97 protein-coding genes and 1 riboswitch (1 of these 98 cut by a window edge) are annotated in these 101,091 nt (G+C 29.2%); of the genes, 42 read left to right on the forward strand and 55 right to left on the reverse strand.

Annotation, left to right across the window (positions count from 1 at the left end; translation table 11 throughout):
• Positions 1 to 645, forward strand: the 3' end of a protein-coding gene (locus tag H3N56_RS12730) for a glutamine synthetase III (protein WP_185881554.1). The gene continues 1,464 nt to the left of window position 1, outside the view; the window shows 645 of its 2,109 coding nt (coding positions 1,465-2,109); its start codon lies off the left edge, out of view; its stop codon occupies positions 643 to 645.
• A gap of 43 nt (positions 646 to 688) precedes the next feature.
• Here the strand turns inward: H3N56_RS12730 and H3N56_RS12735 are convergent, their stop codons facing one another.
• The gene (locus tag H3N56_RS12735; RefSeq protein WP_185881555.1) at positions 689 to 1,558 is read right to left on the reverse strand and encodes an ROK family protein; all 870 of its coding nucleotides are present in this window, start codon (positions 1,556 to 1,558) and stop codon (positions 689 to 691) included.
• Between the two features lie 129 nt (positions 1,559 to 1,687).
• On the opposite strand from H3N56_RS12735, the gene H3N56_RS12740 reads away from it, so the two are divergent.
• Positions 1,688 to 2,359 (forward strand): N-acetylmannosamine-6-phosphate 2-epimerase, encoded by a 672-nt coding sequence (locus H3N56_RS12740; RefSeq protein WP_185881556.1) that lies wholly within the window; start codon positions 1,688 to 1,690, stop codon positions 2,357 to 2,359.
• Between the two features lie 36 nt (positions 2,360 to 2,395).
• Here the strand turns inward: H3N56_RS12740 and H3N56_RS12745 are convergent, their stop codons facing one another.
• Positions 2,396 to 3,112 carry an HAD family phosphatase gene (locus tag H3N56_RS12745; protein WP_185881557.1) on the reverse strand — a complete coding sequence of 239 codons (717 nt, stop codon included), beginning with the start codon at positions 3,110 to 3,112 and terminating at the stop codon, positions 2,396 to 2,398.
• 13 nt (positions 3,113 to 3,125) lie between these two features.
• Positions 3,126 to 3,728: an HD family hydrolase gene (locus H3N56_RS12750; RefSeq protein ID WP_185881558.1), complete on the reverse strand. Its 603-nt coding sequence runs from the start codon at positions 3,726 to 3,728 to the stop codon at positions 3,126 to 3,128.
• 98 nt (positions 3,729 to 3,826) lie between these two features.
• On the opposite strand from H3N56_RS12750, the gene H3N56_RS12755 reads away from it, so the two are divergent.
• From H3N56_RS12755 to H3N56_RS12765, 3 genes are all read left to right on the forward strand, one after another.
• A complete protein-coding gene (locus H3N56_RS12755; RefSeq protein WP_185881559.1) occupies positions 3,827 to 4,498 on the forward strand; it encodes a polysaccharide deacetylase family protein in 672 nt (223 codons plus the stop codon).
• Between the two features lie 39 nt (positions 4,499 to 4,537).
• Complete coding sequence (locus tag H3N56_RS12760; RefSeq protein ID WP_185881560.1) at positions 4,538 to 4,966, forward strand: YchJ family protein; 429 nt, start codon at positions 4,538 to 4,540, stop codon at positions 4,964 to 4,966.
• 88 nt (positions 4,967 to 5,054) lie between these two features.
• Positions 5,055 to 6,254: a pyridoxal phosphate-dependent aminotransferase gene (locus H3N56_RS12765; RefSeq protein WP_185881561.1), complete on the forward strand. Its 1,200-nt coding sequence runs from the start codon at positions 5,055 to 5,057 to the stop codon at positions 6,252 to 6,254.
• Positions 6,255 to 6,294: 40 nt separating this feature from the next.
• Here H3N56_RS12765 and H3N56_RS12770 read toward each other — a convergent pair whose 3' ends face one another.
• Genes H3N56_RS12770 through H3N56_RS12785 form a run of 4 tightly spaced genes read right to left on the reverse strand, consistent with a single transcriptional unit; the run spans position 6,295 to position 11,162 of the window.
• Positions 6,295 to 8,022 carry an ABC transporter ATP-binding protein gene (locus tag H3N56_RS12770; RefSeq protein WP_255492206.1) on the reverse strand — a complete coding sequence of 576 codons (1,728 nt, stop codon included), beginning with the start codon at positions 8,020 to 8,022 and terminating at the stop codon, positions 6,295 to 6,297.
• Positions 8,006 to 9,733, reverse strand: a complete 1,728-nt coding sequence (locus H3N56_RS12775) for an ABC transporter ATP-binding protein (protein WP_185881563.1) — start codon at positions 9,731 to 9,733, stop codon at positions 8,006 to 8,008. The genes H3N56_RS12770 and H3N56_RS12775 overlap by 17 nt, the downstream gene beginning before the upstream one ends.
• A gap of 20 nt (positions 9,734 to 9,753) precedes the next feature.
• Positions 9,754 to 10,539: an ABC transporter permease gene (locus H3N56_RS12780; RefSeq protein WP_185881564.1), complete on the reverse strand. Its 786-nt coding sequence runs from the start codon at positions 10,537 to 10,539 to the stop codon at positions 9,754 to 9,756.
• Positions 10,539 to 11,162, reverse strand: a complete 624-nt coding sequence (locus H3N56_RS12785; protein ID WP_185881565.1) for an ATP-binding cassette domain-containing protein — start codon at positions 11,160 to 11,162, stop codon at positions 10,539 to 10,541. The genes H3N56_RS12780 and H3N56_RS12785 overlap by 1 nt, the downstream gene beginning before the upstream one ends.
• A 144-nt stretch (positions 11,163 to 11,306) precedes the next feature.
• On the opposite strand from H3N56_RS12785, the gene H3N56_RS12790 reads away from it, so the two are divergent.
• Both H3N56_RS12790 and msrB read left to right on the forward strand, forming a co-directional pair.
• Positions 11,307 to 12,179: a DMT family transporter gene (locus H3N56_RS12790; RefSeq protein ID WP_185881566.1), complete on the forward strand. Its 873-nt coding sequence runs from the start codon at positions 11,307 to 11,309 to the stop codon at positions 12,177 to 12,179.
• A 129-nt stretch (positions 12,180 to 12,308) separates the two neighbouring features.
• Complete coding sequence (msrB, locus tag H3N56_RS12795; protein WP_185881567.1) at positions 12,309 to 12,830, forward strand: peptide-methionine (R)-S-oxide reductase MsrB; 522 nt, start codon at positions 12,309 to 12,311, stop codon at positions 12,828 to 12,830.
• Positions 12,831 to 12,869: 39 nt separating this feature from the next.
• Here the strand turns inward: msrB and lsrF are convergent, their stop codons facing one another.
• From lsrF to H3N56_RS12820, 5 genes are read right to left on the reverse strand one after another with little or no spacing between them, the layout of a single operon-like run.
• Entirely contained in the window at positions 12,870 to 13,751 is an 882-nt protein-coding gene (lsrF, locus tag H3N56_RS12800; protein ID WP_185881568.1) for a 3-hydroxy-5-phosphonooxypentane-2,4-dione thiolase, read from the reverse strand.
• A 21-nt stretch (positions 13,752 to 13,772) separates the two neighbouring features.
• Positions 13,773 to 14,822, reverse strand: a complete 1,050-nt coding sequence (gene lsrB, locus H3N56_RS12805; protein WP_185881569.1) for an autoinducer 2 ABC transporter substrate-binding protein LsrB — start codon at positions 14,820 to 14,822, stop codon at positions 13,773 to 13,775.
• A 12-nt stretch (positions 14,823 to 14,834) separates the two neighbouring features.
• Positions 14,835 to 15,800 (reverse strand): autoinducer 2 import system permease LsrD, encoded by a 966-nt coding sequence (locus H3N56_RS12810; protein ID WP_185881570.1) that lies wholly within the window; start codon positions 15,798 to 15,800, stop codon positions 14,835 to 14,837.
• Positions 15,793 to 16,794: an ABC transporter permease gene (locus H3N56_RS12815; RefSeq protein ID WP_185881571.1), complete on the reverse strand. Its 1,002-nt coding sequence runs from the start codon at positions 16,792 to 16,794 to the stop codon at positions 15,793 to 15,795. Before H3N56_RS12815 ends, H3N56_RS12810 begins: the two co-directional genes overlap by 8 nt.
• A 22-nt stretch (positions 16,795 to 16,816) precedes the next feature.
• On the reverse strand, positions 16,817 to 18,316 hold the full coding sequence (locus tag H3N56_RS12820) for a sugar ABC transporter ATP-binding protein (RefSeq protein ID WP_221893501.1): 1,500 nt from the start codon (positions 18,314 to 18,316) through the stop codon (positions 16,817 to 16,819).
• Positions 18,317 to 18,532: 216 nt separating this feature from the next.
• Between H3N56_RS12820 and H3N56_RS12825 the strand changes: the two genes are divergently transcribed.
• Genes H3N56_RS12825 through H3N56_RS12835 form a run of 3 tightly spaced genes read left to right on the forward strand, consistent with a single transcriptional unit; the run spans position 18,533 to position 21,397 of the window.
• The gene (locus tag H3N56_RS12825) at positions 18,533 to 19,444 is read left to right on the forward strand and encodes a sugar-binding transcriptional regulator (protein ID WP_185881572.1); all 912 of its coding nucleotides are present in this window, start codon (positions 18,533 to 18,535) and stop codon (positions 19,442 to 19,444) included.
• A 19-nt stretch (positions 19,445 to 19,463) separates the two neighbouring features.
• Entirely contained in the window at positions 19,464 to 21,026 is a 1,563-nt protein-coding gene (gene lsrK, locus H3N56_RS12830) for an autoinducer-2 kinase (protein ID WP_185881573.1), read from the forward strand.
• 17 nt (positions 21,027 to 21,043) lie between these two features.
• The gene (locus tag H3N56_RS12835; protein WP_185881574.1) at positions 21,044 to 21,397 is read left to right on the forward strand and encodes a cupin domain-containing protein; all 354 of its coding nucleotides are present in this window, start codon (positions 21,044 to 21,046) and stop codon (positions 21,395 to 21,397) included.
• A 53-nt stretch (positions 21,398 to 21,450) separates the two neighbouring features.
• On the opposite strand, the gene H3N56_RS12840 is transcribed toward H3N56_RS12835, so the two are convergent.
• The 3 genes from H3N56_RS12840 to glmS form a co-directional block, all read right to left on the reverse strand.
• Positions 21,451 to 21,735, reverse strand: a complete 285-nt coding sequence (locus H3N56_RS12840) for a hypothetical protein (RefSeq protein WP_185881575.1) — start codon at positions 21,733 to 21,735, stop codon at positions 21,451 to 21,453.
• A 77-nt stretch (positions 21,736 to 21,812) separates the two neighbouring features.
• Positions 21,813 to 22,370, reverse strand: a complete 558-nt coding sequence (locus H3N56_RS12845) for a tyrosine-type recombinase/integrase (protein WP_185881576.1) — start codon at positions 22,368 to 22,370, stop codon at positions 21,813 to 21,815.
• Positions 22,371 to 22,693: 323 nt separating this feature from the next.
• A complete protein-coding gene (gene glmS / locus H3N56_RS12850) occupies positions 22,694 to 24,514 on the reverse strand; it encodes a glutamine--fructose-6-phosphate transaminase (isomerizing) (RefSeq protein WP_185881577.1) in 1,821 nt (606 codons plus the stop codon).
• 308 nt (positions 24,515 to 24,822) lie between these two features.
• Between glmS and H3N56_RS12855 the strand changes: the two genes are divergently transcribed.
• A complete protein-coding gene (locus H3N56_RS12855) occupies positions 24,823 to 25,791 on the forward strand; it encodes an aromatic acid exporter family protein (RefSeq protein WP_185881578.1) in 969 nt (322 codons plus the stop codon).
• Between the two features lie 19 nt (positions 25,792 to 25,810).
• Here the strand turns inward: H3N56_RS12855 and gltS (H3N56_RS12860) are convergent, their stop codons facing one another.
• On the reverse strand, positions 25,811 to 26,998 hold the full coding sequence (gltS, locus tag H3N56_RS12860; protein WP_185881579.1) for a sodium/glutamate symporter: 1,188 nt from the start codon (positions 26,996 to 26,998) through the stop codon (positions 25,811 to 25,813).
• Positions 26,999 to 27,253: 255 nt separating this feature from the next.
• Here gltS (H3N56_RS12860) and asnA point away from each other — a divergent pair, with 255 nt between their 5' ends.
• Complete coding sequence (asnA, locus tag H3N56_RS12865; RefSeq protein ID WP_185881580.1) at positions 27,254 to 28,234, forward strand: aspartate--ammonia ligase; 981 nt, start codon at positions 27,254 to 27,256, stop codon at positions 28,232 to 28,234.
• Between the two features lie 42 nt (positions 28,235 to 28,276).
• Here the strand turns inward: asnA and H3N56_RS12870 are convergent, their stop codons facing one another.
• Positions 28,277 to 28,603 (reverse strand): hypothetical protein, encoded by a 327-nt coding sequence (locus tag H3N56_RS12870; protein WP_185881581.1) that lies wholly within the window; start codon positions 28,601 to 28,603, stop codon positions 28,277 to 28,279.
• A 116-nt stretch (positions 28,604 to 28,719) separates the two neighbouring features.
• Between H3N56_RS12870 and H3N56_RS12875 the strand changes: the two genes are divergently transcribed.
• The 4 genes from H3N56_RS12875 (at position 28,720) to asrC (ending at position 32,809) form a co-directional block, all read left to right on the forward strand.
• Positions 28,720 to 29,934, forward strand: coding sequence for a DEAD/DEAH box helicase (locus H3N56_RS12875; RefSeq protein WP_185881582.1), 1,215 nt, complete (start codon positions 28,720 to 28,722; stop codon positions 29,932 to 29,934).
• A 78-nt stretch (positions 29,935 to 30,012) separates the two neighbouring features.
• Positions 30,013 to 31,020 (forward strand): anaerobic sulfite reductase subunit AsrA, encoded by a 1,008-nt coding sequence (asrA, locus tag H3N56_RS12880; protein WP_185881583.1) that lies wholly within the window; start codon positions 30,013 to 30,015, stop codon positions 31,018 to 31,020.
• Entirely contained in the window at positions 31,004 to 31,807 is an 804-nt protein-coding gene (asrB, locus tag H3N56_RS12885; protein WP_370521087.1) for an anaerobic sulfite reductase subunit AsrB, read from the forward strand. Before asrA ends, asrB begins: the two co-directional genes overlap by 17 nt.
• Before the next feature lie 9 nt (positions 31,808 to 31,816).
• Entirely contained in the window at positions 31,817 to 32,809 is a 993-nt protein-coding gene (gene asrC, locus H3N56_RS12890) for a sulfite reductase subunit C (RefSeq protein ID WP_185881585.1), read from the forward strand.
• A gap of 17 nt (positions 32,810 to 32,826) precedes the next feature.
• Here asrC and H3N56_RS12895 read toward each other — a convergent pair whose 3' ends face one another.
• Positions 32,827 to 34,077 carry a CHAD domain-containing protein gene (locus tag H3N56_RS12895; RefSeq protein WP_185881586.1) on the reverse strand — a complete coding sequence of 417 codons (1,251 nt, stop codon included), beginning with the start codon at positions 34,075 to 34,077 and terminating at the stop codon, positions 32,827 to 32,829.
• A gap of 170 nt (positions 34,078 to 34,247) precedes the next feature.
• Here H3N56_RS12895 and H3N56_RS12900 point away from each other — a divergent pair, with 170 nt between their 5' ends.
• Positions 34,248 to 35,327 carry a glycerol dehydrogenase gene (locus H3N56_RS12900; RefSeq protein ID WP_221893502.1) on the forward strand — a complete coding sequence of 360 codons (1,080 nt, stop codon included), beginning with the start codon at positions 34,248 to 34,250 and terminating at the stop codon, positions 35,325 to 35,327.
• Positions 35,328 to 35,374: 47 nt separating this feature from the next.
• On the opposite strand, the gene H3N56_RS12905 is transcribed toward H3N56_RS12900, so the two are convergent.
• The gene (locus H3N56_RS12905; RefSeq protein ID WP_185881587.1) at positions 35,375 to 37,084 is read right to left on the reverse strand and encodes a flavocytochrome c; all 1,710 of its coding nucleotides are present in this window, start codon (positions 37,082 to 37,084) and stop codon (positions 35,375 to 35,377) included.
• Positions 37,085 to 37,229: 145 nt separating this feature from the next.
• On the opposite strand from H3N56_RS12905, the gene H3N56_RS13575 reads away from it, so the two are divergent.
• The 4 genes from H3N56_RS13575 to H3N56_RS12925 are packed head-to-tail and all read left to right on the forward strand — an operon-like array spanning position 37,230 to position 41,535.
• On the forward strand, positions 37,230 to 38,726 hold the full coding sequence (locus H3N56_RS13575; RefSeq protein WP_185881588.1) for a sugar ABC transporter ATP-binding protein: 1,497 nt from the start codon (positions 37,230 to 37,232) through the stop codon (positions 38,724 to 38,726).
• Between the two features lie 11 nt (positions 38,727 to 38,737).
• Complete coding sequence (locus tag H3N56_RS12915) at positions 38,738 to 39,700, forward strand: ABC transporter permease (RefSeq protein ID WP_221893503.1); 963 nt, start codon at positions 38,738 to 38,740, stop codon at positions 39,698 to 39,700.
• 15 nt (positions 39,701 to 39,715) lie between these two features.
• Entirely contained in the window at positions 39,716 to 40,624 is a 909-nt protein-coding gene (locus H3N56_RS12920) for an ABC transporter substrate-binding protein (protein ID WP_185881589.1), read from the forward strand.
• Positions 40,624 to 41,535 carry an ROK family protein gene (locus H3N56_RS12925; protein WP_185881590.1) on the forward strand — a complete coding sequence of 304 codons (912 nt, stop codon included), beginning with the start codon at positions 40,624 to 40,626 and terminating at the stop codon, positions 41,533 to 41,535. The genes H3N56_RS12920 and H3N56_RS12925 overlap by 1 nt, the downstream gene beginning before the upstream one ends.
• 33 nt (positions 41,536 to 41,568) lie before the next feature.
• Here H3N56_RS12925 and mgsA read toward each other — a convergent pair whose 3' ends face one another.
• Complete coding sequence (mgsA, locus tag H3N56_RS12930; RefSeq protein WP_185881591.1) at positions 41,569 to 41,937, reverse strand: methylglyoxal synthase; 369 nt, start codon at positions 41,935 to 41,937, stop codon at positions 41,569 to 41,571.
• A 159-nt stretch (positions 41,938 to 42,096) separates the two neighbouring features.
• Here mgsA and H3N56_RS12935 point away from each other — a divergent pair, with 159 nt between their 5' ends.
• The 7 genes from H3N56_RS12935 (at position 42,097) to H3N56_RS12965 (ending at position 48,583) form a co-directional block, all read left to right on the forward strand.
• Positions 42,097 to 42,519 carry a nucleoside recognition domain-containing protein gene (locus H3N56_RS12935; protein WP_185881592.1) on the forward strand — a complete coding sequence of 141 codons (423 nt, stop codon included), beginning with the start codon at positions 42,097 to 42,099 and terminating at the stop codon, positions 42,517 to 42,519.
• 1 nt (position 42,520) lies between these two features.
• Entirely contained in the window at positions 42,521 to 42,976 is a 456-nt protein-coding gene (locus tag H3N56_RS12940; RefSeq protein ID WP_185881593.1) for a nucleoside recognition domain-containing protein, read from the forward strand.
• 82 nt (positions 42,977 to 43,058) lie between these two features.
• Positions 43,059 to 44,285: a sodium/glutamate symporter gene (gene gltS, locus H3N56_RS12945; protein ID WP_185881594.1), complete on the forward strand. Its 1,227-nt coding sequence runs from the start codon at positions 43,059 to 43,061 to the stop codon at positions 44,283 to 44,285.
• A 17-nt stretch (positions 44,286 to 44,302) separates the two neighbouring features.
• A complete protein-coding gene (locus tag H3N56_RS12950; RefSeq protein WP_185881595.1) occupies positions 44,303 to 45,142 on the forward strand; it encodes a PhzF family phenazine biosynthesis protein in 840 nt (279 codons plus the stop codon).
• A gap of 62 nt (positions 45,143 to 45,204) precedes the next feature.
• Entirely contained in the window at positions 45,205 to 46,725 is a 1,521-nt protein-coding gene (locus H3N56_RS12955; protein WP_185881596.1) for an ABC transporter substrate-binding protein, read from the forward strand.
• Positions 46,726 to 46,739: 14 nt separating this feature from the next.
• Positions 46,740 to 47,822 (forward strand): M42 family metallopeptidase, encoded by a 1,083-nt coding sequence (locus tag H3N56_RS12960; protein WP_185881597.1) that lies wholly within the window; start codon positions 46,740 to 46,742, stop codon positions 47,820 to 47,822.
• A gap of 23 nt (positions 47,823 to 47,845) precedes the next feature.
• Complete coding sequence (locus tag H3N56_RS12965; RefSeq protein WP_185881598.1) at positions 47,846 to 48,583, forward strand: gamma-glutamyl-gamma-aminobutyrate hydrolase family protein; 738 nt, start codon at positions 47,846 to 47,848, stop codon at positions 48,581 to 48,583.
• A gap of 59 nt (positions 48,584 to 48,642) precedes the next feature.
• Here the strand turns inward: H3N56_RS12965 and H3N56_RS12970 are convergent, their stop codons facing one another.
• A complete protein-coding gene (locus tag H3N56_RS12970; protein WP_185881599.1) occupies positions 48,643 to 50,133 on the reverse strand; it encodes a carboxypeptidase M32 in 1,491 nt (496 codons plus the stop codon).
• Between the two features lie 106 nt (positions 50,134 to 50,239).
• On the opposite strand from H3N56_RS12970, the gene H3N56_RS12975 reads away from it, so the two are divergent.
• Positions 50,240 to 51,097, forward strand: a complete 858-nt coding sequence (locus H3N56_RS12975) for a mechanosensitive ion channel family protein (protein WP_185881600.1) — start codon at positions 50,240 to 50,242, stop codon at positions 51,095 to 51,097.
• 328 nt (positions 51,098 to 51,425) lie between these two features.
• On the opposite strand, the gene H3N56_RS12980 is transcribed toward H3N56_RS12975, so the two are convergent.
• The 9 genes from H3N56_RS12980 to H3N56_RS13020 all read right to left on the reverse strand — a co-directional run bounded on the left by H3N56_RS12980 (position 51,426) and on the right by H3N56_RS13020 (position 61,248).
• A complete protein-coding gene (locus H3N56_RS12980) occupies positions 51,426 to 51,953 on the reverse strand; it encodes a GNAT family N-acetyltransferase (RefSeq protein ID WP_221893504.1) in 528 nt (175 codons plus the stop codon).
• Between the two features lie 106 nt (positions 51,954 to 52,059).
• Positions 52,060 to 53,217 carry an iron-containing alcohol dehydrogenase gene (locus H3N56_RS12985; protein ID WP_185881601.1) on the reverse strand — a complete coding sequence of 386 codons (1,158 nt, stop codon included), beginning with the start codon at positions 53,215 to 53,217 and terminating at the stop codon, positions 52,060 to 52,062.
• Positions 53,218 to 53,298: 81 nt separating this feature from the next.
• Positions 53,299 to 54,330, reverse strand: a complete 1,032-nt coding sequence (locus H3N56_RS12990; protein ID WP_185881602.1) for a M42 family metallopeptidase — start codon at positions 54,328 to 54,330, stop codon at positions 53,299 to 53,301.
• Between the two features lie 24 nt (positions 54,331 to 54,354).
• The gene (locus H3N56_RS12995) at positions 54,355 to 55,866 is read right to left on the reverse strand and encodes an ABC transporter substrate-binding protein (protein WP_185881603.1); all 1,512 of its coding nucleotides are present in this window, start codon (positions 55,864 to 55,866) and stop codon (positions 54,355 to 54,357) included.
• 26 nt (positions 55,867 to 55,892) lie between these two features.
• The gene (locus H3N56_RS13000) at positions 55,893 to 56,264 is read right to left on the reverse strand and encodes a DUF6672 family protein (RefSeq protein WP_185881604.1); all 372 of its coding nucleotides are present in this window, start codon (positions 56,262 to 56,264) and stop codon (positions 55,893 to 55,895) included.
• A complete protein-coding gene (locus tag H3N56_RS13005) occupies positions 56,264 to 57,367 on the reverse strand; it encodes an ABC transporter permease (protein ID WP_185881605.1) in 1,104 nt (367 codons plus the stop codon). The genes H3N56_RS13000 and H3N56_RS13005 overlap by 1 nt, the downstream gene beginning before the upstream one ends.
• On the reverse strand, positions 57,367 to 58,380 hold the full coding sequence (locus H3N56_RS13010) for an ABC transporter permease (protein WP_332478734.1): 1,014 nt from the start codon (positions 58,378 to 58,380) through the stop codon (positions 57,367 to 57,369). Before H3N56_RS13010 ends, H3N56_RS13005 begins: the two co-directional genes overlap by 1 nt.
• A 10-nt stretch (positions 58,381 to 58,390) precedes the next feature.
• Positions 58,391 to 59,980: a sugar ABC transporter ATP-binding protein gene (locus H3N56_RS13015; RefSeq protein WP_185881607.1), complete on the reverse strand. Its 1,590-nt coding sequence runs from the start codon at positions 59,978 to 59,980 to the stop codon at positions 58,391 to 58,393.
• Positions 59,981 to 60,069: 89 nt separating this feature from the next.
• Entirely contained in the window at positions 60,070 to 61,248 is a 1,179-nt protein-coding gene (locus H3N56_RS13020) for a DUF3798 domain-containing protein (RefSeq protein WP_185881608.1), read from the reverse strand.
• A gap of 263 nt (positions 61,249 to 61,511) precedes the next feature.
• Between H3N56_RS13020 and H3N56_RS13025 the strand changes: the two genes are divergently transcribed.
• Positions 61,512 to 62,030, forward strand: a complete 519-nt coding sequence (locus tag H3N56_RS13025; RefSeq protein WP_185881609.1) for a chalcone isomerase family protein — start codon at positions 61,512 to 61,514, stop codon at positions 62,028 to 62,030.
• Between the two features lie 19 nt (positions 62,031 to 62,049).
• On the opposite strand, the gene H3N56_RS13030 is transcribed toward H3N56_RS13025, so the two are convergent.
• Positions 62,050 to 62,613, reverse strand: a complete 564-nt coding sequence (locus H3N56_RS13030) for a HutD family protein (protein ID WP_185881610.1) — start codon at positions 62,611 to 62,613, stop codon at positions 62,050 to 62,052.
• 185 nt (positions 62,614 to 62,798) lie between these two features.
• Positions 62,799 to 62,899: riboswitch (purine riboswitch) on the forward strand.
• Between the two features lie 87 nt (positions 62,900 to 62,986).
• Between H3N56_RS13030 and H3N56_RS13035 the strand changes: the two genes are divergently transcribed.
• Positions 62,987 to 64,357, forward strand: a complete 1,371-nt coding sequence (locus H3N56_RS13035) for an amidohydrolase (protein WP_185881611.1) — start codon at positions 62,987 to 62,989, stop codon at positions 64,355 to 64,357.
• Positions 64,358 to 64,370: 13 nt separating this feature from the next.
• Positions 64,371 to 65,699: an NCS2 family permease gene (locus tag H3N56_RS13040; RefSeq protein WP_185881612.1), complete on the forward strand. Its 1,329-nt coding sequence runs from the start codon at positions 64,371 to 64,373 to the stop codon at positions 65,697 to 65,699.
• Positions 65,700 to 65,738: 39 nt separating this feature from the next.
• Here H3N56_RS13040 and H3N56_RS13045 read toward each other — a convergent pair whose 3' ends face one another.
• Positions 65,739 to 66,662 carry a pseudouridine-5'-phosphate glycosidase gene (locus tag H3N56_RS13045; protein WP_185881613.1) on the reverse strand — a complete coding sequence of 308 codons (924 nt, stop codon included), beginning with the start codon at positions 66,660 to 66,662 and terminating at the stop codon, positions 65,739 to 65,741.
• On the reverse strand, positions 66,663 to 67,745 hold the full coding sequence (locus H3N56_RS13050) for a PfkB family carbohydrate kinase (protein ID WP_185881614.1): 1,083 nt from the start codon (positions 67,743 to 67,745) through the stop codon (positions 66,663 to 66,665).
• A gap of 133 nt (positions 67,746 to 67,878) precedes the next feature.
• Here H3N56_RS13050 and H3N56_RS13055 point away from each other — a divergent pair, with 133 nt between their 5' ends.
• A complete protein-coding gene (locus H3N56_RS13055; RefSeq protein WP_221893505.1) occupies positions 67,879 to 68,481 on the forward strand; it encodes a DedA family protein in 603 nt (200 codons plus the stop codon).
• A 47-nt stretch (positions 68,482 to 68,528) separates the two neighbouring features.
• Here H3N56_RS13055 and H3N56_RS13060 read toward each other — a convergent pair whose 3' ends face one another.
• The 9 genes from H3N56_RS13060 to H3N56_RS13100 form a co-directional block, all read right to left on the reverse strand.
• Entirely contained in the window at positions 68,529 to 69,194 is a 666-nt protein-coding gene (locus tag H3N56_RS13060) for a methyltransferase domain-containing protein (RefSeq protein WP_185881615.1), read from the reverse strand.
• 87 nt (positions 69,195 to 69,281) lie between these two features.
• The gene (gene citF, locus H3N56_RS13065; protein WP_185881616.1) at positions 69,282 to 70,826 is read right to left on the reverse strand and encodes a citrate lyase subunit alpha; all 1,545 of its coding nucleotides are present in this window, start codon (positions 70,824 to 70,826) and stop codon (positions 69,282 to 69,284) included.
• A 1-nt stretch (position 70,827) separates the two neighbouring features.
• Entirely contained in the window at positions 70,828 to 71,727 is a 900-nt protein-coding gene (locus tag H3N56_RS13070) for an aldolase/citrate lyase family protein (RefSeq protein ID WP_185881617.1), read from the reverse strand.
• An 11-nt stretch (positions 71,728 to 71,738) separates the two neighbouring features.
• The gene (citD, locus tag H3N56_RS13075) at positions 71,739 to 72,020 is read right to left on the reverse strand and encodes a citrate lyase acyl carrier protein (protein ID WP_185881618.1); all 282 of its coding nucleotides are present in this window, start codon (positions 72,018 to 72,020) and stop codon (positions 71,739 to 71,741) included.
• Positions 72,021 to 72,037: 17 nt separating this feature from the next.
• Positions 72,038 to 73,156 (reverse strand): sodium ion-translocating decarboxylase subunit beta, encoded by a 1,119-nt coding sequence (locus H3N56_RS13080; protein WP_185881619.1) that lies wholly within the window; start codon positions 73,154 to 73,156, stop codon positions 72,038 to 72,040.
• Between the two features lie 24 nt (positions 73,157 to 73,180).
• Complete coding sequence (locus tag H3N56_RS13085; protein ID WP_185881620.1) at positions 73,181 to 73,531, reverse strand: biotin/lipoyl-containing protein; 351 nt, start codon at positions 73,529 to 73,531, stop codon at positions 73,181 to 73,183.
• Positions 73,532 to 73,540: 9 nt separating this feature from the next.
• The gene (locus H3N56_RS13090; protein ID WP_185881621.1) at positions 73,541 to 73,876 is read right to left on the reverse strand and encodes an OadG family protein; all 336 of its coding nucleotides are present in this window, start codon (positions 73,874 to 73,876) and stop codon (positions 73,541 to 73,543) included.
• A gap of 15 nt (positions 73,877 to 73,891) precedes the next feature.
• The gene (locus H3N56_RS13095) at positions 73,892 to 75,277 is read right to left on the reverse strand and encodes an oxaloacetate decarboxylase subunit alpha (protein ID WP_185881622.1); all 1,386 of its coding nucleotides are present in this window, start codon (positions 75,275 to 75,277) and stop codon (positions 73,892 to 73,894) included.
• Positions 75,278 to 75,393: 116 nt separating this feature from the next.
• Positions 75,394 to 76,044 (reverse strand): GntR family transcriptional regulator, encoded by a 651-nt coding sequence (locus H3N56_RS13100; protein ID WP_185881623.1) that lies wholly within the window; start codon positions 76,042 to 76,044, stop codon positions 75,394 to 75,396.
• 204 nt (positions 76,045 to 76,248) lie between these two features.
• Between H3N56_RS13100 and H3N56_RS13105 the strand changes: the two genes are divergently transcribed.
• Positions 76,249 to 77,598: a 2-hydroxycarboxylate transporter family protein gene (locus H3N56_RS13105; protein WP_185881624.1), complete on the forward strand. Its 1,350-nt coding sequence runs from the start codon at positions 76,249 to 76,251 to the stop codon at positions 77,596 to 77,598.
• A 27-nt stretch (positions 77,599 to 77,625) separates the two neighbouring features.
• On the opposite strand, the gene H3N56_RS13110 is transcribed toward H3N56_RS13105, so the two are convergent.
• Complete coding sequence (locus tag H3N56_RS13110) at positions 77,626 to 80,079, reverse strand: cation-translocating P-type ATPase (protein WP_185881625.1); 2,454 nt, start codon at positions 80,077 to 80,079, stop codon at positions 77,626 to 77,628.
• Between the two features lie 164 nt (positions 80,080 to 80,243).
• Here H3N56_RS13110 and H3N56_RS13115 point away from each other — a divergent pair, with 164 nt between their 5' ends.
• On the forward strand, positions 80,244 to 81,629 hold the full coding sequence (locus H3N56_RS13115) for an APC family permease (protein WP_185881626.1): 1,386 nt from the start codon (positions 80,244 to 80,246) through the stop codon (positions 81,627 to 81,629).
• 50 nt (positions 81,630 to 81,679) lie between these two features.
• On the opposite strand, the gene H3N56_RS13120 is transcribed toward H3N56_RS13115, so the two are convergent.
• Entirely contained in the window at positions 81,680 to 82,615 is a 936-nt protein-coding gene (locus tag H3N56_RS13120; RefSeq protein WP_185881627.1) for a hypothetical protein, read from the reverse strand.
• 79 nt (positions 82,616 to 82,694) lie between these two features.
• On the reverse strand, positions 82,695 to 83,747 hold the full coding sequence (gene alr, locus H3N56_RS13125) for an alanine racemase (RefSeq protein WP_185881628.1): 1,053 nt from the start codon (positions 83,745 to 83,747) through the stop codon (positions 82,695 to 82,697).
• A gap of 148 nt (positions 83,748 to 83,895) precedes the next feature.
• Here alr and H3N56_RS13130 point away from each other — a divergent pair, with 148 nt between their 5' ends.
• Together H3N56_RS13130 and H3N56_RS13135 are read left to right on the forward strand one after the other, a co-directional pair.
• Positions 83,896 to 84,639 (forward strand): ParA family protein, encoded by a 744-nt coding sequence (locus H3N56_RS13130; RefSeq protein ID WP_185881629.1) that lies wholly within the window; start codon positions 83,896 to 83,898, stop codon positions 84,637 to 84,639.
• A complete protein-coding gene (locus H3N56_RS13135) occupies positions 84,626 to 85,318 on the forward strand; it encodes a hypothetical protein (protein ID WP_185881630.1) in 693 nt (230 codons plus the stop codon). The genes H3N56_RS13130 and H3N56_RS13135 overlap by 14 nt, the downstream gene beginning before the upstream one ends.
• Before the next feature lie 17 nt (positions 85,319 to 85,335).
• On the opposite strand, the gene H3N56_RS13140 is transcribed toward H3N56_RS13135, so the two are convergent.
• Positions 85,336 to 86,847 carry an ABC transporter substrate-binding protein gene (locus tag H3N56_RS13140; protein WP_185881631.1) on the reverse strand — a complete coding sequence of 504 codons (1,512 nt, stop codon included), beginning with the start codon at positions 86,845 to 86,847 and terminating at the stop codon, positions 85,336 to 85,338.
• Positions 86,848 to 86,870: 23 nt separating this feature from the next.
• Positions 86,871 to 88,697, reverse strand: coding sequence for a hypothetical protein (locus H3N56_RS13145; RefSeq protein ID WP_185881632.1), 1,827 nt, complete (start codon positions 88,695 to 88,697; stop codon positions 86,871 to 86,873).
• 566 nt (positions 88,698 to 89,263) lie between these two features.
• Between H3N56_RS13145 and H3N56_RS13150 the strand changes: the two genes are divergently transcribed.
• The 3 genes from H3N56_RS13150 (at position 89,264) to H3N56_RS13160 (ending at position 91,887) form a co-directional block, all read left to right on the forward strand.
• A complete protein-coding gene (locus tag H3N56_RS13150; RefSeq protein WP_221893506.1) occupies positions 89,264 to 90,229 on the forward strand; it encodes a nucleoside hydrolase in 966 nt (321 codons plus the stop codon).
• 11 nt (positions 90,230 to 90,240) lie between these two features.
• Entirely contained in the window at positions 90,241 to 90,927 is a 687-nt protein-coding gene (locus H3N56_RS13155; protein WP_370521089.1) for a queuosine precursor transporter, read from the forward strand.
• A gap of 141 nt (positions 90,928 to 91,068) precedes the next feature.
• A complete protein-coding gene (locus H3N56_RS13160) occupies positions 91,069 to 91,887 on the forward strand; it encodes a hypothetical protein (protein WP_185881652.1) in 819 nt (272 codons plus the stop codon).
• A gap of 44 nt (positions 91,888 to 91,931) precedes the next feature.
• On the opposite strand, the gene H3N56_RS13165 is transcribed toward H3N56_RS13160, so the two are convergent.
• From H3N56_RS13165 to H3N56_RS13200, 8 genes are all read right to left on the reverse strand, one after another.
• The gene (locus H3N56_RS13165; protein ID WP_185881634.1) at positions 91,932 to 93,323 is read right to left on the reverse strand and encodes a short-chain fatty acid transporter; all 1,392 of its coding nucleotides are present in this window, start codon (positions 93,321 to 93,323) and stop codon (positions 91,932 to 91,934) included.
• A gap of 71 nt (positions 93,324 to 93,394) precedes the next feature.
• Positions 93,395 to 94,402, reverse strand: a complete 1,008-nt coding sequence (locus H3N56_RS13170) for an electron transfer flavoprotein subunit alpha/FixB family protein (protein ID WP_185881635.1) — start codon at positions 94,400 to 94,402, stop codon at positions 93,395 to 93,397.
• A 25-nt stretch (positions 94,403 to 94,427) separates the two neighbouring features.
• Entirely contained in the window at positions 94,428 to 95,213 is a 786-nt protein-coding gene (locus H3N56_RS13175) for an electron transfer flavoprotein subunit beta/FixA family protein (protein ID WP_185881636.1), read from the reverse strand.
• 21 nt (positions 95,214 to 95,234) lie between these two features.
• Positions 95,235 to 96,380, reverse strand: a complete 1,146-nt coding sequence (locus H3N56_RS13180) for an acyl-CoA dehydrogenase (protein WP_185881637.1) — start codon at positions 96,378 to 96,380, stop codon at positions 95,235 to 95,237.
• Positions 96,381 to 96,394: 14 nt separating this feature from the next.
• Complete coding sequence (locus tag H3N56_RS13185; protein WP_185881638.1) at positions 96,395 to 96,799, reverse strand: MaoC family dehydratase; 405 nt, start codon at positions 96,797 to 96,799, stop codon at positions 96,395 to 96,397.
• Between the two features lie 18 nt (positions 96,800 to 96,817).
• Entirely contained in the window at positions 96,818 to 98,026 is a 1,209-nt protein-coding gene (locus tag H3N56_RS13190) for an acetyl-CoA C-acetyltransferase (RefSeq protein WP_185881639.1), read from the reverse strand.
• A gap of 20 nt (positions 98,027 to 98,046) precedes the next feature.
• A complete protein-coding gene (locus H3N56_RS13195) occupies positions 98,047 to 98,712 on the reverse strand; it encodes a 3-oxoacid CoA-transferase subunit B (protein WP_185881640.1) in 666 nt (221 codons plus the stop codon).
• A gap of 1 nt (position 98,713) precedes the next feature.
• A complete protein-coding gene (locus H3N56_RS13200; RefSeq protein WP_332478733.1) occupies positions 98,714 to 99,367 on the reverse strand; it encodes a CoA transferase subunit A in 654 nt (217 codons plus the stop codon).
• A gap of 183 nt (positions 99,368 to 99,550) precedes the next feature.
• Here H3N56_RS13200 and H3N56_RS13205 point away from each other — a divergent pair, with 183 nt between their 5' ends.
• The gene (locus H3N56_RS13205) at positions 99,551 to 100,108 is read left to right on the forward strand and encodes a TetR/AcrR family transcriptional regulator (protein WP_185881642.1); all 558 of its coding nucleotides are present in this window, start codon (positions 99,551 to 99,553) and stop codon (positions 100,106 to 100,108) included.
• Between the two features lie 10 nt (positions 100,109 to 100,118).
• Positions 100,119 to 100,958: a YitT family protein gene (locus H3N56_RS13210; RefSeq protein WP_185881643.1), complete on the forward strand. Its 840-nt coding sequence runs from the start codon at positions 100,119 to 100,121 to the stop codon at positions 100,956 to 100,958.
• Positions 100,959 to 101,091: the final 133 nt, after the last annotated feature.

A 101,091-nucleotide genomic window follows, 5' to 3' on the forward strand; every position in this document is an offset into this window, starting at 1 on the left:
AAAATGAAGAAACAAATTGTTAAATTAATAAAAGATAGATATCAAAAACATAAAAGAATCATATTTTCTGGAAATGGATACGACGATTCTTGGGTAAAGGAAGCTAAAAAAAGAGGGCTTTTAAATTTAAAGAATACTGTTGAATCTCTTCCTGTATATATGGAAGAAGAAACAATAAAATTATTTGAAGAAAGTGGTGTTCTTTCGAAAGCTGAACTTGAAGCAAGATATATAGTTTACTGTGAGAGATTTATAAAACAGATAAATATTGAGGCCGGAACAGCCATAAGAATGGGAAGAAATGAAATTTATCCAGCAGTTATGAATCATATAACAAAAATATCTCAAGCTATAAAATTAGTTGAGGATGTATTAAAAAACGAAGAGTTTGTTAGTTCAGATAAAGCTCATTTGATAAGACTTCTTTCTTCAAAAGATAGAATGAAAACTATATTATCTCAAATTGACTCTCAACTTGTTGTATGTAATAAAATAGCAGAGGTTTATGAAAAAGTAAAACATCTTCAAGAAAATGTTGTTCCACTTATGTCAGATTTAAAGATACATGTTGATTTATTAGAGCATCAAACAGAAAAGTCTCTTTGGCCAATTCCAACATATGAGGATTTATTGTTTAAATTATAAGAGTAAAGCTCCTGAAGTTATATCTTTCAGGAGCTTTTTTATTTTACAATTTTTTTAGAGTAAGAGCTAGAGCACCAAGTAGACCGGCATTGTCACCAAGACCTGGATAAACTATATATTCATCAATATTTTTATAGATTTCTTTAGTTTGTACATAACCATTTAAAAGTTTCACAACCTCTTTTCTAATAAGAGGAAAAAGATGTTGTTGTTTCATAACTCCACCGCCAAGTATAATTTTTTCTGGAGATAAAGTTAAAATAAAATTAACAAGAGCTTGAGCAATGTAAAAAGCTTCTAATTCCCAAGCTTCATGGTTAGTAGGAAGAGTAAATGCTTTTACACCCCATCTTTTCTCAATAGAGGGTCCTGAAGCCATTCCTTCAAAGCAATCCTCGTGATATGGGCAACATCCCTTAAAATCGTCATTAGGATGTCTTCTAACGAGGATATGACCCATCTCTGGATGTAACATTCCATGGACAAGATTTCCCTCAACTAAAGCACCACCACCAATTCCAGTTCCGATAGTTAAATACAGACAATTTTTAAGTCCTTTTCCTTCACCCCATGTTGCTTCTCCAAGAGCTGCACCATTGACATCAGTATCAAAAACCATAGGGATATCAAAATGTTTTTTTAATTCGCCTACTAAATCATAATTTCCCCAACCAGGTTTTGGAGTTGAAGTAATATAACCATAAGTTGGTGATTTTGGATCTGGATCAATTGGACCAAAAGATCCAATTCCAATTGCTTTAATTCCTTTATGCTTGAAAAAATTTACTACATTTATCATAGTCTTTTCAGGAGTTTCAGTTGGAAAACTCACTCTTTCAAGAATATCACCCTTATCATTACCTACTCCACAAATGAACTTTGTTCCACCAGCTTCAATACCACCTATAAACATAAATCACCTCTTATATATTTTTTATTACATTCTTATTAGATTTTACAACTTTTTTAAAGTTTTTCAAGTTATTTGTTTTTTTTTAAAACATAAAGTATAATAAATTTATAAAATTGTAGGGAGGAAGTTATGAAAATTTTGGAAAAAATAAAAGGTAAATTAGTTGTTTCATGTCAAGCATTAGAAGATGAACCTTTACACAGTTCTTTTATTATGGGAAGAATGGCATTTGCAGCTGAAGTTGGAGGAGCGTTTGGAATAAGAGCCAATACAGTATCAGATATAAAAGAGATTAAAAATAATGTGAAATTACCAATAATTGGAATAATCAAAAAGAATTATGGAAAATGTCCTGTATTTATAACTCCGACAATGTTAGAAGTTGATGAGCTTGTAAATGAAGGAGTAGATATTATAGCAGTAGATGGAACTTTGAGAGAAAGACCTGATAAGGTTCCAACTATTAAATTTTTAAAAGATATAAAATTGAAATATCCAAATCAACTAATAATGGCAGATATTTCATCTGTAGAGGAGGCAATAGAAGCTGAAAAATCTGGTGTTGATTTAATAGGAACAACACTTGTAGGATATACAGATAATACACTTGGAAATGATCCTTTAATAGAGCTAGAAAAGGTATTAAAAGCAGTAAAAATTCCAGTTATAGCAGAAGGGAATATGGATACACCAGAAAAGGCAAAAAAATCTTTAGAAATGGGAGCTTTTTGTGTAGTAGTTGGAGGTGCAATTACAAGACCCCAATTAATAACTAAAAAATTTACAGATTATATTTCTTAAATAAATTAGAGAGGTGAATTCACCTCTCTAATTTATTTACATTATTTCAACATCAGAATTTACTTTATAAATTATATCTTTTCTTTCTATAAAAATTTCAACCTTATCTTTAAGAATAGGAGTTTCTTTTATTCTTGCTAGAAGCTCACTAGAGGGATTTATAGCTCTTGGGTGACCTACTAAGCTAAGCATACTGAAATCCCCATTGGTATCCCCATATGCATAGCTCTCATCTAAATTGATATCGTATTTCTCACAAAATTTTGCAATAGCTTTCATTTTGTTATGAGAATCCCACATAGGAGATATCTCTCCAGATAAAGCTCCATTCTCAGTATGATAAATAGAACCACAGAAATCATCTGCTCCCCATTTATGAGCCATTCTTGAAACTAAAAAGTCCGGACTTCCAGAAATAAATATAACTTTATGTCCTTGCTCTTTGTGCCATTTAATCATATCTCTAGTGTATCTGTAAACTCTATTACCTTTTAACTCCATAACTTGATCTGAAATAAATTCATTATATTTTAAAGATAAACCTTTTATAGCTTCAACATAAGTTTCTGTTAAACCTTGAAGGTATAAATCGTAATCTCCTGTTCTTTCATCCCATTGTTTAAATGTTGATTTTACTTTTGTTTCATATTCTCTAATATCTAGTAATTCATATTTTATTAATTTTTTAAAATGTTCTGTTAAAAGAGAATTTCTGTAAATTGTACCGTCAATGTCAAAAAAAGCTGCTTTCATAATTTGTTCCTCCTTAATATTTTACTTCTTCAGGTTTTATTATTCCTTTTTTCATATACTCTTCAAATTCTGGCATAACAAAATCATAGAAAAGTTTAGGTGTATAAAGTTTTATGGGTTCTGCTCTTTTTAAAACTTTATCGATAGAAACATTAAATTTTTTCCAAGTATGTCCGTCAGAAGTTAAATTTTGAATAAATCCTTGTAATCTATCACAAACAGTTGCAAATTTAGCTTCTGGAGTTTTCATATCTTCGAACTCCAACCATAAATTTAATAACTCCTCACTTTCTTTTACTGGAAGAATTCCAAAAACTTTTTTAGCACTTTCTAATTCTGCTTCAAACTTGTCATTTCTTATATCACCAAATGCCGGAGTATCACCTGCATATATCTCTATTATATCGTGAATTAGAATCATTTTCAAAACTTTTTCCATATTTACAGGTTCTAAAAAATATTCTTGTAAAGTTACAGCAGTCATTGCCATATGCCAGCTATGTTCTGCATCATTTTCTTCACGTTTTCCATTTACAACTAATGATTGTCTAAATATATCTTTTACTTTATCTATTTCATAAAGAAAATTGATTTGTTGTTGTAATTTATTTTCCATTTTTAGCTCCTTTTAAATTTTCTAAAAATTGTAACATATTTTTAAAGAATATGCTATTCTATACTGTATAGATAATTAATAAAAAGGGAGAAAAATTTATGATTAAAAAATTTGTATTACTGTTTTTTACTGTTTTCACATTGATTATTGCTGAAGGAAAAATAGTTTATTTGACGTTTGATGATGTTCCAAATAAAAATACTCCAAAGCTTTTGGAAATTTTAAAAAAAGAGCAGATTAAGGCGACATTCTTTCCTATTGGAAATTATATAAGAAAAGAAAGCGATAAAGATATAATTAGACAAATCAAAGACGATGGACATGCTTTAGGATTACATACTATGACGCATGATGCAAAAAAAATATATAATAAATCAAAACCAGAAACTTTAGTAAATGAATTAATACAGGAACAGGATTTAATAGAGTCGATAACTGGAGAAAGAGTTATTATTTTCCGTCCACCATTTGGAAGCTTTAAAAACATTACAAAAATTCAAGCAGATCAAATGGTTAATAAAGGAATAAAACTTTGGGACTGGAATGCAGGAAGTGGAGATTGGATGCATAAAAATGTTCCAGATATTATGAAAACTTTAAAACAAATGGGAACTGGGCCAAAAATGGTTGTTCTTCTGCATACTAAAGATATAACTGTGGAAGCACTTCCTGAAGTAATTAAATACTATAGAAGCAAGGGATATGAGTTTAGAGCTTGGTCATTAGACGAGCATTTTATGCTAAATTCTTTAAAAGATCCAAGATTATAAAATTTTAAAATAAACAAACCAATTAGGAGGATATATATAATGAAGAAATGGGAAGATATAAAAACTGCAGAGGAATTAATGAGAGCTAGATATCAAGCTTATGTGGATGCAGATATTGAATTTATAAAGGTTACACACGATCCTGAAACAATTCATGCAGTGTCATGGGAAGAGACAGAAAAATGGTCTAAAAATTCTGAATGGTTAGGATTAGAGATTATAAATATTGAAGATGGAACTGAAAATGATGAAGATGGATTAGTTGAGTTCAAGGCAACTTATATGGAGAACGGAAAAGAAGTAGTTCACCATGAGAAGAGTCTTTTTGTAAAAAAAGATGGGAAATGGTATTACAGACAATGGTTGCCTCTACAAGAAACAATAGTTAAAGAAAATAAAGTTGGAAGAAATGACTTATGTGTATGTGGAAGTGGAAAAAAATATAAAAAATGTTGTGGAAAAAAATAGTATTAAGATATTATAAATTTAGACTAGAAATAATCCCGATGTTATGATAAAATCTTTGGAAAGATATTTATACACAAAGGAGATTAATATGAGACTATCACAAAGAGTATTAGATTTAAAAACATCGCCAGTTAGAAAATTAGTCCCTTATGCTGAAGATGCTGTAAAAAATGGGAAAAAAATATATCATCTAAATATAGGGCAACCGGATGTAGAAACTCCTCAAGAGTTTTACGATGCTATTAATAATTTTGATGAAAAAACTCTAAAATATTCACATTCTGCGGGAAAAAAAGAATTAATTGAAGAAATATCTAAATATTATAAAAAATTAAATATAAATTATAATCCTGAAGATATACTTATAACAGTTGGAGGAAGTGAGGCAGTTTTATTCACACTTCTAGCACTTTTTGATGAAGGTGACGAAATATTAATTCCAGAACCTTACTATGCAAATTATAATAGTTTTTTTGATCTTCTAAGAGTTAAAGTAGTTCCTATCAGAACTTCAGGAGATAATGGATTCCATTTACCATCTAAGGAAGAAATTGAAAAATTAGTTACTACAAAAACGAAAGCTATCATGTTCTCTAATCCAGGAAATCCAACTGGAACAGTTTATAAAGAAGATGAACTTAATATATTAAATGAAGTTTCAAAAGAGAATAATTTATATATCATAAGTGATGAAGTATACAGAGAGTTTACTTACGGAGAAAATAAAGCTATTAGTTTTGGAGATTTTAAAGATGCGGAAGAAAGAGTAATAATAATTGATTCAATCTCTAAAAGATATTCTGCTTGTGGAGCAAGAATAGGATGTATAATAAGTAAGAATAAAGAGTTTATGAAATCAATTTATAAACTTTGTCAATCTAGATTATCAGCACCAACACTTGATATGGTTGGAGCAGAGGCTCTTTATAAACTTCCAGTTGAATATTTTGACTCTGTAAAAAATGAATATCAAAAAAGAAGAAATACTCTATTTAAAGAACTTTCTACAATGGAAGGTGTAAAAGCCAGCGAACCAGAAGGTGCTTTCTATACAGTTGTAAAACTTCCAGTTGAAGATGCAGAAGCTTTTTCAATTTGGTTATTAAAAGATTTCCAAATTAATATGGAAACAATTATGTTAACTCCGGCAGAAGGGTTCTATGCAACACCAGGTCTGGGAAAAGATGAAGTTAGAATTTCCTATGCTATTAAAGATGAAGAGTTAATTACATGTATGAAGATTATGAGAGAAGGATTAATCGAATATAAAAAATTAAAAAATAAATAAAAAATAGGGAAGTGGTAGAAAATTACCATTTCCCTATTTTTCAACTATTATACATTTTGTAGTAAAAATCTTTATTTTCTAAAAGCTCAGAATGCGTTCCTGATTCAACTATTTTTCCATCAACAACAACAAGTATTATATCGGCATTTTGAATAGTCAGTAATCTATGAGCTATAACAAAACTAGTTCGACCTTTAATAATAGTCTCCATAGCTTTTTGAAGTTTTTGCTCTGTACGTGTATCAACACCACTCGTAGCCTCATCTAATATAAGAAGCCTAGGATTAGTTACTATTGCTCTTGTTATTGTAATTAGTTGTTTTTGGCCCTGAGACAATAGATTATTTTCTTCACTGATACAAGTATCAAATCCTTGAGGTAAACTAATTATGAAATCATAGATTCCAACTATTTTGGACGCTAGGATAATTTGTTCATGAGTAATACTTTCATCACCATACTTAATATTTTCTTCAATAGTTCCAGTAAATAACCAAGAGTCCTGAAGTACCATTCCAAATAACTTTCTAAAATCTTTTCTAGAAAATGAAGTTATATTTTTTTTATCCAAAAGAATTTCACCTGAATCGATATCATAAAATCTCATAATTAAATTGACCAAAGTAGTTTTTCCAGCACCTGTTGGACCAACAATTGCAACCAGTGATCCAGGAGGGACAGTAAGATTAAAATCTTTAATAACAGGATGATTTTTAGAGTAACCAAAAGACACATTTTTAAATTCTAATTCTCCATTTATTTTATTTGGAATCTCTAAAGTTTTAGAATCTACTTCATCGGGAGTATCCATAATTGAAAAAAATCTTTCTGAACTAACTAAAACAGTTTGAATAACATTATAAAAATCAGAAATATTTGCTATAGGTCTATTAAACATTTTTGAATAGATTATAAAACTTGAAAGTGCGCCAATAGTTAGTTTTCCTTCTAAAATGAAAATGGCTCCTAAAAAAATAATTAAAGAGTAAGAGATATTTCCTATAAAATTTAGTGTTGGATAGTTAAAACCACCTAAAAAATATGCTTTTATAGCATTAGTTTTATATATAGAATTCAACGAATTAAATTCATCGATAGCTTTTTTTTCATATGAAAAAGCTTTAACCTCAATTTGACCAAGAAGTATTTCTTCAACATACCCGTTTAATTTTCCTAAGTATGATTGTTGTATTCTCATTTTTTCTTTACTTTTTTTCATATTATTTTTAATAAAAAATCCAGCTAATGTAATTAAAAATAATTGTACTACTGTAAGAAGTGGATTAAGAAAAAACATCATAGATAATGCTATTATAACTGTTAATAAACTTGCAAAAATCTGAGTTCCAACTTGAGAAATAGAGCTACTTATATTATCAATATCATTGATTAAAATACTCATAATATTTCCATGGGAATTATTATCAAAAAAATTTAATGAAAATTTATGCAATTTTTGAAAGCTATCTTTTCTCATTTCATATACAATATTTTGAGAAATTTGATTCATTGTGATGTTTTGTATCCAGCTTAAAATAGCTGAACTTATATAACAAAAAGTTAGAAAAAATATAATTATTTGTAAAGTATTAAAATCTTTTGAATTCATATTAATTTTTAAGGCATTAATAGCTAATCCAATTAAATAAGGAGCCAAAAGAGATAGAAGATTAGCTAAGATTGCAGTTAAAATAATATAGAATAATTTTAATTTGTGTTTAAATAGATATGGAGCTAATTTTTTTAAAATATCATCTTTCAATCTCATCACCACCATTTTCAATTCCTTGCGATTTGCAGATTTCAATATATATAGGACAGGTAGTCAATAAAAAAGAATGGGTTCCAAACCCAACAATCTCTCCATTATCCATTACTATGATTTTATCTGAATTCATAACAGAAATAATTCTTTGTGAGATTATTATAATAGTGTTATTTTTAAGTTTTTCATTTAACATTTTTTTTAATTTTGACTCTGTTATAAAATCTAAAGCACTAAAACTATCATCAAATATATATAGTTTACTATTTTTAAGTATGGTTCTAGCTATTGAAAGTCTTTGCTTTTGACCACCAGAAAAATTATTTCCACTTTTTGAAATTATTGTTTGATAAGCATTTGGTAGTTTTTCAACAAATTCAGTCCCTTGAGCTATACGAATACTTTCTTTAATTTCTTCTATTGTGGCATCAGGATTTACCCATCTCATATTTTCTTCTATAGATTGTGAGAAGAGGAAGCTTTTTTGAGAAACTATCCCGATTTCATTTCTTAATATTTCTAAAGGATAATTTTTTATATTTTTTCCATCAAAAAAAATTTCTCCGGAAGTAGCATCATAAAATCTTAAAATTAAATTTATAAGTGTCGTTTTTCCAGAACCTGTTGAGCCAACAATTGCAATTTTTTCTTTTTTCTTTATAGAAAAGTTTATATTTTTTAAAGTTAAAGGGAGATGATCGTTATAAGTAAAGTTTACATTTTTAAATTCTAATATATAATCAGTTTCAGAGTTTAAATTTGAACTTTTTATATATGTTTCGGAATCTTGTTTTAGAATTTCATTTATTCTTTTGGAAGAAATAATAGTTTTACTCGACATCGAAAATAAAAATGATAATGTATTAACAGAAAAAAGAAGCATTCCGAGATAATTTATAATTGCTAAGATTTCACCAGGTTTAACCGATCCTAAATTAACTTCCTTAATTCCAGAAAAAAGAATAAAAACTATCCCTAAATTTATTAAAAGTCCTATAAAAGGTGTTTTTGAATCCATAGTATTATCAGCTTTAACTATTTTTTCTGATAGTTTTTTATTTTTTACTTCAAATCTATCTTCTTCTATCAATTCTTTTGATAAGGCTTTAATTACTCTTATTCCTAAAAAATTCTCTCTTAAAATTAATGTTAAATTATCTAATTTTTTTTGAATAGAAGAATATAAAGGAACTGATTTTTTCATATAATAATAAGTTGTCCATATTGTTATTGGAACAATAAACAATAGAATTAATGCCAATTTTGGACTAATCATAAATGAAAAAATAACTGAACCCACACCAGTAACTAAACCTCTTAATACCATTCTCATTGACATCATAGTCATCATAACGACTTGAGTAACATCTTTTGATACTCTAGTTAATAAAGATGACTGATTAAAATTATTAAGTTGATCAATACTTAATGTTTGAATTTTAGAGAAAAGTCGATTTCTCAAATCCTCTCCAAATTGTTGGGAAGATGAAACTGAAAAGAAATTACAAGCTATAGAACTTGCATAACCAATAGTTGAAATTATTATCATTAATGTTCCTTGCTTTATTATATAGTTTAAATCTCCAGACATTACTCCTTTATCTATTATTCCAGCCATAACTAAAGGTAGAATTAAATCTATAATTGCTTCAACAGATTTAAAACTTATTGCTAATACTATTTTATTAGTATATTTTTTTAAACTTTGTAGCATAAAGATCTCTCCTTTAAATATTAAGTATTTTTAATTCTCTTATCAAAAATCAGATATTTGTTAAAATAAAATTTTGAAATTAATTCCATCATAATATATGTAGAAAAAAATCTTGCAGTAAAAATGGCAATCATGATAGCTATTTGATACTTAATGGCAACAATAGGAAGAGATCCTCCTAGAATTTGTCCTGTCATCATTCCCGGTAAAGAAACTAAGCCAACTGTTGCCATTGATGCTATATTAGGCTTTATTGATAGGGCTATAGATTGGGCCATATATGGCTTAATTGCTTCTTTTTTTGTAGCACCAAGGGATATAGCAAATAAATACTCGTCTTGATTTTTTGTAAAGGTATTTAAAAAATCGTTTAAAGCAACGATTACACCGTTCAGTGTATTTCCTAAAATCATTCCAGAGATTGGAATAAGATACATGGCATCAAATGGATTTTCTAATTTTAGGATAAGAATATTAAATATAAATAAATTTAATATTAATGGAGAAATAACAGATATAAATATAATCGAATACATTTTGAATTCTTTTAATAAAATTTCTTTTGAAATTGTATAAACTGCAATAGATGCCATAACTATAGTGTAGAGTATATTTATAAGGCTACTATTATAATTAAAGATATATTGTAAATAAAGACCCACAAACATAAGTTGAGTAATCATTCTACCTATGGAAATCCCTGTGGATTTAATTAAATGTATGTTTAACTGCTTCATTATAAAAAAAATTGGGATTAATGTAATTATAAAAAACATTAAGGATAGATAAGATATATCTATAGTCATTAAAGTTCAATCCTCCTAAACATCTCAAAAGCTTTAACCGTATCGTGGGAAACAATTATAACTGTCTTATTTGTATTTTTTATATATAAAATGATTTTTTCCTTCATTTCTTGATCTAGTGAAGAAGTAATTTCATCAAAAATCCAAATATCTCTATCTAAAATAATAGCTATTATAAATGCAAATCTTTGTTTTTCTCCTCCTGAAAGATCATTAAATTTTTTTAAAATAATACTTGAATCCAGGGAAAACTCTTGTAGTAATTCAGTTATTTTTTCATCTGTTAAACTAATATTCAAATTTGTATCATATGATAATATTTCGGATATTAAGGATTTAATATTTAAATTTCTAAAAGGAATATTTTGAGGAAGATAAGTTATATCATTTCTTATTTGTGATATATTATCTTCAGTTAGTAATTGGTTCTTTATATATATTTCTCCCATTTTTATTTGTTTAAATCCTAATAAAGCTTTTAAAAGAGTTGTTTTCCCCTTTCCTGAACTCCCCGTTATTAAAATTTTTTCACCCTTTAATATCTCTAAAGAAAAATTTTCTAAAATGTTTCTATCGTTAAAATTAATTGAAATATTTTCTAATTTTATTAATGCATGTTTCATGTTTTCTCCTTGTATATTATTTACATATAGTTTTCATAAAATGCTAACATTTAAGTAGAATGATGTCAATTTAATTTATATGTTTAAATTTAGAGAGATTCTATGATATACTTTAATAAGTTTTAGAAATGGAGGAATAATTTAATGAATGAAAAAATTAGAGGGCCATTTTATATGTGTCTTTCAGCTTTGTCGTTTGCAACAATGGGAAGTTTTACGAAGGCCTTAAGTCAAGACAGTTTTTCAACTTTTCAAATTTTATTTTTTAGAGGAATTGTTGGAGCAATAATTTTATTTTTCACAGCTAAAACAGGTGAATTATCTTTTGGTGGTAAAACTTCTAGAGGAAGAAAACTTTTATTTATAAGAGCAATCTTTGGAACAACAGGAGCTGTTTTGTATTTTTTTGCAATAAGTAAAATAAATTTAGCAAATGCTGTTTTATTAAATAACCTATCTCCTTTTTGGGTAACTATCCTAGCTTGGATGTTTTTAAAAGAAAAACCTTCCAAAAAAGGAATGATATATTTAGTAGTAATTTTAATAGGAGCAATACTCGTAATTAAACCTAAAATGGACTTTTCAATTATTCCATCTCTTTTGGGATTTGCTTCTTCATTTTTTGCTGGAGCTGCCTATACATATGTGAGATATTTAAGAAAACTTGATAATTCTTCTAATATTGTATTTTGGTTTTCATTGTATTCTGCTATATTTATGTTACCGCTAATGTTTATGGAAACATTTATTGTTCCAAATTTTTATCAACTTTTATTATTGTCAGCTGTTGGAATATGTGGAGCATTGGGACAAATATTTTTGACTTCAGCATATAGAATTGCGCCTGTTAATGAGGTTTCTATATATCAATACTTAAATATAATTTTTGCTGCCATTTATGGAGTGCTCTTATGGCATCAAATTCCAGACTCATTATCTCTTATTGGTGGATTTATAATTCTTGGATCAGCTTATTTAAATTTCTATGAACATAAAAAAAAGAGAGAACTTATTTAAGTTTTCTCTTTTTTTATCTACAATTCAAATCTTTTTGGAGGTTTCACAGATATATCCTAGTATACTATCAAATATAACTATTATCGTCGTAATTTTGGAAGAAATCAATTTTTTAATAAGGAGGATTTTATGAGAAAAATTATAGGAATAGTATATTTTATTATTTTTTCTCTTTTATGGTCAGAAAATTTACAAGATTACAATTGGAAAAATTTTAAGAAACCCTCTCAAGTTGAACTAAAGAAAAATCTTACTCCTCTTCAATACGAAGTTACTCAACAAGATGCCACAGAACCTGCATTTAATAACGAATATAACGAAAACAAAAAAGAAGGAATTTATGTGGATATAGTTTCTGGAGAACCTCTTTTTTCATCCTTAGATAAATATGATTCTGGAACAGGATGGCCAAGTTTTACTAAACCAATTGATGATAATAATATAGTTATCAAAAAAGATTATACATTCATATGGCCACGATTAGAGGTTCGAAGCAGATATGGAGACTCTCATTTAGGTCATGTGTTTAATGATGGACCAGCTCCAACTGGAAAAAGATTTTGTATGAACTCTGCTGCTATGAAATTTATTCCAGTTGAAAGTCTTGAAAAATCTGGATATGGAGAATATATTTATTTATTCAAAAATTAGAGTTATGTTTCAACAAAGATTTTATAAACTTTATAAATTTTATTTTTCACTATCTTTTAGATAAAATTCATAAGCTTCATTATCTGTATACCCTTTATGAACTATTAAAGATATTGCCTTTGCCATTGCTGTAGGATGGTTACTCTGGAATATATTTCTTCCCATGTCAACCCCTTTAGCTCCAGCTTTTATACTCTTATAAGCAAGTGTTAAAGCCTCCTTTTCAGGTAACTTCTTTCCTCCAGCTATTACAATAGGTACTGGGCACGCTGCTATAACTTCCTCTAATTCATCACAATAATAGGTTTTTATTATATTTGCACCTAATTCAGCAATCATTCTAGTTGCTAATTTAAAATATTTAGGTGTTCTTTCCATATCTTTTCCTACGGCTACAACTCCCATTACAGGAATATCATATTTTAAAGCTTTATTTATAACTTGTGATAAATTATCTAAACTTTCTCTCTGTCCCTCCGAACCTATAAAAACTTGAACAGCTAAACAATCAGCATCCATTCTTATAGAGTCATCTATATCTACAGCTACTATTTCTCTACTTAAATCATCATCTAATACCGAAGACCCTGAAGTAACTCTTAAAACGGTGGCTTTATTATTATTTGGTAAAACACATGTTCTTAATGCTCCTCTTGTAGCCATTAGTGCATCTACATGTTCTGCTACTTTTGGAACTATTAAGTCTAATCTCTCAAGACCAGAAACAGATCCCATAAAATATCCGTGATCAAATGCGAACATAACTGTATTACCGCTTTCAGAATTAAAAATATTTGAAAGTCTTTTTTTCATTCCCCAACCTAAATTTTCAGCTCCCTTGATAAAGAATCCATTTTGATTCTTAAATGGAACATCTAAAAAATAATCTTTTGCTACTTTCATACCATTTATATCTGCCATTTTTATTATCCTCCCTGTATTTTAGAAATTATAGTTATCTATATTTTCTTTTGTAAATATTGTTCTTTCTGGTAATAAGACTACTCCTGAATTTTCGTTTGTATCAGCTTTTGGGTCTAAAACTGTATTTGGTAAAACCTCTACTATTCCTATAGTAGGTACATCAATTTTATCACCAACTTTAAATGTATTTCCTGCTGCTAAATATGCTGCTAGATATGATGCCATTGCCCCTTGTACTTTTACATCCCATAATCCAAATACAGGAACTGTTCCATTTTTAACAAACCCTTTCATTGCAGATGGTGTTGCATATCCTGTAACTATTACCTTTCCCTTCATCCCTTTATTTTCAACTGCCTGAGCTTGCCCAGGTAAAGCTGTTGAGTCATTGCATATTATTACATCTATATCAGGATGGGCCTCTAGTATTCCCTGTCCAACTTCGACAGCTTTTGCCGCATCTTGATTACTGTAATAATTATTAGGAGCCACATTTATCCATTTTGGATAATTCTCTTTTATATATTTCTCTCCTTCTGCTTGCCATGAATTTTGGTCAGTAACAGTTGGAGAAGAATAATGCCACGCATATTTTATAGCTTTATCTTTAGGATTTTCTATTTGCATTTCCACCATTTCCACTAACATTTCTCCTAATTGTTTAGGAGTTCCTTGAGAAACCATAAGAGATCTATGATTATTATCAATATCTGAATCCCATGTAACTATTTTTAACCCGTTATTTTTTGCATTATCAACCGCCTTATTAAGTCCATTATTTGATAAAGCAGATAAAGCTATCGCATCATACCCTTGAGCCACCGCATTGTTTATTATTTGCACTTGATTCGCTACAGAGGCTTCCGGATTCCCATCATATTTCACTTTATATCCTAATTTTTTAGATAATTCTTGTGCACCTTCATTTCCTGTTTCAAAAAACATATTTCCAGATAATTTTGGAATAAAAACAATTTGTGTACCTTTTACTGGTTTCACGTCTGCTAAGCTCATCATAGATGAAAATAAAAAGATTCCTATTGAAGATAGTAATAGTTTTTTTCTCATAACTTTTCCTCCCTATACTTTTTTTATCTTTTTAAAATTCCTTAATGCAACCACTCCAACTAATAAAATTCCGACTGGGATATTCAAATATTGGGTTGAAACATCAATCATAGATAATCCAAATTTTAAAAAACCTATTATGAAGCCGGCTAAAATTGTTCCAATCACCCCTCCTTTTCCTCCAGTTGTTAATGTTCCTCCTAAAACAACTGTTGTTATAATTGGTAGAGTTAATTCATTCCCTGCGTCAGATCGTGCTGAACCTAAATAGCTAGTTAATAATATTCCAGCTAAGGCGGCTCCAAATCCAGATATAACATATGTACTCGCCACTATGAACTTTGGATTTAATCCTGAATAACTCATTGCATTTGGTGATACTCCTGATAAGTAAACTTGTCTTCCATAAGATGTTTTACTCAAAACTATATATAAAATGGAAATAATTAATAAAATTAATATAAATAAAATTGGTAGTCCAAATATTTTTGTATGAGTAAATTCTACAAAAATTTCAGGAAATCCTGAAATTCCTTCAAAAGCGCTAGATACTCCAATCTTAGAGACATTAATTGCTAATCCTGAAAATAGAAAACTTCCTCCCAAGGTTACAATCATGGGTTGAACACCTATGTACGCTATAATTATCCTACTAAATAATCCACATAAAGCCCCTAAAAGAAGAACTAATAATATGGCAACAACTATATTTATATTAAAGTTTTTCCATAATATACCTAATGTTATAGATGACAAGCCCATTATGGCTCCCGATTGGATATCAATTCCTCCGGTTAAAAAAACAAAAGTTAAAAATAAAGCTACAATTATTATAAAAGAATAGTCGTTGATACTACCAAGAAATATATTTGGTCTTAATATTCTGGAATTTAAACTTCCAAATATTAAAATTTCACTTATTAGTAAGAATGTAAGAAAGACTTCCCAGTTAGAAAAAATTTTCTTAACTTTATCCATTTATCCCTTCTCCTTTAACTCTGTTACTAAGACGTATTTTTCTATTTTTATTAACAGAATATTTCTGTAATAATGTATCACTAATAACTATTATGACTAAAAGAGCTCCCGTTATAGTGTTATTTAAATCTGAAGAAAATCCCATAAATACTAAGACTTTACTTAATGAAGCCATAATAATTACTCCTAATGATGAACCTATTATGCTTCCTACTCCTCCTGTCAAACTTATCCCACCCAAAACACATCCTGCTATGATTGTCATTTCATATCCATTTCCTGCTATTGGTGCTATAAATCCCGTTCTTGAAGCAAATACAATAGCAGCTATTCCCGAAAAAATACCAGATAAAATAAATGAGATTCTTTTAGTTCTTTTCACAGGTATTCCAACTAAATGTGCTCCATTTGGATTATCTCCAACAGCTTTAAAATATCCACCTTGTGGTACTTTTGTTAAATATAGGTGCATCGTAATAACCAATAAAAAACTTATCAAGAAAAATATGTTAACTCCCAAAATACTGTCTTGAGATAAACTTTTAAAATCTGTTGGAAGATTTTCTATCCATCTACCTTTGGTTATAACATAGATGACACCTCTTACAATACCTAATGTTCCCAACGTCATAATGATAGAACTGATTTCAAAATCGACAACACCTACTGCATTAATTAATCCTATAATTCCACCTATTAAAATTACAGCTATTAATACTACAAATATATTATAGCCATCTCTTATTAAAATTCCAGAGACAGAAGCACATAATCCTAAAGTTGATCCTATTGATACATCTATCTCTCCTGTCATAATTACAAAAGATATTCCTATTGATAAAATTATATATATAGAGCTCCCATATAAAGTACTTAATATATTATCACTATTAAAAAATGCTGGATTAATTGTTCCTACTATTAAAAATAGAATTATAATCATATATAAAGGTGTTATTTCTCTGGATTTTAAAATACTTTTAACTCTTTCCATAAATACTCCTCTCTTAATGGTTTTATATTCCGTAAGACGCTTTCATTAAATTATCTAAAGTAATTTCTTCTTTTATAAATTCCTTCTCAATCTTTCCTTGGTGCATAACTATAGTTTTATCTGATAACTCTACAATTTCATCCAAATCAGAAGATATAAGTATTATGCTCACACCTTCCTGCTTTAATTTTTTTATTATATTATAAACATCAATTCTAGCACCTGCATCAATTCCCCTTGTAGGCTCGTCTAATATTAATACTTTTGGATTTGAAGATAATGCTCGCCCTATAATAACCTTTTGTTGATTTCCACCTGAAAGTTCTCCAATTTCCTGTTTTAAACTACTAATTTTAGTATTGAAATCATTTATATATCTTGTAGCTATTTGGTTTTCTATTTTTCTATTTATAAAAACCTTAGATATTTTTTTTAATATACAAGATGTTGTATTAAAAGATATTGGAGTAATTTTAAAAATACCATTTAAATATCTATCTTCGGGAACATAATTGATTCCTAATTCAATTATCTCTTTTGTTGATTTTCCAGTTATATTTTTTCCCTCTAAATATATGCCTCCATTTAAGGATTTATCCATTCCAAATAAAGTGGTTGCAAATTCAGTTCTTCCAGCTCCTATAACCCCTGCAACCCCTAATATTTCTCCTGAATAAGCTGAAAAGTTAAGATTATTAAATCCATATCCTGAATAATTTTTAACTTCTAAAACTTTAATTTTTTTTAAATCTATAATTTCATTTTCTTCTATTGCTCCAAATCTTGTATTATTCTCTTCATTTTTTTTATTTAATAATGCCTCTATTAGCATCTCCTTTGTAAAATCTTCTGTTTTTCCATTTAATGTAATTCTTCCATCACACATTACTACTACTTTATTTGTTATTTGAAAAACTTCACTTAATCTATGAGTAATATAAAATATTCCCACTCCATCTTTTTTTAAATCCTCTATTATTTCAAATAACATCTGCGTTTCTTTAAATGTTAATGTAGAAGTTGGTTCATCTAGTATCAAAATTCTAGATTTTCTTAAGAGTCCTCTTAAGATTTCTACTATTTGTTGTTCAGCTATAGATAATGTATAGGCTTTTCCTTTTAAATCAACTTTCCAATCGAATTTTTTCAAAAAAATATTTACTTCTTTTAAAAGTTCACTCTTATCACCGGATATTCCTACAACTATATTTTCAAATATACTCATATTTTGGAAAAGTAATGGTTCTTGAGGTACTAAGTACACTCCATTTAAAATAGCTAAAGAGGGTGTTGATAAATCAGTCAATTTATCATTTATATAGATTTCTCCCTGATCTGCACTATAGATTCCCATTAAAATTTTCATTAATGTACTTTTTCCAGCACCATTTCCACCAATTATAGAGATTACATCACCTCTATAAATCTTTAAGTTGATACCTTTTAATACTTTATTTTCACCAAAAGATTTATGAACTTCTTTTATAGATAACATTGGGGTATCTTTTTTTGAGGATAACATCAATAAAACCTCCTTATCATAAATCAAAACTTTTGTTTTTAACTTTTTCTTTTGTCAATCGAGTTTAGCTCATTAATTTTTATTTGTCAAATTTTTTTAGATACTTTTTTGAAAATAATTCAATTTTTATAAGGTCTATTGACTTTGAAACATTTAAGTGATATTATCAACTTATCAAACAATTGTTTTTAAACAAAACAAATGTAAGGAGGATCTATGAATTCTTATGAACAAAATCTAATTTTTAAAATTACTTGGTCGTATTTTATGGAAAATAAAACACAACAAGAAATTTCTGAAATGTATAATATATCTAGAGCTAAAATAATGAAGTTACTATCTGAAGCTAAAGAACAAAAAATAATACAATTTAAAATAAGTTCTGATGCATCAAACTTCATATCTTTAGAGCAAAAAATAAAACTTAAATACTCTTTAAAGGATGTATTTATAACACCATCTAACACAGTTGATATAAATGAAACTATAGCAAAATCTGCCGCCATGTTTATACAAGAGAATCTATCTGAGAATGACTTTCTAAATATTGGTTTTGGAGATACAGTTTCTAAAATAGTTAGTAATATATCTTTCGAGGAAAATAATTCTACATCCTTAATATCTTTAACTGGAGGTGTCAATTATTATCTTTCATCCCTAGATAGTTTTAACAGAAAGAAAACTAACTTATACATAATACCGTGTCCATTTTCACTTTCTAGTGAAGAGTTAGCTAATCAACTTTTTAAAGAAAACTCTGTCAATGAGATTCTTAAAATGTCACAATTTGCTAAAATGACAGTTATTGGAATCGGGGCTATCTCAAAATACGATACAATTGTTAAGGACCAAAAATTAAGTTCCAATGAAATAGTTGTTCTAAAAAATAAAGGGGTGGTCGCTGATATTTTGGGATATTTTATTAACAACGCTGGAGAAGAAGTAGAAGATAATTTTTCTAAAAAAATTATTAGTACTCACTTTAACTCTTTAAAAAATCTTAAAAATGTAATTGCTGTGGCTGGAGGTGAGCATAAATACGAAGCAATTAAAGCAGCACTAAAAACAAATATTATAGATATTCTTTTTACTGATGAAAATACTGCAATTTATTTAGCTAAGGACTAAAATTTAAGAGGTGGAGTATATGAGTAAATATCTAATGACAATCGATGCTGGTACTGGAAGTGTTAGAGCAGTTATTTTTAATTTAAAAGGGGATGAAATTTCTTGTGTTTCTAGGGAATGGGAACATAAGGAAGATCCAAAATATAAAGGATCTATGGATTTTGACATAGAACTCAATTGGAATTTAACATGCCAATGTATAAATGAATCTATATCTAAAGCTAATATTAAATCTAATGAGATTATAGCAATTACAACTACTTCAATGAGAGAAGCTATTGTTTTATATGATCAAAATCTAAAAGAAATTTGGGCTTGTGCAAATGTTGATTCAAGAGCTATTGATGAAGTTAGAGTATTAAAAGATTATAATCCATCTTTGGAAAAAGAAATATATGATTTAACTGGACAAACTTTTGCACTAGGAAGTATTCCTAGACTTCTTTGGATAAAAAAGCATCTTCCTGAAATTTATAATAAAACTTACAGAATCTCAATGCTAAATGATTGGATTATTTTTAAACTTTCAAATAACATTGTTAGTGAAGCTAGTAACTCATGTACAACAGGTATTTTTAATATAAAAACAAATGACTGGGATAAAGATATTTCCAAAAAATGTAATTTGAAAAATGATATTTTTCCAACAACTCTAAAAAGTAGTTCTTTAGCTGGCTATGTCAGCCTAGAAGCATCTAAAATAACTGGATTAGATAAGGATATACCTATTTTTATTGGTGGTGGAGATGCTCAACTTGGATCAATTGGAATTGGATTAATTAATTCCAATGAAGCTGGGATTTTTGGTGGGAGCTTTTGGCAATATGAATTTAATACAGCTACTCCTTTAATGGATAAAAGTTACAGAGTTCGTGTTAATTCACATGCTATAGATAATATATGGCAGTATGAAGCTATTGCTTTTTTCCCTGGACTTATTATGAGATGGTTTAGAGATGCTTTTTGTCAATCTGAAAAAGAAGAAAGTTTAAAAACAGGAGAAGATACATACAGTATAATTTCGAAGAAAGCTGTAGATGTCCCTGTAGGAAGTAATGGACTTATCTGTACTTTTTCAAATGTTATGAATTTTATTGACTGGAGACATGCTTCACCTACATTTACTAATTTTTCTTTTGATAGCAATAAGTTTAATAAATATACTTTTTATAAAGCTATTATGGAGAATTCTTGCTATGTTACAAAAGGTCATGTTGAATTAATAAAAGAGGTAACTGGAATCTTTCCTTCTGAAATTACTTTTGCTTCTGGAGCATCTAAAAGTCCTATGTGGTGTCAAATTTTATCAGATGTTCTAGGTATAAAAATAAAAGTTCCTAAAATTAAAGAAGCTACTGCTTTAGGTGGAGCTATTTTAACTAGTGTGGCAATAGGTGAGTATTCGACTATTAAAGAAGCATGTGAAAATATGATTCAATTTGAAAAAGTTTATATCCCTAATAATGAAAATCATTTAATTTATAAAGATATTTATAGTAATTGGTTAAATGTTTATTCAGATCAACTAGAAATTGCTAATAAAAATTTGGTTAACCACATGTGGTTAGCTCCTGGACTATAAAAAGGAGGTAATAAAATATGTATATAGTAGATGAAAAAGATTCAGAATATAGATTTGGAAATTTAGGTCCAAAATATTTAATGAAAGGACCTAGAATGAATTATTCAATTGTACAATTTCCCCCAAATACAGATTTCCAAGCTCATTATCATGAAATAATGGAAGAAAATTTTTATATACTTGAAGGTAAAATAGATATTATTGTAGACAATATCTTACATACTTTAACAAAGGGTCAATTTATTCATATAGAACCATCAGAAGTTCATTATGTAAAAAACCCTTATGATGAAACAGTTAAAATGGTTTCTACTTTAGCTCCTTTTGTCGTAAAAGATAAAATTGATGTTGAGAATCCTATTAATTATTAAAAAATAATTTTTAAATAAAGAAAAGCAGAGTCAATCGACCCTGCTTTTCTTTATTATACTAAAACAATATCTATATACTCATCTGGAAATTTTTCATAAATTAATTTTGCAGTTAAACACTCTAATATTAATTTATGACCTTCTTTTTTTGCAAACTCTGCAAGATTATCCATCAAATGTTTTTCTATTTTTATTTCATCTTCACCGGCTAAGAACCAACTTTGATAAACAATTAAATTACTATTATTTCCAAATTCATAAAATAATTCTCCAATTTTCTCTTCATTTCTTTTAGCTATAAATTTTTTTTCTTCAACATTTTGAGTTATTGTTATCATATTAATCTCCTCTCAAACTTTATGTATATACTTAAGATTCAATGAATATATCATTATTCCTTTTATTATTAATTATTTTAAAAACTAAACTGAACATTTTCAGATAAATCATCAAGTTGATCTTGAGTAATTCCAATATATCTTAGGGTTGTATCTTGAGAATTATGATTAAATCTTTGCATTAGAAGAGGTAAATTTCCTTTAGAATTCTTATATGCAAAATATCCAAATGTTTTTCTTAAACTATGTGTTGAAAAATACGGAATATTCAATTGTTCTCTAACAATTTGATATTCTAATTGGGCCATCCTTGGAGTTATATGTCTATTTTGTTGTCTTGATTTAAATATATAATCCTCAGGTTCTAAATTTTTTTTTAATATATACTGATCAATCGAAAATTTCAATTCTTGGTTTATTTTAATAAACTGTCTCTTTCCAGTTTTTTTTTCTATTTTCTCTAAATATATTCCTTGAAAATGACTTACCTTCAATGAAACTATATCGGAAATTCTAAGTCCTAAATTTAATTGAGTTAACATCATAAGAGCTAATCTTTCATTTTTCATTTTTGCAGTTTGAAGTATTTTTTTTACTTCACTCATATCTTTAATAGGTTGACAAGTATAGTTCATAAAATCCTCCCAAATTCCTTATTATCAATTATAACAAGTTTCCATAAATAATTCAATATAAGAAACTCATTTTAAGAAACTAAAACTGTTTAAATAATTTTAATTATTTTATTCTTTCAAAATGTAATAAAATCAAGGCTTTTATTGATATTTCGTATAAGTTTCGTAAAATTATATTTTACGAAACTTACAGAGACAAATTTAAATCGATTTTAAGGCCTTTCAAAATTAAAGTTAACATATTTATATACTTACAACTCTTAAAATCGATTTAAAAAAAAGAGGGAAAATTAAGAATATTTCTTTCTTAATTTTCCCATCTATTATTCTACTGTTACTGATTTTGCTAAATTTTTAGGTTTGTCTACATCTATTCCTTTTGCAACTGAAGTATAGTAAGCTAAAGCTTGAACCGGAATAACTGAAAGTATCCCAGAAACTAAATCATCACTTTCTGATATTGGAATAAAGTCGTCTGCTACCAATTTCAAGTTTTCACTAGTCTCATGTCCTATAGCTATAACATGTGCTCCTCTAGCTTTTAATTCTTTAATATTTGAAATTGATTTATCCATAAGATCCCTTTGAGTTGCTAATACCACAACCGGAGTTCCTTCTTCTATAAGAGCTATAGTTCCATGTTTTAACTCTCCAGATGGAAATGCCTCTGTATGAATATATGAAACTTCTTTAATTTTTAATGATCCTTCCAAAGCAACTCTATAATCTAATCCTCTTCCTATATAGAATCCATTTGTTTTATCTTTTAAAAAACTAGCTATTTCTTTAACTTTCTCTAATCTTTTTAAATCAAAATTAATTTTTTCTGGAATAGATATTAATTCAGACATAATTCTTGAATATTCTTCTTGAGTAATAACTCCTCTTTGTTCAGCTAAATATAAAGAAAATAAATAAAACATAACAACTTGAGTAGTATATGCTTTTGTAGATGCTACTGCAATTTCAGGTCCAGCCATTGTATAAACAACTTTATCAGCTTCTCTTGAAATTGATGATCCTATAACATTAGTTATTGCCAGCGTTGTAGCACCTCTTTCTTTTGCTTCTCTTAAGGCTGCTAATGTATCCAGAGTTTCTCCAGATTGACTAACAAAGATTGCAAGTGTTTTATCGTCAATAAATGGGTCACTATATCTAAATTCTGAGGCAATGTCAACTTCAGAATTTAATTTAGCAATTTTATGTAACGCATATTGACCTTGTAATCCAGCATTATAAGCAGTTCCACAAGCTACTATGACTATTTTATTTATTTTTTCAATTTCAGATTTTGATAAAACATCAGAAAAATCAGCTTTTCCATCTTTTAGTCTTCTGTGTAATGTCTCATTAATAGAAGTAGGCTGCTCTAAAATTTCCTTAATCATAAAGTGAGGATATCCAGCTTTAGTAGCTTGCTCTAATGTCCATTCTATATGATTTAATTCTCTCGAAATAGGATTTTTTTCAATATCAAAAATCTCTACAGAGTCAGATTTTATTCTAGCAACATCTCCATTTTCTAGAAAATAAACTTCTCTTGTATATTTTAATAAAGCAGGTATATCAGATGCTATTAAATTCTCATTTTTTCCTAGACCAATAACAAGTGGAGCATCTTTTCTAGCACAAATAAGTTCATCTGGGTGATTTTTATGCAATATTCCTAAAGCATAGCTTCCTTCTATTCTACCTAAAACTTTAAATACAGTTTCAAGAATATCTCCTTCATAATAATATTGAACTAAATGAGCAACTACTTCAGTGTCAGTATCAGAAATAAATTTATATCCTAAAACTTCTAATTCTTTCTTTAAATCTAAATAATTTTCAATTATTCCATTATGTACAACTACTACGGAATTATCCATACTACAGTGTGGATGAGAATTTACATCAGACGGCGCACCATGTGTTGCCCATCTCGTATGTCCTATCCCCAAAGTTGCTGGTATATTTACTTCCATTAAGGCTTCAGAAAGATTTTGTAATCTCCCCTTTTTCTTCTCTACAAAAATTTCTCCATCCGCTACAAGAGCAATTCCAGCAGAGTCATATCCTCTGTATTCTAGCGTTTCAAGACCCTGTAATATAACTTGCTTTACATTTCCTTTTCCTACATAACCTACAATTCCACACATAAAAAAAACCTCCTAGTATAATATTAAATTTTCAATGTTCAGCTATTATATACTAAGATTGTTACGTAAATCTGCTTTGTCCTATTGGTCACCCAATAGATTTGTAAGATTTATCAGGGTGTAACCCCCTATGGAGTATCCGCCGAATCTTCGATTCTCTCCATTCCTCGTCAACTTTTCTAAGTTCTGGCGCTTTTTATATTTCTAATCTTAATCTTAATAGCTTGTTTAATATTACCATATTTTTTTTTGATTTTCAAGATTTTTTATACTATGATATAATTAAGAATATTATAGGGGGGATTTATTTGAAATATTTTGATCACAGGGTCATAAAAACAGCGTTTGGTGCTTTTATAGCGGTCTTTATCGCCAATCATATAGGACTAAAATATGGGCTTACAACCGCAATAGTTACGATAATAAGTATACAGGCTTCGAAAAAAGAATCCTTGAAAATAGGAATTGAAAGATTTATAGCTTGTCTTATAGGTTTATTTATCTCTACTCTAATATTTTATATAATAGGATATACACCTATTGCTTTAGGAATTTTTATTTTAGTTTTTATGCCGATGTGTTTAAAACTGGACTTATTCCAAGGTTTTCTTGTTACTGTTGTACTCTCTACCCATATTTTAACAGAGAAATCTATATCGTTAAGTCTTCTTATAAATGAAGTTGGAATTTTGACTTTAGGAATTGGAATTGCACTTATTTTAAATCTTTATATGCCAAATGTAATTGATGAAATAAAAAATACAGAGTTAGACATTGATTATTTTATAAAAACAATTTTATTTGATATGTCCAATGATTTAAAGTTTAATTTTGTATCTGTAGAGGAAAATAATCTATTCCAAAAATTAAAACAAAGTATAGATTCAGGATCAAAATTAGCTCTTATTGATTATAACAACTCTTTTTGGGGTGCTTCAACTTACCAGTTGGAACTATTTAATATGAAGAGAAATCAATACAAAGTTTTAAAAAGAATGAGGTTACATTTTAAAAGATTCTATATAACTTATAATCAAAGTTTACTTATTTCTGATTTTACAAAGCATGTAGCTGAAACTGTTGGTCAAGAAAAATTATTTAATTCAATTATGATAGAACTTCAACTTTTAAAGAACTCGTTTAAAGAAATGGAACTTCCAAAAACCAGAGAAGAATTTGAAAATAGAGCTTCTCTTTTACAATTCATAAATGATTTAGAAGAATTTATTGAAATAAAGGCAGAATTTTTAAGAAAAAAAAATTGTAGCCATACTTAGTTGTATGACTACAATTTTTTTATTTTAATACATTCATAAAGAAAGTTATTATAGCTGCATTAAAGAAATCTATAAATAATCCTCCAACTATTGGAATTACAAAGAAAGCTTTTGGAGATGGTAAATATTTTGCTGTAAGTGCTTCCATGTTAGCTAAGGCTTTTGGAGTTGTTCCAAATCCACATCCACAATGTCCACTTGTCATAACAACTGCATCATAATCTTTTCCTGTAAGTCTAAATGTTATAAAGTAAGCAAATAGTCCTATTAATAAAGTTTGAACTACAAGCATAATAACTAAAGGTCCTGCTAATTCTTTTAATTCCCATAATTTAAAACTCATAAGTGTCATCGATAAGAATATCATTAATGTAAAATTACCAACTGCATTTATTATATCTAAATGAACATCAAATTTTCCAGAATAATCAGATATATTTCTAATAACTGCTGCTGCAAACATTGCTCCTATATATGACGGTAAAACTACACCAATATCAGATAAGAATTTAGAAATTATACTTCCAATTCCCATAGCTATAATAACTTGGAAACAAGCTCCTGAAACTAAAGATGATTTTATAGTATCAGATTTTTCTCCAGAATCTGAATATCCTTTTCCATCTCCAGTCTTATTTAATAAATCGTTTTTCTTTATAAGTCTATTCGCAATCGGTCCAGCTATAATACTTCCAGCTATTAGTGCATACGTTGCTGTTGCCATCGCAACAACTGTTGCCCCTTCGGCTCCATAGCTTTCAAGAATAGGTCCAAAGGCTCCTGCTGTTCCAGGTCCTCCCGTTGTAGACATAGATCCTGTAGCCAATCCAATAAAAGGACTAAGATCTAAAAGTTGTGCCATACTAACACCAACTACATTTTGAACAATAGCAAGTCCAACAGAAGCAATTAAAAACATTAATACTGGTAATCCAGCTTTTTTAAGTAATTTTAAACTTGCAGAATATCCTACTGTTGTAAAGAATGCTATCATAAAAATATTTCTTAAAGAGTCTTCAAAAATTATATTAAATAGACCAGTCTCATGTCCTATTAGTGTAATTACTGAGAATACAGTTCCACCAGTTACGGCATCCGGTATACAGTTGTCTTTTAAAAATTTGAAAGAACTATTTAAAAATTTTCCTAAATATAATACTATAACTGATAATGCAATCGTTTGAATTGTTGTAAGTTCAATGTTCATTATGTCCTCCTTGCGTTATTTAAATATGAAATATAAACTATATATGCAGTGTATCATTCATTCTATGAAAGTAAAAATATATATTATATATATTTATTGAATTTATCATTCATTTATAGAACTTTTTTCTTAAAAATAGAACAAAAGTCTGAATTTTTTATACACAATAAATATTAAGTTGACTTTTTGAAAAAATAATTTTATTATATTTAAAATATAAAAAAAATACCATCATTATTTATAGGGGTGATTTGTATGTATTATTCAAAATTAAATCTTATGGAAACAGAAAAAGCAATTAAACTTGTTAAAGATAATTTTGAAAAATCTTTAGCACACGAACTGGAATTAACAAGAGTTTCAGCTCCATTATTCGTTACACCAGAAAGTGGATTAAATGATGATTTGAATGGAATAGAAAGACCCGTATCATTCGATGTTAAGTCTAAAGAAATTGCAGTTATAGTTCATTCGCTGGCAAAGTGGAAAAGAATGGCACTTCATAAATATGATTTTAAAGTTGGAACAGGGTTGTATACTGATATGAACGCTATAAGAAGAGATGAAGATTTAAGTCCTATTCACTCCTATTATGTAGATCAATGGGATTGGGAAAAAATTATAGATAAAAATGACAGAACAAAACTAAAATTACAAGAAATAGTTAAAAAAATATATAAATCTTTAAAGGATACAGAAGAATTTATAACAAACATATATCCTTCACTATCTAAAAAACTTCCAGAAAATATAACTTTTGTGACATCTCAAGAACTCGAAGATCTTTATCCAAATTTAACTTCAAAAGAAAGAGAACATGAATATGCAAAAAAACATGGCGCTATCTTTATAATGGAAATTGGAAAAACTTTAACTTCTGGAAATAAACATGATGGAAGGGCACCAGATTATGATGATTGGAATTTGAATGGAGATATAATTGTATATTATGAACCTCTTAAAATAGGATTGGAACTTTCATCTATGGGAATACGTGTTGATGAGGAGTCACTAGATAAACAATTAACTTTATCTGATGCCAACGATAGAAGAAAGTATGAGTTTCATAAAAAACTTTTAAATGGAGAACTTCCTTATACTGTAGGAGGTGGAATTGGACAATCTCGTCTTTGCTTATTCTTCCTTGATAAAATGCACATAGGAGAAGTTCAGTCTTCGATATGGCCACAATCCTTAATAGAAGATTGTAAAAATAAAAATATTTTCCTTTTATAATATAAAAAAGCGAGTTAGAATTTAATATCTAACTCGCTTTTCTTAATATTTTTCTCTTCCTACAAATTTCCCGTTTGAATCATATTTGTATTTAAAAGTTGTCATACCTGTCACTCCAATAACCTGACTTTCAACTACTCTTCCGTCAATAGCATAAATAGTAACTTCTTCTACACCTTTTTCTTCATTTCTACGTGTTAAAGTTTTAATTGCTCCATTTTCATAATATTCTTTTTTTTCTCCAGATATTTGAGTTGGTGCTTCTATAACTTCTGGACCTGATAAATCTTCTTCTTTTATAAGAGTATTACTATTTGTACAACTTATAAATATAGTCATAGAAACAATCGCTAATAAATATTTTTTCATAATTTGACCTCCAAAAGTTTTTTTGTCTTATTATTTTTAACATGTTTTTGCTAAAATTTCAAATAAATGTTATAATTTAAAGGTTATATATAAAAATAAAATTGTAGGTGAAGTTAATGAATAAATTTAAAGAAATAAACGTAAGTGATGAACTTATATCAATCCTTAACAGTAGTGGAATAAAACAACCCACTCCAATACAAACAGAAGCTATTCCTCTTATAAAAAATGGCAATGATTTAATAGCTCAAGCACAAACAGGAACAGGAAAGACTTTAGCTTTTCTTCTTCCAATTTTTGAAAATATGAAGAGTGATGACAAAAATATCCAAACTTTAATTATAACTCCAACAAGAGAATTAGCACTTCAAATTACTGAAGCTGCTCAAAAGCTTAATACTTCAAATAAGTTCAATATCCTTTCTACTTATGGTGGAAAAGAAATTTCTGGTCAAATTGAAAAGTTAAGTAATAATACTCAAATGGTTATAGGAACACCTGGAAGACTTTTAGATCATATCAGAAGAAAAACTATAGACTTAACAAAAATTAAAACTTTAGTTTTAGATGAAGCAGATCAAATGCTACTTATGGGATTCCGTAATGAAATAGATGCTATTATTGAAGTTTCTAACAAAAAAAGACAGACACTTTGCTTTTCAGCTACTATAGATTCAGCTGTAAAAAAATTAGCTTATAGAATCTGTAAAGATCCAAAAATAGTTGTAATTGAAAGTGAAGATGTAACTCTTAAAAACATAGATCAATTTCTAATTGAAACAACAGATAGAAGAAAATTAGATATGCTTGCTCAAGTTTTAAATAAAACTAATCCTTTTATGGCTATTATATTTTGTAGAACTAAAGTAAGAGTTGATAATTTAGAAGAAGCTCTTTTTGCAAAGGGATTCAGTTGTCAAAAACTTCACAGTGATATTCCACAAGCAAAACGTGAAAAGATTATGAAATCTTTTAAAAATGTAGAGTTCCAATATCTAATCGCTACCGATGTCGCAGCAAGAGGACTTGATATCACTGGAATTACTCATATTTATAATTATGATATTCCTGAAAATGCCGAAGGTTATATCCACCGTATCGGACGTACTGGAAGAGCTGGAGAAAACGGACAGACTTATCTGTTTATAGATCCAAAAGATATGAAAACATTGGAAGCAATTGAAGAAAATATAAAAATGGAAATTCCTAGATTAGAGTTAGAATATATTCAAAATATTGTTTGTGAAAATGAACTGCCAAAAACAAAATATAATAAAAGAATCAATTCTCGTTCTAAAAAAGCTGAGGATATTAGAAAAATGTATAAATAAAAAATCCTGAAAAGGATTTTTTTTATTTTTTTGTATAAAATATCGAGTATAGTTTTCACAATTTTCAAGGAGGAACTAATGAAAAAAAGTTTTACAAATAAAGAGTTCAATGAAATTTTGTCAATTTTGTCAAATGATTATGATATTTATGCTCCAATTACTCTTCCATATAAAGGAACTTTTTCAGATACCGATTCTATTAAATATGGAAAAATATCAAATATTGAGGAAATAAACTTAAACAACAAATCTCATTATTCCGCAAAAGAAATATTACTTCCAATAACTCAAACTTTATTTTATTTTACAGAAAAAGAATTTATCAAACCAAAAATTAAAACTAAAAAAAGTTTAATCTTTCTAAGAAGTTGTGATTTACATTCTGTAAATCGAGTTGAAAATATCTATTTACACAACAAGTATTCAGATGAATATTATAAAGAAGTAAGAGATAAAGTTAAATTTATAGTTATGGGATGTCCAGGACAAGGTTGGGATAGTTGTTTTTGTGCGTCCATGGGAACTAACAAAACAGAGATGTACAATATTGGCGTTAAATTTCAAGACAATAAAATTTTTGTAGATGTAAAAGATCAAGACTTTAAAGAAGTTTTCAATAACGGAGTGGATTCAGAATTTGAAATGGAATTTGTAACTTCTAATAAAGAAGTAGTTACAATACCGGAGAGAATAAATGAGGACGAGGTAATTAACTTTGAGATGTGGAGAGATTATGATCGTTGTATAGCTTGCGGACGTTGTAATTTTGTATGTCCAACTTGTACTTGTTTCACTATGCAAGATATTTTTTATAAAGATAATGAAAAAAATGGTGAAAGAAGAAGAGTATGGGCATCTTGCCATGTTGACGGTTTTACAACTATGGCTGGTGGACATGAATTTAGAAAAAAAACTGGAGATAGAATGAGATTTAAAGTTTTACACAAAATTTCTGACTATAAAAAACGTTTTGGAGTTCAAATGTGTACAGGATGCGGAAGATGTGAAGATATTTGTCCAGAGTATATCTCATATATTAATTGTATCAATAAACTTGCAAAGAAATTAGGTGATAAAAATGACTAATATATATAAACCAACTGCCTGTGAAATTTTAAGTATAAAATCTGAAAGTCCTATTGAGTGGCTATTTAGAGTTAAAACTAACATAAAACCAGAGCCTGGACAATTTATTCAGGTATCTATTCCTAAAGTTGGAGAAGCTCCTATTTCAGTTGCTGGCTACAATATTGAAGAGGGTTGGATAGAATTTTTAATTAGAAAGGTTGGAAAAGTTACAGATGCAATATTTAATCTTAATCCTGGAGACTTCTTATTTTTAAGAGGCCCTTATGGTAATTGTTTCCCACTTGAACAATATACAGGAAAAAATTTAGTTATTGTAGCTGGTGGAAGTGGAACTGCACCTGTTAGACCACTTATAGAAAAATTTATAAACGATAAAATAACTACAGTAGATTTACTCTTAGGGTTTAAAGATTTAAATTCGGTTCTTTTTAAGGATGAAATTTTAAACTGGAAGAAAAAATCATCTATGATTTTAACTGTTGATAAAGGTTGCGGACTTGACGGAGAGTGTGTTGGTTTAGTAACTGAATATATTCCACAATTAAAACTAATAAATGATATTCAAAACTTGGAGGTTGTTATAGTTGGACCTCCAATTATGATGAAATTTTCAGCTTTAGAATTTTTAAAATTAGGTATTCCAGAAAATCAAATTTGGGTTTCTTTTGAAAGAAATATGTCTTGTGCTGTTGGAAAATGTGGGCATTGTAAAATAGACGAAACTTATGTTTGTTTAGAAGGACCAATATTTAATTATACAAAAGCTAAAACACTTTTGGACTAGGAGGAAAAAATGGCTTTAGAATTGGTGAGAAAAACTTTTACTAAAAATGGATATAGAGTCACAAAAAATAGAGATGAAACTGCATTAAGAGTCAGAGTTCCCGGTGGAGAAATAACCGCAGATTTACTTTTACAAGTTTCTGAAATTGCTAAAAAATTTGGAAATGGAAAAGTTCATATAACAACTCGTCAAGGATTCGAAATTAAAGGTATTGACATTAGAAAGGTAGACGAAGTTAATAAGGCTATTCAACCCCTTATAGACGGAATGGATATCAATCAGCCTAACGGGATTGGAAATGGTTATCCTGCGGCGGGAACAAGAAATATTACGGCATGTATTGGAAATCAAGTTTGTCCAAAAGGACAGTACAATACTACTGAGCTTGCAAAAAAAGTTGAGAAAGCAATATTCCCAAGTGATTATCATTTTAAAGTTGCAATTACTGGATGCCCAAACGACTGCATTAAAACTAGGATGCATGATTTTGGTATAACTGGTATGGCACATCCTTTATATGAGTCATACAGATGTGTATCTTGTGGTGCTTGTGTTAAAAAGTGCAAAGGACTATCTACAGGAGCTTTAACATCTGAAAACTATAAAGTTGTAAGAGATCACAGCAAATGTATCGGTTGTGGAGAATGTGTTTTAAACTGTCCAACTTCAGCTTGGACAAGAGATGAAAACAAATACTACAGATTCTCAATATTAGGAAGAACAGGGAAAAAAAATCCTCGTTTAGCTGAAGATTGGATTTTATGGGCTGATGAAGAATCTCTTTTAAAAATAATCGTAAATACATACAGTTTTGTTGGAGAGCATATCAATAAATCTCTTGCAAAAGAGCATATAGGTTATATTGTTGATAGAACAGGATTTATGATGTTTAAAAATTGGGCATTAAAAGATGTCGATTTAAATCCCCTTGCTGTTATTAGAGAAAATGTTTATTGGAACGGAATTATCTATTCTGGCGCTGAAAATGATTTAGGAAAATAAATAAAGTGTTCTGAGAATTAATTCTCAGAACACTTTATTTTTTTATTTGTTATTTCAGAAAGTTTTTTGGATTTTTTAAAGAATCTATTTTTTAGTTCTGGACTTATTTTTTTAAAATAAAATTTTATAGCACTTTTTTTAATTTTAATACCCATATTTTTGACAAATTCTACAGACTCAAATTCTGTTCCATCAGCAGCTCTTAGTATAGCACTCAACAATAAAATAATTTGTTTTTCTTTCAATGTAAATCTTTTTAAAAACAATTCCTTATTCCAACTACCCGTATGATATTTTGCAATTATAGCAATTTTAGTTTTATCTTTTTGAGTTAATCCCAGTTCTTTTGATGCCATTATGAAATCAAAACTATTTTCAGCATGTTGACCAAGTTTCGAATGTCCAATGTCATGTAAAAAAGCTGAAATCCTTAAAATTTCTTTATCTTTTTTTGAAGTTTTGTATTCTTTTTTTAATTTCTTTAAAATAATTTGAGATTTTTTTTCAACTCGTCTCACGTGTTCAAAGTCAGGAGAAAGTTTTTTAGATAAAACTAAAACAGGATCTAAAACTATTTCAAAAAGAGATTGTAAATTTTGTTTAATTTCATCAACATTATTTAAAATTTCAGTCTCTTTTTCTATAAAAATTTTCCAAATATTGATGATATCCTGTTCCTGCATATTCTTTAAAAACTTGAAAGTCACTATATCATGACTTTGTCCTAGAATCTCTTGAATCTCTTCAAGCTTTTTAATTTTAGCTTTATCTTCATTAATAGCTTCAAAATGATATCTTAACTTTTTTAATCCAATTCTTAACTTATGTAAATTATTAATATTTAAATTTTCTATTAATATTTTTGTCCTCAATTTATAATCCTTAAAATTAATTTTATTTTTCTTTAAACTTAACTTATCTAAAAATTTATTATCTAGTTTTCGTAACTCTTTCAAAAGATTTTTCTTTATTTTCTCCTCTTCTTCTGAATATAATTTTATTATGTTTTCTTTATTTGATAATTCTAAAGAATTTAAAATAGTTTTTTCAACTTGAATCTCTCTAAGAGGTTCTAAACTTTTCATCAGTTTCTTTAAAAAATTAATTAAATCACTATTATCACTAGTTAATTCTAAAATAGCCATAGATTTTCTAATCGATACTCTAATTTGATGAGCTATTTCTATATCATTATTGTTTTTAATCTTATGTATTAATTTATTTATATTTTTTAAATTTTTATCCAATTTTCTTATAATTTTATCCATATAATCCTCCAGCTATCTAAATTAAATCAACTCAACTTATATAGAATATTTGAAATTAAAATCAAATATCATTTTTAATTCTGTTATTTAACTTGATTTTTTTTTAAATATGAGGAAAACTTAAGTAAAAGTTTGATTAAATAAATATTTCTAATAAAGGAGAGTACATTATGAAGATAATCGCATCGCCTAGTAAGTATATCCAAGGAAAAAATATTATAGAAAATTTTAAAAGTATTGTTGAAACTTTCGGAAAAAATAATCTTATAATTGCTGATTCATTTGTTACATCTATCGTTAAAGAGCCAATAGAAAACTCTAAGGGAAGTAAAGACACAAAAGTTAGTTTTAATTTGTTTAATGGTGAATGTTCAAAGAATGAGATAAATAGAATTGTAAAAATAGTAAACGAGCATAATTATGATTGTATTGTGGGAGTTGGTGGTGGAAAAACTCTTGATACCGCAAAAGCAGTAAGTTTTTATACTAAAAAACCTGTTGTTATAATGCCTACAATTGCCTCAACTGATGCTCCTACAAGTGCACTTTCAGTAATTTATACTGATGATGGAGCTTTTGAAGAATATCTTATGCTTCCAAAAAATCCTGATATTGTAATGATTGATACAGAAATTGTTTCTAATGCTCCTACAAGACTTTTAGTTTCAGGAATTGGAGATGCTCTTTCCACTTACTATGAAGCTAAAGTTTGTTTTGATGCTAAAGCAATAGCCATGTCCGGTGGACAATCTACTCTTGCAGCTCTTGCTCTTGCTAAACTTTGTAGAGATACTTTGTTAGCTGAAGCTTACGAAGCTAAAATAAGTTCAGATTTAAAATTAGTAAATGAAGCTTTAGAACATATAATCGAAGCAAATACGTATTTAAGTGGAATTGGTTTTGAAAGTTCTGGTCTTGCAGCAGCTCATGCAATTCATAATGGATTAACTGTTCTACCAGAAACACACCATATGTTTCATGGAGAAAAAGTTGCCTTCGGTACGATTTCTCAATTAATACTTCAAAATGAAATTGAGGAAGCAAAAAAAATTATTACATTCTGTAAAAAAATTGGTCTTCCTACAACATTAGAAGAATTAGGAATTAAAGATAACATAAGAGAAAAAGTTAAAGAAGTATCTATTGCTTCTTGTGCTCCTGGGGAAACAATTCATAATTTCCCTTATAAAATAACTCCTGATATGGTTGAATCTGCAATATTAACTGCAGATGCTTTAGGAAAATTATAAGATAAAAAAATCCTCTTGAATTAAACATCAAGAGGATTTTTTATTAACTACTTTTTTATAAAATTTGCTGAGTTTTCTCCAGCTATTTTTCCAAATACTACTATATCAGTTACCGCATTTCCACCTATTCTGTTTGCTCCATGAACTCCTCCAGTAATTTCTCCTGCTGCATAAAGTCCTTCTATAACTTTTCCATCTTCTCCCAATACTTCTGTTCTATCATTTATGTGAACTCCACCCATAGTATGATGTATTGCTGGCGAAACTTCTATTGCATAGAAAGGCCCAGTTACAATAGCTCTAGGAAGTCCTTTTTTTGCAAAATCAAGATCTTCTTTATTTTTTACAAATTCGTTGTATTTATTTAAAGTTTTAGTTAATTCAACTGAATTAACCCCTATTTTCTTTGCTAACTCTTCTAAAGTATCGGCTTGAACAGTCAATCCTTTTTTTACATATCCATTTATTGCTGAAAGATTTTCTCTAACTCCTTGATCAAATACTAAAAAAGCACTTTTCCCTTTTTGGCTTAATTCAGCTTTTGAAACTACATCTCTTGTTTCAAGTTCGTTAATAAATCTCTGTCCATCTCTATTTACAAGAATTGCTCCTTCTCCTCTTACACTTTCAGTTATCATATCACTTTTATTATGTACAACTGTTGGATGAGTTTGAATTTCTTTCATGTCAATTAGAGCTCCACCAGCATCCACAACTAATTTTATTCCTTCACCAGTGATTGCTGGATTATTTGTAGATCCAAACCCTTCTAAAGCTGGGTTGTATTTCGTTACCATCTCAGGATTTGCACCAAATCCACCAGTTGCCATAACTACTGCTTTTGCTGATATTTCATATTGTTTATCACCTTTTTTTACAACAACTCCAGTGATTTTACCATCTTTTTTTAATATTTTTACAACTTCACTATTTGTTCTAATCTCTATTCCCTTTTTCTCAAGAGTTGAGTTTAGAGCATCAACTATAACCGGACCTACGGCCTTTCCACCAGTTGGTCTATGAATTCTTTTAACACTTTGACCACCAGAGAAAGATACTTCTGTTAAATCCGTTCCTTTTTCTATTAACCAACTAACAGCATTCTTAGATTCGTCTGTCATCTTTTTTACTAAACTCTTATTATTTAAGTTTTTTCCACCTTTCATAGTATCTTGGTAGAAAAGTTCCTCAGAATCTTCTATTCCTAATTTTTTTTGTAAATCTGTATTTGCGGCATTAATTCCTCCTGTTGCATAGTTAGTATTTCCACCAACCATGGCCATTTTTTCAAGAAGAATTACTTTAGCTCCATTTTCATTTGCAGCAATAGCAGCTGAAAGACCGGCTCCTCCTCCACCTACAACAACAACATCTGTAGATATATCTTTAAGCTCTTCATTTTTAACAATTGATTTATCTAACTTTTTTAAAGTAACTCCAGCCATAGCCACTGCCTTTCCAACAGCACTTTTTAATCCTTCGCTTGTGTAAGTAGCTCCAGCTACGTTATCAACATCTAAGCTTTGATTTGCTATAATCTCTTCACTTATAGTTTTCATAGCTCTTTTTGTAAAATTAGACTCTTCATGCTTTACAACTTCTATATTTTTTATAGCTTTATTCTCAACTTCAACTTTTACTTGAATAGATCCATTATAACCTTCTCCAGATGCTATATATTCTTTTGCTCCTAAAGCTAAACTTCCTACTATAAAAAATGTAGACAAGATTTTTTTAACTAAATTATTCTTTAGCATAAACTATTCCCCTCCGATAATGTTTTGAGTTTGACTACAGTATACTAAAATATATAAAATAATACAAGAAATTATAATTGATTTTTATATTTTTATGAAGTATATTAGAATGAACTGTTATAATATAATTTAAAAAGGAGGGAATGTGGAAAGTTTTTTATTAGAAGCTAAAAATATAAAAAAAGAATTTCCAGGAGTTTTAGCCTTAGATGGAGTCTCTTTTAATTTAAAAAAAGGAGAGGTTCATGCTCTACTTGGAGAAAATGGAGCTGGAAAATCAACTATGATGAAAATATTTTCTGGAGTCCATAAAAAAAATGGTGGAGAACTTCTACTAAATGGAAATCCTATAGAAATAAAGTCACCAATTCACGCTGCTAGTCTTGGGATAGGAATTATATATCAAGAATTAAATCTTTGCCCTCATTTGACTGTTGCTGAAAATATTTTTTTAAGTCGTGAATTTACTAAAGGAATATCTGTAGATAAGAAAAAAATGGAAATAGAAGCAAAAAAGATACTTGATACTTTACATGCTGATATCGACCCCAGTGTTAAAACCAAAAATCTTTCAATTTCAAAACAACAAATGGTTGAAATTGCTAAAGCTTTATCACAAAATGCAGAAATAATAATAATGGATGAACCAACTTCGTCTCTTAGTGAAAGAGAAATAGCTCAACTTTTTGAAATAATAAATAAATTAAAGAAAAATGGTAAAGGAATTGTTTATATTTCACACAAGCTAGATGAATTGAAGGAAATAACGGATAGAGTTACAATTTTTAGAGACGGTAAACATATATTGACTGATGATTTTGCAAATTTAACTTTGGATGAAATTATTTCAAAAATGGTTGGAAGAAGTATCGAAGATAAATTTCCAAGATTAGATAGAAAAAGAGAAGAAAATAAAAAATTAGAAGTTAAAAATTTAACCAACGCTTTTGTAAAAAATATAGATTTAGATCTTTATGGTGGAGAAGTTTTAGGAATTGCTGGATTAGTTGGGGCTGGAAGAACTGAGCTTTGCAAAACTATTTTTGGGGCCTTCGGTAAATATGAAGGTGAAATAAAAGTAGACGGACAACTTGTTAATATATCTAATCCACAAGACTCTATAAAACATGGTATATCTTATATTGCGGAAGATAGAAAAAGAGAAGGTCTTGCAATTAATATGGGTGTTTCTCAAAATATTAGTTTTTCAATACTGGATAAAATTTCAAGTAAAATAATCGGTTATATTTTTCAAAAAGATTTAGAAAAACATTCTAACGAAATGGTTGAAAAATTAAAAATTAAAACTCCTCACTTAAAGCAAAAAGTTAAAAATTTAAGTGGTGGTAATCAACAAAAAATTGTAATAGGGAAGTGGCTTTTAAGAAATCCAAAAATAATAATTTTTGATGAACCTACTAGAGGTATTGATGTAAGTGCTAAAGTTGAAATTTACAAGATAATAAACGAATTAAAAAATAATGGCTTAGGTGTCATAATAATCTCTTCAGAGTTACCAGAAATTTTAGGAATCACTGATAGAATAGCTGTTATGTGCAACGGAAAAGTCAAAAAGATTTTAGAAACTAAAAAAACAACACAAGAAGAGATTATGCATTATGCTACTCAATTCAATGATTAGGAGGAAATATTTTGAATTATAGTTTATCTTTACGTTCAATTAGAGGAAGAGTTGGAGAAGAAAATTTTCAAATTCTATCGGTTTTAAGTGGTCTACTTACAATGGTATTTTTCTTTTCTATGGGTTCTCCGTATTTTTTTACAACTAATAATTTACTAACTATAGCTTTACAAACATCTATTATCGCCATTATTGCTATTGGACAAACTTTTGTATTAATAACTACAGGAATAGATTTATCTATAGGTTCTAATATGGCTCTTGCTGGTATTATTACGTCAATGGCTTTGGTATCAGGACTTCCTATGGCTGTTGCTATAATATTAGGACTAATAGCTGGTATTATTTCAGGAGCTATCAATGGTTTACTTATCGTTTTAGCTGATTTACCACCATTTGTTGTAACTCTTGGAAGTATGAGTATTGTTAGAGGTTTGGCTCTTGTAATTACAAATGGAATTCCTATTAGCGGGCTTCCTAAAGCATTTAGATATATAGGAAATGGAAAACTTTTAGGAATTCCTTTCTCAGTTCTTCTAATGATTTTTCTAACTTTGTTATTTGGATTTATATTATCTAAAACTAGACTTGGAACTAATATTTATGCTTGTGGAAGCAACTTAGAAGCCGCAAGACTTTCTGGAATAAACACAAAAAAAACTCTTATCACTGTATATATATTTTCTGGTTTCTTAGCTGCCGTAGCTGGTATTGTTCTTGCATCAAGAATAGCTTCAGGTCAACCTAATGCAGGAATGGGGTATGAGCTTTACGCTGTTGCATCCTCTGTTATTGGTGGAACTAGTTTAGCTGGTGGAGAAGGTATTATGACAGGAACTCTTATAGGAGCTCTAGTAATTGGTGTTTTAAGAAATGGATTAAACCTAATGGGTGTATCTGCATTTTTACAGGAGATTTTAATCGGTGTTGTTATAATTTTAGCAGTATTTGCCGATAGAATAAAAAGAAGATAAAAGGGGAGGATTTTTATGAAAAAAAGTTTAAAATTTTTATTGTGTGCGGGATTATTTTTAGGAATGATTAACACTGCTTTTGCTGCAAAGAAATTCGTTTTAATCACTATGGACTCTATGGATGAACATTGGCTTTCTGTTAAAAAAGGAGCTGAAAAAAAGGCGGCTGAATTAGAAGGAGTTGAACTGTTATTCCGTGCTCCTGCTGGAAAAGTAGATCCTAACGAACAAACTAGAATGGTGGAAGATGCAATAAACCAAAATGTTGATGCAATCTTAATCGCACCTTCTGATAAATCTGCTTTAGCTCCTGTTGTAGACAGAGCAATAGAATCTAAAATTCCAGTAGTTATAATCGATTCACCTATCGACAGTGAAGGATATGTAACTTTCTTATCAACTGATAACTATGCAGCTGGTGCTTTAGCTGCAGATACTCTTGCTAACTTAGTTGATAAAAAAGGTAAAGTTGCTATAATAAATGCTCAACCTGGGGCTGGAACAGCAATTGCTAGATCTTCTGGTTTTGAAGATAGACTAAAATCAACTTACCCTGAAATGAAAGTTGTTACTATTCAATATTCAAATGGAGATAAATCATTAGCTTTAAATCAAGCAACTGATATAATGACAGCTAATCCTGATTTAGTTGGATTCTATGCTTCAAATGAAGGTTCAACTGTTGGAGTTTCAAGAGCTCTAGAAGAAGCTGGTAAAGGTGGAGTAATTAAACTTGTTGGTTTTGACTTCTCTAAAGATACTATCACAGGTTTAAATAATGGTACTATTCAAGCTTCTATGGTTCAAAATCCTGAAATGATGGGTTATAAAGGTGTTGAGGCAGCATTTAAATTTATAAACAAAGAAACTGTTGAAAATCATATGGATACTGGTGTAAAAGTGGTAACTAAAAAGGACCTTTAATGAAATATTATTTAGGACTAGATATAGGTGGTACTAAAATGGCCACAACGATTGCAGACAAACATTTTAATATATTAAAAAAAATAGTTTTTCAAACATCTGAAACAATCACTCCAGAAAAAACATTAGAAAAATTCTATTTAACAATTGATAAGATTTTAAAAGATTTATCGATTGATTTACAAGATATAAAATCTATTGGAATAAGCTGTGGTGGCCCATTAGATAGTAAAAAAGGAATAATACTCTCACCTCCTAATTTACCAACATGGGATTATGTTGAAATAGTTAAAATTTTATCAAAAAAATATTCCAAACCAGTTTTTATACAAAATGATGCTAATGCTTGTGCCTTAGTTGAATGGAAATTAGGAGCCGGAAAAAATTTAGATAATGTAATTTTTTTAACTTTTGGAACTGGAATGGGAGCTGGACTTATTTTAAATGGAAAACTTTATACTGGTAAAAATGATATGGCTGGAGAAATTGGGCATATTAGATTATCAGAAGAGGGACCTATAGGATACAATAAAAAAGGCTCTTTTGAGGGATTCTGTAGTGGTGGTGGAATAGTTCAACTTGCTAAAATGAGAGGCCTAAATCTTAATACCGCTCAAGAGGTTTTAGAGCAAGCACAAAGTGGAAATAATTTAGCTAAAAGTATTATTGACGAAAGCGCTAATTACTTAGGATTAGGACTATCTGTCTTGATCGATATTTTAAACCCTGAAGCTATTATTATTGGAAGTATCTACACAAGATGTGAAGATTTATTTCAAGAAAAAGTTACAGAAGTTTTAAAACAAGAAACATTACAAATATCTTTTGACAATTGCAGAATACTAAAATCTGAATTAAAAGAATCTTTAGGAGATTTAGCAGCTATTATCGTTGCTACTGGTGAATACTAATAAATAAAGAGACGGATTAATTCGTCTCTTTATTTATTCCTTCATTCCTTTTACCATCAGTCTTGCTGCACTTATATTTGTTGCTATTGGTACCTTATGAACATCTGACACTCTAATTAAAGCAGCTATATCAGGTTCGTGTGGTTGTGTTGTTAAAGGGTCTCTAAAAAAAAATATCGCCTTTATACCTCCAACTGCTACTTCTGCTCCGATTTGTTGATCTCCACCAATAGGTCCAGATTTATACCTAAATATTTCTAAATTAGTTGCTTCCATAATTTTTCTTCCTGTGGTTCCCGTTGATACTAAAGATTGTTTTGAAAAAAAATCCAAATTTTCTTTCACAAACTCTACTATCTCCACTTTCATGTTGTCATGGGCTATAAGTGCTATTTTCTTCAAGTTTTTTGTCCTCCCTAATTATAGTAAAAAATTTTATTTATATAAGATATTCTGTATTTTTCATCATTTTATCAAAATAAATACATATTTTAATTATAATTCAAATATTATTTTTATTCAAATATTATTTTATCTAAATGTTAACAAGGAGACTATTAAATGATTAATGCCATTCAAAATGGAACAAAAAAAGGTATTTCTATGACTATAAAACTATCAAAAGTTACAATACCAATTTATATTATAATAAAGATTTTAGAACTTACTCCATTCTTTTTATATCTAAGTAAATTCTTTAGTCCAGTTATGAAAATTTTCAATTTACCTGGAGAAGCTGCTCTTCCATTAGTTTTAGGAAATTGCCTAAATGTTTATGCTGGAATTGGAGCTATGAGTGCACTTAATTTAAATTCTAACCAAATAACTACTTTGGCAATAATGATTTCTTTTTCTCATACTTTATTCCTTGAAACTGCAGTAATTAAACAAGTTAAAGTAGACGCTATAAAAATGGTTTTTTTAAGAATTGGAACTGCCATTATTTTCGGTATCTTAACAGGCCAATTATTGGGAGGTAACTAATATGGAATTTCTAATTACAGTTGGAACAGGTTCTTTACTTTCTGTTTTTAATATGGCAAAGATAATTATACCTCTTATGATATTTATGGAAATTGCTAAAAAATATAAAATTCTAGATAGAATTGGAATGCTTTTTAAGCCGGTTACCAACTTATTTAATATGGGTGAAAAATCTGGATTACTTTTAGTTATTGGTTTAGTCTTTGGGCTTTCATATGGAGCTGGAGCAATAATTCAGCATACTGAAGAAGAGCAAGTTCCAAAAAAAGATTTAATACTTATGATGTCTTTTTTATCTCTTTGTCATGCTGTTCCTGAAGATACACTTCTATTTATAGAAATAGGTGCTAAATGGTACTATTTATTAGGATCTAGACTTTTTGCTGCCATTATTTTTACATTTTTTCTATCTAGAACAAAGAAGTTTAGAAATGATCTACAGGTTGAAATAGAGTAGATGGTTTATTGACAAGTATTACATAATAAAGTATATAAATTACTGTATAACCAATAAAATAAAAATTGAAGAGGTGAGTGTTATGAATTTTACATTTAACGACTTTGGGATACTTCTAAAATTTGATATGATTGGTACTTTAGCTATTGGACTTATATCACTTTATATTGGACTACTGATTAAAAAAAAATTTAAATTCTTTTATAATTTTGGAATTCCAGCTCCTGTCATAGGTGGAATTTTATTTGCTATTATTCATCTTTTTATTAGAATTTCAAAAATTGGCTCTATCGAATATACAACAACACTTGAAACGCCATTTATGGTTGCATTCTTTGCTACTATCGGTTTAGGTTCTTCTGTAAAAGCCTTAAAAAAAGGTGGAAAGCTCTTAGTTATCTTTTGGTTACTAAGTGGATTTATGACATTTATGCAAACTGTTATAGGTGTTTCTCTAGCAAAAATTACTGGTATTAATCCTTTACTTGGAATTTTAGCAGGCTCTGTTTCTATGTCAGGTGGACATGGCTCTGCTGGAGCCTTTGGAAAAACAGTAGAGGGTATGGGAGTAATTGGAGCATCTGCAATGGCCCTATCATCAGCAACTTTTGGTTTAATTGCCGGTGGATTACTTGGAGCACCTCTTGCAATATACTTAATTAAAAAGAATTCTTTAAAACCTAAAGACATTGTAGGAAAAGAAAATATTGGATTAAAGGAAAATGATGAAGTAAAAACTATAACTAGTGATTCTCTTCTTAGCCATATTGGAATGCTAACTGTAATTATGGCAATTGGAATTACATTCAGTCAATATTTAAAATCTATTTTAGGAATAGCACTTCCTTCATATGTTGGTGCTATGTTTATTGCTATTTTATTTAATAATCTAAATATTAAATTTAAATTTTTCTCGATAGATAGAAATCTTGTAGAAATTATAGGAGGAGTTTCTTTAAATATTTTCTTATCAATGGCTCTTATCTCTTTAAGACTTTGGGAGCTTGCAGACTTAGCACTTCCGATGTTTATAATTCTATTTGTTCAAGTTTTATTTATGGGAATTTTTACTATGTTTATTGTTTTTAAAGCCATGGGAAAAGACTACGATGCAGCTGTTATGGTTGCTGGAATGTGTGGATCTGGGCTTGGTGCAACGACAAATGCTATGTTAAATATGGGTGAAGTAAGTGAAAAACATGGATATACAGTTAATCCTTATATAGTTGTGCCACTTACTGGGGCATTTTTAATTGATATTTTTCAAATGCCCATAATAATAACAGCAATTAATATGTTCTCTAAATAATAAAAGGGGTTGAAAATATGAAAACGTATACTGTTCGAGCTTTTACAAAAGATAATAAAGGAGGAAATATAGCTGGAGTAGTTTTAGATTGTAGCATTTTTTCTAATAAAGAAATGCAATATATCGCTAAAGAACTTGGTTTTTCTGAAACTGCTTTTATTTTAAAATCAGCTGTAGCTGATTTTAAAATAAAGTTTTTTACTCCTGAATCTGAAGTAGATTTATGTGGACATGCCACAATTGCAGCATTCTCTCTACTTAGAAATTTAAAAATTATTTCATGTGGCACATACACTCAAGAAACAAAAGCTGGAGTTTTAAAAGTTTTCGTTACAGAAAATGAAATTTTTATGGAGCAGTCTTTACCAGAATTTTTAAACATACTAAATTCTTCTGAAATTTTAGACTCTCTGAATATAACTGAAGAATCTTTAGATAAAAATATTCCTGTAAGAATCATATCAACCGGTTTAAAAGATATATTTATTCCAATAAAAAATAGAGAAATACTCAATAAAATATCCCCTAATCAAGATATGATTAAAAGTATTTCTAAAAAATTTAACGTTATTGGATACCATCTTTTTGCTTTAGATGAAGAAGTAAATGTCGATGCTTATTGTAGAAATTTTGCTCCTTTATATGGAATTGACGAAGAATCTGCAACTGGAACCTCTAATTGTGCTTTGGCATGCTATTTATATAAACTTGATAAAGTTAAAAACGATAATTATCATTTTAATTTTATTCAAGGCGAGTCTCTTGGAAACATTTCAGAAATAAAAGGACAATTAAAAATAGAATCAAATCATATAAAAGAGTGCTACATAGGCGGACATTGTTCTTCCACCTATTGACATATAGCAAATATCGAGGTATAAAGGAGATATTAGCTTTTATTAAATAGGAGGGAATTTAAATGAAAAAAACTTTAATACTCACGTCAATAATTTCATTAAGTATTCTATTAACAAGTTGTGGTGATAACCACGAGAAGAATAAAACTTCTAAAGTTACACCTAAAAAAAATACACTTGTTTATGCTCAAATTTCCGAAGGTAAATCACTTGATCCACAAGATTCTACAGATCAATATTCTCAAAATGTTACAACTCAAATATATGATAGATTGATTGAGATTGATGAAATTAATGGAAATTTAATACCTGGATTGGCCGATTCATGGGAAAAGTTAGATGACAAAACTCTCCTGTTACATTTAAATACAAAAGCTAAATTCCATAATGGAGAAGATTTTACAGCTAAAGATGTTAAATTTACGCTTGAAAGAGCAAAATCTCTCCCTAAAGTTGGACACCTTTATAAACTTATTGATACTATCGATATTATAGATGACGATACTGTTAAAATTGTTACATCAGAACCCTTTGCCCCTTTAGTAAACCATCTTAGCCACAAATCAGCGGCTATTATAAGTGAAAAATACTTTGCTGAAAAAGATAAAGATTATTTCCTTAATCCAATTGGAACAGGGGCATATAAATATAATGATTGGTCTATGGGTGAAAAGATAACTTTAACTGCAAATAAAGATTATTTTAAGGGAAGCCCATCCATTGAGACAGTTATAATAAAAGCTATTCCTGAAGAAAATAGTAAAGTTATTGGTCTTGAAACTGGTGAAATTGATATAGCTTCAACTATTCAAACTATTGGAAGAACTACTATTATCAACAGTGATCATTTAACTTTTATGGAAAGACCTTCAGTTTCAACATCATACATAGGTCTTAATACGAGAAAAGGGGTATTACAAGATAAAGAAATCAGAAGAGCAATTGCAATGGGTATAGATAGAGAATCTGTTATAAAGGCTTTAATCGATGGAGATGTTAAAATTGCTGGAAGTTTCTTAGCACCAGTTGTTTTTGGATATTCCGATGATGTTGAAGTTTTAGAATATAATCCAGAAAAAGCTAAAGAAATATTAAATGGCAAAAATATAAAACTTGTATATGCTACGAGTAATAGTCAACTTAATGCTCAAATTGCAGAGGTTGTTCAAGCTCAACTTAAAGAAGTTGGAGTTGACGTAGAAATTCAAACTTTAGAGTGGGGTGCTTTTTTAACTGCTACCGCTAATGGTGATTTAGATATGTTTGCAATGGGTTGGGGACCTTCTACCTCTGATGGAGATTATGGTTTATATCCAAACTTCCATAGTAAACAGTTAGGAGCTGCTGGAAATAGAACGTATTACTCTAATGCTACTATGGACAAGCTTTTAGAGGACGCTAGAAGTGAAATGGATGTTGAAAAAAGAAAGAACTTATATATAGAAGCAACTAAAATTATAAATGAGGATGTTCCACTTATTCCTATGTATTATTCAAATACCACTGTTGGTGTTTCTAATAATCTAGTTGGTGTAGAAGCTACAAGTTATCCTTTATTTTACAAATATTCTTTCAAAGACTAAAAGGAGAAAATTTCATGAAAAAAATTACAGATTCAAATCTATTGAATTCGATAGAAGAACTAACAAATTGTTTTGGTGCTCCAGGATTTGAAGAGGATGTACTAGAAATTATAAAAACAAAAGTAAATTCAAAAAGTATAAAAACAGATTCTATAAACAATCTTTATATAGGATTAGATGAAGTTGAAGATAATAAACCTATAGTTGCTTTTGATTGTCATAGTGATGAAGTTGGTTTTATTGTTGAAAATATTAATCCAAACGGTTCTTTAACTTTTTTACAACTTGGAGGATGGTATGTTGGTAATATACCTGCTCACGCTGTATTAATAAAAAATAGAAAAGGAGAATTTATAAAAGGTATTGTAACATCCAAACCACCACATTTTATGACTCCTGAAGAGCTTCAAAAACTTCCAAAACTAAATGAATTAACTATTGATATTGGAACAAGTAGCTATGAAGAAACAACTCAACTTTATGGAATAGAAGTTGGTAATCCTGTAGTTCCAGACGTTAAATTTTCATATGATGAAAAAATAAAAGTTATGAGGGCTAAAGCTTTTGATAATAGATTAGGTTGTATTGCTGTCATCGAAGTCCTAAATACTCTTATTAATAAAGATTTGAATATTAATCCAGTTGGAATTATAAGTTCACAGGAAGAAATGGGACTTCGTGGAGCAGAAGTTGCAGCTAAAAGAGTAAAACCAAATTTCGCTATAATATTTGAAGGTTCACCAGCAGATGATACTTTTAGAGATGGAAACGCTTCTCATGGTGCTTTAAGAAAAGGTCTTCAATTTAGAACTATAGATGGAGGAATGATTTCTAATTTAAGAGTTTTAAATTATGCTAGAAAGATTGCTGATGAGAAAAATATTCCTTATCAACTTATTGCTAGAGAAAAAGGTAGCACTAACGGTGCTAGATATCATATTTCTGGTTCTGGAATCCCTACTCTTGTAATTGGTATTCCTACAAGATATATTCATACACATTACTCTTATGCCTCTTTAGAGGACTTAAAATCGGCTATAAAATTGGCTCTCGAAATAGCTAGAAATATTACTAAAGAGGAAATAGAAAGTTTTTAAAATATAAAATTGGAGGAATTATTGTGAAACCATTAATTGGAATTACTTCTATGGCAGAAACTGGTGAAAGATTAATAACAAAAAATTTTATAAATTTTAATTATGTTAACTCGGTAATAAAAGCTGGAGGTATTCCAGTAATTTTACCAATATTAGATACAAATATAAATGATTCTTTTATAAACGACTACGTAATGAAGTTAGATGGAATTATTTTTAGTGGTGGTGAGGATATATCACCTCTTCTATATAATGAAAATCCAAATTTAAAACTTGGGAAAATTGATACAAAAAGAGATGTTTTTGAGTTAAAACTTTTAGCTGCTGCGTTAGAAAAAAATATTCCAATTCTAGGTATCTGTAGAGGATGCCAAATTCTAAATGTAGGACTAGGAGGATCTCTCTATCAAGATATTGATTCACAAGTTGAAAATGTTTTTAACCATCATCCAACTGGAATATTAGGAGAAGAAATTTATCACACTGTTAATATAAAACAGGATTCTTTTTTAAAAACAATTTTCACTGAAAATACTATTGGTGTAAATTCTTTCCATCATCAATCAGTTAAAACTCTTGCTCCTAGCCTTAAAATAAGTGCAACTTCAGATGACGGTATAATCGAAGCTTATGAATCAAATGATATGAATTCAAAATTTATAGTTGGGATACAATGGCATCCCGAAGCAATGGTAAATAAATTTGATATTTTTTTAAATATTTTTAAATTATTCGTTGAAAAATCTAATAAAAAAAATTAAATATATTAATAAGTATAGCGACTATAAAAAATTATAGTCGCTATACTTAATTTAAATTATTATAATTCATATATTTTTGAATATTTTTCCTTTAGATATTCAATATAATATTTTGGATTTAAATCTTCACCTGTAATTTCCTCGACTAATTCTTTAGGAGTTTTTAATTTCCCATATTGGTGAATTTTTTCATGTAACCAGTGTTTAATTTTTTCCATATCTCCACTTATCAATATTTTTTCCACATTTAAATCTTTTTTCATTTTATTATAAATTTGTGCTGAATAAGCATTTCCCAAAGCATAAGATGGAAAATAGCCTATAAGTCCACAAGACCAATGCACATCTTGAAGAACTCCTTCTCCATCATTCTTAGGTTCAACACCTAGATACTCTTTCATTTTTTCATTCCAAATTTTTGGCAAATCTTTTACCTTATACTCACCATTAAATATTCCTTTTTCAATTTCATATCTTACCATTATATGAAGAGAATAAGTTAATTCATCTGCTTCAACTCTTATAAGAGATGGTTGAACACTGTTTATTCCTTTATAAAAATCCTCAATTGAAATTTTTTCTAAAAATTTATAGTTATTTTTTAAGTTCTCATAAATTTTTATCCAAAACTCTTTAGATCTTCCTACAATATTTTCATAAAATCTAGACTGAGACTCATGTATTGCCATAGATGTTCCATCTGCTAGTATAGTCTCCTTTAAATCGTCTGATATTCCTTGCTCATATATTGCGTGGCCAGTTTCATGAATTGTACTAAATATAGAAGAGAAAGGCAGTTCTTCTATATATCTTGTTGTTATTCTTACATCATTCTTATTTACAGTTAAGGTAAATGGATGAGCACTTTCAGATATTATCCCTCTATTAAAATCAAATCCTAAATATTTTGCTAGTTCATTAGAGATTTTTTTCTGATTTTCTTTATCTACTTTTCCATTTATTACAGATGAAAAATCTTTATTTTTTTCTTTTATCTGCTTTAAAAGTGGGACAATTTCTGCTTTTAAAGAGTTGAAAAATATATCCAATTTTTCTGTTGTCATTCCTTTTTCATAGTCATCAAGAATCATATCATAGGGATTTTCTAGTTTCCCTCTATATTTTATAAATTTTTTATTAAAATCAAAAATTTTATCTAAACTATTTTCAAAAATTGAAAAATCATTTTTTTCTCTAGCTTCTGCCCAAATTCCTTGAGCTTTTGCTGTTAGTTCAGAATACTCTTTATATTCTAAAGCCGGAATTTTTTTTAGTTTTTCACTTTCTTCTAAAAGTTCTTCTATCTCTTTTTTTTCTGATATTGTCAATAAATTTTCATTTTTCTTTAAAAATCCAAGTAATTCTAAAAATTCTGACGATGTTGCAATTTCATAACTTTTTAAACTTAAATAACCTATCATTTCAGATAGTAACTTTTGTCCTTCCTTAGGAGCCTCAGTCTCTAAATCCCAGTGTATAACTGCCAAAGTGGAGTCTATTAGCTTTTTATCTTTTATGAGACTTCTGAACCTATCTCTTCTACTTTCCATAACAATCACCTCTAAATTTATTATAACATACAACTGTTGACATCAAGACGAGAATAATTTTATAATAAGACTATAAAATTACTTAATATTATCAAGGAGAAAAATAATGAATTCAAATTCTTTTTTACAAGAAGTAAGAGAAAAAATCTTAGAAAGAACTTTTTTTGTTGATTTTACAGTTCAATCTATTTATTTTGTTATAAAACTCTTTATTTGTATTTTACTGTATTACTTTACATTAAAAATAGTAAAAAAAATCCTTCCTGTTTTTAAAAATTCTAATGCTGAAAAAATTATGGATCAATCATTAAAAAGTTTTATAAGTTCTATTTTTAATATCGGTTTACATGCCTTTTTAATTACAATCTGCTTATTAATTTTAGGAATTAAAGAGAGTAGCTTACTTGCTTTCTTTGGTACTCTTGGAATTGGTGTTGGACTTTCTTTAAAAGATAATCTTTCTAATTTTTCCGGCGGAGTAATTATTTTGATATTTGAGATTTATAAAGTAGGGGACGAAGTTTGTATTGCTGATCATGTAGGTTATGTCTATCAAATAGATATTTTTTCCACAAGCATTAGAACACATAATAATGATTTGGTCCTAGTTCCTAATGGAAAAATTGTTTCAGATAAAATTATAAATTATACAAAAACTCCAATCAGAAGATTAAAGTTTATAGTTTCAATCAATTATAGTTGTGATATTGACAAAGCAAGAGAAGTACTAGAAATAATGCTCAGAGAGAATCCATTAGTTTTAAAAGAACCTTCAGTTTATTCTCACGTTGATGAATATGCAGATAGTTCAATCAATATAGCATTAAAAGGTTGGTGTATTAATGAAAATTATTGGACTATTTATAAAGAAACTTTAAATAATATAAAACCAACTCTTGATAGTAATAATATTGAAATGCCTTTTCCACAAATGGACGTTCACATGAATATAGTGAAGGAATAATTAATAAAAATCTATGTACCAGTTTATAAAATATTAGATTGATAATTTTCTAGAGATAGAACTTACAGTTTCCAAAAAGAATGAGTTTAGTGAATGAAAAAATTCTTCAAACGAAGCTAATATATATATATCATTATATTTGAGAAGTACAAAAATTGTAAAAAGCAAGAATATAATTATACAGTTACGCATGATAGCCTCCTTTAGATTAATTTATTTTATGTATATTTATATATTACCTCAATAACCTAAAAATTTCATCATAAAAAAAAGATTTAGAAAATAATGAAAGAAAATAAATATGATAATAATATTTTTTTACTTTAAACTAAATTTGAGGAGCGTCAATTGAATAAATTAAATGCTCCATCTCTTTACCATCATATATCTTAATATATTTATCTATTATTTTCATATTTAGTTTTTGTGCTACATTAATAGAATTAATATTATTGGGTCTTATTTGTGCTATCACCTTTAAGGAATTCAAATTATTAAAAGCATATTCTATACATGCTCTGGCTCCTTCAACAGCATATCCTTTACCCCACGATTTTTTGTTTAAAATATATGCTATTCCTACGAAAGATTTGTTATTTATTTCTTCAACTAAGGGCCCTATAACTCCAATAACCGTATCATTTTCTTTGCTAATTGCTAAAAAATAGCTATATCCTTCGTTATCGTACCTTTTTAAATTTTTATTTATCCATAATTTAACTTCATCATCAGAAAATGATTTTTCCCAAGCATACATAACATCTATATCTTGAAGAATATTTGCAATTTCTAAGTAATCATCTTTTTTTATTTTTCTTAAAATCAACCTCTCGGTTTCTATCATAACATCATGCATAGAATTTCTCCTTAATTTCATATTATAAGTTATCCATTTTTGTAAAAAAAACCTTCTAGATTAATGATATTATACCATTAATCTAGAAGGTTTTTTGATGTTTATTTTATCTGTTATAAACTTTAGTATAAAGTTCTTTTAAATCCTTTATATTAATTTCTTTTGGATTTCCACCTGCACAAATATCATTAAAAGCTTGTTCTGATAATTTATTTATATCTTTCATATTAAATATAGTTTTATTTAATTTAGGAATTCCTATTTTTTCAGAAAGCTCTCTAATCGCTTCTACGGCCATATATGCAGCTTTTTTATCTGAAAATCCTGATGTGTCCTTACCTAAAGCTTGAGCTATATTGGCAAACTTTTTATAATTTGAAGATAAGTTATATTCCACAACATCTGGAAGAAGTATTGCATTAGCTAACCCATGAGGAATATTATACTCCGATCCCAACTGGTGGGCTAAAGAATGAACTATTCCCAATCCACAATTAGAGAAAGAAAGTCCTGCAATATATGACCCCCATGCCATTTGAGAACGTGCTTCAATATCGTCTCCATTTTTTACAGCATTCTCTAAAGATTGACCAATTAACTTTATAGATTCAAGTGCCAATACATCACTTAATTCATATGATCCCTTCGTTACATAAGCTTCAATAGCGTGTGTTAAAGCATCCATTCCTGTTGCAGCTGTTAACCCCATAGGTTTTTTTACCATTAATTCTGGATCATTGACAGCTATTGTCGCTAAAGAATTTGAATCAATCATTACCATCTTTATTTTTCGAACTTCATCTGTTATAACATAGTTTATTGTTACCTCGGAAGCTGTCCCTGCGGTAGTATTAATTGCCACTATTGGAACAGATTTATTTTTAGATTTAAAAAGGCCTTCATAATCTCTTATATTACCACCATTATTCACCAAAATTCCCACGGCTTTTGCTGCATCTTGTGGTGATCCTCCACCAATGGAAATTATATAGTCACAATGATTAGCATGATATTCCTTCTGTCCGTTATATACATTTTCCATAGTTGGATTTTCTTCTACTTCACAAAATATTGTGTATTCAGTTGATATTTTCTCTAACTCATCGGTTACTTTTTTTACAACACCAAGATTTACCAAAGTTTCATCTGTTACAATAAAAGCTTTCCCTAAATTCATTTTTTTAACTTCATTAACTGCTTCTTTTAAAGCTCCAGGTCCTAATATATTGACAGATGGCCAATAAATTTTTCTTGTTGTTAGCATTCAAATCCCCTCCCATTTTATCAAAAATATTCCTGATACAATATATACTTTATAAATATTTTGTTGTCAATAATATTAATTTTATAAATAAGAAGCTAGTAGTTTCATTGTCTCAAGAACTCCCTCTACATGAGTTCTTTCATAATGATGTGAAGCGTCAACGTTTGGTCCTATGCAAGCTATTCTTACATCTGCCATTTGTAAAACTGCACCACTTGCATCTGAACCATATCTGTTATAAACATCTGATGTATATGAGATGCCCTCTTTCTCACAAATATTTATCATATTTTTTCTTATGCCAACATCGTATATAGTTTTGAAATCTTTTACTGTTATAGCAACTTTCTTTTCATCTCCCAATGAATCAGCAGTTACAATTCCTATATCCAATGCTATAAACTCTTTTACATCTTCAGGAATAACAGAAATTCCATGTCCTATTTCTTCATAATTAGAAATATAAATATATAATTTGTTTTTAGGTTTAATCTTATTTTCTTTTAAAAATTTTATATATCCAAAAATTTGAGCTATACAAAGTTTATCATCTAAATATTTTGATTTTATATATCCAGATTTACTCACCTTAAATTTAGGATCAAATGATACACAGTCTCCAACTCTTATTCCAAGATTTTCAGTTTCTTTACTATTAAACACTTCCTCATCCAACCTAACTTCCATTGTATCGGCTCTTCTAATAGTTTCCCTTGCCTCATCTCCATAGTGATGAGCAGAAGCTTTATTTGGAAGTAAAGTCCCTTCATATTCTTCACCTGTTAACGTATGGACAATTACATTATCTGACTCTAAAGAACCCCAAATAACCCCTCCCATGTTTGTTAACTCTAATCTTCCATTTGATTTTATCCTTCTTACAATTGCTCCTATGGTATCTATATGAGCTGAAATCATTTTCGCATACTCATTGTCCTCTCCATCTATAACAGCTATTAATGCTCCTTTGTTTGTATGGATATATTCAATTCCAAATTTTTCAAATTCAACTTCTACTCTTTTTGTTGCCAAATCTGTAAATCCAACAACACTAGGTATACTAATAAGTTCTTCAGTTAAGTTTAGTACATAATTCATATCAAAATTTTTCATAAAATCTCCCTATCCCCTTTGTTTTTACATTTCTATATTATATAAATTGTGATGTCCACTGGATTTATATTCAAATCCCTTAATATTTTTACGAAGTCCTATATTTTCTTTTCTATAAATAGTTGGAATAAGTGGAACTTCGTCATTCAAGATAATTTGTGCTTTTGAATACAACTCTTTTCTTTTATCTTGGTTCGTCTCTCTTTGTGCCGCTTCTATAATAGAGTCAAGCTCATTTGATTCATAAAAGCTTCTATTTCCATTAGCACCTTTTGAAGAGCTGTGTAGTAACGGATAAAGAGCATTATCTGCATCTCCTGTTCCTGCATTCCATCCACCAAGTAACATTTGATGTTCCCCATTAGCACTTCTTTGAAGATAAGATCCCCATTCTAAAATTTCTATTTCTAAATCAATTCCTATTTCCTTTAAATTTGACTGAATAATTTGAGCAACCTGAATTCTTACGGCATTATCATTTACCCATACTTTTATTTTTTTTGTTGGTTCGTTACTATCTTCCAAAAGTTTTTTAGCAACTTCTTGATTATAGCTATACGAAGTTAAATCTTGGTCACTTCCAAATACATAAGGACTTACAATCGTTGGAGCAGCTGAAGCTGTTCCTAAGTATATGGCTTCTGCAATTGACTCTTTATCTATAGCAGAAGAAATGGCCTGTCTAAACTTTTTATTGTTGAATGGAGCCGTCAAATTATTTAACTGGATAAATTCTGTACTATAGCTTAATTCAGAAATTAAAGTTAAATCTTGATTTTTTACGATTTGTTCTACATCTATTGGAGCTATCCCATAGGCTATATCAATTTCACCAGTTTCAAGAGCTATCAATCTATTTGTATTTTCTGGAATTACTCTAAAAATTATCTTATCAACTTTAGATTTTCCTAAAAAATATTCGTTAAAAGATTCAAGTTCTATATTTTCTCCAGATATCCAAGCTTTGTATTTGAATGGCCCTGTTCCTAGAGGTTCTTGTCTTACCAACTCCCCTTTATCCAGTGTATATTTTTTATTTTGAATCGCTGTTAAGGGATGAGCTAGACCATAAAGTATAGGTGTAAAAGTAGATTCTAATTCAATATTTACAGTATTATCGTCTATTTTTGTCACTTTTTTAATTTTTTCAATTACAGATCTACTTCCAGGCATAGAAAAAGCTCTTTCTAAACTAAAAATTACATCCTCTACAGTTAACGTTTCTCCGTTGTGGAATTTAACATTATTTTTTATTTTTATTTGTAAATTTAAATCATCCTTAAACTCCCAACTTTCAGCAAGTTCTGGAACTAATTCACCCTTTGAATTAACCCCTATTAAAGTATTAAAAATTTGTTTTGTGATTGCTAATGCTGGAACCTCATTATATAAATTAGGATCTAATGATTTTGGCTGAGCTCCCTGAGAAATTTTTAATATTTTTTCATTTGTTTTATTCTCTTTTTCTTGTTTTCCACATCCTATAAAACTTAGTAATAATATAATCCATAATAAAATATTTTTTTTAAAGTTCATATGTCCCCCCGTGTATTTATATCATTTTAGTTATACTGATTTTCAAATTTTAACCAATCTTCTTTTCCTTCCACAATACCACCAATCGATATATATCCAGTTTTATTTGCTCCTATTTTAAACTTTTTCTCTATTATTTTATTTGTTCCATCTTCAGTTTTAAAATTGATTTTTATAACATGGCTCGGACCTTTAACGGCAATTTTTGATTTTTTTCCACTGTTTACTTTAGTCTCTTTTAATCCATCTATAGAATAAACAATAACTTTTGGTGCTTTAAATTCTGCAACAGACACATTTTCAACAAAAATTTGATGCTGTTGTCCATAAATATATAGATAGTAAGATCCAATCATCGTGAAAATTATTAAGATTATCCAATTTCGAATTATCTTCATTAGTTATCACTTCCTTTATTTATATAAAGTTCGAATGCTTTTTTTCTCTCTTGTTTCTTTTCTTTATCTCTTCTCCATTCGTGTAAAACTAAAACTAATGCAATTATTCCATAAGAAATAAATACTCTAAAGAACTCTCCTATTTGTGCAGAACCTACAAGTTCTTTTCCTGCTCTTGGAGAAATTATAAACATCAAATGAAATAGTACAACTCCTGTTAAGGCGTTTGATATACTAGCTTTTACAACTGAAGCTCCTCCAATAAGTAATGCAGCAATTGAAAACATTCCAATTTGTTCATGGCTATTATAAGTATTCATAGTTCCTATATTTTGTAAAAATATTATTTGTCCAAAACTAGCAAGTACTGTAGATATAACAATAGCAATTATTCTTGTTCTATCAACCATTATTCCAGATGATTTAGCAACCTCTATATCTTGTCCGACAGCTCTCATGTCTTGACCAAGTTTTGTCTTTTTTATCCAAATTATAAATATACAAAGTAAAAATATTACAAAGAATGTCGCAAGTGGAATTGTTTGATCTCCAATTTTAAATGACCAGATATCATCCAATGCTCTTCTAACACCTTTTAAATCAATGGCATTTCTAATTCCAGTTCCTCTTGAAAGTATCAATTGTGGATTTTTTATTGAAATGAAGTTTCCCATTCCATATAAAACAATTAATTGATAAACTCCATTTACGAAAAATCCAAGCATCATCGAAGTAATCATTTCTTTTCCTTTTGCTCTATTTAAAACAGTTCCTCCTACAATTCCTAATAAAATTGCCATTGGAATTGAAATAATTGAAGCGAGTATTATTCCTTGAATTCCAACTATGTTCCATTCAGTTATAAAAATAAGAGCTAGTTGACCTGACATTGCACCTAAAATTATTCCAAAGTTAAGCCCCATACCAGCGATTATTGGTATTAAAAGAGAAAGAACTAAAAAAGAGTTTCTTCCAAGTCTTTCAATAATTTCCTGAACGAGATATGAACCTGTTAATTTAGAAACAGGAATGGCCGCCATTAAAAATAAAAGTATCATTAATGGAACTATATTATTAATTAAAAAACTTTTTATTTTTTCCATTAGTTGCTTCCTCCTTTTCTTGTAAGTGCATAAAGTATCATTCCATTTGAAATTATTACTCTTATTGTTTCTGACATATCCGTTTCTATAACACCACTTATAACTATTGGTGTCATTGTAATTATCCCTTGAAATAAAAATGTTCCTACTATTACGTTAAATATATTCGCTTTATTTATAGAAGCCCCACCTATTAAAATTGCAGCGATTGCAGGAAATGCCATGTAAAATGGTGCTAAATACAGTTGTACAAATCCAAAGCTCTGTTGGTATATAATTATTCCTACTGCCGCTACAACAGTAGAAATGATTATTGATCTCTCTCTCGTCTTATCAATATCTATTCCTATTGCTTGTGCAAATTTCTCATTACTTCCAACCGCCTTCATAGCCATACCTTTTTTTGTTCTAAAAAATTCATTCATAATAAATGCTAATATTAGAAAAAATATTATTTCTCCAATATAAGAAAAATTTTTGGGTAATCCAATCATATTTCCTAAAATCTTATCCCAATAACTTTCTATACTTATCGTTGTACGAAGTCCTTCTCCACCATATGCCCAAATCATATTGGGCTTCTTAAATGGTAAAATTATCCACATAATACACATTAGAGCTACAGATGAGAACCCTATATACGTAGCTATCATCATCTCTCCACCCTTTACTTTATTCAGTATTTTTCCATAAAGAGATCCAAAAACAATCGCAAAAGGAATAGAGATAAAAATAGCTCCTAAAAATCCAAAAATTCCAGTTAATCCAAGTTCTATACTTATAACTGCTCCTAACAGTCCTGCCTCTATTCCAAGGGGCATTCCAAAATTAAGTCCAGTTCCTGATTGTATCATTGGAATCAGTGATAAAACTAGAACTACATTCATTCCAAATCTTATTAGAGTATCATTGAAAGCTACTTTTAAATTTATTCCAACAAATGGAGCAATTATATAAAGCGACAAAAGAAAAACTCCTATTATGATTCTTGGAAGACCTACATTATTTATTATTTTTTTTATATTACTCATTTTCCTCACCTTTCAGTCCAACCATCATTTTTCCAAATTTTAACAAATTATCTTCTGGAGACAATATTCCAGCTATCTCGCCCTCTGTCACTATAGCTATTCTGTGGCAAATATCTCTTAATTCTTCTATCTCAGAAGAAGTTATAATAATTGTTGTTCCTTTTTCTTCGTTATATTCTCTTAACGTTTCAAGAACTAATTTTTTGGCTCCTACATCTATTCCACGAGTTGGTTCAGATACAAATAAAACTTCAGGATTCATTGTAAATGCCTTAGCCAAACAAACTTTTTGTTGATTACCACCACTTAATTCGCCAGTTTTTTGTTTTCCATTCGTACATCTTATTTCAAGTTTTTCAATATATTTTTTAGAATTTTTTTCAATTTCTTTATCATCAATTACTTGAAATAGTCCACCTAATTTTTTCTTTAAAAATTCATTTTTTATTTCTATAGCTGGATAAGCAATATTTTCATCAATACTTTTATCTAAAATTAATCCTACACCTTTTCTATCTTCTGATACAAAATATAATCCTTTTTTTAGTTGATCTATAGGTGTATTTAACTGTAGACTCTCTCCATTAAACTTTATTGTTCCGCCTGAAGTTGCAAGACCCATAACTCCATTTGCTATTCCTATTTTTCCTTGCCCTGCCATTCCACCAATTCCTAAAATTTCACCCTTTTTAACTTTTAAATTTACATTTTTTACTATTTCACCTGGCATATCAACCCATAAATTCTCTATATCTAAAATATTTTTTTCCTCAGAAAAATTTTTTCTTTTCTTTTTCGTATGATCTATTTTTCTTCCTATCATCCACTCAGTAATTTCGTTAACATTAGTTTCTTTAGTTGAAATTTCGTTTATTAAAACTCCATCTCTTAAGACTACAACTTTATCACATACTGTCATAATTTCATCTAATCTATGCGTAATAAAAAGTATGGATATTCCTTCATCTGCTAATCTTCTCATTGTCTTAAGAAGAATATCAGCCTCTGTTTCTGTAAGAACTGCTGTTGGTTCATCTAGTATAAGTAATTTTGTATTTTTTCTTTCTATTTCCCTAGCTATTTCTGTAAATTGTTTATGGGCAACCGACATCTCACTAACAACCGTTTCAGGATTAATTTGTACTCCTAAATGAGAAAATGCAACCGTTGCTCTCTCTTCTATTTTTTCCATATTTAACTGATTTAATTTTTCTCCAAACAATTCTTTAAAAATTGATTTATTTGTTGTCTCTCTATTAAGGACTATATTTTCTGAAGCTGTAAATCCAGGAATTAATGAAAACTCTTGATGAACCATTCCTATTCCAGATTCTAAGGCATCAAAAGAAGAACTAAAATTTATTTCTTTCCCTTGAAATAATATTTTTCCGTTATATCCTCCTGTACTAGCTATAACAGGCATTCCAAATATAATTTTCATTAAAGTAGATTTTCCTGCTCCATTTTCCCCAACTAATCCAATTATTTCCCCTGTTCTTACTTCCATATTTATATTTTTTAATACTTGGTTTTCCCCAAAACTTTTAGACAAACCCTCAATTTTAAGTAATATTTCTTCCAATCTACTCACCTCATAAAAAAGTAGCCACCAACCCATATATTTAACTTAGGTCAGTGGCAAACTCTATATTTATTTTTGTTTTAATTATTCTATTGAATCGTAAAATATTTTTCTGGAACTTCTGAAGTTGTCATTTTCATATATCCTTTTCCAAATACATAAGTATCTTGATAAAGTAAGAAGAAATTTTCTCTTTCCACACCTTTAGTATCTACATATGCACTTCCATTCCATCCAGCTCCCGGAGTATTTTTTTCAAATGTATTTTTTATAGAATCAAAATCTAAAATATCAGTTCCATTTTCTATTACATCTTGAATATGATTTCCTAAAGCAACTGTCGAACTGAAGTTATAAGAATATGCCCATGTTCCCATTCTTCCACTTCCACCTTTTTCTCCTACAGTTTTTTCAACCTTTGCTAATATTTTTGGCCAATTTCCCTTTTCATCTTCTGAGAAATTAATTCCTAATGCTCCAGGATATCCCATTGTAGGTGATGGTAAATCCGCTTCAATAAAATATCCACCTTTTTCTGCTATTCTTTTTAAAAGAGGCTCTGTATGAGCGTCGTTAGTAGCAAAGAAAGCAACATCAGTTCCATATTTATTTATCCAACTTGGTACTTGCTCAAGTATATATTGTTGAGCTCCTGCAATTCCAACATCACTAACTGGATCTGGAGCTGTCATGTCTATAAATTCTAATCCTAACTCTTTAGAAGCTTCAGACATAATATTTCTTCTTCTAGATAGTAATTCATAACTCATATGTCTTGGAAATGATATATGCATAAATTTTTTAGCACCTAAATCTTTTGCTGCTTTTACAATTAAATATCCTCTAGCAACATTATCTGGGTTAGTAACAAGATCTGAAACTTCTGTTATCATTTCTGGATCTTCATGTGGTGAGTTAGCTACCAATAAAATATCTGGTCTTTTCTCTCTTATTCTTCTAAAAGCTTCAACTGTTCCCGGAATAGCCTCTACAACTAAAACTGCTTTCATTTTTGGATCATCTGCTAATCCAACCATCTGAGAAATTGTAGTTTCCATTTCTTGCATAAAATTATCTGGATACGTAACATGAATTACTTTTCCACCCTTATCGGCAGATCCATAAAGTTCTATAAGTTTTTCTGCTCCACGAAGGCCATCTTCAGATTGAGACACGGTTCCAGAAACAACTCCTATATGATAGTCTTCCGCTGAAAAACCAACTAATGAAATTATAAAAGTAAACACCAATAATAACCATTTTTTCATAATTTTCTCCTCCTCTTAAAATGTATTCCAGTATCACTACTTTGTTTCAGTTTTAAAAAAATATTTTTATAAATTTTATATTTTAAAAGATATTAACTCATTTTTTGAAAAATAGCAACACATTAATGTTATTTTTTTAATATCATTGTACAAATAAAATATATTTAGTTAGTTTATACCACTAACTTTGTGAAAATAAGATTGTTGCATTTTAAAATAACGCATGTTATAATACTAGCGTAATTTATATTAGGGGGGATTTTATGAAAAAACTTTTTTTATTATTTTTACTTATTACAAGTTGTACATTTGCACTAAATTTTAATAACGAAACATACATTTTAAATGGAACAGGAGTTAGAAAAAAAGCAATAATTAAGCTCTACACTGCTAATCTTTATCTAAAAGAGAAAAATTCAAATGCTCAAAATATTCTTGAATCTAAAGAACCAATGTTAATAGAACTAACTATAAATTCAAGTTTAATTACTAGTGACGATATGAAAGAAGCAATAAATGATGGTTTTAAAAATTCGGCTACTAACTTTTCTAAATTACAAAAAAGAATTGATGAATTTAATGAAGTGTTTGTAAAAGAAAAAATTATCAAAAATGATATTTTTAAATTTGAATCTAAAGATAAAAATATAATTGTCTATAAAAATGAAATGTTTCTTACTAAAATCGAGGGACAAGATTTTAAAGAAGCTTTATTCGGTATTTGGCTAGGAGAAAATCCTATTGATAAAAATTTAAAACTAAATTTATTAAAATCTAAATAAAAAGATAGGGATAAAATCCCTATCTTTTTATAACTTTTATTAAAATAACTTTTCCTTTAATACTACATTTTTTTTCATCAAGTTCTCTTAAAAGTAAAAGTTCCTTAGATTTTAACACTATATCTTGATTTTCAAATTTAATCTCTGAAATTCCATCATAATTATAAATATAATTATCTCTAAATATTTCTATCTCTTCAAACTCTTTATTATCAATAATTTTTGCCTCTATATTGTATTTATTTTTTTTATAGATAACATTAAAATCTTCTGAAATTTGTAAAGCTTTCGATTTTGTAGAATCATTTCCAGAAAATTCATGTATTTTAAATTCCTTTAAATTTTCAAATTTTGAATTTTTACTTGATATTTCAATACTTCCTTTTAATATAACCAAAATTCTTTCGTAACCACGATAAAATGTAAAATCATTTTCCCCAGGATTTATAGAAGCTACTGAAATTCTTATATCAAAATCATCTTTTACAGTATAATTATCAGGTTTTATATATAATTGCGCTGTCAGTCCGCCACTCCACTGCGTTTTTGTTGCATTCGAATATTTTATAATTTCAAATTTCATTTTCTCCCCTTCATTAACTTTATTTATATATTATACCTCTTAATTAAAATATATATAATCAAAATTTAATCCCAACAAATTCATTTTATAAATGGTATAATAATAAAAATGAATAATGAGATAAAAGACAATTGAAAAAAAAAGTAGATTATGTTACAATTATTAAAATTAGAAACATCTAAAAAACAATAATAATAAAGTTTACTCATATATCTTGGTAATATGGTCCAAGAGTCTCTACGTTTTCGCCGTAAAAGAAAACGCTATGGGTAGAACTTATACTATATAAATATATCCTAACTATTTAGAAAGTATAGATTCTATCCACACAGAGTCTATACTTTTTTATTTACAAAAATTATTGGAGGATAATATGAAACAAATTTTAATTAAAAATGCCTATGTAGTTTCAATGAATAGTGAAAGACAAATATTCAACAATGGATCTATTCTTATAGAAAATAATCTAATCAAATCTATCGGTAAAGTTGATCCTTCTCTTGTAAACGAAGATGCAGAAATATACGATGCTGGTGGAAAAATAGTTCTTCCTGGATTTGTAAATACTCACGTACATCTTTCACAACAACTGGGAAGAGGAATTGCTGATGATGTAGATTTACTTACTTGGTTAAGAGAAAGAGTTTGGCCATATGAAAGTAGTTTTGATTATGAAGATTCTCTTATCTCCTCAACTGCTTGTTGCGTTGAACTAATTAAATCAGGAGTTACAACTTTTCTTGAATCTGGAGGACAATACGTTGATGCTATGGTTGAAGCTGTACAAAATACAGGTCTTAGAGCATGTCTTTCTAAGTCTGTTATGGATGAAGGGGAAGGACTTCCTAATCAATGGATAAAAACTACACAGGAAGAATTAGACTCTCAAATAAATCTTTTTAATAATCACAATGATACTGCCGAAGGAAGAATAAAAATCTGGTTTGCTTTAAGAACTATTTTTAATAATTCTGATGATTTAATAATCAAAACAAAAATGCTTGCTGATAAATATAATACGGGAATTCACATGCATATAGCTGAAATTGCTGCTGAAAATGAATACGTTAAATCATCTAGAGGAAATTCTACTGTTGAACAACTTCATAGACTTGGAGCCCTTGGTCCAAATCTTCTTGCAGTCCATACTGTGTGGCTTACTGATAGAGAAATTGACTTATTTAAATTATACGATGTAAAAGTTTCTCATAATCCTGCCGCTGCTATGAAGGTAGTTCTTGGATTTGCAAGAATTCCTGAAATGTTAGAAAAAGGGATTCCTGTTTCGATTGGAACTGATGGAGCTCCTTCAAATAATAGAATGGATATGATGAGAGAGATGTATCTTACTTCTCTTATTCATAAAGGTAGAACTTTAAATCCTCATTGTGTTCCAGCTGAACAAGTTTTAGAAATGGCAACTATAAATGGAGCAAAATGTGCTCTGTTGGATAAAGAAATCGGAAGTTTAGAAGTTGGAAAAAAAGCAGATTTAATAATTTTAAATCCAAATACTATTCACTCACTTCCAATGCATGATCCAATAGCAAATATTGTTTATACTATGTCTAGTGAAAATGTAGAATCAACAATTTGTAATGGAAAATGGCTAATGAAAGAAAGAAATGTATTAGTAATTAACGAGAATGAAATATTAGAAAAAGTTAAGTTACAAGCTGAAAAAATTAGAAAAAAAGCTAATATTAATTTACCATCTAGATTCCCAGTTGTGGATATAATATAAAGTGGAGGAAATAATGGAAAAAATATCTATAAACAATGAAAATAAAATTTTATCAACTATAAATTCATTTTTTAAAGTAGAAGAAAGAGGAAGTACAATAAAAACTGAAGTTATTGGTGGAATTACAACTTTTCTAACAATGGCTTACATAATATTTGTAAATCCAGCTATCCTATCTGCTACTGGAATGGATAAAGGAGCCCTTATCACTGTTACTTGCTTAGCTACAGCAATAGGAACTGCTGTAGCGGCCCTTTGGGCAAATGCTCCATTTGCGTTAGGACCAGGAATGGGATTAAATGCATTCTTTACTTATACGCTTGTTTTAGGACAAGGAATTCCATGGGAAGATGCTCTAGGTGTTGTTTTTATCTCAGGTCTTTTCTTCCTAATGCTAACTCTTGGTGGAATTAGAGAAAAAATTGCAAATGCAATTCCTTCGACGATATCTACAGCTGCTACTTCAGGAATTGGACTTTTTATAGCTTTCATAGGATTAAAGAGTATGGGAATAATAACTAGCAATTCTGCAACTCTTGTAAGTCTTGGTTCTTTCAGTTTACCTACTGTACTAGGTTTGATAGGATTAGTAATTATGGCTGTTTGTGAGGTTAGAAAAATTACTGGTGGAATACTTATAAGTATAGCTGCCACAACTGCTCTAGGAATTGTTTGTGGTCTTGTTGATGCACCAAGTTCAATAATTTCAATGCCACCAAGTATCTCTCCAATTTTTATGAAACTTAATATATTAGGGGCTTTAAAAATATCTCTTATGGGTTCTATTTTTTCTTTTATGTTTATAGATCTTTTTGATTCACTAGGATTTATGATGGCATGTTATAAAAATATGGGCCTTGTTCAGGGTGAAGAAGGGAAAAAAGGATTAGGTAGAATGTTACATGCCGATGTATCTTCAACTCTAATTGGTGCAGTTCTTGGAACAAGTACAGTTACATCTTTAGCTGAATCTGCTACTGGAATTGCAATGGGAGCTAGAACTGGCTTAGCATCTATTGTCACAAGTTTCTTATTTATTTTAGCCTTATTATTTACTCCTGTAGTTGGTATAGTTCCAGGTTTTGCTGCAGCGCCAGCTTTAGTTATGGTTGGAGTATTTATGTTTAAATCAATAGGAAATATTGATTTTTCAGATTTTAAACTCTCTATACCAGCATTTATCACAATAATTATGATGCCACTAACATACAGTATTAGTATCGGTCTTAGCTTTGGTTTTGTTAGCTACATAATCACACATGTTGCTGCAGGTGAAATGAAGAAAATTAATATTTCTCTTTGGGCAATAGGAGCTCTTTCTTTTATAAATTTAATAGTATAATATAGAAAAAGCAGAGTCATTTCGACTCTGCTTTTTTAATTAATTTAATGTTGTTAATTCTTTTGCTATTGCTGCTCCTAATCTTGCATTGTTGAAAACAAGCTCTATATTTGCAACTAAACTTTTCCCAGCTGTTATATCTTTAACTTTAGCTAAAAGGAATGGAGTACTTTCTTTTCCTTTTATTCCTTTTAATTCTGCCTCTGCTACAGCTGCATTGATTGCATTAGTTATAGTATCAAAATCCATTGCAAATTCTTCTGGAATAGGATTTGTTACAACCATTCCACCATTTAATCCTATATCCCATTTAGCTTTTAAAGCTTCTGCTATTTCTAACGGAGTTTCCATTTTATAATCTACTTTAAATCCACTTTTTCTAGTATAGAATGCTGGTAATTCTTCTGTTTGATAACCAACTACTGGTACTCCTTTTGTTTCTAAAAACTCAAGAGTTAATCCAATATCTAAAATTGATTTTGCTCCAGCGCAAACAACAGCAACATTAGTCATTGATAATTCCTCTAGGTCAGCAGAAATATCCATAGTAGTTTCTGCACCTCTATGAACTCCTCCAATTCCTCCAGTTGCAAATACTTTTATCCCTGCAAGTTCAGCAATTATCATAGTAGAAGCTACAGTTGTTGCTCCATCATCTTTTTTTGCTAAAATTACTGGAATATCTCTTCTACTAGCTTTTGTAACTGCAAGTCCTTTTTTACCTAAATAATCTATCTCATCTTTATTTAATCCAACAACTAACTTTCCATTTAATATTGCGATTGTTGCAGGAACAGCACCAGATTCTCTCACTATTTCTTCCACTTTTAAAGCAGTTTCAACATTTTGTGGATAAGGCATTCCATGAGATATTATAGTTGATTCTAAAGCTACAACTGGTTTATTGTTAGCTAATGCTTCCTTTATTTCTTCTGAAATTACTAAATACTTTTCTAAGTTCATTTAATTTCCCTCCTGGATTATATTTATATTATTTATACTCATATTTTTATTTATAGTGTCTTCACTTGATATTGCAATTGTTGCCGCTGCTATACCATTTTTACAACTCTGTAAAATATCTTCATCATTCATAAAACTGTATGCTATTCCAGCCATGAAAGCATCTCCAGCACCAGTCGTATTTACAACTTTTGCTTTTAAAGATGGTAATTTTTGTCTAATATCTTTATTGGCAAAATAAACTCCTTCTTCTCCTAAAGATATAAATACTTGTTTTACACCTTGATTAATGAACCAATCTGTAACTTTAATTAAATCTTCATCTGTAACTATTTTAATTCCTGAAAGTGCTTCTGCTTCAATTTTATTAGGTTTTATTGTATGAAATTTCCCTATAAAGCCCTTAACTTTCTCTGCCTTTATTGTAGAAACACAATCAACAAAAATTGGAATTTTGAATGTATTTACTATATATTCTAGTGTCTCTTTTGGCAAGTTAGTATCCACAATACAAAGTTTAGATTTTTCTATTATTTCACTTTTACTTTTTATAAAATTTATATCCATCTTATCATATAAATCCATCGCAGCTATAGCAACCCTCATATCTTTTTTTTCATCAAGAATAAAAAGGTAACTTGAAGTTACTGAATTTTGAATTGTTAACGAATTATTTATTCCAATTCCAAGATCTCTGCAATTCCTTCTGATTTCTTCACCATAGACATCATCGCCTAAAACTGTTATTAATTCAACTTCTTGCTCTAATCTTGAAAGATTATCAGCTATATTTCTACCAACTCCACCAAGAGAAAATTGAACTTTTCCAGGATTAGAATCATATTCTCTTAAATGTCCATGTGGAATTCCAGCAATATCAATATTAGTTCCACCAATGACAGATATATATGATTTTTTTTGTATAATATATCCTTTTCCAACTATTTTTCCCTTTTTCAGCAAATTGGAGATATGAACTGCAACAGAAGATCTAGTAATATTCGCTTTTTGTGCAAGTTCTGCTTGCGATATAAGAGGATTTTCCTCTATCCAATAAAGAATCTCTTTTTCTCTACTTGTCATAACTCTCCTCTCTATTAAACAAATGTTTATACTGTTAAGCTTATGTTTAATATTAACATTTATAAGATTTTTTGTCAATTGATTTTAACGACATTTAGGTGTATAATATCTAAAAATATTTAAGGAGAATAATTTGGAAAATCTAATTAATTATATCGCAAGTTTTTTCTTGGATATGGGATATACGGGAATCGTAGTAATGATGTTTCTAGAGGCTTCTTTCTTTCCATTTCCATCTGAAGTTTCCATGATTCCAGCTGGATATTTTATTTCGCAAGGCAAAATGACTTTTTTTATGGCAATCGGAGCAGGAATTTTAGGAAGTATATTGGGCTCTAGTTTAAATTATTTTTTAGGAAAATATTTAGGAAGAGAGTTTCTAAGTAAATATGGAAAATATGTATTCATATCTCATGAAAAACTAGAAAAAATGGATATACTTTTTAAGGAAAAAGGTAAATCAATTGTATTTTTTGGAAGGCTTATTCCAGTTGTACGTCAATACATTTCTTTTCCACCTGGAATTTCTAATATGAATTTTTATGTTTTTATGTTTTTAACTGGATTGGGATCAAGCATTTGGGTTACTTTTTTAGTTTTATTAGGTTATTTCTACGGCGATAATCAATCCCTAATTAATAATGCTTTAAATAACTTTAAATATCTTTGTATAATACTTTTAATTATTGGTTTTAGTATCTTTATTTATAATAAATTTAAAAATAAATCTAAATAAAAAAAAGCCTAAGTTCTCTAATAAAAGTGGAGAAATTTAGGCTTTTCTTATTTTTTTATACACTTAAAATATCCTACATGATATGTTAACTCTTTGCTTGAAAAACTTTTAATTTGACTATACGAAGATTTTCCAATTCCTGTTACACCTGTGTTTTTAATATGTCTAAGTAACTCTCTAGAATTTTCAAAACTAAGCACATGTACTTCTTCAAAATATTCTACCGATGCAAAATATCTATTTAACATTTCTTTCAAATCTTTACCGTTCCAATATTTCAAACCAATATTGAAGTGTTTTTGAATTTCTATCATATTCTCTTTTAAATAAATTGAAAAAACTAGTTCATTTGTCATATTAGAAAGTTTGCTAATTAGATTTTCTAAATTTTCTATCCATTGAAATGCAGAACTTGAAACTATTAAATCCATTTTTCCTAATAATTCATAATCTATAAGAGTCATATCTTTATTCATAAATTTGAAATAATTTATATTTTCTAAGTATTTTTGTGTATCAAAATAATCATTTAAATATAATTTTTCTATAGTTATATCTTTTATTAATTCTTTTGTAAAAATTCCTGTTCCACAACCTAACTCTAAAATTTTGGAATATTTTGATTTATCTAAAAAACTCTTAAGTTTTTTTGCCACTTTTTTCTGTATACAAGCATTGTCATCATATCTGTAAAAATTTTTTTCAAAATTCAAAACTTACACCTCATTTCTATTATTGATTAAAATATTATATCATAAATCATAAGAAAGGGTAACCTAGTTACAGGTTACCCTCCCAAACTACTTTTTAATTTTTTTGATTACGTCAATGATACTTCCATCTCTATATTCAACAACTGCTACTACTTCATCTGTGAACTCTATAGCTTTAGGCTCTCCTGTGATGAATTTAGCTGCTGCAACAAGGTCTTCCATTTCAATTAACTTTAATCCTGCTGCTATAAACTTTTCTTTAAGATCTGGTCTGTTTGGATTTACAGTAATACCCATATCAGTAACTACTACGTCTACTGTACTTCCTGGAGTTACAATTGTAGTAACTCTATCAATTATAGTAGCAAGTCTTCCTCTTATTAAAGGAGCAACTATAATAGACATTTTAGCTGATGCTGCAGTGTCCGAATGTCCTCCAGAAGCTTCTCTGATTACTCCATTAGAACCTGAAATTACGTTAACATTAAAGTCTTTATCTATTTCAAGAGCACTTAAAATAACGAAGTCAAGTCTATTTACTGCTGGTGATCCATTGAATGGATTTGCATAGAAATCAGCACTAATCTCTTCATGTTTTTCATTTTTTCCAACAGATACTGCAGCTCCTAAATCGAAACTTTGTGTATCGAATAATTTTCCAACTAATCCCTCTTCTAAAAGATCAACGAAAGCTTTTGTAATTCCTCCAAGTGCATAACTACACTTGATGTTCTTTTTGATTAATTCCTCTCTGATAAAACGAGTAACAGCTAAAGAAGCCCCTCCTGTTCCAGTTTGCATTGAGAATCCATCTACAAATAGTCCTGAAGCTAACATAGCCTCTAAAACCTTTTTAGCTATAAGTAATTCTTTAGGATTAGATGTGAAACGAGTTGCTCCAGACATAATTCCACTTGAGTCTCCGATTTCATCTACAACTACAACATAATCAACATCAGTTTGAGGTATGCTGATAGGATGATTTGGGTATGAAACTAACGAGTCAGTTATCATTACTACTTTTTTAGCATGAGCTGCATCTACTTTTGCGTATCCTAATGATCCACAAATAGATTTTCCAACTACACCATTTGAGTTACCCATACAATCAGAAGATGAAGCACCTAAGAATGCAACATCTATCTTTACATCTCCTTCAACTATTGCTCTAGCTCTTCCACCATGTGATCTTATAACTGCTGGATACTCTAAAACACCTTCAGATACTGCAGATGCTAATTTCCCTCTAAGTCCACTTGATTCTATTCTATTTACTACACCATTTTTTATATGGTCAACCATACACTCATGAGCTTGAGTAAATGAACTTGCTGCAACTCTTAAATCTTTGAATCCCATTTTAGCTATGATATCCATTACCATTGGAAGAACTTTATCTCCATTTCTAAAATGGTGATGGAAAGAAATTGTCATTCCATCTTTTAATCCTGAAAGCTTTATAGCTTCCTCAACTGAAGATATAACTTTATCTCTTCTTACTTGATCTTTTAAATTTTCAGCATTTACTACTGTTCCTTCTGGTTGTAAAGCAAACGGAGTATCATATGCTACTCTATTTTCATATCCTTTAATACCTTTTAAAAGGTCATTAGTTACTCTTTTATTTTCCATATTAATTCAACCCCTCTAAACTAATTCCTGCTGCTTTAGCTAGGTTTAGTACATGATAAGCTCTTTCGATAATAGGTTTATCCACCATTTTACCATCTACAGTGAATACTCCTTTTCCTTCAGCCATAGCTTCTTCAGTAGCAGCTATTATCTTTAGTGATTTTTTTATATTTTTTTCATCTGGAGTATAAACTTGATGAATAAGTTCTATTTGTCTTGGGTGGATAAGAGACTTTCCATCGAATCCCATTTGTTTAATAGTGTTAGCTTCATTTAAGAATCCTTCATCATTGTTTACATCTGAGTATACTGAATCCATTGCTGAAATTCCTGATGCTCTTGCTGCCATAACTATCATACTTCTAGCCATAAGCATTTCTACTCCACTAGTTGATCTTGTAGTTTTTAAGTTTGTTACATAGTCTTCTCCACCTATTGCCATTCCAATAAGTCTTGATGAAGAACGAGCTATTTCAAGAGCATTTAAAGCTCCTAAAGGACTCTCTATAGCTACCATTATTTTAGTAGTTCCAACTGGAATTCCAGCTTCCTTTTCTATTCTTTCAATATGCTCTTCAACATCATGAACATCTTTAGCTGTATCTGTTTTAGGAATACGAATTACTTCTACTCCTGATCTAACCATAAATTCAAGATCTTGTATTCCGTACTCAGAATCTAGTGAATTGATACGAACAACTGTCTCTATTCCTTCTCTTTTGTATAAATCTTTAAATTTTTGTAACATATTGAATACTAAGAATCTAGCTGAATCTTTTTCTGTTACAGCGATTGCGTCCTCTAAATCAAACATAACTGAATCAGGTTTATATATATGTACATCTTTTATAATTGCTGGATTATTTCCAGGAACAAAAAGCATAGATCTTCTTAATTTCATATTTCCTCCTATTACCACTTATAGTTTTTAACTTCAGCGGCTCTTAATATTGCTGTTTGTACTCTACTTTTAATAACTGGATCAATAGCACCTTTGTCATTAGCTATAACTCTAACAGAAGTTACACCTAAATCATTTAAAGTTTCCATTATAACTGCTTTAATACTGTCTCCAAATTGAGCCATAACAGCACTTTCTAGGTTTATTTCAATTCCTGAAACCCCAGGTTCCACAATAATATGAATGTCGCTTGACTCTAAAGTTCCGGCGGCAGCTCTTACTTTTAACTCCATTTTATTCCTCCCTTTATCTATTTAAACATTGCTAGAAGAACTCCAGCTGCAACTGCTGAACCGATAACTCCAGCAACGTTTGGTCCCATTGCGTGCATCAGTAAGAAATTGCTTGGATTTTCCTCTTGACCAACTTTTTGTACAATTCTAGCAGCCATAGGTACAGCACTTACTCCTGCAGCTCCTATCATAGGATTTACTTTTCCACCACTTAATTTACACATAACTTTTCCAAAAAGAACTCCACTTGCAGTTCCAAATGAGAATGCAAATAGTCCTAATACAATAATTTTAATTGTTGCTAGGTTTAAAAATGCAGATGCACTTGTAGTAGCTCCAACTGTTACTCCTAATATAATAGTGATAGAGTAAAGCATAGCACCTTTTATATGTTCAACTAAGTTAGGAACAAGACCACATTCTTTAACTAAATTTCCAAGCATAAGCATTCCAACTAATGGAGCTGATGATGGAATTAACATTACAACAACTATTGTTACAACTATTGGGAAAAGAATTTTCTCACGTTTACTTACATTTCTTAATTGTACCATTTTAATTTGTCTCTCTTTTTTATTAGTCAATAGACGAATAATAGGAGGTTGAATAACTGGTACTAAGGCCATATAAGAATAAGCTGCAACCGCAATTGGTCCAAGCATATGAGGAGCAAGTTTAGATGTTAAATAGATTGCTGTTGGACCATCCGCTCCTCCGATTATTCCAACCGAAGCTGCTTCATTTCCATTTAATCCAAGTAATATCGAACCTATAAAAGCTCCGAAAATTCCAAATTGAGCCGCAGCTCCAAGTAGTAAACTCTTAGGATTAGCAATTAATGGACCGAAATCTGTACTCGCTCCGATAGCCAAGAAAATAAGTGGAGGATAAATTCCAAGTTTTACCCCTTGATATAGGTAATAAAGTAATCCACCTTTTTCCATAAGTCCTTCTCCTATCGGAGAAGGTAAATTTACAAGCAACATACCAAATGATATTGGTAGTAGAAGATATGGTTCATACTGCTTCTTTACTGCTAAATATATTAAAAATAATGCAACCATTATCATAATTATCTGGTCCATGCTAATCATAGCTATACCAGTAGTTAGATAAAGAGTTTTGAATAATTCCATTTTATGACTCCTTTCTATTTTTCATTAAGCTATTGTAACTAGTACTGTACCACCGTCAACTGTATCTCCTTTAGAAACAGTTATTAGGTTTACAGTTCCAGCTACAGGGGCAACTATTGCATTTTCCATTTTCATAGCTTCTAATACAACTAAAACATCTCCAGCTTTAACAACTGAACCAACTTTTACAGATACATCAACAATTAAACCTTGCATAGGAGCTTCAACTTTTGTTCCCTCTCCAACTTTTACTGGAGCTTCTGCTGCTGGTGCTGTTGATTTAGGTGTTTGAATTGTTCCCTCTTTTTCAGATATTGATTCAACTTCAACCTCATAAACTTTATCTGCTACTTTAATCTTATATACTTTTATCATTTTCTCCTCCTAGTTTAATTCTTTTATTGATTTTACTCTTATATATGCATTTTCGTCATCTGATGCTGCTTCTATAGAGGCCACCATCATAGCAACTAACATTTTTTCATCTTTTATATCTTCTGGATTGAAGCTTTTTTCTGCTACTGCAACTGGTGCAGGAGTTGGAGCATTAGTTCCAGATTTTTTAATCTCTACCTTTTCAGCCGGAATATATTTAAAAAGTGAAAGTATTGCTGATATCAATATTAACACAAAGAAAACTATGACCATACTTACAAAGGTTATGTACAGTGAACTGTTTAGAGAGATCATTCCGTCTCCGCCAAATATATTACTATTCATTATTTCCCCTTTCAATTAAAATACTATATTTATAGTTTGAACTTTTACTTCTTCTTTTGCAGGAGCATATTTACCTTCTAAATAAGTTTTAGCAATTTGTGGAAACATTCCATAAGTTAAAACTTCTTCATCTGAGTGAGCAAGATCTCCAATTTCTTCTTTTAACTTAGAAAATTCTGGTGGAATAAGATCTGCTGGTCTTCCAGTAAATACTTCCTCGTCACCTATTATTTTCTTTTTAACTTCTTCAGACATCGGAGCTGGTGATTTTCCATATAATCCTTTTACATAATCTTTTATTTCTTTAGGAACAAGTTTGTATCTTTCACCAGAAAGTACATTAAATACAGCTTGTGTTCCAACCATTTGACTCAATGGTGTTACTAGAGGTGGGAACCCTAAATCTTCCCTTACTTTTGGAATCTCTCTAAGAACCTCTTCATATCTGTGGGCAGCTTTTTGTGCTGTTAATTGCGATACAAGGTTAGATAACATTCCACCTGGTAGTTGATATTCAAGAATACTAGGTTCTGTAAATAAAGCCTGTGGATTTAATGTTCCATCCTTTATATACTTTTCTCTAATAGGCTTGAAATATTCAGCTGTTTCTTTTAACAATTCCATATTTAATTGTGGATCTCTCTCAGTTCCTGCTAATGCTCTAGCTATAGATTCTGTTGCTGGTTGAGATGTTCCACCTGCAAAAGTTGAAATAGCTGTATCTATTATATCTATTCCAGCATCTATTGCTCTTAGATATAGCATACTTGCAATTCCACTTGTAGCGTGTGTATGAAGCTCAAGAGGTATATTGATAACTGACTTTATTTCTTTTATTAATTTATATCCTTCTTCAGGTAAAAGAATTCCGGCCATATCTTTTATAACAATTGAATCAGCACCCATTGCTACAATTTCTTGGGCTAAATTTTTATAATATTCTATAGTATGAACTGGACTTATTGTATAAGAAATAGCAAGTTGACAGTGTCCACCATATTTTTTAGTCGCATCTGCTGCAACCTTTACATTTCTTAAATCGTTTAGTGCATCAAATATTCTTATGATATCAATTCCATTTTCAATTGATTTTTGTACAAATTTCTCAACAACATCATCACTATAATGACGATATCCAAGTAAATTTTGACCTCTTAACAACATTTGTAATTTTGTTTTTTTGACTCTTTTTCTAATTTCACGTAACCTCTCCCAAGGGTCTTCATTTAGGAAACGAACACACGCATCAAACGTTGCTCCACCCCAAACTTCAAGAGAGTAATAACCAGCATTATCCATAGTTTCCAAAATTGGAAGTATTTCTGCGGTTTTAAGTCTCGTAGCTATTAGAGATTGATGTCCATCTCTTAAACATGTTTCAGTTATTTTTAGCTTATTCAAAGAAACTCACTCCTTATTTTTATTTTTTTGTATACTGTATACAACTATATTGTTAAATATTATTACTTTTTTTTTCATTTGTCAACAAAAAAAAAGCTGAGATTAATCCCAGCTTTTTAATTATTTATAGCATTTAGAATAAAGTTCATTGAATCTTCTAAATGTTTCTTGTTTATTTCCAACGCCTTTTCTAAATTTTTATTTTTTATCGCTTCTATAAGATCTCTGTGTTCCTGATACGCAATTTTTCTTCTAAAGCTATCAGTTATACTTATTGTACGAAACTTCATTAAATAAAGATTTAAATTCTTTATCATCTCTATTACTCTTGGAAGTTTAGAAATAGCATAAAACTCTGAATTAAAATTTGTAAATAATTTTATCACTTCTTTTGAATTCTCATCTTTTATCATACATGACATTGTTTTATCCAAAAGCTTCTCTAATTTGTTTATATCAAAAGTATCTCTCTTAATTATCTCTTGTATGATTACCCCTTCCAAAGCAATCCTAATTTTATAAATCTCTATTATATCAGCCTCTGTTATTTCTTTTACTATAACTCCACCTTTAGAACTTACTTCTACCAGTCCCTCTAGTTCTAACATTCTAATTGCTTCACGAATTGGAGTTCTACTAATTTTAAATTTTTCAGCATAATCTAACTCTATAATTCTTTCACTCGGCTTAATACTTCCCGTTATAATTAAATCTTTTAGTTTATCATAAACCTGTTCTCTCATAGGTTTTATCTTTTGAATCATCATCTTTAATTTCACCCCTTACTGTTATTTTGAGTATAACATTTAAGATATTTAAAATCAAGACCTTTCAAAGACTTAACTTTATAATAAAATTATTTTTTAATTCTTATAAAGTAGTTGACAAAAATAAATAAATAAAGTATCCTCATATAGTAATAATACTGTATACAGGATACTGTATATGTACAAATAGAAGGAGTGAAATACATGGCAAAGAATTTTAAAGAACTTTTTGACACAAAAGAGTTCAAATGGGGTGGACTAACATTACCTATATTCCTAGGAATGTTATTTGTAGTTTTAGTAGTGGTTTACATGCCTTTTGGCGGTAAAGAATCAGCATTTTTAAGACCAAATTTCTTAACGGTACTAGCAATATTAGCAGTATTCGGAATTTTATTTGGAGAAATTGGAGACAGAATTCCTTTCTGGAATGATTACATCGGTGGAGGAACTGTACTAGTATTCTTCATGTCAGCAGTAATGGGAACTTATAAACTTGTTCCAGCACCTGTACTTAAGTCAATCGATACTTTCTACGATGCGAATCCAGTAAACTTTTTAGAGATATTTATTCCTGCACTTATAGTTGGATCAATCTTAACTGTAAACAGAAAAACTCTAATTAAATCAATCGTTGGTTATATTCCTCTTATTCTTATAGGTGTTGCTGGTGCAATGGCTGGTGGAATATTAGTTGGATTAGTCTTCGGAAAAGCACCTCTGGATATAGTAATGAACTATGTTCTACCTATCATGGGTGGAGGAACTGGAGCTGGAGCTATACCAATGGCTGAAATGTGGGCTCAAAAAACTGGTGGAGATCCAAAAACTTGGTTTGCTTTTGCAATCTCAATACTTACAATAGCTAACGTTGTTGCTATCTTAACTGGAGCTCTTTTAAAAGAGTTAGGATTTAAGAAGCCAAACCTTACTGGAAACGGTGAGCTTATGATAGCTACTGCTAGAGACGTTGCTGAAGAAAAAGAAGAAGAAGCACAAAATGTTGGACAAAAAGAATTTGCAGCAGCTCTTTTCTTTACAGGAATAGTAGCAATGATTGCTAATATCTCAGCTATAGTTTGGCAAAGTTTCAAAATGCCTTTTGAAATTCATAGATTGGCATTCTTAGTTATAGTAGTTATAATATTAAATATGGCTAACTTTGTTCCAGTTAGAATCAAAGCTGGAGCTAAAAATATGCAAAACTTCTTCTCTAAATTCACTATCTGGGTTTTAATGGCTGCAGTAGGATTTGGAACAGATGTACAAGAAATAATAAATGCTTTAACATTCTCAAACTTAGCAATAGCAATTGCTATAGTATTAGGAGCAGTTTCAGCTATTATGTTAGTTGCAAGAAAAATGAACTTCTATCCTGTTGAAGCAGCAATCACAGCTGGACTTTGTATGGCTAATAGAGGAGGTTCAGGAGATATCGCAGTTCTTGGAGCTGCAGATAGAATGGCTCTTATCTCTTTCGCACAAATTTCATCTAGAATCGGTGGAGCTATGATGCTTATACTTGGTTCTGTAATATTTGGATTATTTGCATAATTCATAATTTAGTAAACAGTCTCTATTTTAAAATAGAGACTGTTTTTTTAATTCCCACCATAATCCAGTGGGTAAAGCTAATAAAACTGCAGATATTAATTCTAGAAAAGATAACGGACATGTTTGGGCAATCCCATTTCCAATGTTTGTATAAATCATAAATAACATTATTAGTATAAGAAATATATTAATAATCCAAATAACTTTATCTCTAGATATACTAATAAAAGATTTTATTGCGGATGTTGAGTCTGAATAGTTTACATATACAAGCACCATACTCGAAACAGAAATTAAAATTAGTATAAATGAACGAGCATATTCTACTTTATGACCATTTTTTATAAACCATAAATAGGATAAAAATGTTATAACAAATATTCCCATACCTTGAAAAATTGATTTTAATACTAACGTAGAGCCTATAAGAGAATCTGAATTTGTTCTAGGAGGATGATCCATAAGATTATTTTCAGAAGGAAGTCTTTCAAAAATTATAGAACATGTTGGCACTATTATTATTTCTAAAAGGGCGACGTTTGCGGGAGTTAATATAATAGGAATATTAAAAATCGGTCCCATAAGAACCATTAGCATTATAGGTATATGAATCGCTATAACATATCCTATTGATTTTTGAATATTCTCAAATATTCTTCTTCCATCTTCAACTGTTTCTATAATCGTAGAAAATTTATCATCTAATAAAATCATAGATGCCGCTTCTTTCGCAACACCAGTTCCCTTCTTCCCCATAGCAATTCCTATATCTGCAGCTTTTAAAGCCGTTGCATCATTAACTCCATCTCCTGTCATAGCAACTACTTCTCCGTTCTTTTTGAAAGCATTGACTATTCTTAATTTATGTTTAGGCATAACTCTTGAAAAAATAGCAATTTCTTTTATCAAATTTTCTAACTGATTATCACTTAACTTTTCTATTTCATTTCCTGTAACAGATTTATCCCAATTTTCCATTTTTATCATCTTTCCAATTGTTTTTGCCGTATAGTCACTATCTCCAGTTATCATAACGACCCTAATCCCACTTTTTTTACAAGTTTCTATAGCTTCTATTACAGACTCTCTAGGTGGATCCATAAATCCAAGAAGTCCAATCAACTCTAATTGAACTTCTTTAATCTTGATAGGTATTTTTTCTAGATTTCTTTTTCTAGCAACAGCTAAAACCCTATATCCTTTTTTAGAAAGATTCTCGTATTCAACTATAAAGTTATTTTTGTCATTTTCACTAAGATAACATAAAGGAATTACTGATTCTGGAGACCCCTTAACAGCTAAACATATTTCATTTGATATTTCCCATAGATGACCCATGTATTTATTTTCTGGATTAAATGGATACTCTTCAAGTAAAGGATACTTAAAAATTTCATCTTTATTTAACCCAAAATCTACAGCTTTTAAGAGTATGGATTTCTCCATTGGATCATAAGGTTCTGTCTCACAAGCTAAAGAAGACCAATATATAAACTCTTTTTCAGATATTTTTTTATCTGGTTTTAACTCCTTCAAAGTCATTTTATTTTTTGTTAAAGTTCCTGTTTTATCGACACATAACACAGTAACTCTACCCAAAACTTCTACAACTGGAACTGAACGAACTAATGCATTCTTTTTAGCTAATCTCCAAGCCCCCATGGCTAAAAACACAGTCAATATAACTGGGAAATCTTCAGGAATTCCTGTCATAGCAAGAGTTATCGCCAGTAACAAACTTTCAGTAAAATTTTCTGTTTTATAAAAATTAAGAAAGAATATAAAAATACATAGTATCCCACTTATACTTCCTATAATTTTTACAAGTTTTCTTGTTTTTTTTTCTAATGTTTCTGAATCTGACTTCATATCAGTAAGTTCCAGACCTATTTTCCCAATTTGAGTCGATTTTCCAACCGATAATACCTCTACTACCGCACTTCCTTGAATTACAATACTTCCAGCATAAATATCTGAAAATAGTTTTTTCCAAACTATATCCGATTCTCCAGTTAGTAATGATTCATCTACACCCAAATCAAACATCTCTAAAACTTTTCCATCAATAGGTACTTTTTCTCCTTCTTCTATAATTATTATATCTTTTACTACTATTTCTGTTGATAATATAGTTTCCAACTTCCCATCTCTTATAACTCTTATCTGAGGAGATGAAAGTTCCTTTAGTTCTTCTAAAACATTTCCTGTCTTCCATTCTTGATAAAAATCAATTCCGAAGATTATACAAATAAAGAAAAACATTATTATTCCATCTTTATATTCTCCTAAAATAAAATAAATAAATGCGGCTCCAAATAGTAACAAAAACATAGGTTCACTTAAAGCTAAAATTAACTTTTCAAATAAATTTAATTTTGGCTTTTCAAATAATTCATTGGCTCCAAATTTTCTTTTACTCTCTTCTATTTCAATCTTAGAAAGACCTAAATACTCTTTTGAAAACCCACTAAACTTAGCCATAAATCTCCCTTCTATCTTTAGAATTTATTTGTTTGTTTAATATTCTAAACAACTAACTTAAATCTTTTTAAATACCTTCAATGAAAACTAAATTAATAATTAGAGGAAATAAATTTTTTTTCAAGTAAAATTATGATAATTAAAACTTAAGGGGTGAATTTAATATGAATAAAATGATAGGACCAGTCGCTTTTACAGCTTTAGCGATTTCTTCGATATTTACAACGTCCAATTTAGCTGTATTAGCAGCCAATGGTGGTGCTCTTTTTGTCCTTTTGCTTATTTCTATTTTCTTTTTCTTTATTCCAGTCGCTTTGGTTGTTGGTGAATTAACTACAGGACCTTGGGGAACAAATGTCTTTACTTGGGTTGAAGCTGCCTATGGAAAAAAAATTGGTTTAGCTGCTGTATTTTGGCAATGGTTTCAAGCGATAGTTATGACTCTTCCTATGCTGTATTTTACAGTTGGAACATTTGCTTACTGTATAGGATTTAAGGAGCTTAATACAAATCCAATTTATCAATTATTAACGGCTATTGCTTTTTACTTATTATTAATAGTCATAGAAACTATTAAGCCGCGATTTTTGATAGATATGGAAGCTTTTGGATTTTGGTTCTGTATAATGATTCCGGTGTTTGCCCTTTTTATATTTTCATTAGTTTATATTTTCCAGGGACATTCACCCGCTTTTCCTTTTACTGTAGAAGGATTGATACCAAAATTTGACTTACAAAGTTTCTTAGCTCTTATTCCGTATATTTCTTGTTTAACAGGAATTGAAATAAGTGGTCCTTTTGTTAAAAGACTAGTTGATGTAAAAAAGAATTTTCCTAAAGCTATCCTTATAGTAGTAATAACTGCTATTCTAGCAAATTTAGTTGGAAGTGGAGCAATTGCATTAATATTTCCAACTAATCAAATAAATTTAAGTAGTGGTTTTATAGAAGTATATGATTTTCTATTTAATTACTATGGTATCCCTTTATATATTGTAAAAATTTTAGGAATGCTTGTTGTATTTGGTATGCTTATTAAAACAAGCAACTGGCAAATTAGTCCAGCGTTAGCTCTTAATAGTAGTGCCAACACTAATCTTTTACCTAAAAAATTTGGATATCAAAATTCTAAAGGAACTCCTATCTATATTTTGTGGGTTCAATTGATTGCTTTAACTATTTTAGGAATATTCTTATCCATGTCTAAATCTGGAAATATAGCATTTTTAATAGCTGTTTATTTAGATGTTTCTATTTACTGTTGTGTATATGTTCTAATTTTCTTAACTTATTTTAAATTAAATAAAACTCAACCTAATGCTCCAAAATTATTTACTATGCCTGTAAAGCTTAAAATCTTTGTACCTTTAATTGGATTATTAACTACTATTGGAGTTATTGGATTATGTTTTATTCCACCAGGTGGTGTACCAAAAGATCAGTATACATTGTATATTTCTATCTTAACTGTATCATTCTTTTGTGCCTTTGTAGCGCCATTTTTAATCGGAGATTTTTTTACAGACGAGAATAAAAAGAAAGTTCAATAGCAATAAAAAATTCTCCTCGAGTATTTTAATTTATACTTGAGGAGAATTTTTTATTTTCCATAATTTTCTAATTCTTTTAAATTTTCTCTTAATTTTTTAAAAAATGTTATAAAGAAATGTTCAGAATATATAATTGATTCTCCTTCTTTTTTATCATCTGTGCCATTAGGAGGAGTCAAGTTTCCACTTCCAAGTACAGAAAAAATAAATGTTAAAGAAAAACTAGTTATAAAAATTCCAAGCATAGTTTCCTGAACAGTCATTAATCTTATCCAAATATTTGCTGCTGTTATAGTCCCTGATCCTACTGTAGTAAGAGCTCCAAAACTTATATAAATATAATTTAAATATATTTCAAAATCAAATTCTTCCATCTTCTTTAATCCGTTAAATAATTTTTCACTAGAAATTATATCAAATATATGAAATAAAGAAGAATACGCAAATCCTACTGCAAAATAGGTTAAAAAAATCATCAGTATGTCTATCTGTTTTACTTCTCTTTTATTGAAGATTACAGTAATAAATTGTTGCATAATTATCATAATAATTACAATTATAGAAATTACTATAATTATTATGTGAAGTAGCTTTACTATAAAATTATCCATGCTCCTTGAAAGTACCGCTTCTCCTAAAACTTGTAAAATTGAAACTAAAAAACTAAAATAAAATAATATTCCAATCGCATATAGGGGATATTTTTTAAAAAAATTTATGAATTTTAATCTGAAATAATATAAAAATGGATCAAGTACACAGTACAGAGATATGGTCATTACTATTAGACTCCAAATGAACTCTTTAGATTGTATAACCAAATCAGTTTCATAAATTTGAAGTCCTGAAATCCCTATGGATAGTAAAAAAGCAATAAATCTTATCTTCTTCTTTGAAAAATAGTCATATTGTTTAATTCCATTTACCGTTGAATTTTTAAAAAAATTTAATACTTTTAATACTATAGTTTTTGTTTGATCAATCATAATAACTCTCCAAATATCTTTATTTAATGTTGTCTTGAATTAAAGATACTTAATTTGAAGAAAAAATCCTCTTTATTAATCAATTTTTGAATCCTATTACTCTTGGAATTCTTTCATTTATCATGGGAATAAATTCATAAGGCGGCATTTCTAAATGACTTGATGCAACTTTAAGATCTTTAAATATTGAAACTTTATCCCCTACCTTAACGGATGAATCAACTGCAACAAAAGTAGTATCCATACTTACTTGTACTATTCTAAACTCCTTATTATTTATAATACATTTGCTATTGCAATTTTTTTTCGAAAATCCATCACCATATCCTAACTTTATTTTAGCTATATATTTATACTCATCCATTTGAAGATCTTTTTGTAAATCATAACCTATATACTTTTTTCCCTCAATTTGATTTATTCCTCCTACCTCTCCCTCCAAACTGAATACTTGTTTAAGATTTTCATCATAAAATCCTAATTCTTGAAGTCCGTATAGTAAAATTCCACATCTTAAATGAGTTGAAATATCGTTTTCTATCATTAAAATTCCTGCACTATTTTGCAAATGAATTATCTCAAAATTTTCTACTCCAACTTTACTTACTACTTCTCTAAAATTTTTTTCTAATGTTAAGGAATCTTCATAATTGGCTGCAAAAATATGAGTGAAAATCCCTTTAAAAGTTATATGTTCTTGATTTATAATTCTAACTAATTCTTCTAATTTTTCTATTTCAATACCATTTCTACTAAATCCAAATTCTAACTTTATATGTAGTCTATTTGGTTTTATCCCATTAGATAAATATCTATTTAAATCCTGATAGCTATTTACTGCAAGTTCTAAGTTTTCATTCTCCAATACATCTTCAAAATTTTCTATACTTTCCAAAACTAAAACTTTAACATTTGATAATTTTAAATTAAAAATTTTTAGAGCTTCATATAATCTAGCTACAACAAAATAGCTACATCCATTTTTTGATAAAATTTTTGCAATGGGTTCTATTCCATGACCATAAGCATTTGCTTTTAATACTGCTAAAATTTCCTTTTGTTTTGAATTTTTTAGATATTCATAGTTATGAATCAAATTCTCTTCATTAAGTTTTATTTTAAAATTATACATGTTTATCCCCCCGTTTTTTATATTTTTTCTTACTATGATATATAGCTTATTTAAATTATCTTTGCAAAGGATTTCTTTATATTTTCTATTTTTTATGATAAAATTAAGGTAGAATATAGATTTTTTTATTATGTAGGGGGGATAAATTATGAAGATAATATCTTTATTAAATTTTAAAGGTGGAGTTGGGAAAACAACTAGCACTCATTCTATTGGAGCTGCTCTTTCTAATTTTGGGAAAAAAATACTTTTAATAGATTTAGATCCACAAGGGACTCTTACATTTTTATCAACAGATAAAAATATAGAAAATTCCTCTACTGAATTATTATTTCATAAAATAACTCCTGAAGAATGTATTTTAAAAGAAACGGAGTTTGATATAATTCCCAGTAGTATAAAATTAGCGACTTCTGAACTAGAATTAAATGGTCATTATGGAAAAGAATTTAAATTAAAAACTGCTTTAGAAAGTTTAAAAGATTCTTATGACTATATCCTTATAGATTGTCCACCAAGTCTATCTGTATTTACGTTAAACGCTCTTACTGCTTCAACAGACTTAATTATCCCATGCGAATGTGAATTGGCCTCATTAGAGGGATTAGAGCTTCTCTTGGCTACATTAGGGACTCCAATAAAAGCACTTAACCCAGATTTGAAAATTTTAGGAATTTTACCTACTAAATTAGATGGAAGAAAAAATATATCTAGAGAAGTTTATGAAACTTTACAGGAAGAACATAAAAATTTACTTCCTCCAATTAGAATTAATAGTAAACTTAGTGAATTAGGAATTGAAAAAGTTTCTATTTTTAAATATGATAAAAATTCAAATGGTGCAAAAGACTACTTTAAAGTTGCACAGGTGATTCTTGATGTCAAAGCTTAATAGATTAAAAGACAGAAAAAAAAGAGACTATTTTGAAGATGCAAATATAGCAGTTAGTACTATAACACAAGAGGAAATTAGAATTTCTTCTATAAATTTTGATTATCAAACTCTAGAGATTTCAACAGAAGACAAAAAAAATCTTTTAGATATAGAAAAAGATATGTTATTTCAAGGTAAAAAATTAGGAGATACGGCTCTTAAAATTGGAGAAAATCTTAATAGAGCGAGAGGAATTTTTTCTAAATATTCAACTGATGATTCTGATTTAACATCATTTGTAAAATGGTATACTGCTTTGGGATTAACTAAGGATCAAGTCTATCTTTTTAGTGGAAGATATAAACTTTGTTTATCTGAACCAAAATTTAAAGATAATATTTTAGTGCTTTCTGACAGAGCTATTAAGGAAGTTATAAATAAAAAAACTCCCAAAATGATTGTTGAAAAAGTTTTAAGTGGAGAATTAAAAACAGGATTGGAAATAAAGAACGCAAGAGAACAGTTTGAAATTTCGAGCGTGCTCGAAATTTCAAACGATTTAGAAAGTGAATTAATATATAAAAAGCTAGAATTAAAAAATTTAAAAAAAGAAATCAAACTTAAAGAATTGGAATTAAAAAATCTTATAGAAAAAGCTCTATTACTAGAACAAGAAATTAATAAAGAGATGGCTTGAAAAATCAAGCCATCTCTTTATTCTTTTTCCATAACCTCATAATAATTTCTCATAGTCGATTTATTATATTGAAAGTTTTTTATTTTTTTATTTACTCCAATTCCATCAATTTTATAAATCAACGGAATCACTGGATTATCATCAGCTACAATCTCTTGCGCTTTTTTATAGTGATTTTTTCTTTTTTCTGAATCATTTGTATGTCTTGCAAGTTCTAGTTCAGAATCTAATTCTATATTCGAATAAAAACTTCTATTCCCACCACTCCCAATTGAAGAAGTATGGAACAATGCGCTCATTACCGCATCTGAATCACTTGCACCTAATACCCAGCCTGTTAAAAGGATATCATGAGCTCCAGAAGATGTCTTTTGCAAGAATGTACCCAAATCAACAATTTCTATTGTTGATTTTATTCCAACATCTTTTAAGTCAGATTGTATAATTTGAGCTATCTGAACTCTTAAAATATTTTCACTAGTCCATATTTTTAAATTTAAATTCTCTAAATTTTCTTCTTTTAATATTTCTTTTGCTTTTGACGGATTATACTCATATCCCTCCAACTCTTGATAACTTCCAAAAATTGAAGGATTTATAGGAGATTTTGCAATTTTTCCTCGTCCTAGAAAAACTGCCTCCAAGATACCTTCCTTATTTATTGAATGATGTATAGCTTTTCTTAAATTTTTATTTTTTAATCCTTCCTTCATAACATTCAAAGATATAAATTCTGTTGTAGTACTCAATTTGTGAAGTAAGTTTAATTTTGGATTTTCTATTATAGTATCAAAATCTATTGGCGATATAGCATATGCAATATCAATATCACCTGTTTCAAGTGCTGCCAATCTACTGCTATTTTCTGTAATTACTTTAAATATTATTCCATCAATTTTCGGTGAACCTTTATAATAGTCATGAAATTTTTCTAAAACTATATTTTCGCCATTATTCCATTTCTTAATCTTAAATGGACCTGTTCCAATCGGAGATAGAGAAGATTTTTCTTCTGATTCTAAACTATATTCTTCATTTAAAATAGCAGCTAAAGGCATTGTCAGATTATAAAGTAAGGGGGCCGAGGGATTTTTTAATTTAACTAAAACTCTATATTTTCCAGCTTCTTTAACTGACTCTATATCACTAACTATTGTCTGACTTCCTGGCTTTTTTAACATTCTTTGTAAACTAAAAACTACATCTTTTTCTGTCATTTCTTTTCCATTATGAAATTTTACATTTTTTTTCAAATTAAAAAGTATTTCTTTTTCTGAAATATATTCCCAATTTTCAGCTAATTCTGGAGTTATATTCCCTTGATCATTTAAAGTTACTAATGTATTGAACACATGCTCAGTTATCGCCAATGTCGAAAACTCATTATAAAGATGTGGATCTAAAGATTTTGGTTTTAATCCTTGAGCCACCATTATAAAATTATTTTTTTTATGCTCAGGAATTATTTCTCTAATTAATAATACTATTCCAACTACAACCAGAATAAGTACTATAAGATATTTTTTCATTTATTCTTTTTTCTCCTAGTTTTCTATTTTTTTTCTTTTTTCAACTCTTGTATAGCACGTCTAACTATTACGTCAATATCTTCAGATTGAATTTTTGCTTGATCATACTGGTTAAATAAAATTCTACCAACTTCAAGGAGTAATGTTGTCTCTTCTTCTACTCCAAAGAAAAAGATGTTTGAATAATTCATACTCTTAGTTCTTATTTCATTTCTTATTTCATCCTGTGATAAATATTTTTTATTATCTATTACTACTTCTATTTTATCTTCTACTATTTCTAGAATATTTAAATCCGTAAAATATTTAATTTTATCTAAATATTTTGCAATTATCGAAAGTTTTCCTAATGTAAAAGCCCTTTTTACTGTAGAAGACTCGTTTCCAGCCTCTAATAAGTAATCTTTTAAAGCATCTTGTTCTATTTTTTTCTTTTCTTTTTCTGAAAGATTTCTATATTTTATTTTTAATTCATCTAATTCTTGTTGCTCTTTTTCAACACTCTCTTTTTCTTTGTCTATTTCTTCTTGTAGCATTTGAAATTTAAGAGATTGTTGTTGTTTTTTCTTTTCTTGGAATTTAAAATCTGCTATCCAATCTTTTTCAAGAGAATTTATAAAATACGTCCTAATACTTAAAGTACTGTTTTGTTTTGTATAATTTGCTGCCAATTTAACTTTTTCCAATCCGTAAATTTTTATCATATCCATAATAGTTTTAGGCATTGTTTTTAAAGTTTTTGCTTTTTCAGGTAAAAGAGAGAATATCTCATCTAAAACTCGTTCAGTTTCTTCTAATTTTTCAGAATTTTCTTCTATATTCTTCTCTTCTGTAAAACTAATCATCAAATTATTAAATTGATTTCTATCTTGAAAAAAGTTATCTTGTTTTATTAAATTATGTTCTTCATTGAAAAAAAACTCTATTTCAGCTGTTTCCCAAGTACCTTCTTTAATAATATTAAAATTTTCTATAAGACCCTTTTCCTTTAAATCTTTACAAGATTTTTCAATTATAGATGCACTTCTACTTATAACTTTTTTGTCAAAACTTAATGGAATTCTCTTTATTAAAACTTCTAACTTTTCTTTTATATGTAATCTATTAAATCTCCATTTATTAATTAAAAGATAAATTGCTCTAGTTATTGGACTTCCCATTTCTAATAAAAGTTCAGAATTATATACTAAATAACCTTTTCTAACTATGTTGTTATAAAAAGGTTGAGATAATGAAATTTTATAGATTTCACTTATTCTTCCATCCCTAAAATACTCCGTCTCTCCGCCTTTTGCTTTAGTTTTAGTTATAATTCTAACGTTCATTATATTTGTAAGAATAGTATCCTCAACTATACTTCCTTCTGTGTTTGAATAAAGTGTATTTTTAAAAGTATATGAAGTTTGGCTTAATCTTGCTATTGAACCCTTTATTTGTTTTAATAAAGTTTGTCTTGTTCCTCTATTTTCAACATTTAAATTATCTAATATTTCACTAGCAGAAACTATAAATTCAATTCCATATTTTTTATCCCTCATTATCTTTGTAAGTGCAATAAAAATTCTTTCTTCTAATTCTCCTGGAATTGAATCACCAGAAGTTGGTCTAACTTCAATATATTTATCTTTCCTTTGATTAAAATAATATATAACTACTTGATTAGGTTTTCTTTTTCTATTTTTACTAAAAAGTGGATATTCTATCATATTCATGTCAAATCTGATTAATTTATTTCCAGCTTCAGCTAATATTTTCTCTTCTGGTAATTCAAGGAATTCTTCTATTATTTCAACTTCTCCATTATCAATTACCTGTGGATACATCCAATCATTTTTATTTTTTTTCCCCATTTTTTATTTTATCCCCTTCAGACACCAACATCTATTCTTATATGTATATATTTTACTTGTTTTTATACAATTTTACCTTAACTTCCGGGAAATTACAAGGAATTTGTTGGTATTAGATGTAGAAATATGCCTATTTTACCAATATGTTGGTATTAGATGTAGAAAGTGTTGGTATTAGATGTAGAAAGTGTTGGTATTAGATGTAGAAAGTGTTGGTATTAGATGTAGAAATATGTTGGTATTAGATGGGGATAAATTTTTTATATTGAACACATAATCTAACCCTTGTAACTATTGAGTTTAAGAGTCTTTTTTTTGATTTATTTATTTGCACTAACAATATAAACAATATTAAACAATACTAAACAACTATAACAATGTTAATATCTCTTGAATAATCTTTATGTGTATGATATAATAATCACTATATAAAATAAATAAATCAAGATGTTTGGGAGATCCATCTTAAAAAAAAACCAGCAATAGATAACTAATACTATAGTTTTTTATGCCCGGTTTTTACCGGGATTTTTTGTTTTTTTGGAACCCAAAAAGGGAGAATTAAATTGAAAAAAATTATAATTGATTGTGATCCAGGAATAGACGATGCTTTAGCTTTGATTTTTGCTATAAAATCTACTAAGTTAAATGTTATAGGAATTACAATTTGTGCTGGAAATGTTCCAGTTGAATTAGGAGCAATTAATGCTTATAAAGTTTTAAAATTATTAGGAAGAGAAGATATTCCAATTTATTGTGGAGATAATTTACCTATAAAAAGAGAATTAATAACAGCTCAAGATACTCATGGGATAGATGGTCTTGGAGAAATACTACAGGAGATAGAACTTCCTGAAAATATTATTAAAGGTAATGCTATTGATTATATTTTAAAAACTTTAAATGAAGACGATCAAATTTCAATTATAGCACTTGGACCATTAACTAATTTAGCAAAAGTAGTTAAACAAGATTCTAATGTTTTGAATAAAGCTAAAAAAATAATTTCTATGGGAGGAGCATTCCAAACAAATGGAAATTGTTCACAAGTCGCAGAATTTAATTACTGGGTTGATCCCGAATCTGTAAATATTGTTTTTGAAAATGTAAAAACACCAATTCATTTAATACCTTTAGATGTAACTAGAAAAATTGTTTTAACTCCAAATTATAGAGAATATTTAAAACAAATGAATAATCCTATTTCAATATTTATATATAATATAACAAATTTTTATGTAGATTTTCATTGGAAACAAGAAAAAATATTAGGTTGTGTTATAAATGACCCATTAGTTATTGGATATTTGTTAGATGAAACATTATGTGAAGGCTTCTTAAGCCATTTAGAGTGCGTTGAAGATGGAAAGGCTATAGGACAATCATTAATAGATGTCGGAGGCTTTTATAATCGAAATAATAACGTGCATATAAATACAAAAGTTAATCAGAAAAAATTCTTTGAACTCTTTTTTAATACAATTTTTCCTGAAAATATAAAAACTAATACCATTGTTTTGGAGGGATATTAATGAGTGATTTTATTTTTTATAATGAAATTTTATGGTTTGTAAAATTATTAGTAAGTTTTTTAATAGTAATAGGAGCTTATAAAACATTTGGAAAAGTAGGTCTTTTTATATGGATTCCAATTTCTATGTTTATAGCTAATATAGAAGTAATAATTCTTGTTAAATTATTTGGACTTCATGCTTCTTTGGGAAATATTCCTTATGCAAGTGCCTTTTTAGTAACAGATATTCTTTCTGAAAAATATGGAGAAAAAGATGCTAAAAAAGCTATTTGGATAGGTTTTTTTACAAATATAGTTGTTACTTTTATGATTAACCTAGCATTATATTTTGTACCTGAAACAGATGGTTTAGGAATGTTTAATAGTTTAAAATCAATTTTTGGTTTATTTCCTAGATTTATGATAGCGGGACTTATAGCCTATGGAATTTCTCAATATTTGGATGTATATCTTTACCAAGTTTTAAAAAATAAATTTCCAAAGCACTTATGGATTAGAAATAATGGAAGTACAATGATAAGTCAACTTGTAGATAATATTTTATTTACAGGAATGGCATTTACAGGAGTTTTTCCTCTAAATGTTATGTTTGAAATTTTCTTGAGCACATATATTTTAAAGTGGATAGTAGCTGCCCTTGATACTCCATTTTTATACTGGGCAACAAAAATAGATGGTGAGAAAAGTATTTGTTAGTTCCATTCATATAGTAAAAAGGAATACGTTAACTTAATTCGTAAAAAAAAATAAGTTAACATATTAAAAATGAACTCCTCTTAGAATAACAAAATATATTGTTAACATTTTACAGACAAAATTTCTAATGGGGAGATGTGTATGTTATTAAAAACAAAAATACTAAGTTCTATAGGATTAGTAATATTATTTCAAAATAGTTATTCCTTAGAATTATCTTTGCCAAAGCAATATTCAGTAAAATATTTTCATAATTTTGGAAATATAGATGGATTTGTTCAAATTCCCAGAGGTGGAAAAGATGGAAGTTCTAGTATAAGACGTCCAGAATTTGATGAAATGGGTATTGATAATATAGACTATCCAGAAATTGAATTAAAGGCAAAATGGGAAAAAATATCAATATATGCAGCAAGTAAATATATCACATTTGATGGGAATAAAACCATAGATAATGATCTGATAACTCATAACACATATATTCCAAAAAATACAAAATTTGATAGCTCTCATGAATATACATCTTATATATTTGGTGCTGAATACGATTATATATTAAGTACAAAATTTAAAATAACTCCTTTAGTAGAATTTTTAATTGCAGATTTTGATTATAAATTTACTGGAACAATTCCTAATGGAAATTCTATTTCTAGTAGGAGAACATTTGGATGGACTTCGTTTCGGTTAGGAATTGCTAGTACATATTCATTTAATGAAATATACAAATTAAAATTACAGTTTAAAGCAGCACTTCCTGTAAGTAAGATAAAAAAAGAATTTAATCTAGCTTTAATAAATAGTTTTAATCTATATAAAAATGGAAAGAATGAGTTGAATTTATTAGCTGGAATAGAATATGAAAATTTTGAATTTCGAGATTCTCAAGACGAAATGCAAAATTTTATGAAGCATACAATTACTCCGATTTATAAGATTGGATTAGAATACTTATTTTAAAAAAAAGACTGAACTAAGAGAAATTCAAAGTTCAGTCTTTTTTTTTATAGAAAAGTTAGAGAAAGAGTAATTATTATTCCTGAATAAAGAAGTATAACTATTCCATATCCCATAACATCCTTAGCTCCAAGTTTAGCAATAGCTAAAGCAGGTAAAGCCCAGAAAGGTTGAATCATGTTAGTCCATGCATCTCCCCAAGCTATCGCCATTCCTGTTCTAGCAGCACTGATACCAAGTTCTTTACCAGCTGGCATCATTATAGGAGCTTGAACAGCCCATTGTCCACCACCAGAAGGAACAAAGAAGTTAACTATTCCAGCACTCAAAAAAGAAAGCGCAGGGAAAGACAATTGACCAGACATACTGATAAACCATTCTGAGATTAATCCAGCTAGAGAAACACCTTCGATATTAGCACCAGTCATCATTCCCATTATACCGGCATAGAATGGAAACTGAAGTATAATCCCAGAAGCTCCCTTTGTAGCATTTGATATTGCGTTTAAAAGGTTCTTAGGGGTCTTGTGTAAAACTATTGCAGTTACCAAGAAAATTAAATTAACTATATTAAGATTTAAATCAAAACCTTTTGTAACAAAGTAATTAATAATATAAACATACCCTAATATTCCAATTAATATATTTATAATAGAACTATTTTCCATTTTGTCAGCAGGTGTCATATTTTCTCTCGATAATTGTTGTTGTGGTTCTTCATTATCAAAAAGTGTTGGATCTACAGTAACAATATCATTTTTGTTTTTTGGATGCATAGCTGCATTCAAAATAGGCATAGTTATTAATAGTATTGCAAGTATAGAAAGATTAAAAGATGAAAAAATAGTTTCTGAAGTGCTTATTCCAGAACTTAGAGCACCAGCAGTTGCTTTTTCAAGGTTTCCAGATGCAAGTGTTAGTGGTATTGATCCTGATATTCCTCCGTGCCACAATAAAAATCCAGAGTATGCAGAAGCTATAAGAAGTCTATAATCTACTCCTTTAATCTTTTTAGCAAGCTCTTTTGCATAAATTGCTCCAATTACAAGTCCAAATCCCCAGTTTAAGATACAAGCAACACTTGATACAAGTGTTACAGCCATTATTGATTGTCTAGGATTTTTTGGAATATCAGAAAGTTTGTTTAAAATTTTTTTAAAAAATGGAGCAGTAGCTAAAGTATGTCCCGAAACTAAAACAACAACCATCTGCATGGAAAAAGCAAGTAAAGACCAAACACCATTTCCCCAAAAATTAGCCATAGCTAATGGAGATTGTTTAGTAAGAGTAGTTGCCATGATAAAAACGATAAAAGTAAGAATAGCAGCAAAAAGAAATGCATCTGGTAAATATTTTTGCATTAAAGAAACACAAATTTGTGTAAATTTTCCAAAAATTCCAATTTTTCTATTTTGTTCAATTGAATTACTTTGTTCCATTCATTTTCCTCCATAATTTTATAAAATTAAAGAGAAGAATGATTAAAATTCTTCTCTTTTTGAATTTGCTTTTATCTACAAGCTTTTAATTTTTTTATTTCTTCAATTAAATGTGGTGTAACTTTATTTAAATCTGCTACTATTCCTAAATCAGCTGAACCAAAAATAGGGGCATATTTATCTTTGTTAATCGCAATTATATACTCAGACTCTTCCATTCCAGCTAAATGCTGTATAGCTCCAGAAATTCCAAGAGCGAAGTAAAGATTTGGTCTTACAGTTTTTCCTGTTTGTCCAACTTGTCTGTCGTGACCAATAATTCCTGAATCTACAAGAGCTCTAGAAGCTGACATAATTCCATTTATTTCATTTGCAAAAGCTTCTAGTTTGACAAAGTTCTCTTTATTTCCAACTCCTCTTCCAGCAGAAACTAGTATATTTGCTTCACTGATATCTACTTTTTCTTTTTCTTCTTTTACAATTTCAAGAACTTTAACTTTCATTTTACTATTATCAAATTGAACTGGGAAATGAGAGATTATTCCTTGATTTAATTCATTTCTTACTTCTTTTTGCATAACTCCAGGTCTAACAGTAGACATTTGTGGTCTGTGATCAGGACAGATGATTGTAGCCATTAAGTTTCCACCAAAAGCTGGTCTAGTCATAAGAAGTTCTCTGTTATCTCCAATTTCAAGAGAAGTACAATCAGCTGTTAAACCAGTTTGTATTCTAGATGAAATTCTTGGTCCTAAATCTCTTCCTATTGTAGTAGCTCCAACTAGAGCTATTTCAGGTTTTCTGTCTTTTATGATTGCTGAGAAAGCTTGAGTATATGCCTCTGTATCATAGATTGCAAGCTCTTTAGCATCAACAACAACAACTTCGTCAGCTCCGTATGCTAGAAGTTCTTTAGCAAGATTTTCAATATTATGTCCTAAAAGAACAGCAGTCACTTTTTCATCTAATAATTTTGCAAGTTCCTTACCTTTTCCAATTAATTCAAGTCCAACATTTTCTAAAATACCTTCTCTTTGTTCTGCAAATACAAGTATTCCTCTATATTCATTTAAATTCATGATACTCTCCTTCAGTTTATAAATTTTAGATTATGAATTTTTCTTTCAGTTTTTCTATAATTATTTTAGCTGCTTCTTGTGGTTCAACTTCAAACATTTGACCAGCTTGTTTAGCACCTTTAGTAAAAGATTTCTTTACTTTTGTAGGAGAACCTTTTAATCCAAGTTTAGACTCATCTATATGATTTAGATTGTCAGCAGTCCAAATTTCAACTTCTTTTTCAAACGCATCAACAATTCCACCAACGTGCATATATCTTGGTTGGTTTGCTTCAGAAAGAACAGTCATAAGACAAGGCATACCAACTTCTAATAGGTAATATCCATCTTCTGTTGCTCTTTTTACGATAAATGTTTTGTCTTCAGTATGTTGAATTTCTTTAACGTATGTAACTTGAGGAACACCAAGAAATTCAGCAACTTGAGGTCCAACTTGTGCAGTATCTCCATCAATAGCTTGTCTTCCGGCAATAATTAAGTCATAATCTATTTCTTTTAAAGCAGATGATATAACATGAGATGTAGCAAGAGTATCTGCTCCAGCAAATTTTCTATCAGTTAAAAGTATAGCTCTATCAACACCCATAGCTAATGTTTCTCTTAGAGCTGAATCAGCTTGTGGAGGTCCCATTGTTATAGCAGTAACATGAGCACCAAACTTATCTTTTAATTTTAGAGCCTCTTCTAATCCTGCCTTATCGTCAGGATTGATTATACTAGGTACTCCATCTCTTATTAATGTTCCAGTGATTGGATCTAATCTTATTTCTGTTGTGTCAGGCACTTGTTTTATACAAACAACTATATTCATTTTAATTTATCCTCCTAAATTCTACTTTAATAATGATCCTGCGATTACCATTCTTTGTACTTCTGATGTTCCTTCGTAAATTTCAGTTATTTTTGCATCTCTCATCATTCTTTCAACAGGATATTCTCTTGTATATCCATATCCACCGTGAAGTTGAACAGCTTTAGTTGTAACTTCCATTGCAGCTTCAGCAGCAAATAATTTTGCAGTTGCAGCCTCTAAAGAGTATGGTTGTTTTGTAGATTTTTTCCAAGCAGCTTTATATACTAAATTCTTAGCAGCTTCTACTCTTGCATACATATCAGCAATTTGGAACTGTGTATTTTGGAATTTAGAAAGAGCTTTTCCAAACTGTTTTCTCTCTCCAACATATTTTATAGTTTCATCTAGTGCTCCTCCAGCAATTCCAAGGGCTTGAGCTGCAATTCCTATTCTTCCTCCATCAAGAGTTTTCATAGCAATTCCGAATCCTTTTCCTAGAGCACCAAGTAAATTTTCTTTTGGAATTCTACAATTTTCAAATATTAGTTCACAAGTAGCTGAACCTTTTATTCCTAATTTTTTTTCTTTCTTTCCAACGCTAAATCCTGGAGTATCTGCTTCTATTATAAATGAAGATATTCCTTTTATTCCTTTTGATTTATCTGTCATAGCAAAGATAACATATACGTGAGCATATCCAGCATTTGTTATGAATATTTTTGAACCATTGATAACCCATTCTTGAGTAGCTTCATCAAAATATGCTGAAGTTTGTTGTCCAGAAGCATCTGTTCCAGCATTAGCCTCAGTTAATCCGAAAGCACCAATCCATTCACCAGTTGCCATTTTAGGTAGGAATCTTCTTTTTTGTTCCTCATTACCTAATTCAAGAATAGGAGCAACTCCTAAAGAAGCATGAGCAGAAAGAATAACACCTGTTGTACCACAAGCTTTTGAAAGTTCTTCAACAGCCATAGTATACATAATTTGATCTCCACCGGCCCCACCGTATTCCTTAGGAATAGTTACACCCATTAATCCAATTTTGCTCATTTTTTCAACAGTTTCCACTGGGAATCTTTCTTCCTCATCAACTTCTGCAGCAAGAGGTCTTACCTCATTTTCAACAAATTCAGTTATCATTTGTTTAAAAAGTTCTTGAGATTTTGTAAGTTTGAAATCCATTTTTTCCTCCTAATTTATTTTTTCATTAAAGTTGCTTTTCCTGATATTACTTCTTTTCCATTTTGATTAGTGCAAGTAGTTTTTACAATTACTCTTGACTTTTCAGGAATTAGTTCAATTATCTCTGCTTTAGCAGTGATAGTATCACCTATATAAACAGGAGCTAAAAATTTAAGTTCTTGCCCTAGATAAATACTACCTTCTCCCGGAAGTTTAGTTCCTAATACAGCTGAAATTAATCCAGCTCCAAGCATTCCATGAGCTATTCTTTTTTCAAACATAGTTGTTTTAGCATATTCTTCATTAATGTGAGCGGGATTTGTATCAAGAGTAATTCCTGCAAACATTACTACATCTGTTTCAGTAATTGTTTTAGAAATTTCAGCAGTCATTCCCACTTTTAAGTCTGTAAATTTCATGAAAAAATCCTCCCTTAATTATTTTATATTTTTAACTATAACCGCTGTACCCATACCTCCACCAATGCATAGGCTAGCTAGTCCATAATTAGAATTTCTCTTTTTTAGCTCATGAACTAAAGTAGTAATAATTCTATTTCCACTACTTCCTAGAGGATGTCCAAGTGCAATAGCTCCTCCGTTTACATTTGTAATTTCATTTAATCGTTCTTGAGAAACATTATGTTGAAGTCTAAGCTCTTTCATTACAGCAAGAGATTGCGCAGCAAAAGCTTCATTTAACTCTATAAGTTCTATATCACTAAGAGAAAGATTAGATTTTTTTAAAGCATTATTTATAGCTGGAATTGGTCCCATTCCCATAATTTCAGGATCAACTCCACCTTGACCAACAGAAATAATCTCTGCTAAAGGTGTTAGATTATATTTTTTTATTGCTTCTTCAGAGGCCAAAAGAATCATACTAGCACCATCATTAACTCCAGAAGCATTTCCAGCTGTTACAGATCCATCTTTTTTAAATGCAGGCCTAAGAGTTGAAAGTTTTTCAAAACTAGTTTTTCTATTTGGATATTCATCCTTGTCAAAAATAAAGGATTGTTTTTTATCTACTATTGTTATTGGAACAATTTCATTTTCAAATTTTCCAGAATCTATTGCAAAAATTGCTTTTTCTTGGGATTTTATTGCAAATAAATCTTGTTCTTCTCTTGTAATGTCATATTTTTCAGCTATATTTTCAGCTGTAATACCCATATGAATACCCGTAAAAGCATCTGTTAGTCCATCAAGAACTAAATGATCTTTCATCGAAATATCTCCCATTTTGTGACCATTTCTAGCATTTGAACTAGTTAGGAATGGAGCTTGTGACATAACTTCTGTACCACCGGCAAAAATAAGATTAGCTTCATCATGTTTTATCTCTGTAAAGGCATTCATTAGAGATTTCATTCCACTTCCACAAATAATATTTAGAGAATAAGCTGGAACTTCAACAGGGAGTCCGCCTTTTATCGCAGCCTGTCTTCCAACTCCTTGAGATTGACCAGCAGATAGAACATTTCCTACAATAACTTCGTCTATAACATCTTTGGGAACATTTGTCTCTTCTAAAATATTTTTTATAAGAGTTCCAGCTAATTCACCAGGCTGAATTTTTCCAAGAGATCCTAAAAAACTTCCAATAGGTGTTCTTTTAGCAGAAACTATAAATACTTTTGACATTTAAATCCTCCTTACAAACACTAAATTAACATTGGTTTTAAATTTTCCCCTATTATAAGTTCAGCTTCAGTTGAATTTTTGATATCTTCAATAGTAAAATATGGATTATATTCTGTTAATACTAATCCTTTATCAGTTACTTCCATTACTCCTTTTTCAGTTACAATTAAATTAACTTGAGCAGCAGCAGTAAGTGGTAGTGTACAATTCTTCAATATTTTATGTGATCCTTTTGAAGTATGTTCCATAGCAATAATAACTTTTTTAGCTCCTACAACCAAGTCCATAGCTCCGCCCATACCAGGAACCATTTTCCCAGGAACCATCCAGTTAGCTAAGTTTCCTTTTTCATCAACTTGAAGTGCTCCAAGAACTGTTGCATCAACGTGTCCGCCTCTAATTATTCCAAATGACATAAAACTATCAAAGAAACATCCACCTTCATTAACAGTTACATGTGATCCACCAGCATTTGTAACTCTATCATCTTTTTTTTCTAAACTAGGAGATTCTCCCATTCCTAAAAGTCCATTTTCAGACTGTAAAATTGTTTGAACCTCAACTGGAATATAGTTAGCTACTTCAGTTGGAAGACCTATACCTAAATTTACAACATCTCCATTTTTAAACTCTTTGGCAACTCTTTTAGCAATTATTTCCCTTACTTGTTCTTTGGAAAGTTCCATTTTAGTTTCCTCCCTTTACAATATAGTCAACAAATATTCCTGGAACTACAATTTCATTTGGATCTAAACATCCGTCTATAATTTCATCAGCTTCAACAATAACTAAGTCTGCAGCCATTGGCATGATTGCATTAAAATTTCTAGTTGATCCAAAGAATGCTATATTTCCATGAGAATCAACTTTAGTTCCATAAACTATAGCTACATCAGCTCTTAAAGATTTTTCAATTATAAATTTTTTATTATCAATTTCAACAACTTGTTTACCCTCTTCCACAATAGTTCCAACTCCAGTTGGTGTTAAAACACCCCCTAGACCAGCTCCTCCTGCTCTAATTATTTCTGCAAGTGTTCCTTGTGGAACAAGTTGTACATCAAGTTCTCCAGAATTCATTTGTCTTCCAGTTTCGGGATTAGTTCCGATATGAGATACAATAGCTTTTTTTAATCTTTTGTTCACAACTAATTTCCCTTTTTCATTATCTGGGAAACTTGTATCATTGGCAATAAGCGTTAGATTTGTAATTCCTAAATCTAACATTTTGTCGATGATTTTTTTAGGAGCACCACATTTTAAAAATCCTCCAATCATCAAAGTTGAATCACTCTTTATAAGCTTAGCAGCTTCATCTAAAGAAATTAATTTTTTCATAATATTTCTTCCTCCATAGACATTTGTAAGTGAGTACTTGCTTGTGCATTAACTTATATACTTCAAGAAAACATTAATGTCAATACTAGAACAAAAAACTTTTTTTGAAAACACTTAATCTATTGACAATAGCGAGGAATGCTTATATTATTAAAATTAATAATTTTTTCAAGGGGAGAAAATGTTATGAGTATGAAAGAAAGGATATTGGAAAAAGCTCTGGAATTGTTTTCTGAGCATGGTTTCAATAGTGTCTCAACTAAGCTTTTGGCAAAAGAAGTAGGGTGTAATGAAGTGACCATATTTAGGTTATTCAAATCTAAATATGGAATTTTAGAACAGATAACTAAAAATTTTTTAGAAATGGCAACTATTATAGAAAATTTAAAAAAGGTTTTAAATGGAAACTTGGAGGATGATATAGAGAGTGTAATAAGAGTTTACGATAAATTTTTAAGGGAAAACGAGCTTATATTTAGAATACAGCTAAAATTTTCTCATAGTGAAATAAAAAAATATACACGTTCCATAGAGTATAAAGATTTTGTAGTTGAACATTTTAGAGAAATTTTTATAAAGGATAATTTAAATTTACCAGTAGAAGAATTTGTAATACAGATATTATCCAGTGTAATTGGAAATTTTCTTTTTTATATTCAAACTGAAAATGGATTTACAAAAATAGAATGGGATGATTTGTTAGAAAGTAATATCAGGATTTATAAATATTTTTTAAGAAAATGAGGGTGTTGGAATGAAACAGAAATTGCGAGAGCTTTTCTTGATAACGGTGGGATCTTTTCTTTATGCGGTAGGAATTAATTATTTTTTTGTAGCTAATAAATTAGCTGAGGGTGGAGTCACAGGTATTAGTCTTATAATTTATTACTTAACAGGAATTTCTGTAAGTCTTAGCTATTTAGTAATTAATATTCCTCTTGTAATATTGGGATGGAAGTTACTAGGAAAGAAATTTGTTTATAAAACTATTTATGGAATTGGTGCTGTAACTTTAGCTCTTAAACTTACAAGTGGTTTGCAAGGACCTATGGAAGATTTAATAGTTGTTTCCATATTTGGAGGAATAACGATTGGAACAGGCCTAGGAATTATATTTTATGCCGGAGGTTCTACTGGTGGAATTGATATTCTTGCAAGAATTTTAAAAACATATAAAGGCTTAGCGGTTGGGAAAGCAATGTTTATTATGGATTTTTTAGTTTTATGTATGGTAGCAATTTTATTTGGAAAAGTAATATTTATGTATACTTTGATAGCTACTTTTATTTGTACCAAGGTGATAGATTTTATTCAAGATGGAATAACAAAAGCAAAAGGTGTAATGATTATAACCGAAAAATCTGATGAAATAAAAGAATTTATAATGGTTGAAATGGGAAGGGGAATAACTATTTTTGAGGGAAAAGGTGGTTTTACTTCAAACAAAAAAGAAATTGTTTATTGTGTTGTTAGTAAATTAGAAATATTTAGATTAAAACAAACTATAAAAAAAATTGATCCAAAAGCTTTCGTTACAATAACAGATGTTTCAGAGACCTTGGGAGAGGGATTTGGAGATTTAGGAGAAGAATAATTAAAAAATAAAAGACATTTAATGCAAATTTTATATATGAAGATGCATTAAATGTCTTTTTAATTTTTTGGTATCTTTGTCATTTCTGAACAAAATATTTCATTTAATGTCATAAAAAACTGAAAAAAACTAC

The organism is Cetobacterium sp. 2A, from assembly GCF_014250685.1.
GTDB lineage: Bacteria > Fusobacteriota > Fusobacteriia > Fusobacteriales > Fusobacteriaceae > Cetobacterium.

Excerpts from the sequence above, each read along its gene's own strand:
- H3N56_RS12735 (WP_185881555.1), bottom strand. The coding sequence starts at position 1,558 with ATGTTTATAGGTGGTATTGAAGCTGGTGGAACAAAGTTCATTTGTGGA.
- H3N56_RS12740 (WP_185881556.1), top strand. The coding sequence starts at position 1,688 with ATGAAAATTTTGGAAAAAATAAAAGGTAAATTAGTTGTTTCATGTCAA.
- H3N56_RS12745 (WP_185881557.1), bottom strand. The coding sequence starts at position 3,112 with ATGAAAGCAGCTTTTTTTGACATTGACGGTACAATTTACAGAAATTCT.
- H3N56_RS12750 (WP_185881558.1), bottom strand. The coding sequence starts at position 3,728 with ATGGAAAATAAATTACAACAACAAATCAATTTTCTTTATGAAATAGAT.
- H3N56_RS12755 (WP_185881559.1), top strand. The coding sequence starts at position 3,827 with ATGATTAAAAAATTTGTATTACTGTTTTTTACTGTTTTCACATTGATT.
- H3N56_RS12760 (WP_185881560.1), top strand. The coding sequence starts at position 4,538 with ATGAAGAAATGGGAAGATATAAAAACTGCAGAGGAATTAATGAGAGCT.
- H3N56_RS12765 (WP_185881561.1), top strand. The coding sequence starts at position 5,055 with ATGAGACTATCACAAAGAGTATTAGATTTAAAAACATCGCCAGTTAGA.
- H3N56_RS12770 (WP_255492206.1), bottom strand. The coding sequence starts at position 8,022 with ATGAGATTGAAAGATGATATTTTAAAAAAATTAGCTCCATATCTATTT.
- H3N56_RS12775 (WP_185881563.1), bottom strand. The coding sequence starts at position 9,733 with ATGCTACAAAGTTTAAAAAAATATACTAATAAAATAGTATTAGCAATA.
- H3N56_RS12780 (WP_185881564.1), bottom strand. The coding sequence starts at position 10,539 with ATGACTATAGATATATCTTATCTATCCTTAATGTTTTTTATAATTACA.
- H3N56_RS12785 (WP_185881565.1), bottom strand. The coding sequence starts at position 11,162 with ATGAAACATGCATTAATAAAATTAGAAAATATTTCAATTAATTTTAAC.
- H3N56_RS12790 (WP_185881566.1), top strand. The coding sequence starts at position 11,307 with ATGAATGAAAAAATTAGAGGGCCATTTTATATGTGTCTTTCAGCTTTG.
- msrB (WP_185881567.1), top strand. The coding sequence starts at position 12,309 with ATGAGAAAAATTATAGGAATAGTATATTTTATTATTTTTTCTCTTTTA.
- lsrF (WP_185881568.1), bottom strand. The coding sequence starts at position 13,751 with ATGGCAGATATAAATGGTATGAAAGTAGCAAAAGATTATTTTTTAGAT.
- lsrB (WP_185881569.1), bottom strand. The coding sequence starts at position 14,822 with ATGAGAAAAAAACTATTACTATCTTCAATAGGAATCTTTTTATTTTCA.
- H3N56_RS12810 (WP_185881570.1), bottom strand. The coding sequence starts at position 15,800 with ATGGATAAAGTTAAGAAAATTTTTTCTAACTGGGAAGTCTTTCTTACA.
- H3N56_RS12815 (WP_185881571.1), bottom strand. The coding sequence starts at position 16,794 with ATGGAAAGAGTTAAAAGTATTTTAAAATCCAGAGAAATAACACCTTTA.
- H3N56_RS12820 (WP_221893501.1), bottom strand. The coding sequence starts at position 18,316 with ATGTTATCCTCAAAAAAAGATACCCCAATGTTATCTATAAAAGAAGTT.
- H3N56_RS12825 (WP_185881572.1), top strand. The coding sequence starts at position 18,533 with ATGAATTCTTATGAACAAAATCTAATTTTTAAAATTACTTGGTCGTAT.
- lsrK (WP_185881573.1), top strand. The coding sequence starts at position 19,464 with ATGAGTAAATATCTAATGACAATCGATGCTGGTACTGGAAGTGTTAGA.
- H3N56_RS12835 (WP_185881574.1), top strand. The coding sequence starts at position 21,044 with ATGTATATAGTAGATGAAAAAGATTCAGAATATAGATTTGGAAATTTA.
- H3N56_RS12840 (WP_185881575.1), bottom strand. The coding sequence starts at position 21,735 with ATGATAACAATAACTCAAAATGTTGAAGAAAAAAAATTTATAGCTAAA.
- H3N56_RS12845 (WP_185881576.1), bottom strand. The coding sequence starts at position 22,370 with ATGAACTATACTTGTCAACCTATTAAAGATATGAGTGAAGTAAAAAAA.
- glmS (WP_185881577.1), bottom strand. The coding sequence starts at position 24,514 with ATGTGTGGAATTGTAGGTTATGTAGGAAAAGGAAATGTAAAGCAAGTT.
- gltS (WP_185881579.1), bottom strand. The coding sequence starts at position 26,998 with ATGAACATTGAACTTACAACAATTCAAACGATTGCATTATCAGTTATA.
- asnA (WP_185881580.1), top strand. The coding sequence starts at position 27,254 with ATGTATTATTCAAAATTAAATCTTATGGAAACAGAAAAAGCAATTAAA.
- H3N56_RS12870 (WP_185881581.1), bottom strand. The coding sequence starts at position 28,603 with ATGAAAAAATATTTATTAGCGATTGTTTCTATGACTATATTTATAAGT.
- H3N56_RS12875 (WP_185881582.1), top strand. The coding sequence starts at position 28,720 with ATGAATAAATTTAAAGAAATAAACGTAAGTGATGAACTTATATCAATC.
- asrA (WP_185881583.1), top strand. The coding sequence starts at position 30,013 with ATGAAAAAAAGTTTTACAAATAAAGAGTTCAATGAAATTTTGTCAATT.
- asrC (WP_185881585.1), top strand. The coding sequence starts at position 31,817 with ATGGCTTTAGAATTGGTGAGAAAAACTTTTACTAAAAATGGATATAGA.
- H3N56_RS12895 (WP_185881586.1), bottom strand. The coding sequence starts at position 34,077 with ATGGATAAAATTATAAGAAAATTGGATAAAAATTTAAAAAATATAAAT.
- H3N56_RS12900 (WP_221893502.1), top strand. The coding sequence starts at position 34,248 with ATGAAGATAATCGCATCGCCTAGTAAGTATATCCAAGGAAAAAATATT.
- H3N56_RS12905 (WP_185881587.1), bottom strand. The coding sequence starts at position 37,084 with ATGCTAAAGAATAATTTAGTTAAAAAAATCTTGTCTACATTTTTTATA.
- H3N56_RS12920 (WP_185881589.1), top strand. The coding sequence starts at position 39,716 with ATGAAAAAAAGTTTAAAATTTTTATTGTGTGCGGGATTATTTTTAGGA.
- H3N56_RS12925 (WP_185881590.1), top strand. The coding sequence starts at position 40,624 with ATGAAATATTATTTAGGACTAGATATAGGTGGTACTAAAATGGCCACA.
- H3N56_RS12935 (WP_185881592.1), top strand. The coding sequence starts at position 42,097 with ATGATTAATGCCATTCAAAATGGAACAAAAAAAGGTATTTCTATGACT.
- H3N56_RS12940 (WP_185881593.1), top strand. The coding sequence starts at position 42,521 with ATGGAATTTCTAATTACAGTTGGAACAGGTTCTTTACTTTCTGTTTTT.
- gltS (WP_185881594.1), top strand. The coding sequence starts at position 43,059 with ATGAATTTTACATTTAACGACTTTGGGATACTTCTAAAATTTGATATG.
- H3N56_RS12950 (WP_185881595.1), top strand. The coding sequence starts at position 44,303 with ATGAAAACGTATACTGTTCGAGCTTTTACAAAAGATAATAAAGGAGGA.
- H3N56_RS12955 (WP_185881596.1), top strand. The coding sequence starts at position 45,205 with ATGAAAAAAACTTTAATACTCACGTCAATAATTTCATTAAGTATTCTA.
- H3N56_RS12960 (WP_185881597.1), top strand. The coding sequence starts at position 46,740 with ATGAAAAAAATTACAGATTCAAATCTATTGAATTCGATAGAAGAACTA.
- H3N56_RS12970 (WP_185881599.1), bottom strand. The coding sequence starts at position 50,133 with ATGGAAAGTAGAAGAGATAGGTTCAGAAGTCTCATAAAAGATAAAAAG.
- H3N56_RS12975 (WP_185881600.1), top strand. The coding sequence starts at position 50,240 with ATGAATTCAAATTCTTTTTTACAAGAAGTAAGAGAAAAAATCTTAGAA.
- H3N56_RS12980 (WP_221893504.1), bottom strand. The coding sequence starts at position 51,953 with ATGCATGATGTTATGATAGAAACCGAGAGGTTGATTTTAAGAAAAATA.
- H3N56_RS12985 (WP_185881601.1), bottom strand. The coding sequence starts at position 53,217 with ATGCTAACAACAAGAAAAATTTATTGGCCATCTGTCAATATATTAGGA.
- H3N56_RS12990 (WP_185881602.1), bottom strand. The coding sequence starts at position 54,330 with ATGAAAAATTTTGATATGAATTATGTACTAAACTTAACTGAAGAACTT.
- H3N56_RS12995 (WP_185881603.1), bottom strand. The coding sequence starts at position 55,866 with ATGAACTTTAAAAAAAATATTTTATTATGGATTATATTATTACTAAGT.
- H3N56_RS13000 (WP_185881604.1), bottom strand. The coding sequence starts at position 56,264 with ATGAAGATAATTCGAAATTGGATAATCTTAATAATTTTCACGATGATT.
- H3N56_RS13005 (WP_185881605.1), bottom strand. The coding sequence starts at position 57,367 with ATGGAAAAAATAAAAAGTTTTTTAATTAATAATATAGTTCCATTAATG.
- H3N56_RS13020 (WP_185881608.1), bottom strand. The coding sequence starts at position 61,248 with ATGAAAAAATGGTTATTATTGGTGTTTACTTTTATAATTTCATTAGTT.
- H3N56_RS13025 (WP_185881609.1), top strand. The coding sequence starts at position 61,512 with ATGAAAAAACTTTTTTTATTATTTTTACTTATTACAAGTTGTACATTT.
- H3N56_RS13030 (WP_185881610.1), bottom strand. The coding sequence starts at position 62,613 with ATGAAATTTGAAATTATAAAATATTCGAATGCAACAAAAACGCAGTGG.
- H3N56_RS13035 (WP_185881611.1), top strand. The coding sequence starts at position 62,987 with ATGAAACAAATTTTAATTAAAAATGCCTATGTAGTTTCAATGAATAGT.
- H3N56_RS13040 (WP_185881612.1), top strand. The coding sequence starts at position 64,371 with ATGGAAAAAATATCTATAAACAATGAAAATAAAATTTTATCAACTATA.
- H3N56_RS13045 (WP_185881613.1), bottom strand. The coding sequence starts at position 66,662 with ATGAACTTAGAAAAGTATTTAGTAATTTCAGAAGAAATAAAGGAAGCA.
- H3N56_RS13050 (WP_185881614.1), bottom strand. The coding sequence starts at position 67,745 with ATGACAAGTAGAGAAAAAGAGATTCTTTATTGGATAGAGGAAAATCCT.
- citF (WP_185881616.1), bottom strand. The coding sequence starts at position 70,826 with ATGGAAAATAAAAGAGTAACTAATGACCTTTTAAAAGGTATTAAAGGA.
- H3N56_RS13070 (WP_185881617.1), bottom strand. The coding sequence starts at position 71,727 with ATGAAATTAAGAAGATCTATGCTTTTTGTTCCTGGAAATAATCCAGCA.
- citD (WP_185881618.1), bottom strand. The coding sequence starts at position 72,020 with ATGGAGTTAAAAGTAAGAGCTGCCGCCGGAACTTTAGAGTCAAGCGAC.
- H3N56_RS13080 (WP_185881619.1), bottom strand. The coding sequence starts at position 73,156 with ATGGAATTATTCAAAACTCTTTATCTAACTACTGGTATAGCTATGATT.
- H3N56_RS13085 (WP_185881620.1), bottom strand. The coding sequence starts at position 73,531 with ATGATAAAAGTATATAAGATTAAAGTAGCAGATAAAGTTTATGAGGTT.
- H3N56_RS13090 (WP_185881621.1), bottom strand. The coding sequence starts at position 73,876 with ATGAATAGTAATATATTTGGCGGAGACGGAATGATCTCTCTAAACAGT.
- H3N56_RS13100 (WP_185881623.1), bottom strand. The coding sequence starts at position 76,044 with ATGATGATTCAAAAGATAAAACCTATGAGAGAACAGGTTTATGATAAA.
- H3N56_RS13105 (WP_185881624.1), top strand. The coding sequence starts at position 76,249 with ATGGCAAAGAATTTTAAAGAACTTTTTGACACAAAAGAGTTCAAATGG.
- H3N56_RS13110 (WP_185881625.1), bottom strand. The coding sequence starts at position 80,079 with ATGGCTAAGTTTAGTGGGTTTTCAAAAGAGTATTTAGGTCTTTCTAAG.
- H3N56_RS13115 (WP_185881626.1), top strand. The coding sequence starts at position 80,244 with ATGAATAAAATGATAGGACCAGTCGCTTTTACAGCTTTAGCGATTTCT.
- H3N56_RS13120 (WP_185881627.1), bottom strand. The coding sequence starts at position 82,615 with ATGATTGATCAAACAAAAACTATAGTATTAAAAGTATTAAATTTTTTT.
- alr (WP_185881628.1), bottom strand. The coding sequence starts at position 83,747 with ATGTATAATTTTAAAATAAAACTTAATGAAGAGAATTTGATTCATAAC.
- H3N56_RS13130 (WP_185881629.1), top strand. The coding sequence starts at position 83,896 with ATGAAGATAATATCTTTATTAAATTTTAAAGGTGGAGTTGGGAAAACA.
- H3N56_RS13135 (WP_185881630.1), top strand. The coding sequence starts at position 84,626 with ATGTCAAAGCTTAATAGATTAAAAGACAGAAAAAAAAGAGACTATTTT.
- H3N56_RS13140 (WP_185881631.1), bottom strand. The coding sequence starts at position 86,847 with ATGAAAAAATATCTTATAGTACTTATTCTGGTTGTAGTTGGAATAGTA.
- H3N56_RS13145 (WP_185881632.1), bottom strand. The coding sequence starts at position 88,697 with ATGGGGAAAAAAAATAAAAATGATTGGATGTATCCACAGGTAATTGAT.
- H3N56_RS13160 (WP_185881652.1), top strand. The coding sequence starts at position 91,069 with ATGTTATTAAAAACAAAAATACTAAGTTCTATAGGATTAGTAATATTA.
- H3N56_RS13165 (WP_185881634.1), bottom strand. The coding sequence starts at position 93,323 with ATGGAACAAAGTAATTCAATTGAACAAAATAGAAAAATTGGAATTTTT.
- H3N56_RS13170 (WP_185881635.1), bottom strand. The coding sequence starts at position 94,402 with ATGAATTTAAATGAATATAGAGGAATACTTGTATTTGCAGAACAAAGA.
- H3N56_RS13175 (WP_185881636.1), bottom strand. The coding sequence starts at position 95,213 with ATGAATATAGTTGTTTGTATAAAACAAGTGCCTGACACAACAGAAATA.
- H3N56_RS13180 (WP_185881637.1), bottom strand. The coding sequence starts at position 96,380 with ATGGATTTCAAACTTACAAAATCTCAAGAACTTTTTAAACAAATGATA.
- H3N56_RS13185 (WP_185881638.1), bottom strand. The coding sequence starts at position 96,799 with ATGAAATTTACAGACTTAAAAGTGGGAATGACTGCTGAAATTTCTAAA.
- H3N56_RS13190 (WP_185881639.1), bottom strand. The coding sequence starts at position 98,026 with ATGTCAAAAGTATTTATAGTTTCTGCTAAAAGAACACCTATTGGAAGT.
- H3N56_RS13195 (WP_185881640.1), bottom strand. The coding sequence starts at position 98,712 with ATGGAACTTTCCAAAGAACAAGTAAGGGAAATAATTGCTAAAAGAGTT.
- H3N56_RS13205 (WP_185881642.1), top strand. The coding sequence starts at position 99,551 with ATGAGTATGAAAGAAAGGATATTGGAAAAAGCTCTGGAATTGTTTTCT.
- H3N56_RS13210 (WP_185881643.1), top strand. The coding sequence starts at position 100,119 with ATGAAACAGAAATTGCGAGAGCTTTTCTTGATAACGGTGGGATCTTTT.